Origin of the sequence: Salinivibrio kushneri, assembly GCF_027286325.1 — a bacterium.
Lineage (GTDB): Bacteria > Pseudomonadota > Gammaproteobacteria > Enterobacterales > Vibrionaceae > Salinivibrio > Salinivibrio kushneri_A.
This window is the reverse complement of record NZ_CP114589.1, coordinates 230,505-345,847: the sequence shown is the minus strand read 5'-3', so window position 1 is coordinate 345,847 and position 115,343 is coordinate 230,505. Positions and strand designations below refer to the sequence as shown.

General features: G+C 48.6%; 100 protein-coding genes, 1 pseudogene and 1 riboswitch (2 of these 102 cut by a window edge). Of the genes and pseudogenes, 62 read left to right on the top strand and 39 right to left on the bottom strand.

Annotation, left to right across the window (positions count from 1 at the left end; genetic code table 11):
• From N8M53_RS14415 to N8M53_RS14405, 3 genes are all read right to left on the bottom strand, one after another.
• Window positions 1–850: the start of a GNAT family N-acetyltransferase gene (locus tag N8M53_RS14415; protein ID WP_269580058.1), read on the bottom strand. It extends 1,178 nt beyond the left edge of the window; the window shows 850 of its 2,028 coding nt (coding positions 1–850); it begins with the start codon at window positions 848–850; its stop codon lies off the left edge, out of view.
• Window positions 851–954: 104 nt separating this feature from the next.
• The gene (locus tag N8M53_RS14410; protein WP_269580057.1) at window positions 955–1,926 is read right to left on the bottom strand and encodes a ParB/RepB/Spo0J family partition protein; all 972 of its coding nucleotides are present in this window, start codon (window positions 1,924–1,926) and stop codon (window positions 955–957) included.
• A 9-nt stretch (window positions 1,927–1,935) separates the two neighbouring features.
• Entirely contained in the window at window positions 1,936–3,144 is a 1,209-nt protein-coding gene (locus tag N8M53_RS14405; protein WP_046076018.1) for a ParA family protein, read from the bottom strand.
• A gap of 1,358 nt (window positions 3,145–4,502) precedes the next feature.
• Here N8M53_RS14405 and N8M53_RS14400 point away from each other — a divergent pair.
• The 3 genes from N8M53_RS14400 to N8M53_RS14390 all read left to right on the top strand — a co-directional run bounded on the left by N8M53_RS14400 (window position 4,503) and on the right by N8M53_RS14390 (window position 8,416).
• The gene (locus N8M53_RS14400; protein WP_269580056.1) at window positions 4,503–6,482 is read left to right on the top strand and encodes a replication initiator protein RctB domain-containing protein; all 1,980 of its coding nucleotides are present in this window, start codon (window positions 4,503–4,505) and stop codon (window positions 6,480–6,482) included.
• 269 nt (window positions 6,483–6,751) lie between these two features.
• On the top strand, window positions 6,752–7,627 hold the full coding sequence (locus tag N8M53_RS14395) for a DMT family transporter (RefSeq protein ID WP_332301573.1): 876 nt from the start codon (window positions 6,752–6,754) through the stop codon (window positions 7,625–7,627).
• A gap of 159 nt (window positions 7,628–7,786) precedes the next feature.
• On the top strand, window positions 7,787–8,416 hold the full coding sequence (locus N8M53_RS14390) for a GNAT family N-acetyltransferase (protein WP_269580055.1): 630 nt from the start codon (window positions 7,787–7,789) through the stop codon (window positions 8,414–8,416).
• Here N8M53_RS14390 and N8M53_RS14385 read toward each other — a convergent pair.
• Window positions 8,384–10,642, bottom strand: a complete 2,259-nt coding sequence (locus N8M53_RS14385; protein WP_269580054.1) for an EAL domain-containing protein — start codon at window positions 10,640–10,642, stop codon at window positions 8,384–8,386. The genes N8M53_RS14390 and N8M53_RS14385 overlap by 33 nt on opposite strands.
• Window positions 10,643–11,098: 456 nt before the next feature.
• Between N8M53_RS14385 and N8M53_RS14380 the strand changes: the two genes are divergently transcribed.
• The 4 genes from N8M53_RS14380 (at window position 11,099) to N8M53_RS14365 (ending at window position 15,886) form a co-directional block, all read left to right on the top strand.
• Window positions 11,099–11,881, top strand: a complete 783-nt coding sequence (locus N8M53_RS14380) for an HAD-IA family hydrolase (protein ID WP_269580053.1) — start codon at window positions 11,099–11,101, stop codon at window positions 11,879–11,881.
• Window positions 11,882–11,899: 18 nt separating this feature from the next.
• A complete protein-coding gene (locus N8M53_RS14375; protein WP_074214461.1) occupies window positions 11,900–12,163 on the top strand; it encodes a DUF3081 domain-containing protein in 264 nt (87 codons plus the stop codon).
• 73 nt (window positions 12,164–12,236) lie between these two features.
• Window positions 12,237–14,132 carry a sensor histidine kinase gene (locus tag N8M53_RS14370; RefSeq protein WP_269580052.1) on the top strand — a complete coding sequence of 632 codons (1,896 nt, stop codon included), beginning with the start codon at window positions 12,237–12,239 and terminating at the stop codon, window positions 14,130–14,132.
• Window positions 14,129–15,886, top strand: coding sequence for a putative bifunctional diguanylate cyclase/phosphodiesterase (locus tag N8M53_RS14365; RefSeq protein ID WP_269580051.1), 1,758 nt, complete (start codon window positions 14,129–14,131; stop codon window positions 15,884–15,886). Before N8M53_RS14370 ends, N8M53_RS14365 begins: the two co-directional genes overlap by 4 nt.
• 51 nt (window positions 15,887–15,937) lie before the next feature.
• Here N8M53_RS14365 and N8M53_RS14360 read toward each other — a convergent pair whose 3' ends face one another.
• Window positions 15,938–16,072 (bottom strand): entericidin EcnAB, encoded by a 135-nt coding sequence (locus tag N8M53_RS14360; RefSeq protein ID WP_269580050.1) that lies wholly within the window; start codon window positions 16,070–16,072, stop codon window positions 15,938–15,940.
• Window positions 16,073–16,202: 130 nt separating this feature from the next.
• Window positions 16,203–16,303, top strand: a riboswitch (TPP riboswitch).
• Window positions 16,304–16,364: 61 nt separating this feature from the next.
• On the opposite strand from N8M53_RS14360, the gene thiD reads away from it, so the two are divergent.
• On the top strand, window positions 16,365–17,216 hold the full coding sequence (thiD, locus tag N8M53_RS14355; RefSeq protein WP_269580525.1) for a bifunctional hydroxymethylpyrimidine kinase/phosphomethylpyrimidine kinase: 852 nt from the start codon (window positions 16,365–16,367) through the stop codon (window positions 17,214–17,216).
• Window positions 17,217–17,330: 114 nt separating this feature from the next.
• Here thiD and N8M53_RS14350 read toward each other — a convergent pair whose 3' ends face one another.
• Window positions 17,331–18,356, bottom strand: coding sequence for a potassium channel family protein (locus N8M53_RS14350; RefSeq protein WP_269580524.1), 1,026 nt, complete (start codon window positions 18,354–18,356; stop codon window positions 17,331–17,333).
• 174 nt (window positions 18,357–18,530) lie between these two features.
• Here N8M53_RS14350 and N8M53_RS14345 point away from each other — a divergent pair, with 174 nt between their 5' ends.
• The 11 genes from N8M53_RS14345 (at window position 18,531) to N8M53_RS14295 (ending at window position 31,983) form a co-directional block, all read left to right on the top strand.
• Window positions 18,531–19,631, top strand: a complete 1,101-nt coding sequence (locus tag N8M53_RS14345) for a methyl-accepting chemotaxis protein (protein ID WP_269580523.1) — start codon at window positions 18,531–18,533, stop codon at window positions 19,629–19,631.
• Window positions 19,632–19,711: 80 nt separating this feature from the next.
• Window positions 19,712–20,614 carry a homocysteine S-methyltransferase family protein gene (locus N8M53_RS14340; protein WP_269580522.1) on the top strand — a complete coding sequence of 301 codons (903 nt, stop codon included), beginning with the start codon at window positions 19,712–19,714 and terminating at the stop codon, window positions 20,612–20,614.
• A 267-nt stretch (window positions 20,615–20,881) separates the two neighbouring features.
• Window positions 20,882–21,964: a helix-turn-helix domain-containing protein gene (locus N8M53_RS14335; RefSeq protein WP_269580521.1), complete on the top strand. Its 1,083-nt coding sequence runs from the start codon at window positions 20,882–20,884 to the stop codon at window positions 21,962–21,964.
• Between the two features lies 1 nt (window position 21,965).
• Window positions 21,966–22,460 (top strand): PIN domain-containing protein, encoded by a 495-nt coding sequence (locus tag N8M53_RS14330; protein WP_269580520.1) that lies wholly within the window; start codon window positions 21,966–21,968, stop codon window positions 22,458–22,460.
• 214 nt (window positions 22,461–22,674) lie between these two features.
• Window positions 22,675–24,240 (top strand): type I restriction-modification system subunit M, encoded by a 1,566-nt coding sequence (locus N8M53_RS14325; RefSeq protein ID WP_269580519.1) that lies wholly within the window; start codon window positions 22,675–22,677, stop codon window positions 24,238–24,240.
• Window positions 24,237–25,517 (top strand): restriction endonuclease subunit S, encoded by a 1,281-nt coding sequence (locus tag N8M53_RS14320; protein ID WP_269580518.1) that lies wholly within the window; start codon window positions 24,237–24,239, stop codon window positions 25,515–25,517. Before N8M53_RS14325 ends, N8M53_RS14320 begins: the two co-directional genes overlap by 4 nt.
• A 1-nt stretch (window position 25,518) precedes the next feature.
• Window positions 25,519–26,694: an anticodon nuclease gene (locus tag N8M53_RS14315; protein ID WP_269580517.1), complete on the top strand. Its 1,176-nt coding sequence runs from the start codon at window positions 25,519–25,521 to the stop codon at window positions 26,692–26,694.
• Window positions 26,695–26,760: 66 nt separating this feature from the next.
• Window positions 26,761–26,961, top strand: coding sequence for a winged helix-turn-helix transcriptional regulator (locus N8M53_RS14310; protein WP_269580516.1), 201 nt, complete (start codon window positions 26,761–26,763; stop codon window positions 26,959–26,961).
• The gene (locus N8M53_RS14305; RefSeq protein WP_269580515.1) at window positions 26,958–30,056 is read left to right on the top strand and encodes a type I restriction endonuclease subunit R; all 3,099 of its coding nucleotides are present in this window, start codon (window positions 26,958–26,960) and stop codon (window positions 30,054–30,056) included. Before N8M53_RS14310 ends, N8M53_RS14305 begins: the two co-directional genes overlap by 4 nt.
• Window positions 30,057–30,142: 86 nt before the next feature.
• Complete coding sequence (locus N8M53_RS14300; RefSeq protein ID WP_269580514.1) at window positions 30,143–31,249, top strand: PD-(D/E)XK nuclease family protein; 1,107 nt, start codon at window positions 30,143–30,145, stop codon at window positions 31,247–31,249.
• Between the two features lie 11 nt (window positions 31,250–31,260).
• A complete protein-coding gene (locus N8M53_RS14295; protein WP_269580513.1) occupies window positions 31,261–31,983 on the top strand; it encodes a hypothetical protein in 723 nt (240 codons plus the stop codon).
• A 151-nt stretch (window positions 31,984–32,134) separates the two neighbouring features.
• Here N8M53_RS14295 and N8M53_RS14290 read toward each other — a convergent pair whose 3' ends face one another.
• From N8M53_RS14290 to N8M53_RS14270, 5 genes are all read right to left on the bottom strand, one after another.
• Window positions 32,135–33,091 (bottom strand): AEC family transporter, encoded by a 957-nt coding sequence (locus N8M53_RS14290; RefSeq protein WP_269580512.1) that lies wholly within the window; start codon window positions 33,089–33,091, stop codon window positions 32,135–32,137.
• A 47-nt stretch (window positions 33,092–33,138) separates the two neighbouring features.
• Window positions 33,139–33,921 carry a DeoR/GlpR family DNA-binding transcription regulator gene (locus N8M53_RS14285; protein ID WP_269580534.1) on the bottom strand — a complete coding sequence of 261 codons (783 nt, stop codon included), beginning with the start codon at window positions 33,919–33,921 and terminating at the stop codon, window positions 33,139–33,141.
• Window positions 33,922–34,021: 100 nt separating this feature from the next.
• Window positions 34,022–35,305: a TRAP transporter large permease gene (locus N8M53_RS14280; RefSeq protein ID WP_102504827.1), complete on the bottom strand. Its 1,284-nt coding sequence runs from the start codon at window positions 35,303–35,305 to the stop codon at window positions 34,022–34,024.
• Between the two features lie 22 nt (window positions 35,306–35,327).
• A complete protein-coding gene (locus N8M53_RS14275) occupies window positions 35,328–35,831 on the bottom strand; it encodes a TRAP transporter small permease (protein WP_269580511.1) in 504 nt (167 codons plus the stop codon).
• Window positions 35,832–35,867: 36 nt separating this feature from the next.
• On the bottom strand, window positions 35,868–36,860 hold the full coding sequence (locus tag N8M53_RS14270; RefSeq protein WP_102504829.1) for a TRAP transporter substrate-binding protein: 993 nt from the start codon (window positions 36,858–36,860) through the stop codon (window positions 35,868–35,870).
• 342 nt (window positions 36,861–37,202) lie between these two features.
• Between N8M53_RS14270 and otnK the strand changes: the two genes are divergently transcribed.
• From otnK to N8M53_RS14240, 6 genes are read left to right on the top strand one after another with little or no spacing between them, the layout of a single operon-like run.
• Window positions 37,203–38,459: a 3-oxo-tetronate kinase gene (gene otnK / locus N8M53_RS14265; RefSeq protein WP_269580533.1), complete on the top strand. Its 1,257-nt coding sequence runs from the start codon at window positions 37,203–37,205 to the stop codon at window positions 38,457–38,459.
• The gene (locus N8M53_RS14260) at window positions 38,449–39,087 is read left to right on the top strand and encodes an aldolase (protein ID WP_102504831.1); all 639 of its coding nucleotides are present in this window, start codon (window positions 38,449–38,451) and stop codon (window positions 39,085–39,087) included. Before otnK ends, N8M53_RS14260 begins: the two co-directional genes overlap by 11 nt.
• Window positions 39,087–39,872 carry a 2-oxo-tetronate isomerase gene (gene otnI, locus N8M53_RS14255; RefSeq protein ID WP_269580510.1) on the top strand — a complete coding sequence of 262 codons (786 nt, stop codon included), beginning with the start codon at window positions 39,087–39,089 and terminating at the stop codon, window positions 39,870–39,872. Before N8M53_RS14260 ends, otnI begins: the two co-directional genes overlap by 1 nt.
• Window positions 39,873–39,880: 8 nt before the next feature.
• A complete protein-coding gene (locus N8M53_RS14250; RefSeq protein ID WP_269580509.1) occupies window positions 39,881–41,017 on the top strand; it encodes a hypothetical protein in 1,137 nt (378 codons plus the stop codon).
• Between the two features lie 2 nt (window positions 41,018–41,019).
• On the top strand, window positions 41,020–41,808 hold the full coding sequence (locus tag N8M53_RS14245; protein ID WP_102504834.1) for an HpcH/HpaI aldolase family protein: 789 nt from the start codon (window positions 41,020–41,022) through the stop codon (window positions 41,806–41,808).
• On the top strand, window positions 41,808–42,500 hold the full coding sequence (locus tag N8M53_RS14240; protein WP_269580508.1) for an alpha/beta fold hydrolase: 693 nt from the start codon (window positions 41,808–41,810) through the stop codon (window positions 42,498–42,500). Before N8M53_RS14245 ends, N8M53_RS14240 begins: the two co-directional genes overlap by 1 nt.
• Window positions 42,501–42,723: 223 nt before the next feature.
• Here the strand turns inward: N8M53_RS14240 and N8M53_RS14235 are convergent, their stop codons facing one another.
• Complete coding sequence (locus tag N8M53_RS14235; protein ID WP_269580532.1) at window positions 42,724–42,885, bottom strand: EAL domain-containing protein; 162 nt, start codon at window positions 42,883–42,885, stop codon at window positions 42,724–42,726.
• A gap of 217 nt (window positions 42,886–43,102) precedes the next feature.
• Between N8M53_RS14235 and N8M53_RS14230 the strand changes: the two genes are divergently transcribed.
• From N8M53_RS14230 to N8M53_RS14200, 7 genes are all read left to right on the top strand, one after another.
• Window positions 43,103–44,488: a diguanylate cyclase gene (locus N8M53_RS14230; protein ID WP_269580507.1), complete on the top strand. Its 1,386-nt coding sequence runs from the start codon at window positions 43,103–43,105 to the stop codon at window positions 44,486–44,488.
• Window positions 44,489–44,732: 244 nt separating this feature from the next.
• Window positions 44,733–45,509: a DUF3450 domain-containing protein gene (locus tag N8M53_RS14225; protein WP_102504963.1), complete on the top strand. Its 777-nt coding sequence runs from the start codon at window positions 44,733–44,735 to the stop codon at window positions 45,507–45,509.
• Window positions 45,506–46,855 (top strand): MotA/TolQ/ExbB proton channel family protein, encoded by a 1,350-nt coding sequence (locus N8M53_RS14220; RefSeq protein WP_269580506.1) that lies wholly within the window; start codon window positions 45,506–45,508, stop codon window positions 46,853–46,855. The genes N8M53_RS14225 and N8M53_RS14220 overlap by 4 nt, the downstream gene beginning before the upstream one ends.
• Window positions 46,852–47,400 carry a MotA/TolQ/ExbB proton channel family protein gene (locus tag N8M53_RS14215; protein WP_420066625.1) on the top strand — a complete coding sequence of 183 codons (549 nt, stop codon included), beginning with the start codon at window positions 46,852–46,854 and terminating at the stop codon, window positions 47,398–47,400. Before N8M53_RS14220 ends, N8M53_RS14215 begins: the two co-directional genes overlap by 4 nt.
• Window positions 47,400–47,804 carry an ExbD/TolR family protein gene (locus tag N8M53_RS14210; protein ID WP_046075609.1) on the top strand — a complete coding sequence of 135 codons (405 nt, stop codon included), beginning with the start codon at window positions 47,400–47,402 and terminating at the stop codon, window positions 47,802–47,804. The genes N8M53_RS14215 and N8M53_RS14210 overlap by 1 nt, the downstream gene beginning before the upstream one ends.
• A complete protein-coding gene (locus N8M53_RS14205; RefSeq protein ID WP_269580505.1) occupies window positions 47,804–48,436 on the top strand; it encodes an energy transducer TonB in 633 nt (210 codons plus the stop codon). The genes N8M53_RS14210 and N8M53_RS14205 overlap by 1 nt, the downstream gene beginning before the upstream one ends.
• The gene (locus tag N8M53_RS14200; RefSeq protein WP_269580504.1) at window positions 48,436–49,608 is read left to right on the top strand and encodes a tetratricopeptide repeat protein; all 1,173 of its coding nucleotides are present in this window, start codon (window positions 48,436–48,438) and stop codon (window positions 49,606–49,608) included. Before N8M53_RS14205 ends, N8M53_RS14200 begins: the two co-directional genes overlap by 1 nt.
• 197 nt (window positions 49,609–49,805) lie before the next feature.
• On the opposite strand, the gene cspE is transcribed toward N8M53_RS14200, so the two are convergent.
• From cspE to soxR, 3 genes are all read right to left on the bottom strand, one after another.
• Window positions 49,806–50,018 (bottom strand): cold-shock protein, encoded by a 213-nt coding sequence (gene cspE, locus N8M53_RS14195; protein WP_069360900.1) that lies wholly within the window; start codon window positions 50,016–50,018, stop codon window positions 49,806–49,808.
• A 249-nt stretch (window positions 50,019–50,267) separates the two neighbouring features.
• Window positions 50,268–51,227, bottom strand: coding sequence for a LysR family transcriptional regulator (locus N8M53_RS14190; RefSeq protein ID WP_269580503.1), 960 nt, complete (start codon window positions 51,225–51,227; stop codon window positions 50,268–50,270).
• A 328-nt stretch (window positions 51,228–51,555) separates the two neighbouring features.
• A complete protein-coding gene (gene soxR / locus N8M53_RS14185) occupies window positions 51,556–52,029 on the bottom strand; it encodes a redox-sensitive transcriptional activator SoxR (protein ID WP_269580502.1) in 474 nt (157 codons plus the stop codon).
• 98 nt (window positions 52,030–52,127) lie between these two features.
• Between soxR and N8M53_RS14180 the strand changes: the two genes are divergently transcribed.
• Entirely contained in the window at window positions 52,128–52,316 is a 189-nt protein-coding gene (locus N8M53_RS14180) for a hypothetical protein (protein WP_269580501.1), read from the top strand.
• Between the two features lie 116 nt (window positions 52,317–52,432).
• On the opposite strand, the gene tkt is transcribed toward N8M53_RS14180, so the two are convergent.
• From tkt to N8M53_RS14165, 3 genes are all read right to left on the bottom strand, one after another.
• Window positions 52,433–54,427 (bottom strand): transketolase, encoded by a 1,995-nt coding sequence (gene tkt / locus N8M53_RS14175; RefSeq protein WP_269580500.1) that lies wholly within the window; start codon window positions 54,425–54,427, stop codon window positions 52,433–52,435.
• A 98-nt stretch (window positions 54,428–54,525) separates the two neighbouring features.
• The gene (tal, locus tag N8M53_RS14170; protein ID WP_269580499.1) at window positions 54,526–55,476 is read right to left on the bottom strand and encodes a transaldolase; all 951 of its coding nucleotides are present in this window, start codon (window positions 55,474–55,476) and stop codon (window positions 54,526–54,528) included.
• A gap of 181 nt (window positions 55,477–55,657) precedes the next feature.
• On the bottom strand, window positions 55,658–56,674 hold the full coding sequence (locus N8M53_RS14165; RefSeq protein WP_269580498.1) for a sugar-binding transcriptional regulator: 1,017 nt from the start codon (window positions 56,672–56,674) through the stop codon (window positions 55,658–55,660).
• 417 nt (window positions 56,675–57,091) lie between these two features.
• Here N8M53_RS14165 and N8M53_RS14160 point away from each other — a divergent pair, with 417 nt between their 5' ends.
• On the top strand, window positions 57,092–59,584 hold the full coding sequence (locus N8M53_RS14160) for an EAL domain-containing protein (RefSeq protein WP_269580497.1): 2,493 nt from the start codon (window positions 57,092–57,094) through the stop codon (window positions 59,582–59,584).
• Between the two features lie 16 nt (window positions 59,585–59,600).
• Here N8M53_RS14160 and murQ read toward each other — a convergent pair whose 3' ends face one another.
• Together murQ and N8M53_RS14150 are read right to left on the bottom strand one after the other, a co-directional pair.
• Window positions 59,601–60,515, bottom strand: coding sequence for an N-acetylmuramic acid 6-phosphate etherase (murQ, locus tag N8M53_RS14155; protein ID WP_269580496.1), 915 nt, complete (start codon window positions 60,513–60,515; stop codon window positions 59,601–59,603).
• A 9-nt stretch (window positions 60,516–60,524) separates the two neighbouring features.
• The gene (locus N8M53_RS14150; RefSeq protein ID WP_269580495.1) at window positions 60,525–61,637 is read right to left on the bottom strand and encodes an anhydro-N-acetylmuramic acid kinase; all 1,113 of its coding nucleotides are present in this window, start codon (window positions 61,635–61,637) and stop codon (window positions 60,525–60,527) included.
• Between the two features lie 197 nt (window positions 61,638–61,834).
• On the opposite strand from N8M53_RS14150, the gene nagZ reads away from it, so the two are divergent.
• Entirely contained in the window at window positions 61,835–62,839 is a 1,005-nt protein-coding gene (gene nagZ / locus N8M53_RS14145; RefSeq protein WP_269580494.1) for a beta-N-acetylhexosaminidase, read from the top strand.
• 104 nt (window positions 62,840–62,943) lie between these two features.
• On the opposite strand, the gene N8M53_RS14140 is transcribed toward nagZ, so the two are convergent.
• The 5 genes from N8M53_RS14140 to N8M53_RS14120 form a co-directional block, all read right to left on the bottom strand.
• Window positions 62,944–63,120 carry a hypothetical protein gene (locus N8M53_RS14140; protein ID WP_167369752.1) on the bottom strand — a complete coding sequence of 59 codons (177 nt, stop codon included), beginning with the start codon at window positions 63,118–63,120 and terminating at the stop codon, window positions 62,944–62,946.
• Window positions 63,121–63,270: 150 nt separating this feature from the next.
• Window positions 63,271–64,116 carry an HTH-type transcriptional regulator HdfR gene (gene hdfR / locus N8M53_RS14135; protein WP_269580493.1) on the bottom strand — a complete coding sequence of 282 codons (846 nt, stop codon included), beginning with the start codon at window positions 64,114–64,116 and terminating at the stop codon, window positions 63,271–63,273.
• A 79-nt stretch (window positions 64,117–64,195) separates the two neighbouring features.
• Window positions 64,196–65,662 (bottom strand): lactate dehydrogenase, encoded by a 1,467-nt coding sequence (locus tag N8M53_RS14130; protein WP_269580492.1) that lies wholly within the window; start codon window positions 65,660–65,662, stop codon window positions 64,196–64,198.
• Window positions 65,663–65,680: 18 nt separating this feature from the next.
• Window positions 65,681–66,391, bottom strand: coding sequence for a purine-nucleoside phosphorylase (gene deoD / locus N8M53_RS14125; RefSeq protein WP_269580491.1), 711 nt, complete (start codon window positions 66,389–66,391; stop codon window positions 65,681–65,683).
• 22 nt (window positions 66,392–66,413) lie between these two features.
• The gene (locus N8M53_RS14120; RefSeq protein WP_021023774.1) at window positions 66,414–66,584 is read right to left on the bottom strand and encodes a XapX domain-containing protein; all 171 of its coding nucleotides are present in this window, start codon (window positions 66,582–66,584) and stop codon (window positions 66,414–66,416) included.
• A gap of 523 nt (window positions 66,585–67,107) precedes the next feature.
• Here N8M53_RS14120 and N8M53_RS14115 point away from each other — a divergent pair.
• The 4 genes from N8M53_RS14115 (at window position 67,108) to N8M53_RS14100 (ending at window position 70,781) form a co-directional block, all read left to right on the top strand.
• Window positions 67,108–68,022: a siderophore ABC transporter substrate-binding protein gene (locus N8M53_RS14115; RefSeq protein WP_269580490.1), complete on the top strand. Its 915-nt coding sequence runs from the start codon at window positions 67,108–67,110 to the stop codon at window positions 68,020–68,022.
• A 75-nt stretch (window positions 68,023–68,097) separates the two neighbouring features.
• Window positions 68,098–69,045, top strand: coding sequence for an ABC transporter permease (locus tag N8M53_RS14110; protein ID WP_269580489.1), 948 nt, complete (start codon window positions 68,098–68,100; stop codon window positions 69,043–69,045).
• A complete protein-coding gene (locus N8M53_RS14105) occupies window positions 69,038–69,985 on the top strand; it encodes an iron chelate uptake ABC transporter family permease subunit (RefSeq protein WP_269580488.1) in 948 nt (315 codons plus the stop codon). Before N8M53_RS14110 ends, N8M53_RS14105 begins: the two co-directional genes overlap by 8 nt.
• 4 nt (window positions 69,986–69,989) lie before the next feature.
• On the top strand, window positions 69,990–70,781 hold the full coding sequence (locus tag N8M53_RS14100; RefSeq protein WP_269580487.1) for an ABC transporter ATP-binding protein: 792 nt from the start codon (window positions 69,990–69,992) through the stop codon (window positions 70,779–70,781).
• A 41-nt stretch (window positions 70,782–70,822) separates the two neighbouring features.
• Here N8M53_RS14100 and yddG read toward each other — a convergent pair whose 3' ends face one another.
• Both yddG and N8M53_RS14090 read right to left on the bottom strand, forming a co-directional pair.
• Window positions 70,823–71,740: an aromatic amino acid DMT transporter YddG gene (gene yddG, locus N8M53_RS14095; protein ID WP_269580486.1), complete on the bottom strand. Its 918-nt coding sequence runs from the start codon at window positions 71,738–71,740 to the stop codon at window positions 70,823–70,825.
• Between the two features lie 118 nt (window positions 71,741–71,858).
• Window positions 71,859–75,605, bottom strand: coding sequence for an EAL domain-containing protein (locus N8M53_RS14090; RefSeq protein WP_269580485.1), 3,747 nt, complete (start codon window positions 75,603–75,605; stop codon window positions 71,859–71,861).
• Window positions 75,606–75,882: 277 nt separating this feature from the next.
• Here N8M53_RS14090 and N8M53_RS14085 point away from each other — a divergent pair, with 277 nt between their 5' ends.
• The 6 genes from N8M53_RS14085 to N8M53_RS14060 all read left to right on the top strand — a co-directional run bounded on the left by N8M53_RS14085 (window position 75,883) and on the right by N8M53_RS14060 (window position 81,446).
• Window positions 75,883–77,526 carry a methyl-accepting chemotaxis protein gene (locus tag N8M53_RS14085; RefSeq protein WP_420066624.1) on the top strand — a complete coding sequence of 548 codons (1,644 nt, stop codon included), beginning with the start codon at window positions 75,883–75,885 and terminating at the stop codon, window positions 77,524–77,526.
• A gap of 16 nt (window positions 77,527–77,542) precedes the next feature.
• Entirely contained in the window at window positions 77,543–78,289 is a 747-nt protein-coding gene (locus tag N8M53_RS14080; RefSeq protein WP_077771700.1) for an SDR family oxidoreductase, read from the top strand.
• Between the two features lie 72 nt (window positions 78,290–78,361).
• Window positions 78,362–78,949, top strand: coding sequence for a DedA family protein (locus N8M53_RS14075; RefSeq protein ID WP_269580483.1), 588 nt, complete (start codon window positions 78,362–78,364; stop codon window positions 78,947–78,949).
• Window positions 78,946–80,058: a D-alanine--D-alanine ligase gene (locus N8M53_RS14070; RefSeq protein WP_269580482.1), complete on the top strand. Its 1,113-nt coding sequence runs from the start codon at window positions 78,946–78,948 to the stop codon at window positions 80,056–80,058. The genes N8M53_RS14075 and N8M53_RS14070 overlap by 4 nt, the downstream gene beginning before the upstream one ends.
• 69 nt (window positions 80,059–80,127) lie before the next feature.
• Entirely contained in the window at window positions 80,128–80,676 is a 549-nt protein-coding gene (locus N8M53_RS14065; RefSeq protein WP_269580481.1) for a DinB family protein, read from the top strand.
• Window positions 80,664–81,446: an NRDE family protein gene (locus N8M53_RS14060; RefSeq protein WP_269580480.1), complete on the top strand. Its 783-nt coding sequence runs from the start codon at window positions 80,664–80,666 to the stop codon at window positions 81,444–81,446. The genes N8M53_RS14065 and N8M53_RS14060 overlap by 13 nt, the downstream gene beginning before the upstream one ends.
• Here N8M53_RS14060 and N8M53_RS14055 read toward each other — a convergent pair.
• Window positions 81,414–81,923: an outer membrane beta-barrel protein gene (locus tag N8M53_RS14055; RefSeq protein ID WP_269580479.1), complete on the bottom strand. Its 510-nt coding sequence runs from the start codon at window positions 81,921–81,923 to the stop codon at window positions 81,414–81,416. The genes N8M53_RS14060 and N8M53_RS14055 overlap by 33 nt on opposite strands.
• Window positions 81,924–82,145: 222 nt before the next feature.
• On the opposite strand from N8M53_RS14055, the gene N8M53_RS14050 reads away from it, so the two are divergent.
• The 5 genes from N8M53_RS14050 to N8M53_RS14030 all read left to right on the top strand — a co-directional run bounded on the left by N8M53_RS14050 (window position 82,146) and on the right by N8M53_RS14030 (window position 87,377).
• Complete coding sequence (locus N8M53_RS14050; protein ID WP_269580478.1) at window positions 82,146–82,733, top strand: nucleoside triphosphate pyrophosphohydrolase family protein; 588 nt, start codon at window positions 82,146–82,148, stop codon at window positions 82,731–82,733.
• Window positions 82,734–83,048: 315 nt separating this feature from the next.
• The gene (fabI, locus tag N8M53_RS14045; protein WP_269580477.1) at window positions 83,049–83,822 is read left to right on the top strand and encodes an enoyl-ACP reductase FabI; all 774 of its coding nucleotides are present in this window, start codon (window positions 83,049–83,051) and stop codon (window positions 83,820–83,822) included.
• Window positions 83,823–83,879: 57 nt separating this feature from the next.
• Entirely contained in the window at window positions 83,880–85,301 is a 1,422-nt protein-coding gene (locus N8M53_RS14040) for a bifunctional enoyl-CoA hydratase/phosphate acetyltransferase (RefSeq protein WP_269580476.1), read from the top strand.
• A 3-nt stretch (window positions 85,302–85,304) separates the two neighbouring features.
• Complete coding sequence (locus N8M53_RS14035) at window positions 85,305–86,501, top strand: acetate/propionate family kinase (RefSeq protein ID WP_332301575.1); 1,197 nt, start codon at window positions 85,305–85,307, stop codon at window positions 86,499–86,501.
• A 189-nt stretch (window positions 86,502–86,690) separates the two neighbouring features.
• Window positions 86,691–87,377, top strand: a complete 687-nt coding sequence (locus N8M53_RS14030) for a hypothetical protein (protein WP_420066626.1) — start codon at window positions 86,691–86,693, stop codon at window positions 87,375–87,377.
• 32 nt (window positions 87,378–87,409) lie between these two features.
• Here the strand turns inward: N8M53_RS14030 and N8M53_RS14025 are convergent, their stop codons facing one another.
• On the bottom strand, window positions 87,410–88,117 hold the full coding sequence (locus tag N8M53_RS14025; protein WP_269580474.1) for an SDR family oxidoreductase: 708 nt from the start codon (window positions 88,115–88,117) through the stop codon (window positions 87,410–87,412).
• A 33-nt stretch (window positions 88,118–88,150) separates the two neighbouring features.
• Window positions 88,151–88,882, bottom strand: coding sequence for a 3-oxoacyl-ACP reductase FabG (gene fabG, locus N8M53_RS14020; protein WP_269580473.1), 732 nt, complete (start codon window positions 88,880–88,882; stop codon window positions 88,151–88,153).
• 208 nt (window positions 88,883–89,090) lie between these two features.
• Here fabG and N8M53_RS14015 point away from each other — a divergent pair, with 208 nt between their 5' ends.
• The 7 genes from N8M53_RS14015 to N8M53_RS13985 all read left to right on the top strand — a co-directional run bounded on the left by N8M53_RS14015 (window position 89,091) and on the right by N8M53_RS13985 (window position 98,902).
• Window positions 89,091–89,435: a hypothetical protein gene (locus N8M53_RS14015; protein ID WP_046075644.1), complete on the top strand. Its 345-nt coding sequence runs from the start codon at window positions 89,091–89,093 to the stop codon at window positions 89,433–89,435.
• 300 nt (window positions 89,436–89,735) lie between these two features.
• Window positions 89,736–90,821, top strand: a complete 1,086-nt coding sequence (hppD, locus tag N8M53_RS14010) for a 4-hydroxyphenylpyruvate dioxygenase (protein ID WP_269580472.1) — start codon at window positions 89,736–89,738, stop codon at window positions 90,819–90,821.
• 223 nt (window positions 90,822–91,044) lie between these two features.
• On the top strand, window positions 91,045–93,312 hold the full coding sequence (locus N8M53_RS14005) for a response regulator (protein WP_269580471.1): 2,268 nt from the start codon (window positions 91,045–91,047) through the stop codon (window positions 93,310–93,312).
• Between the two features lie 151 nt (window positions 93,313–93,463).
• On the top strand, window positions 93,464–94,471 hold the full coding sequence (locus N8M53_RS14000) for a sphingomyelin phosphodiesterase (protein WP_269580470.1): 1,008 nt from the start codon (window positions 93,464–93,466) through the stop codon (window positions 94,469–94,471).
• A 273-nt stretch (window positions 94,472–94,744) separates the two neighbouring features.
• On the top strand, window positions 94,745–95,887 hold the full coding sequence (locus tag N8M53_RS13995) for an HDOD domain-containing protein (protein WP_269580469.1): 1,143 nt from the start codon (window positions 94,745–94,747) through the stop codon (window positions 95,885–95,887).
• Between the two features lie 67 nt (window positions 95,888–95,954).
• Window positions 95,955–97,280: an ATP-binding protein gene (locus N8M53_RS13990; RefSeq protein ID WP_269580468.1), complete on the top strand. Its 1,326-nt coding sequence runs from the start codon at window positions 95,955–95,957 to the stop codon at window positions 97,278–97,280.
• Complete coding sequence (locus N8M53_RS13985; protein WP_269580467.1) at window positions 97,277–98,902, top strand: EAL domain-containing protein; 1,626 nt, start codon at window positions 97,277–97,279, stop codon at window positions 98,900–98,902. The genes N8M53_RS13990 and N8M53_RS13985 overlap by 4 nt, the downstream gene beginning before the upstream one ends.
• Before the next feature lie 9 nt (window positions 98,903–98,911).
• Here the strand turns inward: N8M53_RS13985 and N8M53_RS13980 are convergent, their stop codons facing one another.
• The 5 genes from N8M53_RS13980 to N8M53_RS13960 all read right to left on the bottom strand — a co-directional run bounded on the left by N8M53_RS13980 (window position 98,912) and on the right by N8M53_RS13960 (window position 105,717).
• On the bottom strand, window positions 98,912–100,546 hold the full coding sequence (locus N8M53_RS13980) for an ATP-binding protein (RefSeq protein ID WP_269580466.1): 1,635 nt from the start codon (window positions 100,544–100,546) through the stop codon (window positions 98,912–98,914).
• 3 nt (window positions 100,547–100,549) lie between these two features.
• Complete coding sequence (locus tag N8M53_RS13975; RefSeq protein WP_269580465.1) at window positions 100,550–101,368, bottom strand: phosphate/phosphite/phosphonate ABC transporter substrate-binding protein; 819 nt, start codon at window positions 101,366–101,368, stop codon at window positions 100,550–100,552.
• A gap of 275 nt (window positions 101,369–101,643) precedes the next feature.
• Entirely contained in the window at window positions 101,644–103,827 is a 2,184-nt protein-coding gene (locus N8M53_RS13970; protein WP_269580464.1) for a TonB-dependent receptor, read from the bottom strand.
• Between the two features lie 377 nt (window positions 103,828–104,204).
• Window positions 104,205–104,510, bottom strand: coding sequence for a DUF496 family protein (locus N8M53_RS13965; RefSeq protein ID WP_025744875.1), 306 nt, complete (start codon window positions 104,508–104,510; stop codon window positions 104,205–104,207).
• 277 nt (window positions 104,511–104,787) lie between these two features.
• Window positions 104,788–105,717, bottom strand: coding sequence for a chemotaxis protein CheV (locus N8M53_RS13960; RefSeq protein WP_046075654.1), 930 nt, complete (start codon window positions 105,715–105,717; stop codon window positions 104,788–104,790).
• 429 nt (window positions 105,718–106,146) lie between these two features.
• On the opposite strand from N8M53_RS13960, the gene N8M53_RS13955 reads away from it, so the two are divergent.
• The 3 genes from N8M53_RS13955 (at window position 106,147) to N8M53_RS13945 (ending at window position 109,342) form a co-directional block, all read left to right on the top strand.
• Complete coding sequence (locus N8M53_RS13955) at window positions 106,147–107,091, top strand: chemotaxis protein CheV (protein WP_046075655.1); 945 nt, start codon at window positions 106,147–106,149, stop codon at window positions 107,089–107,091.
• Between the two features lie 72 nt (window positions 107,092–107,163).
• On the top strand, window positions 107,164–107,655 hold the full coding sequence (locus N8M53_RS13950) for a SixA phosphatase family protein (protein ID WP_269580463.1): 492 nt from the start codon (window positions 107,164–107,166) through the stop codon (window positions 107,653–107,655).
• Window positions 107,656–107,983: 328 nt separating this feature from the next.
• Window positions 107,984–109,342 carry a hypothetical protein gene (locus N8M53_RS13945; protein WP_269580462.1) on the top strand — a complete coding sequence of 453 codons (1,359 nt, stop codon included), beginning with the start codon at window positions 107,984–107,986 and terminating at the stop codon, window positions 109,340–109,342.
• Here the strand turns inward: N8M53_RS13945 and N8M53_RS13940 are convergent.
• From N8M53_RS13940 to N8M53_RS13930, 3 genes are all read right to left on the bottom strand, one after another.
• Window positions 109,339–111,258 (bottom strand): putative bifunctional diguanylate cyclase/phosphodiesterase, encoded by a 1,920-nt coding sequence (locus N8M53_RS13940; RefSeq protein WP_269580461.1) that lies wholly within the window; start codon window positions 111,256–111,258, stop codon window positions 109,339–109,341. The two genes, N8M53_RS13945 and N8M53_RS13940, sit on opposite strands and share 4 nt — an antisense overlap.
• A 103-nt stretch (window positions 111,259–111,361) precedes the next feature.
• Entirely contained in the window at window positions 111,362–111,796 is a 435-nt protein-coding gene (locus N8M53_RS13935) for an oxidoreductase (protein ID WP_269580529.1), read from the bottom strand.
• A 404-nt stretch (window positions 111,797–112,200) separates the two neighbouring features.
• Complete coding sequence (locus tag N8M53_RS13930) at window positions 112,201–112,578, bottom strand: glutaredoxin family protein (protein WP_269580460.1); 378 nt, start codon at window positions 112,576–112,578, stop codon at window positions 112,201–112,203.
• Window positions 112,579–112,772: 194 nt separating this feature from the next.
• On the opposite strand from N8M53_RS13930, the gene N8M53_RS13925 reads away from it, so the two are divergent.
• Window positions 112,773–113,615, top strand: coding sequence for a 2OG-Fe(II) oxygenase family protein (locus tag N8M53_RS13925; protein WP_046075660.1), 843 nt, complete (start codon window positions 112,773–112,775; stop codon window positions 113,613–113,615).
• Window positions 113,616–113,697: 82 nt separating this feature from the next.
• On the opposite strand, the pseudogene N8M53_RS13920 reads toward N8M53_RS13925, so the two are convergent.
• Window positions 113,698–114,704 (bottom strand): annotated as a pseudogene (locus N8M53_RS13920) (ABC transporter substrate-binding protein).
• Window positions 114,705–114,837: 133 nt separating this feature from the next.
• Here N8M53_RS13920 and N8M53_RS13915 point away from each other — a divergent pair.
• Window positions 114,838–115,343, top strand: the 5' portion of a protein-coding gene (locus tag N8M53_RS13915) for a PilZ domain-containing protein (protein WP_269580459.1). 247 nt of this gene lie beyond the right edge of the window; the window shows 506 of its 753 coding nt (coding positions 1–506); it begins with the start codon at window positions 114,838–114,840; its stop codon lies off the right edge, out of view.

Here is a 115,343-nt window from a genome sequence, read left to right as displayed (position 1 = left end):
GTTCCGTCGTTGCAATCGCGACGCGACTGTATTGATTAAGCCATTGGCTTATTATCGGCAGTGGGATCGCAGCCGCTTCATCGACCAATAACAAATCTGCCGCTGGCGCGTCTTGTAGCAGTGCATCAGGGGCAATAAAGCGTACCTGGCTTCCTTGATAGTCGATATTTTGCCCCGCCTCATCGACCTTAAGTGTGGCTTTTAAATGATGAAAAAGCGTTGCTGCATGGGCAGGGGAAGGCGATGACACAATGATGCGTCTTGGCTTATTCATCATCAAGTTAGCCGCAGCTATCCCTAGCGCAGCGGATTTACCCCGACCACGATCAGCGGTTAGCAGCAGAGGACGACGCCGATGTCCAGTCACGACTTTTTCCACGGCTGCAATCGCATCTTCCTGAGTCACTGAATGCGTTTGATGTTTCGCTGGACGTTGCTGAGGTAAACGATGCAGCCAATGACAATTAAATGCGACGCTATCGTCTTCACTTAAACACCGAAGAAGGCGTTGCACGGATGGGGGAATATCATCATCGAGGGCGGCGATCCGGAGCACAATTAACGCACCCGCACGGCAGCAACCAGCAATGGCACAAAAGGCTTCGGCATTGAATTGCGCGTTCACCTCTACCACTAAATGACCACATTCTTGTCCTAACTTTTGATGTGCTTGGCGCCAACTCAAACCATGCTCAGTGCTTCCCACAATCAATGGGGGTTGTGTCTCATCAAATCCAGCAAGTACAGTCGCTAAATCCTGATCAACACAAACCAGTTGGCGGTGGGATTGATGCACAGCACGTAAGATAAGCGGCTCAAAAAAGTCTTTCAAAGTGGGTAAGGTCATCATGTTTCCATAAGGCTTTTTACCAAGCGGATAGGGGATGATAACACGCAAAAAAAAAACGACACGCTAGGCATGTCGTTTTTACTGTCTCGATTCCGGCAGAGAAATTAGCTATCGAGTGTTTGTTTAATCAGCGCTAAAATACGCTCCGCGTCATCGTCACTGATTTTCTTGAGGTTAATACTCAAATTGTTGCCTTTACGTCGGTATGACGCACGCCCTTCAAGCAGCGTTTGCGCTTGCTCTTTTTCACTGGATGTCGGCTCGACAAGTTCATCCTTAAACTGCTCAATCAACTGGGTGACTTCTCGCGTAATACGCGTGACACCTTGCGCATCCACCTGTTGCCATAAAGGCGTGTCTCCAAGCTTAGCAACCAGCTTTTGTTGCAGTGACGCGTCGAGACTGAAATACAAGCGGTGCAACTTCACAATGGTCGGCCGTCCCAGCTCAGATACACTCGGATAGGCCTGCAGTAGCGGTAAGGGCAGGGCGGCGGCTTTTAAGGCGCCACTGACCAAGGCCTCACTGCACTGACATGCACTCGCCAATGCTTTTTGATCACTCACTTCGCCACTGTCTAACATTGCCTGCATCTCTTTACCGCGTTCATAAAGCGATAACGGTTTGTGCGCATTCGCGACATCTGACAAGAATTTAGCATGACGAGTACTAATGCCTTTCGCCACGTATACTAAGAAATCTTGTTCCGCAATCAGACACGACATGCGGCGTCGGCTACCGTCGAGAACTTCGATACGACCGTCGTCGAGCCAACGACCCACTGCAGGGTACTGCTGGCCATGCGCTTTTAACGTCACCAAAATATCGGATAAGGCGAGTTCATTCAGAAATGACTGCTCTCGCGCATTCTTGTCAAAAACAGTCGTTTTATCTCGGATCTCACCGGCAGGGACTTTTACCAGCTCAAATTCAACCGTGTGCTCGCCGGCAACTGCCAGTTCAATGACTGCCGCTTTCTCACTCGCTGCACTCTGAGCTTCTTGCGTTGTCGTCGCTCGTCGCTTGTCTGCTTTGGCAAACAAACGCGCATTTAAATCAGAGGTCTTAATGGCCATTTTTCTTGATTACTCCTGATTGAGCTGAGACCAGTGGCTATGCAACACACGCTCAAGTTCTAAACCGACTCGATGGACGGCATCTTGGGCTGTCGACAACGTCTTCTTACCGCCCTCAAAGTCTTGTGAGGTAAGATCAAACACTGTGCTATACGTGTCGGCACATGTCTCGAAGGCGCGACTTCTTGGAATGGTCGCCATCATTACTTGTTCACCCAAAAGATAATTCATTTCAGTTAAGACCGAAATCTGTTTTTTGTTGTCGTCTTCAAACATAGTCGGCATCAAACGAACAAACTCGAGCCCATGCCAGTCTTCAGGGAACATCTCATAGACTTGTGGTAGGTGCTGGAAAAAGTTCACTGTCGACGCCCAGTCCAGGCGTTTTGCCGCACAAGGGATCACTAACGAGTTCGAGGCATACATCGCGTTCCACACCAGCGGATCGATATGCGGGCCTGTATCTATCATGATAATGTCAAACTCGTCACTGATTGGGTCGATGACCTTTTCTTGCAGTAACTCCACCACATTCAGAGATTGGCTAGTCGCTAATGCTTGCCATGCTTCAGCATTAAACATCGCATCCTCTGGGAAGGCCGCCATGGTTTTTAAGTTTGGATACTGTGTCGGCAGTAGGACATTACGCATCATGAAGTCTTTGTCTGCAGGCTGGGGCGTATTATCCAACATAACGTCAACAGCTGAGTAAATCCCCTCTTGCTCTGTCAAACTGATTTGTGGATTGAGGAATAGCCGCAGTGAGCCTTGTGGATCCAAGTCAATTAAACAAATGCGATAGCGCTTTTCCAAATTGAGAGCCATACATGCCGCTAAGTGCACCGCACTCATGGATTTACCTGTTCCGCCTTTCTGGTTTTGGATGTTCACCACCCAAGGCTTATGGGTTTTTCCTTTACGCTCATGAAAAGTCGGTACGTTAGCCGCATCCATGATTTGGTGCGCCTCATCGAGTGTTATTGAATAATGGTTAGCATTATTTTTAGTAAACTGATGCCCCTCTTGCTCCATACGAGAGATCGCTTCATCAAGCTTGCGCCGCGTTAACCCAGAACGCGTTTCCATTAATGCTTTTGACATCGGTGGAAAGAGTTGGTCGTGGCGCTCTTCCATCACAATCTCGACCCGATCAGACTGAACCTGTTTCGTCTGCGCGGCGATATTGCGAAGGTTTTCAATCGTCTTTTCCCTATCCATATTCTTTTTCGCCTTAACGAGAAATAATTGCCGATTGTACAGCACATTCCATCTAAGACAATAAAAAGGTGAACAAAAGCCAATCAAATAAAGATCCTGCTCACAATTGTTATTATGGATGATTGATGAAAATACCAACGAATATCCGCTTATACTCACCTCGACAAACCATGCGATAAGTTCAGCAGATTTAAAATGTCACAGCGTCACTTATTTACAATGTAAACAAGTCGAATAACCGGAAGCTTATCTTTGAATGGCTAATTTACGGTATCCGGTCTTTGAACCGAATTCATCGCGTCTTATCCCTGAAGCGGGGAAGTCGGTTTGAAAAACATACCCATTTGTCAGTCACCCGATCGCTTACTACCGTTTTGATCATTTTTCCCGTAACGATGATCAAGGTATACAGCCTTAAAGGACGGAATAACTTGATCATGCTTTCGAAGGTAAAAGCGTTATTTAGGAAGCATGATCAAGCTGAATGATGGGTTAAATCATCCGCAAATCCACGCGACTCGTGTCTGCATTTTGCGGAACAATGATCAAGACTGGCGATAAAGTCTACCACCATGCGCTGTTGTTCGGAACGATATTATCAAACCGCCAAATTACGGATAACGTCAGGTGTAACAAGGGATCGAGAAGGATCCTGTCATTAACTCCGTATCAAGTGGCTTAAACAACGGTTTACATTAAGATGATCGAACAGCACGATCCCATACATGATCATTGTTCCAATAACCGGACACATACATCCGAGTGACGGTTATACTGTTAATGTCATCTCGATTTGATGGATTCGAGGGAAATAGTCGCTAACCTTACTGGCAACATGCGCGCTTTTTCATCGGATCGGCTAAAAACGCGCTATCTTGATCATTGTTCCTACGCCTTATTAGCCGAATTAGCCATCAAATCCAATCACGTCATCACCAGCGATATCTTATAACTGTGGATAAGATGTGTATCACGCTTGATCATCGTTTCAGTTATTATCTGATCATCAATGCGGTAAGATGTTGATCATTGATGCAGGGCTAACTTGATCATCGTTGGAGAGTTATGATGATCATGCCTCCAAGACATTGATGATCATGCTTTCGAGGAAGGCAAAATTATACTTCATAAAAATCATGGTTTTACATCAGCACAGCCGCTCGGATCATAAGATCAGATCATCAAATTAGATCAGAATAATCATAAAGATCAGTTAAAAAGCGCAATAAAAAAGATCTTTCTTTTTGGGTCTTTTTTTATTAGTCTTTCCCTGGAAGAGTGATCGATTTACGGTTTCCGTCACCTCAATTAAAAAAAATGCGCGTTGAGTATGCCCGTGACAAAGGATTTAAGCTGACATGAGTGCCAGTAAACCCGAAAAAATCTTGATAAAAGCCCCTCGTTCCCACAAAGACGGGCACTTATTTGCCGTACACGATCAATTGATTGATTGGCTCGCACAGTATGAGCACTTTAAAGGGGTCACCAAAAGTATTCTAGAGCTGCTGAACTTAATTTCGGTACGCGGTTTTGCCTCTCAAGACGGGTATGTATCGACCACAGAACTGGTTGATGCGACAGACGGCCAACTTACACGCGCAGCTATCCAACAACGACTCCGTGCTGCTGTTCAGTTAGGACTATTCATTCAACAACCCGTGCGGTTTGAAGAAGGACTAGCAGGTAAAACCATGCTGCATCAGTTTGTTAACCCGAGTCGATTGATTTCATCACTCGGCAGTGCAGGCTTAATGACAGAAAAAAGCCGCGATGCAGTAAAACAAAAACGTTCGAAAGCGTTAGCGCAAACGCAAGTCAATCGACAACTGCTTAGTGAGCACGGACTGGGCACACCACCTATGATGCCTGGTGAAAAAGATCAGATTTTGGTATCACCGACCAGCTGGGCTGGGATCATTGATCAAGCGCTCGCACCACCGCGAACAAAAAAGGGCTATCAGAAATCAATGGTGGCGATCAGCGGTACGAAAGCGATCATTGAAACCCGATCGGCTAAGTCGATCATGACGGTGGATGATCTGATGACACTGTTCGCACTGTTCACCCTCACGGTGCAGTATCATGATCATCATTTGCCCAATTACGAGCTACAAACCCAATCTATTGGCAACAAAACACCTATCTATATCACTGATATCTTGCAACTACGGGGCAAAAAAGACAGTGGTCCAGCGCGTGACGCCATCCGTGAAAGTATCGATAGAATCGAGTTTACTGACTTTCAGCTTCATGAGCTGACCGGACGTTGGCTCAGTGAAAATATGCCAGAAGGGTTCAAAAGTGACCGATTTCGGTTCTTAGCCAGAACCATTACCGCCTCAGAGGAAGCGCCCAAAGAGGGTGAAGACGGCGAGGTCAGGATCAAGCCCAACCTTTATATCTTGGTATGGGAGCCTTCGTTCTTTGAAGAACTGATGACGCGTGATTACTTCTTCTTATTCCCACCAGAAATATTGCGTCAACACACCTTGGTGTTTCAACTTTATTCGCTATTCAGAAGCCGTATGTCGCGCCGACTCGAAGATACCATGCTACTGAGCGAGCTTAACCAAAAAATGGCCCGTAATATCGAATGGCGCCGTTTTTCCAGTGATTTGACCCGGGAGCTCAGAAAGCTCGCAGAAGGGAAGGTGACAGAGTCTGTCTTTGCAGTGAACTTGTGGGGGTATCATTTAACGTTAACGCGCGAAGATGAAGAGAAAAAGTATCCTGACTATCGAATGGATATAAAGTGCAACGTGGATGAAGTGATTCGCTACTCTCGTGCCAAAATGTATAACGAGGGCAAACGCTCGCTGGCACCCACCATGCCCAACCCACTGAGAAATGAGATCCTTCCCAGCCAAGACCTTGATCAGCTTTCCGGGATCATTGATGGTGAGTTTGAACCTATTCAGCGCAAAGAGAAGAGCAGTGGCCGTTTAGGACGTCGCGTGAAACAACGTAAGCACTTGGTTGAGATTAATGCGGATGAACTGACCATTGTGCTCTCAAAGTATACGTCTGAGGAGGCGTTGCAACGCAGTATCACCGCGTTATCGGCAATGACAGGCCATCCCGCATCCGTGATTACCGAGGAGTGTCAGGGGTATCTCGAAAAACTGGATTGGTTGCGCGTGGGTGACCAAGTTGTCTCTTACGAAACACTTAGCCGTACGATTGAGTTTTATAACCAACAACAGCATGACAGACACCTTTCTATTGAAAAACTGATATCTGGCCTAGCCGTAAGACGTAAAGTCTGTCAGCGCGTGTTTGAGGGCCATCTCGATGGACAAGTTCTCAAGGCCTTGGATGACATAGCAATGGGCGGGTAGTGAGCGATTTTGCAGGTTGTTGACGTGGTAATGACATCGCCACGCCTCAGCGACGTAAACTGTCTCTCGATACCTTTGTCCTATTGGGTGCCTTGATGGCACCATTTGGCTAATCGCTTGCCAAGCGGGCTTTGCCCGCTTTTTTCTTCCTTGCCAACGATGATGCGTTTCCCTGTTTGGCGGGGGCCACGTCACCTATTGGTTTTATTCTTCGCTTTACAGTGTAAACTGCCTACTTTCTTCCACGCTATACTGGGCTTTGCGAGGCCATGATGCCATTTTTCTTGCCATTGGCGGCGGTGCTCATTTGGTCGGTGAATACGATTGTCAACAAGATGTCGGTGACTGTGATTGCACCTGGCGCGATGGCGTTTTATCGATGGTTTTTTGCCATTTTAGTACTAACGCCGTTTTGTTTGCCGACGTTATGGCGCCAACGACGTGCGGTGCGTTGCTATGCGTCACGTCTCGCTATTTTAGCGTTGTTAGGCATGGTCACTAACCAATCCGTTGCCTATTTTGCTGCGCAAACTACCACGGCGACCAATATGGCGCTGATTATGTCGTTGGTGCCCATGTTGAGTTTGTTGATCAGTGTGCCAACACTCGGGCAACCTTTAACCGCGCGGGCAGTGATCGGGGCCATGTTATCCTTCGGCGGATTAGTCTATATGTTGACGTTGGGTAAACCGCTTTCTCTCTTTCACGCTGGCGCGTCTGTGGGTGATGGGCTGATGCTCGTGTGTGCGTCCTCGTATGCGCTGTATTGCGTTCTTCTTAAGCGTTGGACGATGGCCTTGTCAAACTGGGTCTCAGTGTATGTGCAAGCCTTGTTTGCGGTGATCATGTTGCTGCCAGTCTTGTTGATGGCGCCTAGTTCAACGATCCCCGCGGACGCTTACCCATTGGTGGGGTTTGCCGCCTTGGGTGCTTCGGTGATTGCTCCAGCGGTTTGGCTACACGCTATCGCGCTCAATGGGGCGAGTCGAACGGCGATGTATATGAACCTTCTTCCCGTGATGACAGCTGCTATCGCCGTTGTTGTGTTGGGGGAAACACTCACTCAGTATCACTTATTGGGCGGTGGATTTGTTATGCTCGGCGTGGCCATCTCACAACAATCAAGACGTCGGTCTTACGCGTAACCGTCTACACTCAATAAAACGGGTTCTTTGACGGAGGTCGCCAATGTGGTGGTTAATTGAGTTAGACTGGGTACCTTTGTGGGTCACACCGACACGAGGTCGTTGTGAAGGGGTAGCGTCGTCACCCATCATCTGGTAGAGAGAGAGCAGTAACCCGACATGGATGTGGATGTAACTAAACGCTTAGTCGTTAGTCTGAGAGCGGCACGGCGAAACGAAGCCCGTTATTTTTGGCGCAATATTTATTACTCTCGTGCTTGGAAACAGTATGATGCGCCTTACACACCGATAGAGCCTGTTTCGTTTTGGTCTTTTCGCTTCGGCTTGTTCCGACGTTTTATTGCAGGTGATACGGCGCAAGTGATTTGTGTGGACGATGTGCCTGTCGGCTATGTCACCTTGTATTGGGAAGATAAACACACCCGATGGTTAGAAGTGGGGATCACCATTTTTGAACCCGTCTATTGGGGGAAAGGCGTTGGTCGACAAGCACTGACACATTGGATAGATCAACTCTTTGTTCGTCATCAGGTAAACCGAATTGGCTTAACAACCTGGTCAGGCAATCCGGGGATGATGCGCTGTGCCAAAGCACTAGGGATGCGCGAGGAAGGGCGCTTACGTGCCGTCCGTTATTATCAAGGTGAATACTATGACTCACTCCGCTACGGGGTATTGCGAGATGAGTGGTTGCAGCAAGCGGCGCCAGTGCATCAAAACGGTCCCTCATCCGCCGATACCCTGACCGCTGTCGCCTCAACCATGCACCAAGACCATTCGCTGGTGTGATTGCGGCAATAACCACTCTTCAAGTGCTGTCCGTTCAATCGGGCGAGAGAGCACGTAGCCTTGCAAGTAGTCACATTGGTGTTGGCGCAGCCAGCACAGCTGCTGTTTGGTCTCGACGCCTTCTGCTACCACGGTTAAACCGACGGCATGTGCCATGGCAATCATTCCTCGACACAGGGGGGCCGCTTTGCCGTTGGGTTGATCGATATCCATAATAAAACTGCGATCCATCTTTATCACGCTAAAGGGGTATTGGCGCAGCAGCGAGAGGGATGAATACCCGGTGCCAAAGTCATCGAGGTACAGTTTTATTCCCAGCGCGTGAAGCTGACGCAAGTTACTCCCCACCGTTTCTGAATGTTCAAGTAAGGCTGTCTCGGTCATTTCTAACCCTAAACATTGGGGCGCAAACTGGTGTCTGGCGATCAGTGAGGCCACGTCATCGGCGAAGGTGGCTGACTGACACTGCTTGGCGGACACATTCACCGTGATTGAAGGGCATTGATTGGCAGGGAATCGGGTGTGCCAGTTATCTAGCACGTCGGCGACTTGCTCGAGCACCCAGTCGCCAAGTTCAATGATATAACCGGTTTCTTCTGCGATTGGGATGAACTCTGCGGGCGAGATCCGCCCCAGCGTCGGGTGCTGCCAACGGAGCAGTGCCTCTGCATGGCTGAGTGTTTCTTGTTCGCCATCAAAAATAGGTTGAAACACGAGATGGAACTGCTGATTAGCCAGCCCTTTCTTTAAATCTTGTTCAACAATAAAGCGTTGCTGAACTTTGGCAAGCATGGCTGGCTGGAAAATTGCGAGGCGTTCACGGGTTTGCTTGGCGTGATACATGGCAATATCCGCCTGCTGAATAATATCCGTCACTGAGGCATTGGCCTTGTTAACCGATGCAATGCCAATGCTGGCGGACAGGTTAATCATATGCTCGTCTACCTTGTACGGTGTGCTAAGCGCTTGCAGCAGGTGCTTGGCTTTGGTTTGTGCTAATGCCAGTGAGCTATCGGCTTTAAGCAAAATGATGAATTCGTCGCCCCCAAAGCGAAATACACGCTCGCCACTGACCGATTCTGTCAGGCGTTTGGCAACCTGCTTAAGGAGTTTATCGCCCGTCACATGACCCAGAGAGTCGTTAACCACTTTAAACCGATCTAGATCGATAAACAGCAAGGTGAAATGCTCGCTGTACTGGGCGCTGACTTGTTCAATTGCGCCCTCCAAAGCATGGTCGAGCGCCGCTCGGTTTGCCAGCCCCGTCAGACTATCGTGCTGTGCTTGATGGGTGAGTTGGCGGGTCTGTTTGTTGACTAAGTGTTGAGCTAACGAGAGTCGATTGGCGTAGGACCAAAAACTGGCAAGAACCGACAAGCCCAATGACAGCACCAGTAACCCCACCAGCACACCATAGAGCAGCCCAGTGTGTAAGGCACGCAGGTGAGTGAACCTTACTACCAGTCCTTCTTCGCTGCCGGCAATCGGAACTGTAATGTCGGGCGAGTAAGTATTTCGCCAGTTACTCAAGGCCGATAAAGAGTGGGTGGCAAACATTTGCTGGTGGCCAAAGGCTTCACGGGCGATTAGCCCCATATCGGGCGCGGGAGTGTCATCTTGCCAGAGCGATGGTAGAAAGGTCTCAAAATAAAGTGTGGTGGCGAGAAAGCCCGCTAGCTGCCCCTCTCGTCCTGTGATTGCGGCGAACCATCGCACACCATGGCCTTGCTCGTCGTGAATCAATCGCGCGACGGGCTGGCGCTTGAAGTAGGCGCGCTCCATGGTCACTGTGTTCTCGCACTGTGCATCCGCGCGCCAGCCTAAATATCCCTCTTTCGCAGCTTTCGGGGACAAGTAAAGTGCGGGAAAGGTATCGCTCCGCATCACCCATTGGCAGGCGTGGTTATTAAGTGGCGGAAAGGGGTGGTAATGCCCCTGTTGCGCGGCAAACTGTTTTAACTCAGCACGGTTGACCCGCGGTAGCCACATGATGCTATCAAGCCCTGAGCGCTTCTGGGTATGGTTATCGATAAAGGCATGGAATTTATCACGCGTTGGGCCGCCTTCCTGTTGCAGATAAAGCTGCGCCGATAGCTGTAGCTCATAGAGCTGAGAAAACGCTTTACTGAGTGCGTGGCGCTGCTTTTCCACGTCGGTAGCAAATCGGCTTTGCTGACGCTGGTTTTCCAAGGTATAGACTGACCAACCTGCGATCAGCGCAATCATTATAATCGTCAGGTAACGCCATAGAGGCTGTGAGGAAAAATACCGCATAAAGAAAACATCGAATCTCACTATCGAGAGAGACAGGGTAGGGCGATTCGATGACAATCCATACTAAATACGGTTTCATTTTTATGACAGGGCAAGACTCCACTTTCCCATGACGCGTCATAAAAATGACGGGTTTTTTATACAGGGTCAAGGTCGGTATCGGTCACCAACAACATATATAAGTGTGATATATATCACTCTAAGGTTAGGGGCTTGATTCGACACTGAAGTTTGGACGCAATCGGTCAATTATGCATTTTTGTCGCGATGATTCGATACATTCTGCCTGAGGTTTAGGTAGGATGAGTGAGCGTTCTCTGCTAACTTTCAAAGACTCGTTAGATAGCAAGTCCGATCCACCGTTCCGTTTCCTTTCTGGCGATAACACACTGATTGTGGAGGCGTTCTATGAAAAAATTGGAGAATATCTCTGCGATATGCTTTGACTTAGACGGCACGATCGCAGACCCTTTTGATGATCTTTATGACGCTGTCCTCGGCATGCTCAGAGGGTTTAATTTGCCGGAGGAAGAGCCCTGTGCGATTCGAGACTGGATTGGTGATGGCGCCGATTTATTGATCCATCGGGTGCTGACCCGGCACATTGATGGGCGCGTTTCCACCACCGTGCTGAATCAAGCCCGTGCGTTGTTCTTGTCCTCGTATTTAGGCAAGAAACCGCCAAAAACTCGACTCTATCCAGGGGTGCTTGCTTGCCTTGAAGGTCTCTCCCAGCGTCAGTTCCCCTTGATATGTACCACGGACATGCAAACGGCACATGCGAACAGTCTATTGAGAGCGCTTGGGGTCAGCCACTTTTTTACCCGCATTTTAGGAACGGACGCGATCGCGGCCGGAAAGCCAGATCCCGATAGCATTTTTGAGTCAGCAGCGATTTTAGCGGTTCCACCATCAGAATTGCTGGTGGTTGGCGATGCAGTGAATGATGTGCATGCGGCAAGGGCGGCGGGCTCTCCTGTCGTGTGTGTAGATTATGGCTATAATTATGGTACGGCGATTCAAAAAACGGGGCCAGATATCACCCTTGATACATTGGCTACCTTGCCCAATATTATTTCTAAGCCAAGCCGGCTTGAGGTGTCAGGGCATGTATTGACCACGCCGCCGGTATTGGCCGGCCCACTTTATGGTCGTGGACCACGGCCGGGAGGTGGGGCACAATTTCGCTAAAACAGCCAGGAGGGAAGCGTGAAAAACGAACTCAATCCTACCCACCTACTGCGCGCCTTTGAGATAGTGACAGAGTATGGTGAAGAAATTGAAGATGGGCACCGCCTAGATGGCATTGACGCTTTCTCAGATTATGACGGCTATACCATTTATTTAGCGGGTAATGGGGTACAGTTACGCGTGGGGTTTCACAATACCTATGATCTCGACTATGAGCACGAAAACCTAAAAGAGCAGTTCCTGAAAAAGGTGGACGCTTTGGTCAAAAACTACAAAAAGTGATCACGATATCACCTCGTTAGATCCGTAGTAAGACGCCCCATTAATGGGGCGTTTTTTGTTAGAGGCGGGAAAAATGAACGAGCAATCAACCATGGACGGTCGGTGTGAACGCGGCTCACAGGCTCATTATAAAGCACTGGTGGAGAGTGCTGCGGCAGCCATTTTAGTGATTGATGATCAAGGAATTATTCTTGATGCCAACCCTTTCACTCACACCTTGCTTGGCTACGCGCAACATCAGTTAGTTGGTCAGGATGTTGAGTGTTTAATGCCCCCTGAGCATCAAGGCAAACACGGCCAGTATTTAAAAAAGTACCTGACTACCGGCGAACCGAATGTCATTGGTACTGGTCGGCGCGTTATGGCAAGGCATCGTGAGGGGTATTTAGTGCCCGTCCACTTAGCAGTGAGCGAGGTCTGGGCCGATGAGCGGCGTGAGTTTATCGGCATTATGTCTGACCTAAGCGCATTAACCCATGCCCAAGCCACTGTTCAGCACGAGAGAAATAGGCTGAAAACCATCATTGATGCGATCGGCAATCCAGTGTTTGTCAGAGAATTAGGTGGTCAGTATGCGTTGGCAAACCGCGCTTGTTTACAAGCAGTGGGTGTTGATCATGTAAGCCAACTGGCTGAGGCGTTTGGTCGAGCGCTTCCCGATGGCATGCGTGACACCCTCAACGCCCTTGATCACCAATTAACTGTCGACGGTGAGCCCGTCCACATTGATGTGACACTTCGCGATGGTCGCACCTTTAAGCTGGCGAAAACCCTGATTCATCACCTTGCCGGCGAGCCTTACGCCATTGTCACTGTGGCTTATGATGCCACCCCACTTTTACAGGCCATGCAAGAGGCTGAGCGCGCCAATCAAGCAAAAAGTGATTTCTTATCGGCGATGAGCCACGAGCTACGCACGCCGTTGAACAGTGTTTTGGGGTATGCGCAGTTATTGCTTAAATCGCCCGAGCCAACCCTCTCAGGCAGTCAGCACCAGTATGTTGAACAAATCCACCAAAGTGGTCGTCATTTGCTTACCCTGATCAATGATGTCTTGGATCTGGCAAAAATTGAGGCAGGAAAGACCACCATCAACGCGACCTGGTACCCAGCAACGGCACTGGTCAATGATGCCATTCATACGCTAGCGCCGCTTGCCGAACGACAAAAGGTGAGCCTGCAAAACAATTTACCACAAGGGCTGGAAGGGGATCTTTATGTGGATCCGACCCGGTTTAAGCAAGTATTGATCAATTTGCTTAGCAACGCGGTCAAATATAACCACCCTCAAGGAAGGGTCTGGGTTGACGCATGCGAGGCCAATGGCAACCTCACGCTCTCCGTCAATGATACCGGTATAGGCATTGCATCTGAGCAGCTGGCCGGCTTGTTTGAGCCTTTTAATCGTTTGATGGCAGAAGATTCATTGATTGAAGGCGCGGGAGTTGGTTTGGCCGTGACGCATCAATTGGTGGTAAAGATGCAAGGTTGTATTGAGGTTTCAAGCCAAGTGGGCAAGGGGAGTTGTTTCTCAATCACTTTCCCTTATCGGCCGGCGTTGTCATCCGCCGGCTCAGAGGCAAAGGCGTCACCGCAGGCAAATTTATGCTTAAAGCAGGCTCACCGTGTGTTGTATATCGACCGAGACAACCATCAGCAACGACTAATGGCTGATTGCTTTGAGGATTGGCCTTTGCTGACATTACATTGTGCGCATGATGTCTCACTGGCAGACGCAATGGCACACACATTGGCGCCGTCGCTTTTGATCATCAATGGCGATGATGCTGCAACGCTCCTGGAGCATGGGTTGCAATTCATTGAGGGGAGACCCGTGATTATGCTTGAAACGGAACAAAACAAGCATCACCGCCCACTTACGACCTCACCGTTTAAGCGGCTCCAGCATCCCGTATCGTCATCCGATCTTGCTACGGCTATCCAATCGTTACTGGAGGACAGGGAATGATAGAGTCACCATTACAAGCGACTATTTTGATCATTGACGATCGGCGGGAAAACATTGACTTGCTCTCTGCGATGCTCAATCAAGCAGGATACCAGCATTTGATTGGCTTAACGGATCCGAGTTTGGTCACCGATCACCTTTCCCCAGTGCCGGACCTTATCTTACTCGATATGCGTATGCCGCAGCGATCAGGACTCATGGTGCTGGACGATCTTAACCATGCCCTCGGTGAGCATTGTCCCCCTGTTATGGTGCTGACAGCGGATAACGATTTGAACTTGCGTAACCAAGCTTTGTGCCGTGGGGCAATTGATTACATCAGCAAGCCTTTTGACTATGACGAAGTGCTTCAGCGTATTCATAATCTGCTGCAGTTACAGCTCAAAACGTTAAAACAGCGAGATCAGGCCGCGCGTTTGCAAATGTTGGTGAATAAACAAACCGCCGCCTTGCGCGCCCTCTCTCTCACCCATTCTTTAACAGGTCTCCCCAATCGCCGCGCTTTGTTGGATGCGGCGGAACGACAATTAATGCGAGGATCCGTCACCGTACTCATGATTGCGCTTGATGGGATGGAGGCGGTGACCCAGCACCAAGGACACTTAATGACAGAGGCCCTGTATAAGCACATTGCTGAGCTGCTGGCGAACAGTACGGTCGCTCGACCACATCGAATAGGGGTGTGGGACAGTTCGAGACTGGTGATGCTGATAGAGGGCGAGGGTGAGGATGCCGCGCAAAAAGCGGCGAGAATTCACCGATTGATCAGTGGGCACCACACGTTAGAAGGGCGGTTAATGTTCTTACATTGCCACATTGGGATCAGCCGCGCCTATTCTGAAAAAGAGGATGTTGCCCACCTGTTTCGCCAAGCGATTTTAGCCATTCCCACCAATGATCAGCCTGTCGCTGAATATCAACCTCAACTCGACAGTAAAGCCCAGCGTGAACACTTGATTTGTACTGAGCTCGGTCCTGCCTTGCAAAGCAATCATTTATCCTTGGTGTATCAACCTAAGTGGCGGCTTGATAGTGGGCAGCTGGTGGGGGCTGAAGCATTACTGCGTTGGCAACACCCAACGCTCGGGGCGATAAGCCCCGCCGAATTTATTCCCATCGCTGAGCGCAGTGCCGATATGATGCAACTTGGCGATAAAGTGTTAATGATGGCACTGGAGGCAGTGGCGCAATGGCGGGCGCGCGCCCTGATTGACGAGTGCTTTCATTTGTCGGTGAATGTGTCTGCCCAGCAGCTCCGTCATGGTTTTGCGCAAAGTGTGCTGGCTCGCTGCCATGCGACAAAGACCCCGCCGACCATTATTCAATTGGAAGTTACTGAATCGGCTTTGATCCAGCAAATATCGGTGGCATTGAGTGAGCTACAACAACTGCGGGATGCTGGTATGCATATCGCACTGGATGACTTTGGCACCGGTTATAGCTCGTTGAGTTACCTTAAACAGTTACCCGTTGATTGGGTTAAACTCGACCGCAGCTTCATTCGGGATTTGGCCACCAATGCCAGTGATAAGCACTTGGTGGGTAGCGTGATTGAGTTGGCGCATGGGTTTGGTCATGGTGTGGTCGCCGAAGGGGTGGAAGAAGTCAGTCAGCAGCAGGTGCTACAGACGATTGGCTGCGACCAAGTTCAGGGTTTTTTATATGCTAAGCCGCTTACCGTGACCGACTTTGAGCACATTTTATCGCAAGGTAGGTGCGTGATGGAGCCTGCTTTCTCTCCTACCGCGCATTAAATGACGCCTCGGTGCACTAGGTTTGGCCGGCACCGAGGCCATGACTCAGAATTACTCGGTGGCTTCATGAACGGTTTCTTTGGTGTCCTCCCACACTTTTGACGAGTCTTCTTTTACCCCGTCCCAGGTGTTTGAACAGCCGGCAACAAATAAGGTGGTGATCACAAGCAATAACGATAGCTTCATAGGGACTCCTTTTTAAGCATTTTTCAAGCGCGTATCTTACTTACGTACTACTTATCCTACTTCAACCTCGTAGAAGGCTCCAGCGGCGAATAATACGCTTGCGCTTTGCCCGTGGGGTTAATATCCTGAACACAGTTAGTCGGGGAGCAAGTGATTGCTGAGACTGCGAAAGCAGGACCCGTAGAACCTGATCCAGTTAGCACTGGCGGAGGGAACTGACACGTTCAGCACACGAAGTGGCGCATTCTGGCCCGCTTTGTCTCCTTCCGCCCCTGATGATTAAGGGGCCATTATGAACCTATCTCCACCTGTTATTCTTACCATCGCCGGCTCAGACAGCGGTGGCGGTGCCGGCATTCAAGCCGATATTAAAGCGATTTCAGCCACCGGCGGTTATGCGTGCTCGGTGATCACCGCGTTGACCGCGCAAAACACCTGTGGCGTTGAGGCCGTCTCGGCGGTTGAACCTGGTTTTGTGCGCGCCCAGTTAGAGGCCGTCTTGTACGATATGCCGGTACGTGCGGTGAAAATTGGTATGCTCGCCAACCAAGCGGTTATTCGCGAAGTGGCCGCGGTGCTGGCGCGATCGCCTCACTTGCCGGTGATTTTAGATCCCGTGATGGTGGCCACCAGCGGCGATCCTTTGTTGGATGACCACGCCATGACAGCGCTGATTGAAGCGCTGATCCCACGCGCAACCGTGCTCACCCCCAACTTGCCTGAGGCGGCGCGATTAACCGGTCAGCCTGTCCCCACCTCCATTGAGCAAATGCATGCGTTAGTCCCCGCCCTACGTCGGCTAGGCTGTCCTTATGTGATGCTCAAAGGCGGCCATTTACATCGCGCCCCTGAAAGCGTGGATGTGTGGATTAGCCGAGATACTTGCCAAACCTTGAGCGCCCGTCGGGTTGAAACCGTTAATACGCACGGCACAGGCTGTTCACTGTCTGCGGCGATGGCCTCTTACTACGCGCAGGGAATGACGCCCATTGAAGCGGGGCGCGCGGCGAAACATTATCTCACTGAAGCCTTGGCGCACTGCCAGCAGTTAACGGTGGGAAGAGGCGCGGGGCCTGTGCATCATTTTTACGCCTACCCAGTCGAAGCGCGTCATCACGATGGACAAGAAGCCTCGGTTGAATAGCTCGTTTTTTCACGAATAGGGCACGTAAAGCCAGTCCGCCGCTCCTAAAGAGAAGCGGCGGACTGCTCGGGGAAGGCTAACAGCATGTGTCGCGTGTGATAAATGGTATCCGAATCACGCCGCCGACCAGTGCGGTAAACGCTCGGCAGCAATATAGAAGACGCGATCACCGGGGGCGACGTCTGTTTCAAGATTGGGGTTAAGGGTAATGCCCTCACCTTTGTCGAGACCAATTAACGTTGCATCGTATTCATGCTTTAGTTGATTGAATAAGGTGCCGACGTCCGTGGCGCTCGCATCGGTGGGGTAACGCGCGCAATACTGTGTCATCCCTTGTGCGGTGCTTAATAGTTCGTGATGTAATTGGCTGGAGCCCGGATCAACAGCGGCTTTCGCCAGCATTTCCACGGAAACAGACGGCACACACTCGGCGTGTGGGTAGTGCTGTTTTAATATTTGGCTCAGCGCGTCGTCTTGAAAGTAGGCGAGCAGATGCGCTGACGGGTTTTTATGCGCGCAAAACAAGGCCGCTGACAGGGTAATATCGTCTTCTGGGTTATCGATAATAATGCTCGAAGCACTCTCAATCCCCGCACGGGCAATGCCCTCGGCATCGGTAAAGCTGGTGACGCGCACAAATTCCACCTCGCCGGGGAGCGGGTTTTCCATTTCGGGACGCACGCAAAGCACAATCGGGCGATCGCCATGCACACCGCTTTGTAGTAGGCGAATGAGCTGGATAGTGCGTTGACCATTCCACCCCAACACCAGAATATGATTTTTCACTGTAAGACTCCGTTTTCCTTGTAATCCACGTCGCCAATAATCGACCAACGCACTGGTTACATGCCCAATCACGATGGCAAATAGCCCTAGCCCGCCAGGAATAATCCAAAAGGCGGTAATCCACTGTCCTGCTTCTGTCGCCGGCGAATAATCGCCATAGCCGACGGTGGACGCTGTGACCATCAAGTAATAGACATAGCGGCCGAGTGACTGGGTCATCTCGGTTTCTCCCGCCCAATGCAGCAGCAGCCAGCCAATCACGCCGTAACCGAGAACCACCAACCCCAAAATACGCCCGTTTAGGTGGGCGAAGTGGCTGATAATCCAACGTTTAAAAAGCAACCAAAAGGTCATAGTGTTTCGCTCATTTTCTGCAGAAAAGCCAGTATGGCGGGAATTATTATCGGTTTACAGTGTAAATCAAACGATTGGCGCAAAATGGATCACATTTCGCTCGGCTCACCATACATCGTCAATATTAATCGTTAAAATATTATCAAAAGCTTAATGACTTAATTAGGAGTCAGCGTGTTTATATCTCGTCGTCAACTTGAACAAGAGCAGCAAAAACAAGTCGTTCTGCAGCAAAAAATTGAGCAGATTTCCCATACCATCGACGCACTGAATGCAGAGAAAACTGCATTACAGGAAGAGCTAGATAGCGTAGAGAAAAAACGACAAACGGGGAAAGCGATTGATGCCAACTTATGCCACTTCGGTGATTCTATCAATGCGACGCAATCCTCACTGGCCACCTTGGCGGAAACCATTAACGGCGAAAAAGAACGGGTAACAGACGTGAGCCATCAGGCGGCGTCATGTGCCGAGCAAGTCAATGATCTTGCTCGCCACGTGCAGTCCTTATCCGCGCAATGTCAGCAATCGTCAGAAGCGATTCGTTCGCTCGATCAGCACGCTCAAGAGGTGAGCGGTATTGTGAATTTAATTCGCGATGTCGCCGATCAAACCAACCTCTTGGCATTAAACGCAGCGATTGAAGCGGCACGCGCCGGTGAGCAAGGTCGAGGGTTTGCGGTAGTCGCCGATGAAGTGCGTAGTTTGGCGGAACGCACAGCCAGTGCCACGCAAGATATTACTCAATTGGTGGAGAAAATTCGTGCTGGGAGTGGACACGCTTGCACACTCACTGATCAGCTTGCCAGTGAAGCGATCGAATATAGTGAGCAAGGTCAGCAGGTTGCGGATGCGATGGCCACGCAAAGTGAGCAGGCGCAGCACAGTCGAACCACCATTAAAGCCTCGGCATTGCGTGCCTTTTGTGAACTGGCGAAACTCGACCATATTAGCTTTAAATTTGCGATTTATCGCGTGGTGCTCGGCGAAGATAACATGAGCGCCAACGAAGTGACCGACCATACCCAGTGCCGTTTAGGTCAGTGGTACGATCGCGGCGAGGGACGACAGTACTTCGCCCAGTTACAAAACTTTAAAGCCATCGCTGCGCCTCATGAACAAGTGCATACCCACGCGAAGGCTGCCGTGGCAGCCTTTCATGCACAGCAACCCGAGCAAATGGTCACCGCATTAAAAGAGATGGAAAATGCCAGCATGACGGTGATAGATAAGCTTGAGCACCTCGCGATTGAGGGCAGTGAAGAGGTGGCTTAACAACGGGGTGTTAAATCGATGAGCACATGGTAACCTCAAGCTAAACCAAGGATAAATGGCCGAAGGAGGCTGAAGTTACCATGACATCGATTGCGTTACTCGATGGCGGCCTAGGACAGGAAATATATCAACGTGGGCCGGATGTGAGCTCGAAGCTTTGGTCGGTCGCGGTGATGTTAAAACATGCCAATATTGTCAAAGACGTGCACAAAGACTTTATTCGTGCTGGCGCGAAAACGCATACCCTGAATACCTACCCAGCGACCCCCACGCGCCTGGCCAAAGCCGGCCTGAGCGATAAAATAGACACGATTTACCAAAAAGCGTTTGAGGCACTGCAGCAAGCGGTGGATGAGACAGGCGCCGATGTCGATATTGCCGGCTGTTTGCCGCCGCTGGTGGGCAGCTATCTCGGGCAGCCGCAACGCAGCTTTGACGATATGAAAGCGGAGTTCTGCCACATTGCGCGTCTGCAACCTCACGTGGATGTGTTTTTAATTGAAACCATGACCAACACCCTAGAAGCGCGTGCAGCGTGCGCTGCCGCCCGTGAGCAAGGCAAACCGTTTGGGGTTGCGTTTCGGTTAGAGCCTAATGGCGCACTCCGCTCTGGCGAGTCTCTAGAGCAGGCCATGCACGCGGTCACTGAATATGCGCCGACAGCAGTGATGCTCAATTGCTGCGACCCAGAAGTGCTTACCACGGCGATGCCAAAGATGGCGACCCAAGCCGACATTGTGGGCGGCTATGCCAACGCGTTTAAATCGGTAGAAGACATGGCCAAAGGCAGCAAAGCCGATGCCCTGCAAGCGCGCGAAGATCTTTCACCGCTAGTGCACACCGAACGCGTACAACAATGGATTGCCGACGGTGCCCTCGTCGTCGGCGGCTGCTGCGAAATCACCCCCGCCCATATCCAACACCTCGCACAAACGCTTGAGCAATCTCACGAGATCATCAAGTTTTCGCAGTTAGCGGATTAATAGCTCGTTCCCACGCGCCGGCGTGGGAGCGAACAAGCATGAGATCACAGTGGAGCTCTGACAACTCACTCAATCAAGCTTGTCCATCAGTCTGCGGGCACGAAAGCGGTTCTTCGCATTTAGCGTCAAATATCCTGATACTGGGAGAAGGATGAGTAAAGTTGAGAACTCGGAACTGCCAATCAGATAGAAAATTACGGTGATAAGGTTTATGATAAATACAAAGAAATCATTTTTATAAACCAGCTCATTGCTTGAGAGGATGCCATGTTTGCAGAACGCCTAGAACGAGCTCGTAAGGCGGCCGGGCTTTCAATGAGTGCATTAGCCAATGAGGTTGGCCTGTCCGCTAACGCTATTAAAAAGTACGAGCATGGCACGACAATGCCTTCATCTTCGAACCTGCTGAAGTTGGCAAAAGCACTTGATGTTCGTACAGAGTATTTCTTTCGCCCAACGAAGGTGAAGTTAGAAGGTGTTGAGTACCGCAAGCGTGCAAGTACGCCAAAAAAAACGCTGGACCGAATCAATGGTGACGTACTAGACCAAGCTGAACGTTGGCAAGAGCTATTAGCGTGTTATCCCGATTCGGTAAAACCCATTCCTGATTTTGCTTTACCAGAAGCGCTTCCAGAGCAAGTTACTTGTTTAGAGCAAGCCGAAACGTTAGCGATTCAAATGCGTCATGCCTGGGAGCTTGGCCTAAACCCTATTCAAGATATGATTGATACCCTCGAAGCCAAAGGGGTGATGATCATTACCACTGGTGTTGAAACGGATAAAAAGTTTGATGGTTTAGCGGGGAAGATTGGCAACACCCCCGTCGTTGTTATTTCTACTGCCCAGAGTGGAGACCGTCAGCGTTTCACCTTAGCACATGAGCTAGGGCACTTAGTGGTGCAGGGACGTTTAGCTGAAGGGATTGATGAAGAGAAGGTGTGCAATGCTTTTGCAGGTGCATTCCTTTTACCTGCTCAGACGCTTATCGAGCATCTGGGTGAAAAACGCCGTCATATTGAGCCGCGCGAATTGCTCATGTTAAAGCACGAATATGGTATCAGTATGCTGGCGGCACTGTTTCGAGCGCATCAATGCGGCATTATTACGCCAGCGACTCAGAAGAAGTTGTTTATGCTGTTCAGTAAAAATGGCTGGCGAACGCTAGAGCCAGGTAACGCCTATCCACAAGAAACCACTTACCTACATAAGCAGTTGGTTTATCGCGCTTTGGGTGAAGAATATATTGGAGAATCTAAAGCTGCTGAACTTCTAGGAATGTCACTATCCAGCTTTCATAAAGAGCGTAAGTTGGAGATGACCGTTAACAAGCAGGTCGCTCAGGATGGGTAAGGTGCAGCAACTTCTAATTAGCGATGCCAATATTCTTATTGACATGGAAGAAGGCGGTTTATTAGAAGCAATGTTTCAGCTGCCCTACAACTTTGCAACGCCAGATATCCTATTTTATGAAGAGCTCGAAGAGGAGCATGCTCACTTACCCGGCTTAGGGTTAGCGCTAAAAGAGGTTTCCTCAGAATCAATGATGTATGCCATGCAGTTAACAGGAACCTATACCAAAGCTAGCAGAAACGATTGTTTCGCGCTTGCGTTGGCCAAACAAGAGCAATGTCCGTTACTAACCGGCGATATGGCGCTCAGAGTCGCAGCAGAAAAAGAGGCTGCCATTGTCAAAGGCACTATCTGGTTGGTGGTCCAGCTGGTGGTTCATCAACAAATCAATATCGAAAAAGCGCGAGATGCTTATAGGCAGATGCAGGCCAACGGCAGACGTTTACCATGGCAAATGGCCGAGCAAGCCTTAGCGGAACTAGAGCAAGAACAGTAGAAGTGTGTTTACTCGTTCTACGCTTTCATGTGGGAATGCATACCCTAGCCGATACACCACTCGTTCCCACGCGCCGGCGTGGTAACGCATACGGCTGCCGCCCCGTCACATTCTTAGCCCAAACCAATCAATGCGCCTTTTGCGCTATGTTTTCTATGGTAAAATCGAGCCAACTCACGATATTTCAGAACACCACATTCAAACGAGACAATCTATGACAAGCACCCAACAACGTGCCGCACTACAACGCCAAATTTGGGCCATTGCTAACGACGTGCGTGGATCCGTCGATGGCTGGGATTTTAAGCATTACGTACTGGGTACGCTGTTTTACCGCTTTATGAGCGAGAACTTTGTGAACTACATTGAAGCGGGCGATGAGAGCGTCAACTATGCCGGCTTGCCCGACGAGGTCATTACGCCAGAGATCAAAGATGATGCGATCAAAACCAAAGGCTACTTCATCTATCCAAGCCAGCTGTTTAGTAACGTGGCCAAAGATGCATATAACAACGAGCACTTGAATACCGATCTTGCCGATATATTTTTCGATATTGAGAACTCCGCCAACGGTTACCCGTCCGAATCCGACATTAAAGGCTTGTTTGCTGATTTTGACACCACCAGTAATCGACTCGGTAGCACAGTAAAAGACAAGAACACCCGCCTCGCGCATGTGATCAAAGGTGTCGCCGGGCTAGATTTTGGTCACGCTTTTTTTGAAGATGGTGAAAGCAGCCAAATTGATCTTTTTGGCGATGCGTACGAGTTTCTAATCTCTAACTACGCGGCGAATGCAGGTAAATCGGGCGGTGAGTTTTTTACTCCGCAAAATGTCTCTAAACTGATTGCGCAGCTGGCAATGCACAAGCAAACCAGTGTGAATAAGATTTACGATCCCGCTGCTGGCTCTGGCTCACTGTTGTTGCAAGCCAAAAAGCACTTTGACAATCACATCATCGAAGACGGCTTTTACGGACAAGAGATCAATCACACTACCTACAACTTGGCACGTATGAACATGTTTTTGCACAACATTAACTACGACAAGTTTGATATGCAGTTGGGCAATACCCTGACCGACCCAAAACTACGCGATCAAAAGCCGTTTGATGCCATTGTGTCTAACCCGCCATATTCGGTGAAGTGGATTGGCAGTGATGATCCCACCTTGATTAATGATGATCGCTTTGCGCCGGCGGGAGTGCTGCCGCCCAAATCAAAAGCCGATTTTGCGTTTGTGCTTCATGCGCTGCATTACCTGTCAGGCAAAGGGCGCGCTGCCATTGTTTGCTTCCCGGGTATTTTTTATCGCGGCGGCGCGGAAAAGAAGATTCGCCAATATTTGGTAGACAACAACTATGTCGAAACCGTGATTTCACTGGCGCCTAACTTGTTCTTTGGCACCAGCATTGCGGTAAATATCTTGGTGCTAGCGAAAAACAAACCCAACACGGACACCCAATTTATTGATGCCAGCGGCTTGTTTAAAAAAGCAACCAATAACAACATCCTGACCGATGAACATATTGCTCAAATCATGGCCGTGTTTGATAGCAAAGAAAATATCGATTATCTGGCCCGTTCAGTGCCCTTGGAAGAAGTGGCCGCTAACGACTACAACCTCTCAGTCAGCAGCTATGTCGAAGCTGAAGATACCCGCGAGCAGATTGATATCACCGCGCTGAATGCCGAGCTAAAAAACACGGTGACCAAAATCGACCAGCTACGCACTGAGATTGATGCCATTGTCGCGGAAATTGAAGGAGGCGAGGCATGAGTCAGTTGAGCTTTTTGGATAAATTGCTGGATGGCGTTGAGGTTGAGTGGTTGCCCCTTGGTGAATTCGGTCAATTTATTCGTGGTGGAGGTCTGCAAAAAAAAGACTTTGTAGAAAGTGGATATCCTGCAATCCATTATGGACAAATCTATACAAAATATGGATTGGAAGCAAAAGAGACGTTTACATTCGTATCCAGTGAGTTAGCTACCAAACTTAAAAAAGCTAAGAAAAATGATCTCCTTCTAGCTACTACATCTGAGAATGATGAGGATGTTGTCAAGCCGTTAGCGTGGTTGGGTGACTCAGTTGCAATATCTGGCGACATGATGATTTTTCGTCATGATCAGAACGTAAAGTATTTAACGTACTGTATAAAAACTACAGAATTTCAATCCAGTAAAAAGAAATATATAACAGGGGCGAAAGTTAAGAGAGTGTCGAAAGACAACCTAGCCAAAATACTCGTCCCCATCCCTTGCCCAAACAATCCCGAAAAATCGCTAGCAATTCAGGCGGAGATCGTACGCATACTCGACACTTTCACCGAGCTAACCACCGAGCTAACCACCGAGCTAACCACCGAGCTTAACGCCCGTAAACAACAATACAACTACTATCGTGAGCAGTTGTTCACGTTCGAAGAAGGGGAAGTCGAGTGGAAGACGTTGGGATATGTGACAAAGAAATGGTACTCAGGTGGGACTCCAACCGCTAGAAATCCAGAGTATTACGATGGTGGCGATATTCCATGGTTAAGAACCAACGAGGTTAAGTTTTCAGATATCCAAGACACAGCAGTTAAGATAACTCCTGCTGCTCTGAGAAACTCATCAACCAAATGGATTCCTAAAAATTGCGTGATTATTGCTATTTCGGGAGCTACGGCAGGCAGGTCTGCAATCAATAAAATACCGCTAACGACTAATCAGCACTGTGGCTGCTTGGAAATTGATAGTACTAAAGCTTTGTATCGTTATGTTTTTCACTGGGTAAGCTTTAACTATGAAAATATTAAATCACTTGGGCAAGGTGCGAGAGGAGACCTTAACTCTACTATTATAAAAAACTTTAAGCTGCCTATCCCCTATGCGGAAGATCCTGAAAAATCACTTGCTGAACAAGCGCGAATCGTTTCGATTCTCGACAAGTTTGACGCGCTCACCATCTCTCTCACAGAAGGTTTACCCCGAGAAATTGAGCTGCGTCAGAAACAATACCAGTATTACCGCGATTTGCTGCTGAGTTTCCCGAAGCCAAGTGACGAGGCGGCATGATATGAGCAAGACGTTAAAGGAGATTGCTGAGCATTTAAATGCGCCAAGAAAGGTGAAGAATAAGAAGACCACTGAAGTCGAAGTAGTCAGGCAAGTGCCGAAAGTACAGCTAATTTACGCCTTCAACGGTATGGGTAAAACCCGCCTTTCTCGTGAGTTTAAGCAACTGGTTGCACCGAAAGGTAATGGCGATGATGACGAAGCCATTTCGTCACGGGATAAAATCCTCTACTACAACGCATTCACCGAGGATCTCTTTTACTGGGATAACGATTTAGAAGAGGATGCTGCCCCAAAGCTGAAAATTCAGCCGAATAGCTATACCGAGTGGGTGCTCACCTTGCTGAAAGACCTTGGGCAAGATGCAAATATCGTTAAGTACTTTCAACATTTCGCCAACGATAAGTTAACCCCGCAATTCAGTGAAGACTATGCCGAAGTCACCTTTACTCTGGAACGAGGTGACGATAAAGGCACAGAGCCCCTGAAAATATCCAAGGGGGAAGAAAGTAACTTTATCTGGAGTGTTTTCTATACGCTGCTGGATCAGGTGATTACTATTCTCAACGTAGCAGAGCCAGAGAATCGTGAGACTGGGCAATTTGATCAGTTGGAGTACGTGTTTATTGATGACCCAGTGAGTTCATTGGACGAAAATCACCTGATCGAACTGGCCGTTAATCTGGCAGGACTGATCAAGGCCAGCAAGTCTAATTTAAAGTTCATTATCACTACCCACAGCCCGCTTTTTTATAACGTAATCTACAACGAGCTAAACGGTAAAGCCTGTTATCTGTTGGAGCGGTTTGAAGATGGCACCTTTGCACTGCTGGATAAGCACGGCGATTCTAATAAGAGCTTCTCCTATCACTTGTATTTGAAGCAGACCCTGGAAAAAGCCATCGCTGAAAACACCGTACAGAAGTACCACTTCACGCTATTGCGCAACTTGTACGAAAAGACCGCGAGTTTTCTGGGTTATCCAAAATGGTCAGAACTCTTGCCCGATGACAAGCAGGCGTACTTAAACCGTATTATTCAGTTTACCAGTCATTCCACATTGTCGAATGAAGTCGTCACCGAACCCAGTGGGCCGGAAAAAAAGATGGTAGGCTTGCTACTGAACCACTTGGTTAGCAATTACGGCTTTTGGCAGCAGGAAGAACAAAATGGTTGATTACTCGTTCCCACGCAGGAGCGTGGGAACGAGAGCAAAAGCGCCCCTGTAAATGATATTGATGCGGTGGATATTCAAGGCTTGAAGACGCCGGAGGCCATCATCGCCCTGCTAGCGGCCGATAACACGCTCACGCGGCCGCAGCTGGCCGAGCGGATCGGCAAAGACATTCGCACCATTGGCCGTGCCTTGGCCAAGTTACAGCAAGCGCAAAGGATTAAACGGGTCGGCTCTGATAAAGCCGGCCATTGGGAGGTTCAATCGTGACACATTACAACACCATCGCCGAAGCTAATCACTTTATTGTATTAAGCCAATATGAAAAGGTGGGCCAGGTAGCGGAAAGCTACCAGAGTGAAGACGCGCTAGAGCGAGAGCTCATTCAAGATCTTGTCAATCAAGGCTATGAATTCGTACCAGCATTAACTCGTCCAGACGCCATGCTCGCCAATGTGCGCGTGCAACTGCAAACCTTGAACAATGTCACCTTTTCAGACGCCGAGTGGCAGCGTTTTGTCGAAACCTATTTAGATAAGCCAAGCGACAACATTGTCGAGAAAACCCGTAAGATTCACGACGATTATATTCACGACTTCGTGTTTGATGATGGCCGCATTCAAAACATCTATCTGGTTGATAAAAAGCGCATTGCGCGAAACAAAGTTCAGGTCATCAAGCAGTTTGAGCAAACCGGCAGCCATGCCAATCGCTATGATGTCACTGTGCTGGTAAATGGCCTGCCGCTGGTACAAATCGAGCTAAAAAAACGCGGAGTCGCTATTCGCGAAGCCTTTAATCAGGTGCATCGCTACAGCAAAGAGAGCTTCAACAGTGATAACTCGCTGTATAAGTATTTACAGCTGTTCGTGATTTCCAATGGTACAGATACACGCTATTTTGCCAACACGGTGAAGCGCAATAAAAACAGCTTTGACTTCACCATGAACTGGGCGCAAGCCGATAATACCCTGATTAAAGATCTGAAAGACTTTACGGCTACCTTTTTCCAAAAACACGCATTGTTGAATGTGCTACTGCACTATTCAGTGTTTGATATCGACAATACCTTACTGGTGATGCGCCCCTATCAAATTGCCGCCACTGAGCGCATTTTGTGGAAAGTAAAAAGCTCATATGAAGCAAAAACTTGGGGCACGCCTGAAAGCGGTGGTTACATATGGCATACCACGGGGTCGGGAAAAACCTTAACCAGCTTTAAGGCAGCACGGCTTGCCACAGAGCTGGACTTTATCGATAAGGTGTTCTTTGTGGTAGATCGTAAAGATCTTGATTACCAGACCATGAAAGAGTACCAGCGATTCTCACCGGACAGTGTGAATGGCTCTGACAGCACTGCTGGTCTTAAACGTAATCTGGATAAAGATGATAACAAGATCATCGTCACTACTATCCAAAAGCTCAACAACCTCATGAAAAGTGAAGGCAAGTTGCCTGTTTACAATCAGCAGGTTGTGTTTATTTTTGATGAATGCCACCGCAGTCAGTTTGGTGAAGCGCAAAAGAACCTGCAGAAAAAATTCAAGCGTTTTTACCAATTTGGTTTTACCGGCACACCAATTTTTCCGCAAAACGCCTTGGGCGCTGAAACCACCGCCAGCGTGTTTGGCCGCGAGCTGCACTCTTATGTCATCACTGATGCGATTCGGGATGAAAAAGTGCTCAAATTCAAGGTGGACTACAACGACGTCCGGCCAAAATTTAAGGCCATAGAAACCGAGCACGATGAAAAAAAGCTCAATGCAGCAGAGAATAAACAAGCCCTGCAGCACCCAGAGCGTATACGCGAGATTTCACAATATATTTTGCAACACTACCGGCAAAAGACACACCGCTTGAATGGTAACAACCAAGGGTTCAATGCCATGTTTGCGGTGAGCAGTGTCGAGGCGGCTAAGCTCTACTACGAAACACTGAATGCGTTGCAAAAAGACAGTGATCGACCATTAAAGATTGCAACAATTTTTTCGTATGCCGCCAATGAAGAGCAGGATGCGGTTGGTGAGATTTTAGACGAAAGCTTTGATGTATCGGCTATGAACTCGAGTGCCAAGGAGTTTTTAAGCGCCGCAATTGCAGATTACAACGGGTACTTTAAAACCACATACAGCGTCGATAGCAATGGCTTTCAAAACTATTACCGCGATCTCGCGAAACGGGTAAAAGCAAAAGAGATCGACCTGATTATTGTGGTCGGCATGTTCCTGACCGGTTTTGATGCGCCAACACTCAATACTTTGTTTGTGGATAAAAACTTGCGCTATCACGGTTTAATGCAGGCATTTTCACGCACTAATCGGATTTACGATGCCACCAAAGCGTTCGGTAATATCGTCACTTTCCGAGATCTAGAAAAAGCGACCGTCGATGCCATCACCCTATTTGGTGATAAAAATACCAAAAATGTGGTGCTGGAAAAAAGTTATCAGGAATACATGGAAGGCTTTACCGACGTGATCACCGGTAAAGCTAAACGCGGCTTTATGGAGGTGGTCTCCGATTTGGAGCAAAACTTCCCCGATCCGGCTGACATTGAAACAGAGAAAGAGAAAAAAGCCTTCGCCAAAGTGTTTGGTGAGTACTTGCGGGTCGAGAACTTGCTACAAAACTATGATGAATTTTCGAGCCTGAAAGCGCTGCAAAGTGTGGACACCAGTGATCCTGAAGCGGTCGAAGCGTTTAAGAGCGAGCATCATGTGGATGACGAGAAGCTGGCCGAGATGCAGACCATTCGCTTGCCGTCAGACCGTAAGTTGCAAGACTACCGCTCAGCCTACAATGACATTCGCGATTGGCAACGCCGCGAAAAAGCCGCGCAAAACCAATCCGAATCAACCCTTGATTGGGATGATGTGGAGTTTGAGGTGGATTTGCTCAAGTCGCAAGAAATCAATCTCGATTACATTCTTGAGCTGATTTTTGAGCACAATAAAAAGACCAAAAGCAAAGCCGATTTGGTGGATGAAGTGCGTCGGGTGATCCGCGCCAGTATCGGCAACCGCGCCAAAGAAAGCTTGGTGGTGGACTTTATTAATCAAACCGATCTCGATCAGCTGGGTGAGAAAGCCAGCGTGATTGAAGCCTTCTTTAGCTTTGCACAAGCGGAACAAATGCGTGAGGCGCAAGCGCTTATCGAGGAAGAAAACCTTAAATCCGAAGAGGCAAAGCGCTACATCACAACTTCACTCAAACGCGAATACGCCAGCGAGCAAGGTACGGAACTCAACAGCCTATTGCCTAAGATGAGCCCGTTAAACCCACAATACCTGACCAAAAAACAAACCGTCCTCCAGAAAATTGCTGCGTTTGTCGATAAGTTTAAAGGCGTTGGCGGAAAAGTATGATTGCTAGGGGATAACTTTGATATGCATTCCCACGCAGGAGCGTGGGAACGAGCAATGAACAGAAAGGAAACCAACATAGGTTGAGTATGGAAGCAGCCCCTTATGATCGCGTTAAAGCTTTATTGAAAGAGATAAAAGCGCTGCCTGCGCTCTATGAGAGCGAGAAAACAATCTTTGATGTTGGCAGTCGAGGATATTACGAGAACCCCACAACAGACCTACTCGCTTTTTTCTTAGATACGCGCGAAGTGCATGGCTTTGGCTCGTTGGTCTTAAAAGCATTGTTTAGCTGCTCGGAAACATGCAGTGGGCTAGATACAACACTGGTTGGGAGTCCACAACGGGAAGTGGTGACAGCCTCCGGAAAGCGCATTGACTTAGTGCTGGAGAGCCAAGACTGGGTAATGGTCATAGAAAACAAGATTTTTCACCAGCAGAATAATCCGTTTGATGAGTATGAACGGTTCGTCAAGGACAACAAAAACGACCCCCGCATTGGCGACAAAAAGCCGCTGTATGTGGTTCTATCGCCAACCGGTGAGGTAGCAAGACCGAACTGGATTGGTATTAGCTACCGCACCTTCACGTCAGCCATCAAAGCAAAACTCGCTGATCACTTCCTGCAACATCCATTGAATAAATGGTCGATTTTTCTGCGAGAATTCGTTTTACATTTGGAGAACGTGATGGAACAACCCACTCTTGATCACGAAAGTGTCAGCTTTGTAGTGAATCACCTAGCTGACTTTAAAGCGGCAGAAACGTTGCAAGAAAAAGCAATTAAGTCGCTGCAGAGTGCTTTACTGCACGATCTGCAAAACGCGGTAAAACCAGAGCTGAAACCCACCCTTGATAACTGGCATGGGTATCCGGCTATTCGTTTCGCCGGTGTTAATTGGGTGGTTCAATCGGATATCGTGCTTTATCTTGATGGGCGTGACGAAAAGCAAATTGTGATCAATTTCTACTCCGCACAGATCACAAATAACGAGCGACGTAGCATTGCAGATGCGCATTTTTGCAAAGAAGACACCGAGCAACCGTGGAATGAAATAAAAAACACTTATCGTTGCTACCAGGTTCGTATCGGCGAATATGATTACCCGTTTATCAAAGAAAAGCTGATCGAGAAAATTATTTTGATGGATGAATTTGAGACGCAAATTCGTCCACAGAAAATTAATAAGATTTAAGGAAAATATAAATGGCTATTGAGCAGGGGATATGGAAGCTTGGCGACAAACCGGAGAAGCTAAAGCCTCAAGGGCTGGCGGATGAAGGGATGTTGGAAGAGCAAATAACGAAAGATATATCAATTCTTAGCCAAGACTGGTTGCTTATTGGCCGACAGGTGCGAACAGACTTTGATAAGTATATCGATCTTTTAGCAATTGATGCCAATGGCACGGTTATCGTCATCGAACTCAAGCGTGATAAGACACCTCGAGATGTTGTTGCTCAGGCGATTGATTATGCGTCTTGGGTTGTTACTTTGGCTGATTATCAGTTGATCGAGATCTACCAACGTTTTGCTAAAAGTTACCAGCGGCCGCATGCTTCTCTCGAAGAAGCATTTGAAGATAAATTTGGTATCACATTGGATAGTGTCAGTTTGAATGAGAACCATGAATTGGTGATCGTGGCAACTCAGTTAGATACGAGTAGTGAGCGCATCATTAACTATTTAAATGAACATACACAGCTGTCGATTAACGCAATGTTTTTTGCTGCGTTCGAAGATCTAGGTAATCAATATCTAAGCCGAGCTTGGATGATTGATCCAGATAAAACTCCTCAAACGAGTGTGAAAAAAGCGCGAAAGGAACCATGGAATGGAGAATTCTATGCCTCGTTTGGCGATAACCGACCTTGGGAACTAGCACGTCGCTATGGTTTTATAGCGGTTGGTCCCCCGGTGTCAGGATAGTTGTCCAGATATTGAATCGCCCTAAAATCCAGCAATGGAGAGCTAATGGAGGACACTATGCCGAGATATTCCGAAGAAAGAAAAGCCGCTGGATGTACATCTACCTTAACTTAATGATTTTTATCTAAATCATCAGGGGTCCCTCAGTACCTTACATCAACCCCGCCATTTTCAATATAGATGAACCAGTAAAAACAGTTATGCTCGATATTAGCGTCGTGAGTCCGATGATATTAGCGCTTAATGTTGCATCTCCACCGTATGACTTTGTCATGGCATAACTTGAAGCGGCAACTGGAGCGGCATTCATAAAAAATAGAATGCCTAGCTCAGATCCCTCAAATCCGTATAAATACCCTGTAAAGGTAAAAAATATAGGTGCTATAATCAGTTTATTAATTGTCGCAAACCAAGTAGGGATCTTTTCTTTTTTCATCATTCTAAAATTCAAACTGGCCCCGGTACACAAAAGCGCAAGAGGCAGTGCCAAATTAGATAGATAGCTGAGCGTGTCATAAAGTATTGAGGGCGTGGACAAACTAGAAGCGGATACTAGATGTCCCAATAAAATTGCGATGATTAGGGGGTTTTTTCCGAGGTTGAGAACGAGATTTTTTGTACTTTTTAGGGTGAATTTAGATGTTCCAGAAGATAAACAAATTATCGCTTGTATGTTATATAATATTGCAGTCGCTGCGACATAGAGTGCTGCTAAGGCGAGGGTTTGATTACCAAACGCATTATCAATGTAAGCGATGCCGACAATAGCTGTATTAGAGCGGAAGCTAGCTTGGGTAACAACTCCTTGAATACTACTCCCTTTAATTATTTTTATTATAATAAGAAAAGAAAAACAAAAGAAAAGCATAGAAGAAAAAATTGAAAATATGAGAAAGTCTATGTACTTAGAAAAGTCATGATCCGATTTGGATATATTTACGAATAATAAAGAAGGAAGCGCAATATTAAAAACTATTTTTGCAGCGCTATCTACAAATCCATCATTAACCCAATTGAGTTTTTTTATCGTGTAGCCTAGAAAAAGAATAAAGAATATAGGTGCAACTATCGATAACGACGTAATAGTGCTTTCGAAAAAATAAGGCATTTCAGGCTCTAAAAAGAAGTGAAGGTAATATAAATTCTCTTGTTTTTTTACGTTTTATTTATAAATTCAACATTGTCTTTGACTACCTTTATACCTTTTTTTTCCAACTCGTTGACCGCGTTGTTGGGAAATGCGTTATCTGTAACTATAGTGTGAAAACTTTCTATATCAATGGCATGAAAAGTAGCGACACGCCCGTATTTGGATGAATCACTTATTAGAATGTTAGTCTTGGCTGCTTTAGATACTGCTTGTTTAACAACAACTTTTTGCTCGCTCGGGGTCGAGATACCTTTAAGGCTCCATGATGACGTAGAAATAAAAGCTATATCTATATTAATACCCGATAAAAAATCTGCAACTTTGTTACCCACGCAAGATTGATTATCTTTATCTATTCGCCCACCTGTATGATATATTTCGCATTCGCTGTTGCGTGAAAAATAAGAGGCGATAACAAAATCGTTGGTTATTATCACTAGATCGTTTCGATGAGATATTTGCTTCGCAATTTCTAGTGAGGTTGTTCCGGCATCTAGGTAAACTGATGTATTTTTAGGAATGAATTTACTAGCAGCTATCCCTATCGAACCTTTCCTATCTGAATTCAGGGTCGATTTAATTTCGTAAGACGGCTCGTTATGAAGGTTGTTATTTAGTTGTACACCCCCTGAGACAGAGCTGACTTCTTCTTTATCTTCTAGCTTTTTGATGTCTCTCCTGATTGTCATGCTAGAGACATCAAGTTTTTCGGCCAGTTCATTAATACTAAGAACTTGATGTTTAGAGAGTAAATCAAGTATAAACCTATGTCGTGCAGCAGGAATCATAGCCATCACCAGAATCTTAAATGATTATATTATATCAATAACAGTCAGATACTTAAAGTAACATGAGCGAAAGTGCCCTATAAATATAGGGCACTAAATGTTAATTTTTCATGAAGTCTGGTAACCACAAGGATAATTCTGGAACAAACGTGATTAGCATTAAAGCCGCAATCATTGTTATTACCCAACCGATTATAGAGCGTGAGAGATCCTCAAAACGGATCTTGCCGACCTGAGAAGCCATGAATAAATTAGCGCCTAAAGGCGGAGTGACAAAACCAATCGCGAGATTAACAACCATTACAATGCCAAAGTGAACTGGATCCATACCGATAGAGGTCGTTACTGGTAGTAAAATCGGTGTGAGAATAACAATAGCAGCTAATGTTTCTAAAAATGTACCGATGATTAGCAGTAGTAGATTAATGCATAGTAATATAAGAATCGTATTATCGGTGATTCCTAGAATAAACTCAGTAATCAGGGTTGGGATTCGTTCAATGGTGAGTATTCGTCCAAAAGAAACCGACGCACCAACAATAACTAGCACCGTTGACACTAGAAGAGCCGACTCGAGAGCCATCTTCGCTAAACTTTTTAGCGTTAACTCTTTGTAGTAAAAGAAGCTTAAAAGTAGGCTGTAAGCGATCGATACAGCCGCCGATTCAGTCGGAGTAAATAACCCACTATAAATGCCCCCTAAGATAAGAAAAGGCAAAAACAAGGCTTCCTTAGCTGAATTAAACGCTTGCCAACGCTCGCTCCATGAGGCTTTCTCGGATAAGCCACGGTATCCATACTTTTTAGATTGATAAAAATTGTAAGTGAGCAAGAAAAGCCCAACAACAACACCGGGAATTATCCCTGCCATAAACATTTCTGAAACAGATTGCCCAGAAACAATGGCATAGACGATCATCACTACACTCGGCGGTATAATGACTCCGATGCCTCCCGCAGTAGCAATCATAGAGCCAGCATAGGCTTTGTCGTAACCACTCTTAGCCATCATTGGAATCATCGTTAAACCAATTGCTGCGACTGTAGCTGACCCTGTACCCGAAACAGACGCGAAAAAAATGCAAGACATGATTGCAACTACACCCAGACCACCGGTGTAATGGCCGAAAAAGCTTTGGCACAGGTTAAGAAGACGCGTAGAGATACCACCGCTACTCATAATGTTAGCAGTCAGTGTGAACAATAAGATTGCAATTAAGGGAAAAGAGTCAAGTCCCGAAACGAGCCCCTGCACATAGAAGTCGATATTAAGAAAAGGTAGGTTAAGTATAGTAAGAATGCTTGCCGAACCGAGAGCTATACCAATAGGCACACCGATCATAACAAGCAATAAAAACGATACAAATAGAATAGTTGTTGTCATAAGATCAATTCCAGATGAGGGTTTAAGTAGCAGGGTCTTTTACGCTACTTGCACACAGTTTAATAACGTCATGATTTATTGTTCTAGTTAACCTGATAATTGATAGTAAAGAACTAACGATGAGGCAGGAGTAAAGCAAAGCCACTGGAACTTCCATCGCTGGTGCTACTTGCCCTAGCCGCCAACTTTTCTCGGTAATTTTTATCGAGTAGAAAAGAACCACTGCTTGATATACCAGAAAAATAAAATTACTGAGAATGATGGATGTTATTTTTATTTTTGTTGGTAAAAGATTTGATAAAGCAAGAACACGGATGTGTCGACCATCACGTATAGCGTAGCTAACGCCAAAATAAATTACCCATACAAATAAATAGCGCGCCGCCTCTCCAGACCACGAGATGGATATATCAAAAGGTCGTAATAATATTTCTAGAATAATAAATGTAAATAGCCCAAGAGTAAAAGCTACAATAATAACTGGCTCAAAATATTTGTCGAGTATGTTAATGGCTCTTTTTAACATTTCATATAAAGGGCACTTTCATGCCCTTTCTCCGGTCTAACGTAATGATTCGGTTTTTTCCATTACTAAGTTGTAAAGCTCCGTCCCAGTTTTCTCCTTTATATCGTCAGCGACGGCCGAATTAAGAGCGTTCTTTAGAGAGTCACGAGTTTCCTGCGGAACTGTGTTAATTTTAATCCCCTCTTTTTTAAGGATAGATAGAGTTTCTTTGTTTTTCTTACCCGCAAGATCACGCTGATATGCAATGAAATTTTCGAGAGCATCATCGATGATAGATCGTTCTTCTTCTGTAAGTGATTTCCAGAAATCAGGGTTAGTAAACAATACATGATTGCTATAGATATGCTCTGTCAGTGACAGATATTTTTGTACCTCATAGAAACGTTGCGTATATACTGAGTCAGTGGCACTTTCTTGCCCCTGAATTAATCCTTGTTGTAAAGAAGTATAGATCTCGCCCCAAGAAAGAGGAACTGGAGATAGCCCGGCAGCTTTCCAGGCGCTTATTTGGCTTGGGTTAGAGGCTGAGCGGATTTTTAGACCATCGAAGTCACTCATCGTCTCGAGAGGCTTTTCATTATTTGTAAAGTTTCTAAAGCCTAGCTCCAAATACCCGAGGCCTTTGAAGCCTTTGCTTTCCATACTTTCCAACAACTTATCGCCAGCCTCGCTATCGAGTACTCTGTGTGCATGTTCGCGGTCCTCGAACATGTAGAAGGTATCTAGGACGCTGAACTCAGGAATAATCGGTGACAAAAGAACAGATGCAGCTGTCGTCATCTGTAAGTTGTTAGACTGCACCATCTCGGTGGTTTCACGCACGCCTCCGAGCTGACCTCCTCCGTAAACTTCAATATTGATAGCCCCTTCAGACGCTTTTTCGACATCTTTTTCAAACACGTCGAAGGCTTCAGAAAGAGGGGAGCCGGGTTGACTGTCATGGCCGATCCTAATCGTCGTTTCAGCCACACTAGGGAGTGCCACCATACAGGTGAAGGCAGCTAATAAAGTTCTGGTGTGTTTCATCATCGCGTTCCCTCGAGGTTGTGTGTCGTGTTTATTCTTTTGGCTATGCTCTGCGTAGTTGTACTTTGAGCATATAGTGATTTTAACCACTCATTAACCAAAGACAACATTTAACGCGCTTAAAATAACAATAAGCAACATTTTTATGGTATGCATCACAAAAAGTGACATGTAGTTGGGTGTAATAAACCTCATGTTGTTTTACTAAGTATATGATATTTATGTTTTTGTTGGTGTTTTGTGATTTTTTGTGTGGAATTTGGGATTACGACGGTGGTGTTAATTTTTGTTGTTTTTGTTAGTCTTGGTCAAAGTGGTGGAGAGACAAATTATATGGAGAAACCAATGCGAATAGGCGTCATCGCTGACGACTTTACTGGCGGGACTGATATAGCAAGCCTGTTAGTAAAAGGTGGGCTCAAGACAGTACAGCTTAGTGGAGTACCACAAGAGCACATCAGCATAGATGCTGATGCAATCGTGGTAAGTTTAAAGTCGCGGTCTTGCGATATCGATGAGGCGGTACAGCAATCAATAGGCGCGCTCCGGTTTCTGCAACAGGCCGGATGTGTGCAGTTCTACTTCAAGTATTGCTCAACGTTTGATAGTACGGCTCACGGTAACATCGGTCCAGTAACAGATGCTCTAATGCAGGCTCTAACTACATCTTTCACCGTTGTATGTCCGTCGCTGCCGATTAATGGCCGTTGTGTTTTTAACGGCAATTTGTATGTTAACGGAGTGTTGCTAAGTGAGTCTGGAATGAGACATCATCCAGTAACACCTATGCGGGACTCTAATCTTGTACGCCTGATGAACGCACAGGCGAAAGGCGAAACCGCATTACTAAACTATGAAATCGTTGAGCAAGGGCCGGAAAAAATCACTGAAGCTTTGCAGGCGGCTCGACAAGATCATTACAAGTATGCAGTTGTTGATGCATTTAAAGATTTTCACCTAGCGAACATTGCCGCTAGTTTGGGACAATTACCGCTTGTTACCGGCGGCTCTGGTTTAGCCTATCATATTGCCTGTTCATTATCATCGCGAGCGAGTTGTCAGCCTAATCCGAGCACTCAAGTACCGAAAGCGGCACCAACAGTAATACTATCTGGTTCCTGCTCTGAAATGACAAACCTGCAAGTTCATCAATACCAAGAACATGCTCCTTCTTTTCAGATTGAAGTAGAGCGTTGCCTTGGCGATGAGCAATATGCAGAGGTTATAGCTGATTGGGTCTTGAAGCAAAAAAGTCAATTTGCGCCATTAGTTTACGCTACCTCGGACTCTCAGAAACTTAAAGAAATTCAACGGTCATATAATGCCGAATCGGCCGGTTCAGCAATCGAAGCATTATTCGCCAAGCTTACCAGGCTGTTAAGTGCTCAAGGTATCACTAATTTCATTGTGGCGGGCGGAGAAACGTCTGGCATCGTGACGCAACAGCTCCAGCTACAAGCCTTAAAAGTCGGTAAAGAGATCGCACCGGGTGTTCCATGGGTGTTCTCTCTAGACGGTCATTTCGCTCTCGCACTCAAATCCGGCAACTTTGGTTCACCCCATTTCTTTAAAAACGCCCAGGAGATGTTCCATGACGAGTAGTGACAACACCCTAAAACAAGAATTTATATATTTTTGTGAGTCCTTGTTTACCCGAGGGTACGCGGTAGGTGGTGCTGGTAATATATCACTCCGCTTATCGAACGGTGATATCTTGACAACGCCAACTGGTTCGTCGCTAGGACGCCTCGAGATAGACCAACTATCAGTAGTGACGATTGATGGAGAGCACTTAAGTGGCGATCGGCCTTCCAAAGAGATCGAGTTTCATCTGGCTATTTATCGGAAAAAGCCCGCATGTGGCGCGATTGTACATTTGCACTGCACTGCACTCACCGCCGTGTCGTGCTTAAAAAATCTTGATTACTCGAACGCGTTGCAGGCAGTTACGCCTTACTACATCATGCGAGTGGGGCAGCTTCCAGTTGTTCCATATTATAAACCAGGTGACCCGCGTATCGCTGAAGAGCTTGCTGCGTTAGCCCCGAATAACGATGCATTTTTGCTGGCGAATCATGGCCCCGTTGTATGTGGAAAGTCCATCGCTGATGCAGTCGACAATGCAGAGGAACTGGAGGAAAGTGCTAAACTGGCAATGATGTTAACAGGCCATGATGTCCGCTATTTAACTGATGCAGAGCAAGAAGAATTACATAAGATGAGAAAATAATGCCAACTTTTTCTGCGAATATATCGATGTTGTTTCAAGAGTATCCGTTTCAGGCTCGTTTTGAAAAAGCGAGGTCGGCTGGTTTTGACTTTGTGGAATGCATGTTTCCATACCAAGAGACTAAAGCTTCATTGGAAAAGCGGCTAGATGAAAATCAATTGAGTATGGCTATGTTCAATGCTCCTCCGGGGATTTGGGAGATGGGAGAACGAGGCCTGGCTGCGATAGAGCAATATAGAAACCGGTTTAAAGAGAGTATTTTTGAAGCACTTGAATACGCGAATCAACTTAAGTGTAAGAAAATTCATGTAATGGCAGGTAGTATCGAACAAAGTAATGATCTTTGTTTTAGTGACCAAGTCTTTATTGAAAACATTCGCTATGCTGCAGACCAGTTTGCACCTTATGGTATATGTGTGCTTATTGAACCGTTAAATAGGCGAGACAATCCAAACTATTACTTGTCTGACTTTCATAGGGCTGTGGGACTGATTGATAAAATCCAGCGTAACAATGTAAAGCTACAATTTGACTTTTATCATGCTCAGATTATCCATGGTGATGTAAGCACTTTATTCGAACGCTATTTTAGCTATGTTGGCCACATCCAAATCGCTGGAATTCCCGAACGAGGTGAACCAAGTTTTGGTGAGCTAAACTATAACTATGTTTTTAAGCTAATCGACCAAAAAGACTATCAAGGTGAGGTCGGTTGTGAATATCGACCAGCCACTACAACGGAAGCAGGACTTGGCTGGCTAACTAATCAACAAAAAATTTCATGAGGAACATTATGAATATAAATCAAGAGAAAGCTGAAAAGCGTTTAATTAAAAAAGATGATTATGTTTCCTGTACTGAGGCTTTTCTTGACTGTCGTCTGCCGGGGTCTGTTCCAAAAGGGAACTATTCACTAATAGGCCCTGGCGTTACGCAAAGTAAAAACCAAGTGATTAATCTACGAGAAGAGCATGGGTTCAACGTCGGTGCTGCTTCAATGCCAAATGGAGTGACAAATAACCTCCATATCCACTTTAGCGCAGAAGTGTTCATGTGTACTTATGGCGAGTACACCTTTCGTTGGGGATCATATGGTGAATATGAATACACCGCACAAGAAGGGGATATATTGTCTGTTCCTACATGGTTATTCCGCGGCTTTACTAACACAGGGCCTGATGGAAGCTGGTTGTTTACATGTTTGGGAGAAGACGACACTGGTGGCGTAATTTGGCATCCAGACATCATGCAAGCGGCTAATGAATCAGGCATGTATCTCACAAAAAACAATATGCTGATCGATCTTGAGGCGGGGGATAAGCTTCCAAACGACAAAAATCAACTGATACAGCCCTTTCCAACAGAAGAATTTGTCAATTTAAGAAAGGTTGACTTTGACACGATGGCAAGTCGTATTAGTACCCGGAACAACCGTGAGTTCTATTCACATGCACTTATCGACTCTGTAATACCAGGGCATGGATGTTCGATTGCACCAGTAATTGGTTATGGTATCACCCAAGACCGAAATTCGCATCCACCGATTACTAATCCACACAACTTCACTATGGAAGTGGTAAAGGTTCCGGCGCATAAATTAGTTGGACCTTTCAAGATTGATGAAAAAATGGTTACCATTGTCACACGCGGTCAAATAGATCTTATTTTTAATGAAGAGCAAGATGTAAGTGTGAGTGTTGAAACGGATGATACCTATTCGATTCCGGCTAATGCTTGGCGTACTATAAGTAACAGTACCGATCAAGAAGCAGAGTTTATTATGATTACTACTGGTGATAACAGAAAACGCCCACAATTTAGTGATAGAGTTGTCGCTCAAGCGCGTGAATTAGGCTTCACTCTTGATGCAAGTGGTTATGTCGTTAAACGCGATCTTATTGTTGAAGATAGCACGTTACTAGCGAAGTGATTATGAGACGAAACAGATTATTAGAGCGCTTTTCAGCAAAAGAAACCATGGTTAATAGCTGGATTTCAATTCCGAGTAGTTATTGTGCCGAAGTCATCGCTCACACCGGAGTGGATAGTGTCACTGTAGATATGCAGCATGGTATGATCGGCTTTTCTGATCTTGTGCATATCTTTCAGGCAGTATCCACTTCTGACGCGATGCCGTTGGTACGCGTTCCTTCTTGCGAAAGTAGCACAGTGATGAAAGTATTAGATGCTGGAGCCTACGGGATTATTTGCCCCAGTGTAGACACTCCCGAAATTTGTCGAGAGTTAGTGTCTGCTTGCCGATATCCTCCGATTGGGACCCGCTCATTTGGGCCAACAAGAGGACTGACATATGGCGGCGCAGATTATATCCATCATGCCGACGATGAGATAATGATACTAGCGATGATAGAGTCGCAACAATCAATTGATAATCTTAATGAAATCCTAGACACGCCTGGACTCACTGGCATCTACATTGGCCCCAACGACTTAGCCTATAGCTTAGGTGATAAGCCTGGGTCAGATAGCGAGAGAGTAGAGCAGGCTATCTTGCATATCCTGCAGCAAGCTAAATGTCGTGGCTTATTCACAGGGATTTTTTGCTCAGGACTTGAAAATGCACAAAAAAGAAAACGCCAAGGATTCGATCTAGTTACGCCTGGTAACGATGCCGGTGCATTGCGCAGTGCATATCAAAACTTTGTGGCTAATATATCAAATACGAGCAATAACAAAAGTAGTGGTGTAGGAGGGTACTGATGGGGCGTCCAATTGTATTCCTAGCGGGGACAATGTGTAATGAGCGGGTGTGGGAATCAGTTATATCGAAACTAGACTCAACCAATCCCGTTATATGTAAATATCTAGGTTCTTATCCAAACTGGCAACAAGAGATAGAGTGCCTATTAGAAGATTTACCGGACAAATTTAATCTGGTTGGGTTCTCTCTTGGTGGTATTGCCTCGCTGGCAATATTAAGCCTGCTTCCCGAGCGTATTGAACAGCTGGTTCTGGTGTCATCAACAGCGCTATCGGATCCTGAAGCATCACAGAGTCAGCGTCGAGCGTTATTGAAAAAAGCAGAGAATAGTGGCGATATGACTGAACTTGCAATGATGCAAGTGTCTGATATCGATAAGAAGAATATTGGTAGTGAAGGTCGCCAGTTACTGCTAGATATGGCTGGTTACCTGTCTGTTGAGCAATACGCTTGCCAAACCGAGCTTGCTTGTACACGCCAAGATACACGTACAGCACTTTCCGAAAGTGGTATACCGACGCATCTGGTTTTTGGTAGTGAGGATAATGCCTGTGGGGAAGACAAGCAAATGCTTATTAAAGAAGTATGTAGTACTGCAGAAACTTATAAAGTAGCGGGGGCAGGCCATTGGTTGCCAGTGTCACATCCTGAAACAGTGGCAAGGATTATTAGCCGTATAGTTGATGAGTAAGTCGATACCTAGCAACTTGCTTTATATCCTCGTCGACAGGGCGAGGATATAAAACGCAAGTGTCGATGTTAGCGTTAGGCCAATCATTATTGCCTGCTCAATAAGGCGTTGTTTCCTAAATCATTGCACTGTTCATCCGAGCCGCGATAAAATCATCAGAGCCTCAAAACAGGTCACAGATGATGATTGAAGCGGTTTGTTATTTTACGTAACAGCGCCATACTCATCGCCAATTCCAGCTTCGAGCCTCACTCTCTGGCATGGCGGCTGCAACTAGATAACCTTGCCCAATATCACAACCCAATTCTTGCAGTATTTTTCTCTGGTTTTCGGTTTCAATCCATTCAGCGACCACTGTCATACCAAGTGTATGCCCTAAATCAATTGCAGCCGTTACAATCGCTTTTACATCTTCATCATTGTTTAGCTGACTGATAAAATGTTGCGAGGTGGAATGATAGGCTTATCTCGTTCCCACGCCCCTTCGGCTGGGAAAGAGTACAAACTTAATATCTGTCTCATTAATCAGAGTTTTAGTAGAAATACCCCTGTTGATTAGGCTACTATTTACATCTATTCGTCCGATATTGTAAGCCGTGATTATGCCAGAGAAGTACTTCAATCCCGCTCAGCTATCCATGCTTTTTAGAAGTTTTGATAACTTAGACCAAGCGGCTGTCATTGCTAATACATCCCGAGAGATTATATATGTAAACCATAGCTTTACTGAGGTTTTCGGTTATAAGCTTGACGAGGTGAAAAAAAAGCCAACAAAAATACTTTATGTAAATGAAAGTGATTTTCTTCGTGTTGGCCAAGTGATCTTCAACGCCCGTAGTGACAAACCTAACGAGACCTTTTACATCGATTGTTTGACTAAGTATGGTGACGTTTTTAAAGGCCGGGTAAACGGCGGTATCATTAAAAATGACGACGGCGTCAATGCGCTGATTGTTGGGCTTATCACCGATGAAACGGTCAAACTTAAGGCAGAGTATGGCCTGAACAAACTTCACGGTATTACGTCTAATCGACAGCTACCATTTCGTGAGCGAACACTCGAGATCCTGGCATTAGGGTGCGAAATGTTCGGGCTGCCTATCGGTATTGTGAGTGAGATCATTGATGATGACTATATCGTGAAGCACGCCCACCACCCTGACGACGCGATTGAAGAGGGCACAGTATTTGACTTGAAGGGCACCTACTGTAGTCATGTGTACAAAGCCAACGATGTTCAAGGCTTTCACCATGTCTCTTCCAGTGAAATAGCTGAGCATCCATGTTTTAAAAACTTTGGCTTAGAAGCGTACCTAGGCGCACCGATTTTTGTCGACGGTCAACGTTACGGCACGGTCAATTTCTCAAGCGGCAGCCCCTGTCGTCCTTTTATTCGGCAAGATTATGAAATGATCAAACTATTTGCTGACTGGCTTGGGCATGAATTGGCCAGAATGAGGGACATCAGTGAGTTAAAGCAAGCCAAAGAAGAAATCACACGGTTAGCGAATACGGACTCACTCACGGGTCTTTGTAGCCGTCGCTACGCTGATAAAGCGCTAAAACAAATAATAATGCAAGCTTTGGCGGATGAGCAGCCGCTGAGTATTGCACTGGTGGACTTTGATAACTTTAAAAACATCAACGACACATACGGACACGATGTCGGTGATAAAGCGCTGACTATATTTGCTGACTTGGTAAGAGGCGAATGTCGAAAAAGTGATTTGGTGGCACGTTGGGGAGGTGAAGAGTTTTTACTCGCATTCCCTGGCTGTCATCGCCGTGAGGCTCACGAGGTGATGACGCGTCTCGTCGATAAATTGAGAGACGCAAACATTGAACAAGCCCCAGCTTTGTTGCTAACTGTGAGTGTCGGCTTAGCTCAAGTAGAAAAAGAGGACTCGCTTCGCACACTATTAGTGAGGGCAGACAAGCTTATGTATGATGCGAAGAACAAAGGTCGTGACACGATTTGTGTTGGCTGATTGGGCTCGATCACGTTGAGTTGCTTGGTGGTTAAGATACTGCTCATTCGCGAGACACTTGCGCTATCCCGCCTTATCCCAATGTCATCTCATCATGACTTGATATGGGCAACATTACCGCGTTTCTAGGCCTGCTAGGCTAGATCTTTTCCGCCAAACTCGGTACATTACACGCAAATAGAAACTATTCTCACTTTTGTTTGGGGCGAAAGCCCTGTCATTAAGCATGTTTGCAGATATCACCATGATAAAATCGTCTTCTTTTCGCCTTGCTTGGGGAGTGGCCGCTTGTTTGGCCCTGACGCCCGTTGCCAGTGCGGATCAGCTCGAACAGGCGCAAGCCATCGAGGGTAACACCACCCAAGAAGCGGCTCAGTCGCAATCTCGTATTAACCGCCGCGCGGACAGCAGTTTAGCCATGCGCCAAGAAATTGAACAAATCCAGGCGCAAATCAGTAACCTCGAAATCTACCGCGATCACTTACAAAACTTAGTCAGCAACCAACAGGCAGAAGCACAAAGCCTGCGCGATCAAATCACCGAGATCAAAGAGACGCGTCAAGGCATTGTGCCGTTGATGTATCGCATGCTCGGCGGGCTTGAGCAGTGGCTTGCTAACGACATTCCGCTCAAAGCCGATCAACGCCAAGCACGTGTTGAAAAACTGAAGGCGATGATGGGCCGCGCCGATGTGGCGGACTCAGAAAAATTCCGTCGTATTCTTGAGGCATATCAGATAGAGCGTGATTACGGCAGCAAACTCGATGCCTATCAAGATACCATTGCGCTTAACGGCCGCGATCATCAAGTGGATGTCTTGCATCTGGGCCGTGTGTCGCTGGTGGCGCGTCGCCTCGATGGTCAGCAGCATTGGGTGTGGAGCACCCGCGATGAAACCTGGGTCGAGCTAGATGCTAGCGCCGGTGAAGCGGTGGATAAGGCCTTTGCGGTGGCACAAAAACAAGTGGCCCCGTCGTTGTTATCTTTGCCATTAAGTGCCAACCAAGGGGTGAAATCATGAGCTGGAAAACCCTGATTGCCGCCGCCTGTTTGGTCGCGGTTGCCCCTTTGACTCACGCCGATGATTTGGTCGGACAAACCGAGCAAGCTCAGCAGCAGGCACGTGAGCACAACCAAGCGCGTGAAGCACAATTTGCGATGACGGAACGTGAGCTGCGCCAAAAGCGTGATCAGCTCAAGGCAACCCGGAATGCGCTGGAGACGGAAACCGAAAAACTCAGTGATACTTTTAGTGACAACGAGCAGCAATTGGCGTCGTTGGAAGACAAACTTCGCTTAGAGTCGGGCAGTTTAGGTGAGCTATTTGGCGTGGTGCGCCAAGCGAGTAAAACTATTCAAACCGATGGCGTGTCCAGCTATGTGGCGATCACTCAGCCGGCATTTAATCAAACCGTCTCGGATATTGTCGCGGCCGATACATTGCCATCACTCAAGCAGCTCAATGCCCTATGGCAAGGGATGCTGACCCAAATGCAAACCAGCGGTGAGCTGCAAACCGTGTCGTTACCGGTAGTGAATGCGCAAGGTGTGGCATCGGAGCAAGCGGTGGTGCGTGTGGGCAACGTCGGCTTAGTGAATGATCAAGGTTACCTAAATTGGCAAACCGATCGCCAAGTCGCCGTGCCGTATCGCGCTCAACCGGACAATACGTTAACCACGTCAACCCTTGAGCAAGCGGTGTCTTCAGTGGGTGAGACGGTACTGATTGATCCGGCCCGTGGCACGTTACTTGGGCAGCTTGAAAATGCCCCAAGCTTGAGCGATCGCTTTGCGCAGGGTGGCTTCGTCGCCAAAGTGATCGCGACCTTATTGGCGGTCGGCTTGTTAATTGCTCTCTATCGCGGTGCAGTCTTGCTTTCGATTCACGCCAAGATGCATCGCCAGCTTAAACACCCAGAGTCGCCAGAAGACAATCCGCTTGGCCGTGTGCTGAAGGTCTATCATGATGCACCAAAGCGTGATGTGGAATCACTGGAGCTGCGTTTATTGGAAGCGGTGGTGGATGAACAGCAAGGCTGTGAAAAAGGCCTCTCGATGTTGAAATTGCTTGCCGCGTTAGCGCCGATGCTCGGCTTGCTGGGGACGGTGACCGGGATGATAGAAACCTTCCAAGTGATCACCCAGTTTGGCAATGGCGACCCGAAAGTGATGGCAGATGGTATCTCGATGGCGTTGGTAACCACAGTGCTTGGCTTGATTGCCGCCATTCCGTTGCTGCTGGCGCATAATATCCTCAGTGGGCAAGCCGATCACATTCGTGGCATGCTGGAAAAACAAAGCATTAGCCTGGTGGCTGAACAAGCTGAAAACAGTGACCAGCGAGCGGAAACCGGACAAGCGGCATGATAGACGTCGAGTTATTCTCACAGCTTGGTCAGCAGGATATTTGGAGTACTTTGCGTCATTTTATGGCGCAAGGCGGGCCCGTACTCTGGTGGCTAGGTGTGGTGGTATTGGTGTGTTGGGTGTTGGTGATTGAACGCCTGCTATACCTGTATTCACGGTTCCCGGCACAACGTCGTGCGTGGGTTGCAGCGTGGCAGGCGCGCAACGACCACCATTCTTGGTATGCACGTGCCATCCGCGAGGGGTGGTTGTTTCAAGCCCAACACGATCTCGGCCGTTATCTTGGCTTTATTAAAGCCTTGGTGGCGATTTGTCCGATGTTGGGGCTGTTAGGCACGGTCACGGGGATGATTTCTGTGTTTGATGTGATGGCTAGCCAAGGCACCAGTGAGCCACGTTTAATGGCCTCAGGTATTTCAATGGCAACGTTACCTACCATGGCAGGCATGGTGGCTGCTTTGGTCGGTATGTTTGCCCATGCTCGTTTAGTTAAAGCCTGTCAACGCCGTGAAGTGGCGTTGGAGCAGGCGCTTCGGAGTCAGTAATGCGATTGATTCGAGCCCAAAAACAGCGCGAAGAAGCGCAGGTTGATTTAACCTCCATGCTGGACATTGTGTTCATCATGCTGATCTTTTTTATCGTCACCAGCTCGTTTGTGCGCGAGTCTGGCGTGGAAGTAAACCGTCCGGAAGCCAGCCACTCAACCAGCCAAAAAGAGGCGGGTATTTTTGTCGCGGTCACCGCCTCGAATGAGGTGTACATCGATAAGCGTCTTGTCGATGTGGAACGTGTAGAAGCGACGCTGGAACACCTGTTGCTCGATAAACCCGATGCCTCGCTGGTAATTCAAGCCGATGAGCTGGCCTACAATGGCACCGTGGTTGAAGTCATGGACGCGGCGAAAGGTGCCGGCATTGGCAGCATTGCGTTGGCTACGGAGTCGCCGTAATGAAGCGATGGCTAATCTCATTGCCGGCGGCGTTGATGGTTACGCTTGGCCTGTTTATGTTGATGGCACTGATGGTCGGACAATCGTCTCAGCGGCCTCAGGAGACGGCTGAATCAGTAAGCATTGATATTTTTATGCAAGAGCCTGATACCGAGGTACAACGTCGCCAACGCAGTGTTCCTGAGCGCCCGACACCGCCAGAGGTGCCTGATCCACCGACGCCGGTCACCCAAACGCAGACACAATCCAGCGCTGCGCCACAGCCGGATATGCCTAACTTGAATGTGCAAAGCAATATTCAAGGCGTGATGGTGCAAGCCCCGTCGCTAGGCGATTTAAATGTCAGCACTGGGCCGAACAATCAGCAGGCGATGCCGCTATTTCGGGTCGAACCCAACTATCCACCACGTGCCATGCGACGTGGTCTAGAGGGGTTTGTGGTGGTGAGCTTTACCATTAGTCCCTCGGGACGTCCGCAAGATTTGACCGTGGTTGATGCGAACCCGCCACGTGTTTTCGAACGAGAGGCGTTACGCGCGCTACGTAAATGGAAATATGAGCCGAAAGTGGTTAACGGAGAGGCCGTGGCCCAACCCGGCCAACAGGTGAAACTGGAGTTTAACTTACGCTAATGTTTAAACGACTCATTGTTACCTTCGTATTGTTCACCGCGCTGCCAGTGGCTGCCCAGCTGTCACCCTCGGTGGCACGCTCGATTGAAAAAGCACAAACGTTAGAGCAAGACGCCAAACTGGGGGAGGCGATTGCCGTGCTCGAAGCGCTGTCTGCTGAACGCGCCTACGACAAAGCCTTTGTCGACCGCGCGTTGGGGGTGTTTTATTGGCAATATGGCAATAACGATAAGGCGATCGTCCATATTCAACGTGCGGTTGACAGTGAACAGCTGCAAGATGCCCAAGCCTGGCAAACCAAGCGTATGCTCGCTGATTTATTGTTGATTGATGGTCAATATGCCGCAGCACTTCAATACTACTATCCGCTCGCACGCTCGGTGCCTACTGAGAAATCGGATCAAGCTGAAGACGTGTGGCTGCGGATTATGCAGGCGCACTATCAGCGTGAACAATGGAGCCAGGTATTAAACGCCTATCCGGCGTATCAGGGTGTGGTGAAAAATAGGGCCAGCGTGTCGGCGCTGTCATTGAAGCTGGGGGCGCAGCTACAACTTGAGCAATGGCGGGGGGCGACACCGACGCTTAAAGCATTGTTGAAGCTCGAGCCTGACAATAAGCAATGGTGGCGCCAATTGGCGGCTAATTATGTCCGCTTAGAGCAGCCGAAAGAGGCGATCAGCACGTATTTACTCGCCAAGCGAAAAGGAATAGCGCTTGAACCGAGTGAGCAGCGCACGGTGGCACAGTTGTATGCCAATGTGGGTGTCCCCGAGCGGGCGGCGATGTGGCTCAAACGCTTGCCTGAGAACGAACAAGATGCGCAAACGCTCGCGCAGCAAGCAAGCCTATGGCAGCAAGCACGGGAATGGCCTCAGGCTGTTTCTGCGTGGCAATTGGCGGCACAAAAAGATAGCCAATACCATTGGCAGTTAGCGTTAATGCAAATTCAACAAGGCGATTATCAGCAAGCACTTACTTCGCTTGATAAGGCGGGTCAAGGGGCGTCTGCCAAAGAGATAGCGCTGACAAAAGTGCGCGCCTACTACAAACTGAAGCAGTTTGACCAGGCGCTCAAGCAAGCACGCATTGCTAAAAAGATTGCCCCTGATGAGGCGGTAGAGAGCTGGTTAACGTTTTTGAAAAAGCGCCAGCAAATGCAGCGAGGCTGATTAAGTCAGGTAGCGAGTGACCTTGGTCGTTGCTCTGATAAAAAAGCCCCAGCCTGGTGAGACACCAGATAGCTGGGGCTTTTTTGTTAGAACGTTTTGTGTCTATCGCTTGCTATCCGCCGTGTTGACCACGTTCGCCAAATGATAGACACAAAAAAAGGGCGCCTGAGCGCCCTCTATCAATCAGGTCTGGCTTCTTATGCTACAGAAACGTCAGATGCCTGTGGGCCTTTTTGGCCTTGCTCAACGGTGAAGTTCACACGCTGGCCTTCAGTTAGGGTTTTGAAACCTTCGCCAACGATCGCGCGGAAGTGTACAAACACGTCTTTTTCGCCGTTGTCACGAGTGATGAAACCGAAACCTTTCTCTTCGTTAAACCACTTTACGATACCAGTTGCTTGATTAGACATAATCATTCTCTCTTAAATTACAAAAAATAGGATAGCTTTGAACGGAGTCGATGAAATGTCTAAAAGCGAAAGCGGGTAACGTTAGAAACTCTATAATATTGATAATAGCGTAGCTTATGTTGACTTTTACTTGATGTATCATTGATGCTCCATGTTCCAGAGCTGTGACCACCATACAGCAATCCACTCACATGTAAAGCACTTATATATTTTTTTGAAAATTTGTAAGCCCTTACTGTGTTGAGTGTCTCAATGCTCTCTTAGCGTTACGGCGTGCGTATCGTTGTACAGGGTGATCTCGTGAGGCCACGTTGCCTTAAACTCCTCAGCTTGCTGCTTTATCCAGCAACAAAATTGGTCAACTTTATCGCGTTTAAAGTAGCCAGCCGGGGCGCATAAGAAGTAACCATTGGTAGGTTTTACTGCCGCTTTACCGATACGCACCAGGGTGCCGTCGGCAATGTATCGCTGTACCAAACTATGGCGAGCCAGCACTATCCCTTGCAACGATAATGCGCCTTCAATGGCATAGTTAGAGCCGTTGTAAGTGATGGTTGAACAGCCCCCTGCGATGCCGATGGTATTGAGCCATCGGGTCCAGTCCATATCTCGCCACATATCACTGATTAAATGCCCCTTGGGCAAGTCTTCGAGGGTATAAATGCCTTCTTGCTGTTGATATAGAGGATGGCAAACAGGGTAAAGAATATCGCCCATCAGCCATTCACTGTGCAGGTCGTCGTAGTGGCCACTGCCATATCGGATACAGAGATCAATCGAGGATTGTTCGAAGGTATTCAACGTGGTGGTTGATTCCAGCATGATCGATAAATCTGGATAAGACGTTCTGAATTTTGCAAGCCGTGGGACCAACCAGTTTTGGGAGAATGATGGGATGGTCGACAGTGACAACTGATGAGGGGCTGGGTCATTATTGAGTAGCCACACACCATTGAGAATACTTCTAAAGCCTTGCTGGACATGTGAAAAAAGAATCTCGCCTTCCGGTGTTAGCGTGACTTTGCGATGCTGACGATAAAAGAGGGGGGTGTCGAGCCACTCCTCGAGTAGCCTTATCTGTTGGCTGATGGCGGCCGCCGTAACAAACAGCTCCTTGGCAGCGGCTTTAAAGCTGCCTAGGTGAGCGGCTTGGTAAAAGTAATATAAACCTTGGAGCGGCGGCATGCGTGTTGAGTTGGCGTTTGACATAAGCTTTTCTTAACTGAGTGTCAGTGTTTATCGTTTGAGCATAATCGTTCGTTGAACAAAAATAAATCATAAGAGTTGTTCACAAAGGCGATATAGCATGATGACGATGTATGACCCAGTATTCCCGACCATGAAACAAGTTGTCACTTCAGTTAAGAAGGCATTAACTGCATGGCGTACAAAGCGCGCAAAAGTCCAGCGAGCAGTGCATGTTTCAGCGCTCCCTCAGCGCCTGCGTGACGATCTTGATTTAGGAACACCCAACAAAACACGACCCGACGCGAGTGACTATTTGTCTCGTTGATGATCTGACCGATTGCGGGAAGGTTTAACCCCTTCCCCAATCTTTTAACAGTTGGGTTATTCCCATTTTAGGATGATTCAACACGTTGTCATCTTGGGTGACTTCACCAACCACATCATTAGGGTTGTACAACGAGCAGGTTTTCATTGATAGGCAGCCACAGCCAATGCAGCCACTTAAATTGGCTTGTAACTGCTGTAAGCGTGCGATTTGCTCATTGAGCGTGGCATCCCAGCGCTGTGCCATATCACGCCACTGCTCTTTGGTGGGGGCTCGGTGAGAGGGCAGTTCACTTAATGCTTCGCCTATCTCTTCAAGTGAGAGCCCCACATGTTGTGCAGCTTTAATCACCGCAAGACGACGTAGAACTGCGCGGTCGTAACGGCGTTGATTGCCCGCATTACGCCAACTGGCGATCAAGCCTTTTTGCTCGTAAAAATGCAGGGTAGACACCTTTACCCCCGCCCGTTTTGCCACTTGCCCAACGCTCATTTCCATCTTTTTTCGCCTTTTTCTGCCACTCCCTGTTTACCTCAATATAACTTGAGGTTTTATCCTGACTAGCATCTTCACAACACAATGAGAGGGGAATCACGATGAAAGAAATGAAAGAGGGCGTTACTTCAATGTTATTGGCGGTTATCCAAGGTGTTCAAGGGCGAGTTGGTATGAGCCGTAAACCGAAAGCAGTGTCAATCGCATCGATGCCAGCCCACCTTCAAAATGACATAGGGGTGGATACTCTGGATGCGAACACGCACCCTTCGGCGCATCGCTTTCTATAAGCGCGCTGCATCTGTCGCTGTTACAGCATGGGTTGCAGGATGCTAGAGGGTAAGATAGAAAAAAGGCCAGTCATCGCAGACTGGCCTTAGCAGAATTAACGTGCCGTGAGGTGCGATTAAGCGAGCAGCTCTTCGGCAGTGTTAACCACGTTTTCAACGGTGAAGCCGAACATTTTGAACAGCTCGTCAGCCGGTGCTGACTCACCGAAGGTGGTCATACCGACAACGCGGCCGTCTAGACCCACATACTTGTACCAGTAGTCGGCGATACCCGCTTCAATAGCAATACGTGCTGTCACGTCTGATGGCAGCACGGATTCGCGGTAGGCGGCATCTTGCTTATCGAACAAGTCAGTGCTTGGCATAGAGACCACACGCACTTGCTTGCCGGCTTCGTTCAGTTTCGCGGCTGATTCCATCGCTAATTCGACTTCAGAGCCGGTCGCAATCAAGATCAGATCAGGCTTACCCGCTGAATCTTTAAGGATGTAGCCACCTTTGGCAATGTTAGCCAACTGTGCGTTATCACGCTCTTGCTGAGCCAGGCCTTGGCGAGAGAACACGAGGGCACTTGGACCGTCTTTACGCTCAACCGCTGCTTTCCACGCGACCGCGGATTCAACTTGGTCACACGGGCGCCACATGCTCATGTTTGGCGTTTGACGCAAGGTAGCCATTTGCTCAACCGGTTGGTGAGTTGGCCCGTCTTCACCCAGACCAATCGAGTCGTGAGTATACACTTGAATATTCTGCACCTTCATCAGGGCAGCCATACGCATCGCGTTACGGGCGTACTCCATAAAGATCAGGAAGGTCGCACCGTAAGGCACAAAACCGCCGTGCAGGGCAATACCGTTGATTATGGCGGTCATACCAAACTCACGCACACCGTAGTGCAGGTAGTTGCCGCTGGCATCGTCTGCGCTAATCGCTTTCGAGCCTGACCACATGGTCAAGTTAGACGGGGCTAAGTCAGCAGAGCCACCCAGCAGTTCTGGCAGTAGCTTGCCGAACGCTTCTAACACGTTTTGTGACGCTTTACGTGATGCAATTTTGGCTGGGTTAGCTTGCAGATCGGCAATCAGCTTTTGTGTTTCGCTGTCCCAGTTGCTTGGCAGCTCACCCTTCATGCGACGAGTAAACTCAGCGGCTAGCTCAGGGTATTGTGCTTGATACGCAGCGAATTTCTCATTCCATGCGGCTTCTTTAGCCGCACCGGCTTCTTTGGCATCCCACTGTGCGTAAATGTCTTGTGGGATCTCAAATGGGCCATGCTCCCAACCGAGGAATTCACGCGCAGCTTGTACTTCGTCATCACCCAGTGGTGCACCGTGGCAGTCATGGCTGCCTGCTTTGTTGGGTGAGCCGTAACCGATGGTGGTCTTGGTACAAATCAGTGTCGGCTTGCCGGTTTCCGCTTTTGCCGCTTCGATGGCCGCTTGAATCGCCGCCGAATCATGGCCGTCGACGGCAGGGATCACGTGCCAGCCATAAGATTCAAAGCGTTTCGCGGTATCGTCAGAGAACCAACCTTCCACATGGCCATCGATAGAAATGCCGTTGTCATCCCAGAAGGCGATCAGCTTGCCCAGGCCTAGGGTGCCGGCGAGTGAGCATGCTTCGTGCGAGATACCTTCCATCAAGCAGCCATCACCCAAGAAAGCGTAGGTGTGGTGGTCGACGATGTCGTGGCCGTCGCGGTTAAATTGCGCCGCGAGTGACTTCTCTGCTACCGCCATACCCACGGCGTTGGTAATGCCCTGGCCGAGGGGACCTGTCGTGGTTTCAATGCCCGGTGCGTAGCCATATTCAGGGTGGCCTGGGGTATTCGAGTGCAACTGACGGAACTGTTTAAGATCGTCAATAGAAACGCCATACCCGGCCAGGTGCAGTAGCGAATAAATCAGCATAGAGCCGTGGCCGTTTGACAGTACGAAACGGTCACGGTTGGCCCAATCTGGGTTTTGTGGGTTGTGATTCATGTGGTCGCGCCACAAGACTTCGGCGATATCAGCCATGCCCATTGGGGCGCCTGGGTGACCAGATTTGGCTTTTTGAACACCGTCCATCGCAAGGGCGCGGATGGCGTTAGCTAGCATTTTGCGTTCCATGTGTTTACCTACAGGTTGAACAGGTGAAATAGGGTCAAACAGTATCATAAAAGCGGGCTAAGCCGCCTTTATTGTGTTAAATCACGCTTTGTGTTGGATCACAGTTGTTCGCGAATCATATCTTCAAGCTTGCCTTGGTCAACCGCAAAATTGCGAATGCCTTCCGCAAGCTTCTCAACCGCCATCGCGTCTTGGTTGTGTTCCCATAAGAATTCGGCGTGGGTCATACGCGTTGGGCGCTGCTCGGTGGCTCCCGCGTCTTTTAGCTTAACCGGCACGTCACCGTCGGCATCGCTCAGCTCTTGTAGAAGCTGTGGGCTGATGGTGAGACGGTCGCAGCCAGCAAGCTCTAGAATTTCGCCTGTATTACGGAAGCTTGCGCCCATCACTACGGTGTCATAGCCGTGAGCTTTGTAGTAGTTGTAGATGGTGGTGACAGATTTAACGCCTGGGTCTTCTGCGGCCTCGAAATCACGGCCTTCTTTGGCTTTGTACCAATCCATGATACGACCCACAAACGGTGAAATCAGGTAAGCGCCCGCTTCGGCACAGGCACGTGCTTGCGCGAATGAGAACAAGAGTGTCAGGTTACAGTTGATCCCTTCTTTTTCCAGGATTTCTGCGGCACGAATGCCTTCCCAAGTTGACGCCAGTTTGATCAGAATACGCTCGTTGCTGATCCCAGCTTCGTTATACATGCTGATAAGCTTGCGCGCTTTGGCCACACTGGCTTCTGTGTCATACGACAAACGTGCGTCTACCTCGGTAGAGATACGGCCAGGGATCACATTCAGGATTTCTTTACCAATGTTGACGGCCAGACTGTCACAGGTGTCGGCAACTTGCTGGTCTGCGTCGCTGCTGTGTGATTTTGCATAGGCAATCGCTTCATCGATCAGCGGCGCATATTCTTTGATTTGCGCGGCTTTGAGGATCAGAGAAGGGTTGGTTGTGGCGTCTTGCGGTTGGTATTTTTTAATCGCTTCGATGTCGCCTGTGTCAGCGACCACTGTGGTTAGGGAACGGAGTTGGTCCAGTTTGTTGCTCATCTTCACTCACCTTCTTTACGTGGTAGGCCCAGACGCCGAGTTACGTGCTAACGTTTGCTCTGAACTATGAACAGATGCAACGCGTCTGAGCAAATGATGTGACGATCTTTGAGTTTTTTACGTCACTTGTCAATTGTATTGCGACATAAAGAGAGTTAAGTCTCACTCTTTCGTCTCGAATTTACTCATCCTGTTGAAACATGAACGCGGTTTCATCAGGGGCGGGCTCTGACATGTTGAGCAGTGCCATCGCACAACTTGCGCTGGTGGCCAGCACATCAATCACGCCCGTACGCAAAGCGCCAAGAATGGACAAAGCTTTACGACTCTCACTGGCCATGGCTATCACACTGGGTATACGTGCCAAATCAGGCATGGCTAGCCCAACCACTCGTCCTCGCATCAAATTGTCGGTGGGTTGTCCGTCGAGACGGAAAAAATCAAAGCCACCGATGTCTCCGACAATACCATGGTTGACACGTGCTTCAACAAATTCGCGCGCGGTAAAGCAGCCCAATTTCACCATATGGCTATTTTCGTCCATGTCGCCAATCCCTACCAGTGCAAACTCTGCCTTTCTTGCCTGGTTCAAGGTTTCGCTGATATTGGGGTGAGAGACAAACACTTGTTGGATTGATTCGTTATCGACGTAGGCAGGGGCGTACAAGGTTTCACTGCTACCGCCAAATTTTTTGGCGAGACGCCGGCAGATATGATCCGCGTTAAATGCATCACCACTTCGGTGGGTACCGCCGATAGCACAGACAAATCGTGCTTGGCGATGAGAGACGACGCCGGGGTGATCAGCAACCGCCGCGACGTTTTGGCCTTGTCCCACCGCGACCACCATGCCGTCATTGAGGTTACCATCCAAGTAAGTGGAAACCAGGGTCGCGACTTGCGTACGTTGCTCTTCGGGGCTGGGTTGGTCGAGAGAAATCAATGCACGTTTGAGATTAAATCGCGCCATGAGTCTTTGCTCCAACTGCGCGCTGTGCACAGGGTGAAACTTCACCGTTATTTCAACAATCCCTTCTTCACGCGCTTTTCGGAGTAGGCGGCTGACTTTGGGGCGACTTATTTTGTATTTGCGTGCGATCTCCTCTTGGGTCGCGCTTTGCTGGTAATACAGAATGGCGATTTCGGTCAGCAAATCAGTGTCTTCGTGAACGTTATCTGGGGACGTTGGCGTACTCATGGATGTTGGTCTCGCTCATCGATCTAATCAAACTCACCGCACGCAGTACGGCTCACTATAACGGCCATCAGTATATCGAGCTTATTATGATTGAACAAATGTTATGTTTAAAAACGGTTGTTCATTTTTTTGGTGCAATCAAAAGCCGTAGAAATATCGGATTGGTGGAGTGGGCAGGCTTTTTAAAGGCGCTCTGTTTGAAAAAATAGCCATTACTATCTAGTTTTATTATGTCCCACTCAGGTTTCCGAATAGATTAACTCAAAAGATGTACAAAGGACGGGGAGTAAACCTCGGGCGGCAGACTCGTTTTTGGCTAAGGAGTGTATTTTTATGCACGCATTGCAGTCTCGGCAGCCCCTTATTTGGGTGACGACCTCGTTCATAGTGGTCGTTATGTTCGCGGTTGGATTTTGGATGACGAGTTTGAGTCGCGCCACAGCGCCTGAGCAATCACTGGTGGATACCGACTATAGCTATTTTATTGACGAGACGAACGAGCTCTCTCTTAACTATGTGTTGGCTCATGCCCCTTTTACGGCAGCCGATAACGCCCGTGAGATCCCCTGGAAACTGGCTTATCAAACCTATTGGATCAGGCTTGAGTTTAATTACCGCGGCCTGACTGAGCGCGACATTCATGTGCTCACCGATAACCCACTGATTGACTATCTAGACGCGTACCATATTTTAGATGGTGAGCAGGTGCGCTCACAGATAAAAGCAGGGGACAAAACATCGGCACGTCTTAACCGTCTACCAATGCCCCACTCTATTCCGGTCAACTTACTGCCTGATCGCGATAACCAATTACTGCTTAAAGTGACATCGAATGATATGGCGATCATGCCGTTAAGCGTCATGACGCATCAAGAGTTTGATCAGTTGTCTCGGTCTTTGCATTTGATTTGGGGCGGCTTCATCACCTTTACCTTTTTGGTGGCGCTGTATAGTGCAGGGGTGTATGTATACAGTCGTCAGCGCGTTTATCTGATATTTGTTCTTGTCGCCCTAATGAGTACGCTACTAGTGAGTGTTAATCATGGTTTCAGTCGCTATTTTTTGCCGAACGCGGTGCAGATATTTATCAGTAATCACTTGGTCGCTTTGTCCGTTTGCCTACTCATGGCGGGATTATGGTTCACCTATTACTTTTTAGACTTTGAGAGAAGCCAGCTTTATCTGCGCGCGCGTTCACTCTTTTTTATGACCACTGGAGGGTTGTTTGGCTTGGCCTTGTTAAGCTTTATTACCCCCACGTATGTGTCGCTTTCATTTGTGTTTATCGCGCAATTGCCGGTCTATGGCTTGGTCGCCTATTATGTATGGCACCAATGGCAACCAAAGAAATCTTGGCTCTCGCTCTTTACCCTCTGTTGGCTCCCCGTCATGTTGGGCGGGGTGATTTTCTACGCCCTGATGCTCAACGTCATTGATTACAGTCTATTATCGCGTTACGCATTGATGATGTCGCTGGGAATGACCATGATTTTCTTTTCATTGGCCCTCGCTGAACGCTTCCGATACCAGCGGTTACAGGAAATGCAAGCGCTTACGCATGACACCCTGAGTTATCTACCGAATAACAATGTGTTACATATGGTGGTCAATGATTTGATTAGCCGAAATGCACGGTTCAATTTGTGCTGTTTATCAGTAGATAATTACAACAGTCTGCTTCCGTATTTGGATGAACGCGCCCGCGAAGAATACATTAACGCGATTGCTGGTCGTATTAATGATGTATTGATGATGCAACCTGTGTTGGGGGTGAAAACCGACAGTGATATGCCGGATTATCGTTTGGGGTGTTTAAAAGAGGGTGTGTTTGCGTTTTTGATTGATGATGTTGACCGCTCGGCGTGCGATACGATTCTCGATTCGGTCATTAAAGGCTTAAATGGCGACTTATGTGTTGGCTCATTTGTGACCCAAGTGAATGCGCGTATTGGTGTTTGCCACTATCCCACTGATGGTGACCACCCAAGTCTCTTAATCAGTCGAGCCCTCAGCGCGATTGATCAACATCGGTCGCTTGCCAGCCACTACGCGCATTTTAATTCCTACGAGCAACGACACCATCAGCTGCATGTTTCTCTCGTTACTGACCTGAGGGATGCGATCGAGAATGACCAATTAGAGCTTTATCACCAACCACAAATTGATTTACGCACTGGTTCTGTCCATGGTTCGGAAGTCTTAGCGCGTTGGACGCATCCTGAGTACGGGCAAATATCGCCTGAAGTGTTTGTACGGATGGCAGAAGATGTCGGTATCATCAATAACCTCACCTTGTGGGTAATGCGGCGGGCTTTCCAGCAGCAAGCGAAGCTCATCAGTAACGGCCATTGTCGCCGCCTGTCCATCAATATCAGTGCGTCTGATATCTATATTCCGGATCTGGCCAATCGTGTGGTCGAGCTGGCGCATCAATATGACATACCGACCAACTTGATTTCGCTGGAACTGACAGAATCGGTGATGGTAGAGGACTACAACTGGCTAAAAAAACTGATTACAGCACTATCAGCCAGTGGCATTGAAGTCTCGATCGATGACTATGGTACGGGTTATTCCTCGTTATATTTCCTCTCTCAACTCCCATTCACTGAGCTCAAAATTGATCGCAGTTTTGTGCGAGATCTTCACAAGAGTGGTCGTCACCAAAGCATTGTACGTGCGACCACGGACATGGCGCGATCACTGGGGGTAATGGTCGTTGCTGAGGGCGTGGAAACAGAGGAGGCCGAGACATTACTGCGACGTTATGGTGTTGATGTGTCACAGGGGTATTATTACTCTCGGCCGCTGCCGTTCCAACAATATCAGGCTTACGTTGAGCGCATGGACAGTGTGCAGCCGACCACGGTGCAACGGGAAAAAAATATACGCTCGTCATCAGGTGGATAATAGAGGATGCCGTGTATCAAACTAATTGCAATGCATCACGTAGGTGACCATTGGCTTGCTGGAGCCGCTGCCGTGCCGTCGCTGGGTCTTGCTCCGCTAAAATCATAAAAATGGCTACCTTCACTTCTCCATTGGCTTGTGATAAAGCGTGTATAGCAGCAGGCTCATCACAACCGGTGGCTTCCATCACGATCAACGTTGAACGGGTAACCAGTTTATCGTTGCTGGCTTTTACATCGACCATCAGATTTTGATAGCACTTGCCTGTTTTTATCATCGCTGCGGTGCTCAGCATATTTAATACCAGTTTTTGCGCAGTGCCTGATTTCATTCGGGTCGAGCCAGTGAGTGCTTCAGGGCCAACTTCGGGCGTAATGGCAATCTGGGCGTGGGCGTTAATGGCCGCATTGGGGTTGCATGACAACGCCACCGTCACAGCGCCGGCTTGCTTAGCGTATTCGAGTGCACCGATGACATAAGGGGTGCGACCACTGGCGGCGATGCCGACCACCACATCCTTCGCGGTGAGGTGTTGCGCGACCAAATCCGATTTACCCGCATCTGGGTTGTCTTCGGCACCTTCTTGGGCAACGAACATGGCAGGTTCGCCACCGGCAATCAATCCTATGACTTGCTGGCTATCCACCCCAAAGGTGGGCGGGCATTCCACGGCGTCAAGCACCCCAAGACGCCCACTGGTGCCCGCCCCGATGTAGATAAGACGACCGCCTTGGGTAAAGCTTTCCGCAATCGCATCGACCGCTTTTGCAATCGCGGGGAGCTGCGTCTGCACGGCGGAGGCTACGCCCTTATCCTCTGCGTTAATCATCGCCACCAAGCCAAGTGTGTCTTGTTGGTCGATCGTCAGTGTGTGCGGGTTGCGTGTTTCTGAGAGTAAGCCTTTTAGCTGGTCGACGCTGGGGGCTGACATAATTGTTCCTCAGTAAGGTAGATAAATGGCACCAAGGCAACAGGCTTGTGTCGCGCCTGTCACCGCGGGCACGTTGCCTGGTTGGTGATTAAGAGTTTGTCTGGCCAGCCAAGCAAAGGCAATGGCTTCCATATCGTCGCAACTGATCCCGGCATCGTCAGTTTGTGCAATCGACCATTGTGGAAGTGCCTGTTGTAGCGCATGCATCAATGCCTGGTTGTGCGCGCCACCGCCACACACGAATACTCGGCCACGCTCTAATGGACGAATCGCTAACGCGATGCTTTCGGCGGTCAATGCCAGCAAGGTGGCTTGCACTTGGTCTGGAGAGAGTGAAAACGCGAGTAGGTGGCGATCGAGCCAATCGAGATTAAAGTACTCCCGCCCGGTGCTTTTAGGTGCTGGACGTGAGAAGTACGCGTCGGACAACAGGCGGTTGAGTAAGGGTTGATACGCGCAGCTGGTGGCTGCCCACTCGCCATCTTTGTCATAGGCTTGGTGACGGTGACGCTGCGTCCAGGCATCCATCAACATATTCCCTGGGCCCGTATCATAGCCATACAAAGGTCGGTCAGGGCAAATCATTGATACGTTGGCAATACCGCCTATATTCACCACCGCGGTGGCTTGTTCGCTATCGGCAAAGTAATCATTGTGAAAGGCGGGTACCAAAGGGGCGCCTTGACCGCCATATGCCATGTCTTTGCGCCTAAAGTCAGCGACAGTGGTAATGCCGGTTCGCGCCGCAATCACATTGGCGTCGCCAAGCTGCATGGTGAATGGATAATCGCCGCTGGGTTGGTGATAGACGGTTTGTCCATGACAACCGATCGCCGCGACATGCTTAGGCAGTAACGCTGCCTGTTCAAGTAAAGTATTGATAGCGTTGGCGTAACATTCCCCTAAACGCCGATCCAGCTCGCCCAAAGCTTTGACCGACATCGGATGACCTCGGCTCAAAGTGATCACGGTGGCTTTAATATCTTGCGGTAGCGGGTCACTATGGCGAGCAATTGACTCCACGTGGCCTGCATGAGTGAACCGAACAGCGACGACATCAATGTTATCTAAACTTGTCCCTGACATAACACCTATATAGATATCAGCAGCGGGTTGTGGCATTGGGTGCTTCCTTACTTGTAGTCCAGCGATAAAATGACGATAAGAGCCAAGGTACTGAGTATAAACAGATTGCGATCAGTGGCAAAGTGCTTGATGATCCCTTTGTGGTACTGGCGCCTTGCAGAGTGAATAGCCTGATTAGACGAATATAATAAAAGCGGTTGTCAGTGGGTTGACAAGAGTATGAAGGAGAAACAATGGGACCGGTTTGGCTAGATGTGCACACAGAGCAACTTGATAACGAAGAGAAAGAGATCTTGGCACACCCCTCTGTGGGAGGTGTCATTCTATTTGCCCGCAATTATGTTGACTCCGCGCAGCTACGCGCATTAACCCAGTCAATACGTGCGGCGGCTGGGGGCGACATCCTCATTGGCGTTGACCAAGAGGGGGGACGTGTTCAACGGTTTCGCGACGCGTTTACCCCCATACCCGCTGCGCAGTCTTATGGTGCGTTAAATGCGAGTCCAGCGCTTGCGGAGCAGGCGGGTTGGGTGATGGCAATGGAGCTGATAGCACATGGGGTTGACCTCAGCTTTGCCCCTGTGCTGGATTTGGGGTTTGGGTGCGCGGCAATCAAAGACCGAGCCTTTGGTGCGACACATCAGACTATCACCGACTATGCTGGCGCGTTTGCTAAGGGTATGCGCGTGGCCGGGATGGCCACTACGGGCAAACATTTTCCGGGACACGGTGGGGTGAAAGAAGACTCGCACTTAGTAACACCTGAGGACACGCGAGATATTTTGCACTCGGACGACTTTGCGATTTTCCAATCGTTTATTGCGCGGGGGCTCGTGGATGCGATGATGCCTGCCCATGTGATCTACCCGCAACATGATGCCTTGCCAGCCAGCGGCTCGCCGTACTGGCTTACCCAGGTTTTGCGCCAACAATTAGGGTTTAAAGGGATTATTTTTTCTGATGATTTAAGTATGGGCGGTGCGCATTTGTTCGGCGACGCCCCCGCGCGTGCCAAAGCGGCGTTGGACGCTGGGTGTGACATGGCCTTGATATGTAATGACCGCCACAGTGCGGTGTCGGTGCTCGACGCTTTGCCCATTCAGTCAGTCCCTGCTGCTGACACATTGCGGGTGCGTCAAACCGTCGAGTGGCAACGCTTACAGCAAGATCCGCGTTGGCAGTCGGCACAGCGTGCGATTAAACGGCATGCAGAAGAATGGCAGGCGCAACAAGCCTGAGCGAGTGCCTAGTGTCGAAAAGCCACAACAAAAAAGGCAACGTCATCACGTTGCCTTTGTCCTATTAATGACGGGCGCTTTTTACCGAGAGTGTTGTCTCGCGATTAGCGGTCTTCTCCGAAATAACTGTCGTCGTGTTGCGATCGGGAAGCGCGCTTATTGTTGCGCTTCTTGTCTTTTTTGCCGCGTGGCATATCGTCATCAAAATCGTCGTGGTGGCGAGATTTAAACTTCTCTTTATGTTGCGAGCCGTGTTTTAACCATTGATCCCACTGTGCCATGGTGGTGTTTTCCTAACGCTTGTTGATTGTCAGTGCTATGTGTAGCCGAGGTATTAGACACATAATGTTTGTCTAACAATCCTAAGATAGCCTAAAAATTGAACGTCGACTAGTGAAATAGGCGTGAATTTACCGATTTTTTCTGTGCACTTATAACTGACCGGTAGATGATACTAACTCATTGATTAGCTGCTTTTTATCGCTATTGGTTAGCCAGGCAAGGTAAAGGGGGTGGGTGAGAATATGGCCGTGATCAATAAGGTGGAGTTGTCCGTTGTTGAGATAAGGGTGGACCGCTAATGACGGTAGAAACGCGACGCCGCCATGCACGAGTAAATAGTTTAATGCGAGTTGGCATGACTGGGTGTGTAACACGGGTGAACGTTGCAGTGGCGCAATTTGGCTCTGCTCAAGCGAAAACCGCGTCCCCCAATCAAGATAAACCAGCGGTAGCGTGTCGCTTGTGTTCAGTGTGAGCCCTGGTAAATGGCTGACCAACTGAAGTTGGTAATCGCCTAAGTGATGTGATTGTAACCCTTCAAGCTTAGGCAGCTCCGAGGTCAGCCCAGCATCGACACGTTTCTCAATCAAATGGCGTGCTAGCAACTGGGGAGGCGTCGACTCGGCACGGATCAACCAGTCTGGGTGCGCTGCACACACGCGGTTTACCCATGTGCTGACACCATCGAGTTCCCACAGCATCGGGGAGGCGGCAAGCGTGAGTTGTGCGCTCGCATGCTGCATCGCACTCACGTCCTGTTGGGCGCGCTGCCATGTTTGCAGCATGGTTTCGGCGTAAGGAAGTAAGCGCTCACCAGCATCGGTCAGGCGAACATTATTGCGCTGGCGAATAAAAAGCGATGTATCCAGCTGCGTTTCTAGTTGTCGAATGCGAAAGCTCACAGCGGATTGGGTCAGGTACAGGTTCTCCGCCGCACGACCGAAGTGACGCGTCTTGCTAACTTCAATAAATGTGCGCAGTAGTTGAATGTCCAATGGCGTTTTCCTTCTCGGCGATACCGGGCATTTAGGCAAAAAACGTCGATGTACGTCAAGTGAATGTGCGCGATGTGGATCAGAGCATCAGATCAGCCAGGGTCAAAGGGCGTTCGGTCAAACCAAGCCGTTGGGCTGGAGTGAGATGCGCGCGGTCTTGCCAACATAAGTTGTGCCATGCGCGATAGATATCAAGCAATGGCAGCAGTCCTCCGGGGCGCAGTCGGCGTCTCGGTTCATTCACCAACAGTGAAAACTGCTGATGGAAGTGTTGTTGATATTTTTTCAACGCATCACAGCTTGCATGGGTTAACCAATAAGCTTCTTGGCCTTTGTTTTGGCCATGATCGCAGATCGCTTTAGCGCCGTCGCCACTGCGAGTAAACGCCCAGCGATCGCGCCACCAACTTAGCAAAACGATATCTATTTTTTCTGGCTCTGATCCGGGCTGCCAACCGGCATCCTGCTCGACGTATACATGGCTAACGCGTTTATCGCGAATATCGGCTTCAAAAACGGAGAGACACGCGGAGCGCAACAAGGGTTCTTGCGGCGAAAACACCACGATTTGCTGCCAATGTTCGATTAACGGCTTGAGGTTGAGGTAATGTGCATATGTAGTGTATTGAGGGCGGATCAGCGTGCCGCGGTTGGGATAAATAAAATGCAGCGGCTGCGTATAGGGATCTTCGACATTCGAGCGGGAAAAGACTTCTCGGTACTTGGCATCAACCCGACCGAGTAACCCTTCTGGGCGTGCCACTGAGTCTTGCTGTTGACCTGCACTGTGCGTCGACATAAACCGACAATCAGGTTGGTAAGGGTCATGATGTGTGGGCAAGTGGTGATGGTCATTAGCATGATAATTCACATCTTGTTGCAGCACGTAGCCACTGTGCGCTTCACCCGTTGCCAGCCATTGCACGCCATTGTCGCTCTTGGGCTGCAAGGCGGCGTGGACACTGGCCAGGTGGCCCGTTGAGGTATCAGCTAAAAACCGGCTGTCGTAAGCGGCAAGCTTTTGTCGGCAGCGTGCGGCTATTTGGTTCAGGTGGTCGTAGAAGGTTTTCGGATTCAGCGACAGTCTTCGGCAGATGTCACGCACTGTGTGGCCGGTAAAAAGAAACGCTAACAGTTTTTGCTGTAACTCACTTTTTTTATTGACCCCAGACCAGCGATCGACAAAGGTGCTTTGGCAGCTTTTGCAACGATAGCGTTGACGATCGCCACTATAGCCGAATGCATGATAACAATGCCGATGCGTAAGCACGGGTTTGCCTAAATGTTCACATTCTGGGTTGGTACAGGCACACAAACCATCGGCATGAAGTTGGCGCTGAGCAATCAGCTCAGCGTGAACATCATGGTTATTTAACAGTGGAGGAAACGCGCCACACTCTCGGCACACCAAGGTTGGGCGAGCAGGATTGGTGTGTTGAACCAAGTAATCTTGCTCATCTTTCGACCCAAAGTTGGGACAGGTGAGTGTTTTACAAAAGTTTAGCTGTAATTCACCGGCTGCAAGAGGCAGCTTACCGCTCGACACGTTTCCTCCGACCAACACTTACAGGTTGATCGCTGTTTCTAGCGAGACGGTCATCATTTCATTGAATGATTTTTGACGTTCATCTGAGCTAAGTGCTTCACCGCGAATGATATGATCAGACACAGTAAGGATGGTCAGTGCACGAGCGCCTAGCTCTGCAGCGACACCGTAGATACCGGCTGCTTCCATATCCACCGCCAAAATGCCAAGGTTGTCCATTTTATTGAACAAATCGGCTTCTGGGCTATAAAAGAGATCGGCAGAGAAGACGTTACCTACACGTACAGAAACATTCTGCTTACGTGCTTCACCGACTGCTGTTTCAAGCAGGTGGTAGTCTGAGATAGCCGCAAAGTCATGGCCAGCAAAGCGTGTACGGTTTACTTTCGCATCAGTGGATGCGCCTTGTGCGATGATGACATCCATCAGTTTGACATCGTCTTTAACCGCACCGCAGCTGCCGACGCGGATCACGTTCTTAACACCGTAATCTTTGATTAGCTCATGCACATAGATTGAGCAAGATGGGATCCCCATGCCGTGGCCCATGACAGACACTTTTTTGCCTTTGTAGGTGCCGGTGTAGCCGAACATGTTACGCACGTCAGTCACGCGTTCCGCGTTCTCGAGGAAGTTTTCGGCAATGTACTGCGCACGCAGCGGATCACCAGGCATGAGGACAGTTTCAGCAAATGCGCCATCAGCAGCATTGATATGTGGGGTAGCCATAGTGTGCTCCAATTATCTTTAGTTAAGAGAAAAAGCGTTCGATCACAGCTTGGTAAGCCATGCCGCCAAGGTAGATACCAACAATGCCCATGATCCCAGAAATCACCGGGGGAGCAGGCAGTGGTAGCTTGATCGCGCTGAAGAAGAAGCCAACGATGGCACCAGCGACGACCGCAAGTAAAATTTCGTTCATTATAACCCTCAAACATCTAGTTAGGTGCAGTCCAGCTCAAATCGGTACCCAAATTGCGACAGTCATAGCTGTCTTTATTGTCTTTTAAGTGGTGCCGCATGAGATGAGCCTAGTGTATGTAACCCGTGCGTCTTTACGCGCGATCTTGATCACAACTATCCCCATATTAGCGCGTAATGGCCACTATGATTACTGAATATGTTGATAGTGTCGATGCAATCGCTTGCGTTTTATTCAAATAGCGCGATTTTTTCGTCTCTCAGGTGCTTGGTGGTGACTAATCAACAGCAGGTAGCCGATTCAATTGCGTTTTTTTTGCGCAAGATCAAAACAGTTTTGGTAAGCGTAACTGGCATGTCTGAATGAAAGGAATGATGCTCGGCGGTTGTATGCAAAAAGCAGTGCCTTAACGCTATGCGCCTGATCAATAACATTATAAATATTAATAATTCTCACTTCTATTCGTGACTTGTTTATTCAACTGCGTTAGCATTCCCCCACTGATTTTTGCGAGGAAAGGGCTATGCAAGCTTTTCGTTCATTTTTTCCATTTATTTTTCTCACTGTTTCTTTGCTGTTGAGCAGCCAAGCTGCGGCAAAAACGATCACGCATGCGATGGGCACCGTTGAAATCGACGGTGTACCACAACGTGTCGTTGTGTTGGGGCAGGGCAGTTTAGATGTGCTGGACCGTCTTGGTGTTGAGCCTGTTGGCGTGGTGAAGTCTTTAATGCCGGATTATCTCGCTAAAACCTACCAAGATGATAAATATGTCGCGGTAGGTACGGTGAAAGAACCTGATTATGAGGCAATTTTTACCGCTAAGCCGGATTTGATCATTGCGGAAGCGCGTATGGCGTCGCTCATGGGCGAGTTAGAGGAAATCGCACCGACTATCATGTTTAGAGCGGACTACAAGAATTACTGGCAAAGTGTGCAAGCTAATTGGCGCATGCTAGGCAAGGTGTTTAATAAGCAAGAAAAAGTCGACGCGATCATTGAACAAATGAACAGCAAAATCGCACAGACGCACGATAAAGCGGTAGCAGACAACTTTAACGCTTTGATGGTCATGAGCAACGGCAGTAAAGTCGCGATGTTTGGTGAGAATAGCCGCTTTGGCATCGTGTTTGATGAGCTAGGCTTGAAACCTGCGAAAAGCGACGATGTAGAAGTGGCCGGCTCACATGGTAACTTGATTTCGTTCGAATACATTGCCGACGCGAATCCCGATGTTTTACTAGTACTGGATCGCGAGCAGGCGATTGGCGAAGGTGAAGGCAAGGCGAAAGCGCGTTTTGATAATCCTTTGGTCAACAAAACGCATGCTCACCAGCAGCAACGTATCAGTTATCTCGACCCAACCGCTTGGTACATCACCATGGCCGGTATGACGGCGATGGATAAGATGATCGATGATGTAAACCGCGTGCTTTAATCATCATACGAGAAACAAACAGACCCAGGCTCGCCCTGGGTCTTTGTGGTTCTAGACCTCAACGGTAGTGATCTTGTGAAGTATCTTTCTATTCCTGTCCTTGTGGTGTTGGCGATCTTGTCGATATCCATTGGTGTGGCGCACGTGTCCTTCGCGAGCTTGTGGGCGGGCGACCCAGAAGCGTGGACAATTTTTACCACCAGTCGTATTCCTCGGTTACTGGCTATCTGTTTGGCCGGTGCGGGCTTAAGTGTGGCTGGACTCATCATGCAGCAGATCTGTCAAAACCGCTTTGCCGCCCCCGACACCACCGGCACCATTGATTGTGCGCTACTGGGTTATGTGCTGACGTTGGTTGCGTTTGGTGGCGCCAGCCAGTGGTTGGATCTGTCCGTTATTGTGGGAATGGCGATGGCAGGCACTTGGCTATTCGTCCATTTTCTCCAACGACTGAAGTTTAAAAATACCGTGCTGGTTCCCTTGATTGGCATTATGTACGGCAATGTGGTTTCTTCGCTGACCCAATTTTTAGCTTACAAGTACGATCTGATTCAAACCTTGCAAGCATGGACTGTCGCCAATTTTTCGTCGGTGCTAGCAGGAAATTATGAAGTGCTCTTTGTGGCTATTCCGGTATGTGGTGTCGCCTATGCGTATGCCAGCCAATTCAGCGCTGCCAGCATTGGCGAAAGCTTTGCCAAAAACATCGGCCTTGATTATCAAAAGGTGGTGTTATTTGGCGTCATGGTGGTCGCGTTGTTGTCGTCTGCTGTGGTGATGATCGTTGGTGTCATCCCTTTCCTTGGCTTAATTGTGCCTAATGTTGTCTCGCTTTTTATGGGCGATAACATTAAACGCAACTTGCCTTGGACGGCCTTTTGGGGCGTGGTGTTGGTGCTGAGTTGCGACATTCTTGGCCGTGTCATCATCTTTCCTTATGAAGTGCCAATCGCGATGATTATTTCTATCTTAGGCGGTGCGGTGTTTATCTATCTGGTAATGAGGGATAAAGCCAATGCGTGATGGTATCAAGCTCTCTCTGGTTGCAATAGGTGTTGTGCTCGTGGCGGGGTACTTTTTGGGGCATGGATTAACCGCGGACAATTACGCATATTTTCTTTCGCGACGAACCCCTAAGGTATTGGCAATCACGCTGGCTGCCGTGGCCATCTCTGCCTCTTCGCTGGTATTTCAAACCATCACCAACAATCGGATTCTGACCCCTTCGATTCTGGGCTTTGATAGTTTATACGTCCTCTTGCAAACCGTCTTATTGGTGGTATTTGGCTCAAGTAGCGTATTGCTGATCAATGCCTATGCGAACTTTACCGCCAGTGTGGTGTTAATGACCGTCAGCGCGACTGTGTTGTTCATGCTTTACTTTCGTCGACATCGCGCCAACATCTATACCCTGCTGTTAATTGGCATCGTGTTAGGTAGCGTATTTGGCAGTATCAGTCAGTTTTTTACCTTGTTAGTCGACCCAAGTGAGTTCGCCATACTGCAAGATGCGATGTTCGCCAGTTTCAATAATGCCAACCGTGAACTGGTCTATGTCAGTGTGCCGGTATTGGCAGCCTGCTTGCTGGTGTTATATCGATTTAGCAATCAGCTTGATGTGTGTTTGTTGGGTGAGGATAACGCCACCAGCCTTGGCATCGATACGCGGCGACTCACGCTGAAAGTGATGACGGTGATCGCGGTGATGATTGCGGTCTCTACCGCGTTGGTCGGGCCGGTGCTCTTTTTTGGTTTGATTGTGGTGAGCCTCGCGCGACAAATGTTTGTCAGTTATCAGCATCGTTTTTTAATTGTGGCCACCAGTATATTGGCCGCCTTTTTGTTGTTAAGTGGCCAGTATGTTGTCGAGCAATGGTTTGGGTTTGAGACCACGGTGAGTGTGATCATTAACTTTGTCGGTGGGGCTTACTTCTTGTATCTACTGACGAAAAACAAGTTTTAATATTATGATTGAATTAATTGGATTATCGAAAGCTTACGGCCAAACACAGGTGGTCAATCAAGCCAGTGCACTGTTTCCTCTCGGTAAAGTGACTGCCATCATCGGCCCCAATGGGGCCGGGAAAAGTACGCTGTTATCGATGGCGAGCCGACTGACGGAGAGTGATGCCGGTGAGGTGTTGATTGGTGACAAACCACTGAGTGAGTGGAGTAACTACGCATTGGCGCAGCGCCTGGCGGTATTGCGTCAAGCGAATAACGTCAATATGCGCTTCCGGGTGCGTGAGTTGGTTGCATTTGGGCGCTTCCCCCACTCAAAAGGGCGGCTAACCGAACAAGACAATGCAGTGATTGACGATGCGTTAGCGCAGCTCGGGTTAACAGAATTGCAAGACCGCTTTATTGATCAGCTCAGTGGTGGTCAGCGTCAAATGGCATTCATCGCCATGGTGGTGGCACAAAACACCGACTATGTTTTCCTCGACGAGCCACTCAACAACCTCGATATTCGTCACTCTGTGGCGATCATGAAAACGGTACGAGATCTGGCACACCGACACAACAAGGCAGTGGTGGTGGTGATGCACGATATCAATTTTAGTGCGTGCTACGCCGATAACATGATCGCGATGAAAGCGGGTGAGGTCGTTGCCAGTGGCCAAGTGAAAAACGTGGTGACTAAACCCATTATGGAGCGGATTTACGAGATTGATTTTGAAGTCGAGGAGATAAACGGGCAGCGCATTTGTTTGTATTATGGCGCCGCCACGTCGTCGATGGCCGCTGCAGAGACTTAAGTGTGTTGTGAATGACTAGCCGCTATTAGCGGCTAGTGCTCCTAAAGTGCTTTGGCCTCGGTGCGTTTGTTTGCAGCTTGTTTAACGGGTGCCCGAGTCAGCCACCAGCTTGCCAGTGAGCCTAAAGTGACCATGGCCACACCTTGCCAAAAGGTGAGCGTCAACGACGTCGATAGGAGTACTGCCGACAATAAGGTCGATAAGATAGGAATGAAATAGGACAACGTGGCCAAGACCATCAAATTGCCCTTGAGAATGCCAATATTCCACAGCCCATAGCCGCCACCCATTGCCAGACCAGCGAGAATAACATAGCCGCTGGTTTGCCATGAAAGACGCATGGCGGGTACGTCAGAGGCGAGATAGCCTACCCACAAAGTCACCGCAGTGGCACAGAAAAACCAGGTGATACCGTTATGACCCTGCGCGCGCATCTTGGTGAGATTGCAGTACATCGCCCAAATAATCGCACCGCTAAACGCCAATATATAGCTAACCGGGTTGGATTGAATGTTTGCCACTAGGTGAGACCAAGACACGCCTTGTTTGCCCCCTACTGTCCACACCACGCCCATAAAGGCGACCGCTAACGCAGGATAGAGCCAAAGGCTCACTTTCTGACGAGTTAAGATGACAGACAATAAAACGGTTAAGCAAGGCCAGAGGTAGTTGATCACCCCCATTTCTATCGCTTGGGTGCGGGTATTCGCCCAGGCCAGTGACAAGGCCAAGCACAGTTCATACACCACGAATAAAACGCCACCGATAACTAAATATTGGCGTGGAAACTCACGGAGGTTGGGAAGACCCACACAGACAATCAAACAGAGAGAGGCTAGGGTATAAATGGCCGCTGCGCCACCGAGTGGCCCAAGCAGTTCGGTAACATGGCGAATAAAGGCGACATTACTGCTCCAAAGTATGATGGCGCCGCACCCAGCCAGTGTATATCGGTTCATGAGGTAACCGTCCAAGCAAAACCTCTAAATTGCCTTTTTTATTGGGCGTGTGCAACCACGATTGCCACTGCGTATTAGGTGAATGAGTAAAACAGTAGTCGGTCGTCGTCGGGCACTGTCAGTGACTCGGCGGTGTGAGGGTATGCGTGGCAAGCAGTGTATCAAGCGGTGTCGGGTGGTCGATAAGAAACCCTTGTACGTAGTTAATGCCAATTTCTTGCACGCAGGCAAGTTTTTCCTCATCGGAGACCCATTCCGCGACCGTTTTGTAACCCATGGTGTCACAGATGCTGACAATGGACTCCAGTATGACGCGATCGATTTTGTTTTCTCGGTTGGTGAGGTTAGCAACAAATTGACCGTCAACTTTAACCACATCCACATTGAACAACTTTAAGTAATGAAATGAGCAGAGGCCTGCGCCAAAATCATCCAACGCGACATGTGCACCATAGTGGCGTAGCTCATCAATAAAGGACACCGCAGTGTTTAAATGACTAATGAGTGCTGATTCAGTGATCTCGAAACACAGTCGTTCGGCAGGAAGGACGGACGCGCTTAATAGCTGTTTGAGTTGTGCTTGAAATTTAGGATCACTGATTGAGTTTGCTGAAAGGTTGATGTTGAACCTGAGCCCTGACTCTGCCAACTCAGTCGCGCGCGTATTTAGCACATAGTTCACGACCCAACCATCGATATCGCGAATGTAACCAAAGGCTTCGGCTGCGGGGATAAATTCACCTGGGTTCATAATACTACCGTCGGTATCTATCATGCGTATTAACAGCTCATACCAATGCTCAACAACTGGCCCTTGTGCGGGTGCAACTTGTTGACCAAAGAGCGTAAAGCGGTTTTCAGTCAGTGCCCGTGTGATTTTTCCCACCATTTGCATGTCACTGTGGCGTCCCTGTGCGGTCCCTGAGATATCATTGTAATCCACGATCTGCCCGCGTCCTGCCGACTTGGCCTCATACATCGCCACATCGGCGCGGCTCATCAAATCCGAGAGGGTTAACGTTGCATCGTTAACATCCACCAGACCCACACTGGCACTGATGGCAAAAATGCGCTCGCCATAGGAGAAAGATAACTGCTCAAGCTGTTTGATTAAGTCGGCGATCGTACGCTTCGCGTCGCGCATATTGCAGTGTGTGAGCAGCAACGCAAACTCATCTCCACCTAAACGAGCTACCACATCATCACTACGTATGTTATCAGCTAAGGCTTGTGATACTTGGCATAGGACTTCGTCACCGGCGTGATGGCCGACTGAGTCATTGATGATTTTGAAAAGGTCTAAATCGATAAAGGCTAAGACGGAGGGCGACTGATTCTCGCTGGACAAGTGATTTTCCATCAGGGTTTCAAAGGCGCGGCGATTGGGTAGCTGCGTGAGCGAATCATGATTGGCGTTATAGTCTAACTGTGCCATTAACGCGTGCTCATCCGACACGTCTCGCAGCACAAACACATACCCGTGTTGACCGTTTTGGTTACTGGTCAGTGGGGACACTGCCACCGACACGTACATGCGTTTGCCACCCGCGAGAACCAGTTGATAGGCGTCTTGTATTTGGGTCTCAAAAAAGGTCTCTGTTTGTTGATTGCCAAAACTGGAAAGCAGCACCCGTTGCTGGTTGTTATACAGTTCGAAAACCGTGTCCACAGGTCGGCCGAGTGGCAGCACGTTATCATTGGCAACAAGCCACTGGGCGGTATTGTTCAGATAGGCCAGGTTGCCTTGCTCGTCGATGGTGATGACTGCATCGTTGATGGAATTCATCACCACATCAAGCTGTTCACGCTCCTGGGTCAGAGCATGGTTGAGCTCGTTGATTTCAGTATTGTCCCAATTAGCGCCGATCATCCGTGCCGTGTTGCCATTGTCGTCTATTTGTAAGCTGGCGAGAGCACGGATGTAGCGAATTCGCCCTTGGCTATCAATGATCCGAAATTGGGTATCGAGTCGTTGATGATGCGTAAGCGCGTGCTGGAGCGTTTGGTTGACAGCCTCTGCATCATCTGGATGAAGACGTTGTTGCCAGGTGGCGAGTTTTTCACTGCCTTCGGCCTCGGGGACATCATAGAGGCGGTACATTTGTGCGTCCCACTCTAGCCTGTCTTCGTTAATGTGATACTCCCAAATACCAATGTTGGCAGCCTTTGTCGCGGCCTCTAGGCGACGGCGTAAAGTATCTGTTTGCCGGTTAGTTAGATACTGCTCAGTGATGTCAATCACGGTACTCAAGACGGTTTCGGTTTCTTCCCCCGTTTGGCGCGCCGATGATTGGCGCAGGTAGCGATAGACGCTGGCGTCATTTTTAAACCGGAAAACCTCTACTATCCGATCGGTGTGTTTATCGACGAGCAGGCGCATAGATTGTTCCCATGCGGCGCGATCGTCTGGATGTATGCGACTGACCCAGTCTTGGTAGGTGCGTATCGTTTTGGCATTGATGCCGAGCAAAGGCGCAGACCATCCAGAAAACAGCAACGCCCCCGTATGAATATTGAGTTCAAATACGGCAAGTTTGTTGATATCTAGGGCAAAGCGCCAACGTTCAAGCCAGCGTTTTTGTTCACGCTGTGCCGCTTTGAGTACGTTAATATCCTCAACTTGGCTGATCAAGTGAGTGACATGGCCAGCATGTTTATCCCGAACCGCGGTGAGCGAGAGCCGTCCCCATACTGTCTCACCATCGGCACGTACAAAACGCTTTTCCAATCGCTTGTTGTCAGCATGACCCATGATCAGATCGTTAAAATAATCCCTCAGCGAAGATTGGTCTTGTTCTCGTGTGAACAAAGAGACATGCGATCCGATAAGCACGCGGCGCTCACAGCCAAAAAATTGCGCCAAACTGGCGTTTGCATCTTGGACAATCCCCCGCGGATCAAGTATCGCCATCCCAATCAATGAGTTATGCATGGCTTGCGTGAGTAGCGAGTGCTGCTCAATGTGATGTCGTTGATGACGTCGATAACTATACGCTAGCTGTGTCATCCCGACCCCGATCACTAATGTCGCGGCCGCGGTGACTAGGCGCGATAGGGATACTTGGTGTTCGCTGTCGATATGGAAAGCAAAGACACCCATCGCAGAAAGGAGATCAAAGCTGACCACTGATAAGGCGATAGTGGCAAGGCCTATTAGTCTGCTTTGCAGTGTGGCGGCAATGAAAAACAAGCCTGTCAGCGCGATGAACGGATAGGGGAAGGCATAAAAAAGCAAGCTGATCAGGGCAAAAAGCACAAGACTGCCGATTATCATGGTCGCGGGAGCCGGCATGGGGCGATACAGTCTATCGTGGGTGTCGGCGTATAGCCGCTCCTTAAGTGTCAATAACAGCGGGAACAGAGCGACAAATCCGATAAACTCACTGAAAAACCAGCGTATTAAATAGTAGTTGAGCCCATGATCATTGAAGGCAGATAAAACATAGCCCCCGAGGAGAGCACCGACAAGCGGGCTAACAACGGCTGTTGGCATCAATCCGCGGATAAATGGCCACACACTTGACAAAGGATTGCCATAACGCTGGCGCATAAAAAGGTATAACGTACAGCCTGTGAATGCGGTCAATGTATTGATGAACGCCAGCTTAAGGCTTAATACATAGGGGAGCCCCATCAGGTAATCCGCCGCGAATACGCCGATAAATAAACCGAGGGTAGCTAACATGCGCGCGCGGTAAGGAAGGTTGGTCAGTGAGAAAGCCCCCACCGCGGAGGCGTACCAGATCACCGCAAACTCCTCGCTTTCAGGAATGACAGCCAAAGAAAAGCACACCAGCGAGAAGCTAGTTGCCATCAATACCAAAAAGGCGTTAAGCGCCTGACGCACTTGTTGATTGCGGGGCATGGCTCTCTCATTAATTACAACGACCTAGGCGTAGCTTAGCGCATTTTGTCTAAGAATTAACGACGTTTATTGCGTTTCCGCTATCTTTAACGATGCCGATTAACCTACCGCTGTATGGAGAGACAGTAGGGTCTGGGCCCTACAAATGGTTTGGTGACAAGCCCTACATATCTAGTGCTTTAGTCGAAATTTGATCACTTTCATCGCTATTGAGCATGAAGAATGGCATTAGTAACTAAATCGTGGCAGTCCTGTGGTCGAGATACGACCGCATGCCATGGCATTGAATAAAATGGGTTCAGTGAGGAACAAAGGTGGCTCGATGACAGGGAACGCAGCGAACAAACAATCATGGCTTTGGGTTGTAATAGGCACCACGTTGACACTTTTAGTGTTGGTGAGTTGGCGCTTTTTTTCTGAGCAGTTTTATACGGTAGCGGGACTCCTCACCTGCCAAGCGCTCGTGATCGTGTTGGCAATGAAGGTGCTCTCGTCGCCACCCAAGGTGGAATCGGGGCAAGGTATCGAGGAGGACACACAAACGCTACCGATGGAGACGGTCGGACGGCTGGCAACGCGCGCCACCATGAATGCCATGAATGCGGCGGAAGTCTCGCATCGCTCGGATATACTAAAAACGCGATTAACCGAACAGTTTTCTTCTGTGGTCGAGGTCACCGAGACCGCACAGCATATCGAACAGACGTTGTCTGACACCTGCCAAGCGCAGGCGGCATCCGTTGAGCAAGTGACGCGTATGCGAGACCTTAGTCTGGAAGGGGCTGATAAGCTCACCGCCTCAATCGTGGAAATGCGTGATATTAACCAAAAAACGACTGAAACAGTGGCACGTATTGAAGCGTTAGACGCTAACGTCAATAAAGTGAGCGATGTTGCACAAGTTATTGATGCGATTGCAGAGCAAACGAACTTATTGGCGTTGAACGCCGCCATTGAAGCGGCACGAGCGGGAGAGCAAGGCCGTGGTTTTGCAGTGGTTGCTGATGAGGTTCGTCAGCTAGCTCAGCGCACCTCGCAAAGTACCAGTGAGGTGGCAGCTATCATTAAGCAAATCATGAGTGAATCCAGCAATGTCATGACCCATATTCAAACCTTGTCGTCGGATGTTGAGTCGGGGACATTGAATGTTGAGCGCGTAGGAGAGATTTTAACCGACCTCTCGTCCAGAGCCGATCAGGTTGAAGCCGCCGTGAGACAAATGGCGGATGGATCGTCACAAAACAGTGCTAGCCTCGAGCAAATTGCTTCAGCATTGACCCAAGTGCGGACTGGACTAGAAGACAGTGATAATCAGGTGATTGCGCTGAGCCAAGAAGCGGAAGGCTTGATGGAAACCACCGAAAAAACCAATGCTGTTTTTGCCGAGCTGTCTGAGGCGAGCCCACATCAACGCTTTTTTAAAGCAGCCAGCTTATGTCGTGATCGTATAGAGGCAGCGTTTGCACAAGCCATTGAAAAGGGTGAGATCAGTAAAAGTGATTTGTTTGACCGCCACTATCAGCCGATCGCGAATACCGATCCTAAAAAATATACCACCCGGTTTGATAGCTTGTGTGATCGGATCTTACCGCCTATTCAAGAGCCAATTCTTGAGACTGATGAGAACATTGTTTATGTGATTGCCAATGACAACCATGGCTACGTCCCCACGCATAATCAGCGCTTTTGCCAGCCTCTCACCGGTGATTATGCGCAAGATATCACCGGAAACCGGACTAAACGCTTATTTGATGACCGAACAGGTAGGCGTTGCGGTCAACATACTGATACCATGTTGCTGCAGACCTACAAGCGCGATACGGGTGAGGTAATGCATGATCTCTCTGTCCCTCTTTTTGTTGCAGGTCAACATTGGGGCGCAGTGAGAATGGGGTATTATCCACCGGTATCGGCGGATTAAGCGAAAAGGAGTAGCAATGAATCCAGTTGCGATTGTAACCGGGGCAAGTGGCGGCATTGGCCGTGAGACGGCAAAACTATTGGCACAGCGTGGCTATGCCATTTGCATCAATTATCTTAGCAACAGTGAATCTGCTTTTGCGCTTGTTGATGAGCTTCAAGCAATTGGTGTCAATGCAATTGCAGTTCAGGCGGATGTATCGAGCGAAGAGGGTGTGAAGCGCTTATTTAGCGAAGCAGACAACCGTCTGGGAAATATCACTGCACTGGTTAACAACGCAGGGATCATGTTGCCACAGTCGACGGTGAGCAGTATGGATGCAGAGCGGATCAACGCGATGTTCCAAGCGAATGTCACCAGTGCCTTTTTGTGCTGCCGCGAAGCCGTACACCGCATGGCGCAGTCCCGTGGGGGAAATGGAGGGGCGATTGTTAACGTGTCCTCCGCCGCGGTAAAAACAGGATCGCCCAATGAATATGTTGACTATGCAGCCACCAAAGCAGCGCTTGATACGCTTACCATGGGGTTGGCAAAAGAAGTCGGGCGCGAAGGTATTCGTGTGAATGCGGTGCGGCCAGGACCGATAGATACGGATATGCATGCCGCAGGCGGTGAGCCGGATCGCGTCGCCCGTGTCGCGGATAACATTCCACTGGGCCGCGGTGGTTCTACCCTAGAAGTGGCAGAAATGATTGCTTGGTTATTATCAGACAATGCCTCGTACTCGACAGGGAGCTTATTTGATGTGGCGGGCGGCATGTAGCCTTATTTTTTCATCAATTTGTAAGTAACTTGGGTTCTCCTCTGTCTATGATTAATAAAGAGGAGAAAGCCAATGGTTGAGAGCATGATACCCAGTTTGGCGACATTACCGTCACTGGGGTTATTTTTTGTCATCATATTTGCCTCGTATGTTTTTGAGGATGGTGCGATTGCGCTGGCCGCTTTTGTAGCGGTTGAGTCGGTACTGGCGTGGCACACGGCTTTGCTGGCGATTTTCTTGGGTATCGCAAGCGGTGATATCGCCCTGTTTTTACTGGGCCGTTATGCGCGGCGTTATCGTAGTTTACGTGCCCGTTTACTGTTGATGAAAGGGGTGCGAGACGCTCGCCACCTTTTACGGCGTCACGCTTTTTTTAATCTTTTCCTTATCCGCTTTATCCCTGGATTGAGAACGATTACATATAGCCTCAGCGGTTTTCTCTCGATCCCGCTCAGCACCTTTTTATTATCCGTTGGTATTGCCACCGCCTGTTGGACAGGATTGATTTTTTGGGGCGCATTCACGATTGAGCACAGCGATTGGCTGGCAGAGAAACAACTGACGGGGTGGGCGTTTGCGTTCTCGATTATTTTGCTGGTGCTGATTAATCGTTTTCTCCGTCGCCGCGCCTTGCCAACGCCACCAAAAGGATCGGTATGACAAAGCCTTCGGTGACGCTCGTTGGCCAAGCTGGCATGCCCAATTACCCTGTGTCACGGTCGTTAGGCTGGTTTGAGTTTCTGCCTGCGTGGTGTTTCTACACGCCCGTTGTGGTTCAGTCTATTGGGCTGGGCCTCTACTATCGCAGTTTGACATTGCCATTGATTGCCAACCCAGGCATCCCCCTTTCCGGAATGGTGGGTGAGGCTAAATCAGAAGTGTTTGCCCAAGCGGGCGACACGGCGCAACGATACATTGCTGCCTATTGGCGCTGGACACGGCCCAATCTAATCACTCCCAACATTAAAAAGGCGCTACTCGCAGAGCTTGCGAGGGCAGGGATTACTATGCCGCTGGTGGCTAAGCCGGACAAAGGCTATCGAGGAGCTGGCGTTCAGCGCATCGATACGGAGAAAAAGCTCTTTGCTTACATCAGCACATTTCCTCCCGAAAGAGACATTATTTTCCAAGCATTGGCACCTTACGAGGCGGAAGCGGGTATTTTCTATATTCGCTATCCCGGCGAGGAAAGTGGGCACATATTTTCCCTAGGGTTGAAATACTTGCCCGCGGTGATCGGTGATGGCGAGCGCACCTTAGCCGCGCTTATCCAGCACCATGATGCCGCCTCTGTGCGTGGACACCTTTATCATCAGCGCCACCATCATCAGCTTGATGAGGTTATACCAGCGGGCGTACGTATTCCGTTAGCCTTCTCGGGTAGCCACTGCCGCGGTGCCATCTTTAAAGATGGGTCGGCTTGGGTGACGCCGGCGCTGACGGCAAAAATGGATACGATCGCGAAAGACATTAATGGTTTTTACTTCGGTCGCTTTGACATCAAGTTTCGCGATATGGCGTCGTTAAAGAAAGGAGAGGCGCTTTGTATTGTTGAGATCAACGGCGCGAGTAGTGAGCCGGCGCATATTTGGGACAGTGAGGGGAGTTACTTCCAAGCCATCAGCGCACTTTTGCATCAATATCGACATTTGTACCACATTGGTGCGCGCTTGCGATTGCAGGGACACAAACCGCCCTCTTTGTTTGCTTTGCTCCGTGCGTGGTACCAAGAAAGGCGCTGGATGAAGCAATACCCAGAAACGGACTAAAGCGGCATGACATCTGCTTGAATGAAGATAATGGCGCCAAATTGCCGCAACATGTACTAAGGTGAGGGTATGCATTCGAGTCTAACCAAAGCAGATAGTGCAATTATTAGTGGTAACCTGGATGTGGCTTATCAGGCACAGCAGCTACTGACGAGTGTGACGAGCGCGGCCTATGGTCGTATGCGGGCCGATGGATTTACCAGCACCATTGGCCAACATATGCGTCATGCGCTTGATATGTATTGGGCCTTACACCAAGGAGAGGGAAGTGGTGTGATGAATGCAGATGGACGCCGGCGAGGCCATCGTGTAGAAACCGATAAATCCCTTGCCCAAGCTGAGTGGCAGGCCATAGCCAGCTGGTTGCACACGCTGTCTAGTCAACAACTCAAGCAGTCGATACAAGTGTCGACACAAGTCACCTTGTATGCCTCCAATACAGTGACCACCCCCTCAACCATAATGCGTGAATTGATTGCAGTGGCCAGCCATGCCACTCACCACTTTGCTATGATGCGCACAGCCGCATACGATCTGGGGGAGGTGTTGGATAAAGAGATCGGCATCGCCGCCGCGACGGCAAGTTATCAGCGAGAGCAGCGCCAATGTGCACGCTGACATGGTTGACCTCGGAGCAAGGGTTTGAACTGTGTTTTAACCGTGATGAGGCACGAGGTAGAAGCCGTGCAATACCGCCGAAAGTCTATCAAATAGCGGGGACACGCGTGCTGATGCCGATTGATCCTGATGGGATGGGCACTTGGATAGCGGCGAATGAACATGGACTATTGGTCTGTCTGCTAAATGATTATCAAGGTCAACCGTCTGTTGTGCCCAAGCGTAGTCGGGGTCAGCTGGTTAAATCTGTGGCGAGGGCAAAAGACCTGTCACAGGTGGAGACCATGGTTAGTGAACATAAAATGACAGATTTTGCGCCTTTTACCTTATTGGTCTTTAGCCCGATGAATGCCGATAAGAGCCAGCTCGTGGCATGTTCACCGGTGGCTTGGCAGTGGAATGGACGCACGTTGCAAAGTGTCGATTGTGTGCCACCTGTTGTATCGTCTGCAGTGGTACCAGATGACGTCCGTCGCACGCGCTCTGCACTACTCGCCGAAAAATTGCGTGATACACCTTCCTCCGCGCCTGCGCTACTCAATTATCATCGCAGCCATGAACCAGTATTGGGGAGTTTATCAGTGTGTATGCACCGTGAAGACGCCAGTACAGTGAGCTTGACACATATCTGCGTTAACGCGGATACCGCAAGTATGTATTACTACGATGGCGCACCGTGTCGGGTCAGTAGGCCATTAGTGGCCCACTTACCCCTCGAAGGTGATCACGCCGTGTCACTAAAAGCCAATACTGGTTCCGACGTTTACTGAGCTGGTTTCCGCGGTGCCTCTATCGGCATAAGTAAACTCGAACGCCATTTTTGGGCCGACGGTAGGTTGTAGCTCAAAGCCCACGGTGCCCGTTGCGCCCCAGCCAATGTCCTTATCTGAACCGAACTTTGTTTGATAATAATTACCACCACCGCGCAAATAAACATTGCCCATGCTCATGGGGACATTGATCTGCACTCCCACCGGAATATAGCTTGAGGTGAGTGTTGTTTCTGTACCATTACTGTTGTCGAAATCGGCACTCGTTTGGCCGTAGCCGCTGTAAAGGCTTGTGTAATTAGTGACACGTAATGTGCCGTTAATTTCCCAAGTATGGCCTGTTTCTGTTTGTGTACCGTACCGGACATCTGTGACACCGGCACTTGCGCCAAGACTGAGCGGAGAGGTTTGAGCCTGTGCGGTTGTGGCCAGCAACATGCCAGCACACAGTGTGGCGAGCGATAAACGTTTGGTCATAGTAACTATCCTTTTGGCCGAGCGTGCAAATGACGTCATAGTTTCAGTATAAGAAGTTAGCGGCGAGCGCACACCAAGCTTGAGCGATATTTGTGCTTCAACGCTGTCTCGTGACAAAGAATCATCATGATCGATTTTAAGTGTGAGTGAGCAGTGCTATTGTAATGCCCCTTGTATACCAGCATGAACGCATGTGTGTTTGTTTCTCAAAGGGCCCTATAAATGAAATTTGCTGTTCTCGATCAAGCGATCTACGACCACCTTTACCGTGACATTGAAGCCTTTCGTACCACTTTTGATTTGCCCTGCAATGATCCTGACTCTCTCGATGACAAGGCCGATGATTTGCACACGGCGTTGGCGGTAGAGGAGATGACAGAGCTTGCGGAAGCCGACTCGTTGGTTGAGCAAGTGGACGCTATTGTTGATAGTGTCTACGTGCTGATGGGGCGTGCTGTTCAAATGGGTTCGCGTGGATATCGTGAACAAGTCGAAGTGAGCTATATGATTGATATCTTGCTTCAAATCGCCACGCGCCTGGGTGTTGATTTTGTGACCTGTTGGGACGAGGTGCATAGCAGCAATATGAGTAAAGTCTGTCGCAATCAACAAGAGTTTGCCGATACCCAAGCGTTTTACGCTCAAAAAGGGATTGAGGTCGTCGCCAGCCCCAAAGAGGATGGCATCATCGCTAAATGTGCCGCCGATGTCAGTGTTGACGGCAAGCTTATCCGTGAAGGCAAGGTGATGAAATCGGTCTACTATCGTCCTGCGGACCTTGCCAAGTGTGTGATGGCCGAGTTGGCGTAATCCAACGTCTCTCGCCTGTGCAAAACGCCACCGTAAATAGCGGTGGCGTTTTTGGTTGTGAGAAGAGAGTACCGATTAGAGTGAAAACTCGTATCGCCGTGGTTCAAGGCGCGGTGTCATAAAAAATTGTCACAATTGTCTTTTTATCTAGCACGTCATTAGACCTTTTTTCTTCTATACTTTTGCACTTAACGCTGATTTAAGTCTACGTTAAGGGGTTGCGGTTGCTCTAAAGTGGATGATGTCTTTTTTAGTGTAATCGCTCAGTCTTCTGAACGATGAACACTTTCGCTATCCAATATAAGGGAGAGTATTGTGGAACATCCTTTTTCACTTGCAGGTAAAGTCGGTATTGTCGCCGGACTGGCCAATGAAAACAGCATTGCGTTTGGGTGTGCTCAAGCACTAAGCCAGGCGGGTGCCGATGTGCTGGTCACCTATGGCACACCCAAGGCAGAGTGGTTTGTGACCCCGCTCAAAGCGGCGATGGGCGACCCAGAACTCATGCTGTGTGATGTACAGGACGATCAACAACTCGACGCACTATTTGCTCGCGCCAAGGGAAAATGGGGACGGGTTGATTTTGTTGTGCATTCCATTGCCTTCGCGCCTTTGGAAGATTTACACGGTCGCGTGGTCGATTGCTCGCGAGAAGGGTTCTCGCTGGCGATGGATATCTCTTGTCACTCGTTTATCCGCATGGCGAAACGCGCAGAGCCACTGATGTCTGATGGCGGCACGCTGTTTAACATGTCCTACTATGGGGCGGAGAAAGCCGTCGATAATTATAACCTTATGGGGCCTGTTAAAGCAGCGCTTGAGTCGACCACCCGTTACTTGGCAGCAGAATTAGGACCAAAAGGGATCCGGGTGCATGCTATTTCCCCTGGCCCTATCAGAACGCGTGCTGCGTCGGGGTTAAAAGAATTTGAAGCCTTGGCCGTGGATGGAGAAACGCGCTCCCCCCTTCGACGGTTGGCAACAGTGCAAGATGTGGGAAATGCCGTGGTTTACCTTAGCGCCGATGCTGGCCAAGTGTTGACGGGGCTAACCCACTACGTTGATGCCGGTCACCACCTTAGGTTTTAAGCGCAACGAGGCTAACACACACTTTTTTTGACTTGATCGATTATTGAGGAGCCCACCATGTCAGGGACGAATAACGAGGAAGTCATCGAGAATAAGACGTACGATGAGATTTCATTAGGCGATGAAGCGTTTTTAGAAAAGCGCCTCACTATGGAGGACATTAAGCTATTTGCGATTATGTCGGGAGATGTTAATCCCGCCCATGTGGATGATGATTTTGCCAAGAGCAGCCGTTTTCAAGAAGTGATTGCCCATGGCATGTGGGGTGGCGCCCTGATTTCTACCGTACTAGGAACCAAACTCCCCGGCCCTGGCACTGTCTACTTAGGACAGACTCTCTCCTTCAAAGCCCCCGTCATGCTAGGCGATGTGCTGCGTGTTGCCGTGCGCGTGGATCAGATGGACGAAAAACGTCATCACATTGTGTTTGCGTGCCGCTGCGAAAACCAGCGCGGTGATACCGTGATTGAAGGGGAAGCGCGCGTCCTCGCCCCCACCAAAAAAGTCCGGCGTCAACGCACAGTACTACCTGAAGTGCGTTTATCTGAGCGTGGGCAATTGCATGCGATTTTAACCGCGGCCGATCACCCTGATCCTATGCATACCGCGGTGGTACACCCAGTCGATGATAGCTCCATTCGCGGTGCGGTGGAGTCGGCTAAGCAACAGCTCATTATTCCGTCTTTGGTAGGGCCTCGCGACAAAATTGTGGCAGCGGCAGATAAAGCCGAGCTGGATATCAGTGAATTTGACATTGTCGACGTACCGCATAGTCATGCTGCGGCGGAAAAGGCAGTAGCGATGGCACGAGCCGGCGGCGTTGAAGCGCTGATGAAAGGTTCGCTTCATACCGAGGAGCTGTTGCATGAAGTGGTAAAGCGTGAGGGGGGACTGCGCACAGAGCGTTGCTTAAGTCATGTAATGGCCTTTGATGTACCGACCTATCCGCGCCCGCTGTTTATCACGGATGCGGCTATTAATATTTATCCAGGGTTAGCGCAAAAACGCGACATTATTCAAAACGCCATCGAACTGGCTCATGCAATTGGCAATACCAATCCGCGGGTGGCTATTTTGTCGGCGGTAGAGACCATTAACCCTAAATTGAATGCAACCTTGGATGCGGCGGCACTGTGTAAAATGGCCGAACGTGGTCAAATTACAGGGGGCATTCTTGATGGCCCACTGGCGTTTGACAGTGCCGTGTCTGAAGATTCGCGTTCAACCAAAGGTATTGAGTCTCCTGTGGCAGGGTGCGCAGATATTCTAGTGGCACCGGATCTTGAGGCGGCGAACATGTTGATGAAACAACTGACTTACCTCGCTGATGCCAGTGGTGCCGGTGTGGTGGTTGGGGCGCGTGTCCCCATTATGCTGACTAGCCGTGCCGATGATGCACTGACCCGTATTGCCTCGAGTGCGCTGGCGTTGTTACTTGCCGATCATCAACGCAAAGCGCTGGATAAGTCCAACAAGTAGGTGATGATGGCAAATATTCTGGTACTCAACAGTGGCTCGTCGAGTTTGAAATTTGCGCTATTCGACACAAAGACAGTGTGCAAAGGGAAGCCCGTTGCTGATCAAGCGCTTAGCCTGCAATTTCGTGGTCAGTTCTCGGGCCTAGGCACTGAGCAATGTGCGGTATTTGTTGAGGGGGAGACAGCAGCTTATACACCGCCGCCAGCGGAGGCGCAGGATCACCAAGCAGCGATGCTTTCACTGTTGACTTGGCTGGAACAACAAAGCCTGCTTGATAGCCTCGTTGCGGTTGGCCATCGTGTGGTTCACGGTGGCACTTATTTCAAACAGTCCACTGACCTTGATGAACGCACTGTTAAATTGTTAGAAGCATTAACGCCACTGGCTCCCCTTCATCAACCGTACAGCCTGGCTCCGATCAAAGTCTTGCAAGCTCGGTTACCTGGTATGCGTCAGATTGCATGCTTCGATACTGCGTTCCACGCGCAGCAGCCGTTGGAGGCACGACAATTTGCCCTTCCTTACTCGATGTATGATAGAGGTTTTCAACGTTATGGTTTCCATGGTTTGTCCTATGACTTTATTAGTCGTTGTTTACCGTCGGTGATCCCTGACTTTGAGCCTGAGTCTAAGGTGCTGGTGGCACACTTAGGCAATGGTGCGAGCCTGTGTGCCATCCAAGCCGGACAAAGTGTGGCTTCCACCATGGGGTTCACTGCGCTTGAAGGCTTACCGATGGGCACACGGAGTGGGGCGATAGACGCTGGACTGGTTCTTCACCTGATTGCACAAGAGGGTATGACAGCAGACGACGTTAGCACGCTATTGTACAAAGAATCTGGACTGTTGGGTTTGTCGGGGATCAGTAGTGATATGCGCACGTTATTACGCAGTGATAAACCCAGAGCCAAACAGGCGGTCGCGCATTATTGCTATCGCATTACGCGAGAAATCGGTAGTTTGAGTGCAGCGTTAGGCGGTGTTGACCATCTAGTGTTCACCGCAGGGATCGGCGAGCATGCGGTGCCCGTGCGCGAGCGTGTGGTGACGCAGTGCAGCTGGCTGGGCATGCGCCTGGACCCTTCGGCGAATCAGGCCAGTCAAACCTGCATATCGGCGCCGGATAGCAATGTTGGTGTCTGGGTTATTCCGACCGATGAGGAAGCCGTGATTGCAGCTGACTGTTTAGCGCTGCTTTAATTTTTAGCTCATTATCAATGTGATAAGCGAGCAGCATCATCATGTTTGCCTACACGTTTGCTGGCTATTGTCGCGCCAATAAGACGCGAAAAGTGTGATACTCCATACAAGATTTTTTCTCTGAGTGCACCGTACACGATTAAATCGTTATTCTAGCGCCGGACTTAGGGACGCAAGGATGTTTTTATGATGCGCTGGGTATGGGTAAGTGTATTATTGCTCAGCCTTACAGGTTGTGCGCAGAAGCTTGGCCGGCCATTTGATATTAAAAATTTGGCCAAGTCAGACATGGATCTGATTACCGATATTCACATCGCTGAAGTGCGCGAGCTGACCGAACAGCTTATTGTGAAATTGTATAAGCGCAATCCTCGAGAGCTCAAAAAAGCGCCGGGTATGACGATCGACAAACGGATTGCTCAGCTGATGACAGTAGAGCGACCCGAAAACGGATTTCGAGAGCTTGGTGGAATGGATGGCATTGCACTGCTGCCTTTGGCCTTTTCAAGCGAATTTGAGGGCGACCGCGTGTTTGCGCTCATGGCTGGCATAACGGGTATGATCAGTGCGAGCTATAATCACCAGCTCGAGTTTTTTTTGCTCGATGATATTGACCAACAAAAACTCTATAACAGTGCCCGAAATCTAGAAAAAATTGCGTGGTTGCTAAACAACCAAAAAGACGACAACGGCGAGCTGTTGTTACTGAGTAATGGTATCGGTAAAAACGGGGTGCCCAATTACAGCTACGAACGCCTACTAAGTCAGATGATCATTATTCAAGATATGATGGCGGTGATGGTGGCAGACAGTACCAACCGTAATATCAATCAGGTGGTGCACAGCATGGCGTCGATGACGTTCTTCCCTATCTAATTAACGAGGCGGTGCAATCACCGCCTCGTCCCTTACCAGCCAATTTCTTGGCCTTGATAATCGATAAAGTTGCCGTTTTGACTGTCTGTCAGGGTATCGAGCACGTGCTTTAACCCTTGTGCCGATGTGGCAGTATCGATCAGGGCATTGGGTCCCCCCATTTGCGTTTGCACCCAGCCCGGATGCAGCGCCACGGAGCGGATCCCTTTTTTACGCAGGTCAATAGACAGACTTTTGATAACGGCGTTCAATGCCGCTTTTGAGCTTCGGTAGATATACCCGCCACCGGATTGATTATCGCTCATGCTCCCTACTTTCGAGGACAAAAAGGCAAAAATAGGCGTATGCTCACTGTGGCCTGCCATTTCTAAGTGAGGAGTAAAGTGCTCAGCAATAATCAGTGGCGCAATGGTGTTTACCTCAAGTACCTCGCGCCATGCCGCCGTATCCACTTCACCGAGTTGATAGCCTTTGGGGCCATATAGTCCGGCGTTATTGATCAGCAAATGGATAGGGGTGTCACTAAGCTGCGAGGCCAGTTGCTGTATTGCACTGTGATCCGTTACGTCCAATGCATGGGTGGTGAGTGTGGCGTAACGGTTTTTTAATGTCATTAAGTGAGGCGCAGAGCCGGGGAAGCGGCAGCAGGCAATTACCTGCCAACCGTGCTCAAGGTACAACTCGGTGAGCGCTAGACCAATTCCACGGTTCGCGCCTGTGATAAGGAGTGTTGGCGTCATTGTTGCCTCATAGTGGCTGATTGGGATCCACTATTATATGACTAATCCCCCGTCGACTTTAAGCGTCTGCCCTGTGATAAAGCTCGCGTTATCACTGGCGAGAAAGCTGATTGCGTTGGCGATATCTTGGGCGGTGCCCATTCGTCCTAGCGGGGTTTTCCCTTTCATCATCTCAATGACTTTATCTGGTAAGTTTGCTGTCATCGGCGTTTCAATAAAACCGGGGGCCACGCAGTTAGCACGTATTTGTGCACCATGACGGGCGAGTTCTTTTGACCAAGTTTTGGTCATGGCTATCACACCGCCTTTCGAGGCTGCATAATTGGTTTGACCAATATTGCCATCGGTGCCGACGACGGAAGACAAGCTAACAATCGCCCCTTGCTCTTGCGCAATCATCAGTGGCGCGATGGCTTGTGTCATGGTGAAGACGCCTTTTAGGTTGACGTCAATAACCGCGTCCCAGTCACTTTCGCTCATTTTGGTTAGTAGGTTGTCACGAGTGATGCCGGCATTGTTCACCAGCACATCGATAACTGCGTGTTGTTGGTGCAGGGTCTGCACCCAATTTGCGACAGCCTCTTGATCGCAGACATCCAGCGCAACGGGAACGATAACTGCATGCGCTTGCCAGTCTTGCATGTTGTCAATATTTCTATCTAGCGCGTAAATCTTGGTAGCGCCTTGCTCGACAAAGGTTTCAACAATGGCACGGCCTATCCCTTGGGCGGCACCTGTAATGACACAGTGTTTACCGGTCAGCATGGTGTTTCTCCTAATTATCTTGATAATGATTTTCTTGGGCGTTGGGTCACCTAAGCCCCTGCTTCTACATTGGTATCTTGCGGCCAACGTCAGATAACGTGCAACAACTAGGCCAGTGGTGACACCCTCTATAGTAAATTGAGATATCAATTTTTGGGCGTATGGGCTAAAATTTAATCAAGTTGTCACCTTGTTCGAGAGAGGACCTATGCCGACGTCAATCAATTCGCAACCATTAGCGCAGCAATACATGCAGCGTCAGCGCGATCGTCAAGATGACCAGGTCAATGGCGGTCTCAACAACTCGATGAGCGTGCAAGAGCGTGCAGAACTGATCCGTAAAGAGCGGGAAGAGCAAAAAGAAGCCGCTGCATCGGGCGAGCAGCGTGAGGATAAGCGTGATTATCAAGCGCTCATAGACCGTGTCGCCGAGCAAGAAGCACAGAAAACGCGAGCTGATGCCTATAACCAGCAGCAACAAGCGTTGATGGATCAGGTGCAAAAAACCATTACACCCAATGGCCAGCAAAACAGCTACAGTCTCAAAGTTTAACACGTCCGCTTGCCTGTTTTTTGCTCGCCGCCGCCTTTGGGCGGCGTTTGTGTTTTCGCGGTGTGGTTTTCATTGTGCGTTGCATAAATGTAAAAAGAAATATTGTTTTGGTCGCTATTCTTTACACTTTTGATTGGCTTAACCCCCTAATAAAACGCGGTTAGCAGCGTTTTTCTCTCACTGTTCAGCATAAGTGACACTCTTGGTTAACATTTGATTAACCAGCTGTCCGCTTGTCTTCTCTAGTCCCCAACACCGTCTAATGCTATCTCTAATGCTACACACAAGGAGGAAGCGATTATGACGTCAACCATGCAAGCACCTGTCAAAACGATTAATCCATTGGGCACAGATGGGTTTGAGTTCGTCGAATACACAGCGCCCGATCAAGCGGGTATTGATGCGCTTAAGAATTTGTTCTCGTTGATGGGTTTTGCGGAAATTGCCAAACACAAGCACAAAGATGTTTGGCTGTATCGTCAGGGAGACACCAACTTTATCGTAAACGGTGAGCCCGAATCACAAGCGCAAGGCTTTGCTAAGCAGCACGGTGCGAGTGTCAACGCCATGGCGTTTCGAGTGAAAGATGCGGTACACGCGATTGCGTATGCGGCCAAGCAAGGCGCCAAAGTGGTTGAGCCAAACATTGGTCCGATGGAGCTCAGCATTCCTGCGGTATACGGCATCGGTGATTCATTGCTTTACTTTGTCGACCGCTATGGTGACCAAAGTATTTATGAAGTCGATTTTGACTTTTATCCAGACTGGCAATCGCGCCTGAAAGAAGCGGATGCCGGATTGAAAGTTATCGATCATCTGACCCACAATGTCGACATTGGTAACATGGATGTATGGGCTGACTTTTACGACCGTATTGCCAACTTTAAAGAGATCCGCTTTTTTGACATTGAAGGCAAAAAGACCGGGCTGAAGTCGCGAGCGCTGACCGCACCTTGCGGAAAAATCCGTATTCCTATCAATGAGTCAAGTGATGACAAGTCACAGATTGCAGAATACTTGAAAGAGTATAACGGTGAGGGGATCCAGCATATCGCCATGACCACCGACAACATCTACCAAACCGTGCGGACGTTACGCCAACGAGGCATGGCATTCATGGATACGCCGGACACCTACTATGAGAAAATCAACGAGCGTGTCAACGGCCACGAAGAAAGCATCGATGAGTTGCGTGATACCCGTGTATTGATTGATGGTGACGTCGACAGCGGTATCTTACTGCAAATCTTTACCAATACTGTTATTGGACCGGTTTTCTTTGAAATCATCCAACGTAAGGGTAACCAAGGCTTTGGCGAAGGTAACTTTAAAGCCTTGTTCGAGTCTATCGAGCTGGATCAAATGCGTCGTGGGGTATTGGATTAACCGAAACGGCACATAACAAACTCGCTTCGGGCCGCGATACGGGTTATCCGGATAAGCTGACTCAAGTCGATAGAGTGTCGCTATTTGTAGACACCCTATGTTACAGGCGCTCTCTTGTGAGCGCCTTTTTTGTTCTTTTTCGCCTACTAACTAGGACATTTCTCGCCCAAAATAAGATTAGACTCTATGATTAGCAGAGAAGCTTTTTCAATAAAAGGTGATTATGAAGGTAGGCAGCCCCCTGACTCGCCCCTCTCTTTCTGCGGGAATCATTACCAAGCTAGCCTTAAGCTGGACCGTACTGACTGCGTTATTTGCGGCGCTTCTCCTGCTGGGCGATTATCAAACGAATAAAGCAGATGTTGGCCGCGCCTTGCAAGATGTGGGTAACAGAGATCTCAGTGCGATTACAGGTCATCTATGGCGTGTGGAAACGCAAGCTTTTGAGCAACGAATAGAGCAGCTCATCGCCCAACCTGAGATTGACTATATCCATGTTTATGATGCCGATGGCTCGTTAATTGAGCGTGGCGTGGAGCCTGCTGCACAATCGTTGCAAAAGCGTTGGCCGTTAATTGCAAGAGACGAGGGGAACGAGTATACCCTTGGGCAACTTGAGGTGGCGTCAAATTACACGGCGTTAAATGCCTACTTTGGTGATAGTGCCCAGTGGGTTTTTCTTGGATGGTTGGCGGTTTCAGGGTTGGGGATCTTAAGCTCGATATGGATTGTGCGTCGCCACTTAGAAAGGCCGTTATTGGCGCTACACCAGCAGGTCAACCAGTGGAATAATGGCATGCCGACACCAATTCAGGTTCCCCCCCAATTCCATCATTGGCGAGGCTTTGAAACGCGTTATAACGCCATGATCACGGCACTAGGGCAACAACTGGCGCAGTTGGAGGACGCGAAGCACGACGCTGAAAAGGCCAGCCAAAAGAAAAGTGAGTTTTTGGCCAACATGAGCCATGAGATCCGTACCCCAATGAACGGCATTATTGGGATGGCCTCACTGTTAAAGAGCACTCGTTTAAATGACGAGCAACAAGAATTTGTCGAGATGTTGGAAACATCGTCGATGTCGTTATTAGATATCATAAACGACATCCTCGACTTCTCTAAAATCGAAGCAGGTAAGTTAGAGTTAGAACCATTAGAGCTCAATATATTTGAGTTGGGAAAAGATCTTGAGAACCTGTTCATTCTGCGTGCAAAGGAAAAGCAGCTCGCCTTTCGCTGCGAGATAGATGCTGATATTTCCCCTTTGTTGATAGGTGATGCACCGCGATTACGCCAAGTGATGATTAATTTAGTGGGTAATGCGATCAAGTTTACTGAGCGTGGGGAAGTGGTTGTCTCTATCAGGCAGGTGAGTGACGAGGATACGGCCAGTGTGTTGCGTTTTGAAGTGACTGATACCGGGCCTGGTATTCCGGTTGAAGAACAAAGCCGTATATTCGGTAAATTCGAGCAAGGCGATTCATTAACGGCAACCGCGCGTGGGACTGGGCTAGGGCTGGCCATCTCCCAGCAAATTGTCAACTTAATGGGAGGGCGAATCACCCTGAGCAGTCAAGTCGGGGTAGGCAGCTCATTTACGTTTACGGCACGGTTTGAATGTGCAGATATACCACTCGCTACGCCCGTCGAGGCTTATCTTTTTGCCGGTGCACCCATGCTATTGGTGGATGATAGCCGCCTCAATATGCGCATTACTACCGCGCAATTAAGTAACCTTGGGTGTCAAGTCACCTGTTGCATGCACCCGGATGATGTCATTCCTTTAATCCGCGAACGCCTTGACAGCCAATACCCGTTTAAAGTGGTTCTACTCGATAAAGTGATGCCCAAAATGGACGGCTTTCGCTTGGCTGAACAGATTATTGACTCGTTTGGAGATAAAAGCCCTGCGATCATGATGTTAACGGCTGCGCCCGATGCATTGGACAAGCCGCGGATTGAACGCTCAGGCATAGAGGGGTATCTGGGGCGTCCCTACCAATTTAATGACTTAAAAGCACACTTGGTGCGTATCTTACAACAGCGCCAACCAACCTTAGGAGTCGTGCGATCTACCGGAAAAGGTACATCGCTGGCCGGGTTACATGTTTTGGTCGTAGAAGATTCTAAGGTCAATCAACGAGTGACTGAGGCGATGTTGAGCCAGTTAGGGATACATGTCCGTTCGGCTGCCGATGGTGAGCAAGCGTTGGCATTGTGGAAAAGCCAACCCTTTGACGCGATTTTCATGGATTGTCAGATGCCTGTGATGGATGGTTACCAAGCCGCTGAACACATTCGGGCACAAGAATCGCGCTTTAATCGAATCCCGATTATTGCACTGACCGCGAATGCGACAACGGAAGACAAGGAAGCATGTTTAGCAGCGGGTATGGATGATTATATTGCCAAACCTGTCAGGCAGCATGAACTGGCGACCATGCTGAGAAAACATACCTTTACCTCGCAGACTTATCTACTGACCCATTAATGACGTAATACAAGGAACGTGAGCTTAGTTACAAAAATATCAGAAAAAGTAAACAAATCCTGGGGCGGATTAAGTCATTTTCGTTAGGCTTCTAATCTTTTGGTGGGCGAAGCACCGATAACAATTAGAAAGCAAAACGAAAAGAGGAAACATGAAAATTAATAAACTGCTCTCAACGGCAGCCGCGTTACTGCTCAGCCTCAGTGCGCATGCGGGTCAGCTTAACGTCATGGCATATAACATTATGCAACTCAGTAACCTACAAGACTGGGATCAAGCTGAGCGTGCAGCCCGTCTGCCGCAAGCGATTGCCGATATGGACACGCAGCCTGATGTGATTTTGATCAGTGAGGCCTTTAACGCTGAAGCCGAGCAAGCGATGAGCCAGCTTGCTAGCTTATATCCCTATCAAACACCGAATGTTGGACAAGACTGCAGTGGGGACGGTTGGGATGCGCTGACTGGGGATTGCTCCAATTCTTTATTTGTCGTTCGTGGCGGCGTGACTATCCTCTCCAAGTACCCCATTTTGACTCAAAAAGCGCACGTTTATCATCAAAGTTTGAAAGGTAGCTGGGACTATCAAGCTAACAAAGGCTTTGCATACGTCGAGATCAATAAAGAAGGTGAAGCCTTTCATTTAATTGGCACGCATTTACAGGCAACGCACGATGGTATGTCTGATGAGGAGCACCAAGTGCGTCTTGGTCAGCTTAGCGAAATCAAAGACTTTATCGACAAAGCAGCGATCCCTGCTGACGAGCCTGTGATTATTGGTGGTGACATGAACGTAGAGTGGAGTCGCCAAGATGAGATCAACGACATGAAAGTGGTATTAAATGGCGCATTGCGCTTCACCGAGCCTGAGGTAACGTCTTTTTCCGCCAAGCATAATTGGTTCACGAAAGCGAACGCGTATCACTTTGAATATGACCTTAACTACAACACCACGTTAGATTATATTTTGTGGAGTCGTGACCATGCAGTGCCTGCCAATCAACCTGAGATGAAGGTGGTGCAATTAACGGCTAACAATGATTGGTATTGGGACTACCTTGAAGGCGAGTGGCCGCAAGCGGCTGGACAAACCTATCATGATGGTTACTACAATGAGCTCTCTGACCACTACCCGGTCATGGTACAGTTTGAATTTGAGTAATTTCGGCGCTTGATAGCGTGCACTGATACAGGGCTCAACCATGTTGAGCCCGCTTTCCTCCCTCTCTCCATTAACGTCACCCAGACACCGCTTATTTCTTCCCGTATGCCAAGACAGTCTGGATTTTTGGACTACGCTTACAGAAAGGATGGCTGGGCACCTCACTTGGATAACGTTCCACTGAGACAAGCCGCAGCGTTGATTACTCTCTCACTGACTGCCTAACGATAGCGCTAGGTCGTTTGAGGACAACGATGAGAATACGAGGGAAGCATGAATAGGCCGCGTTTCCATGTCATCTACGTTGACGATGACGCGCTCACATTAAAGGCGATTGGTCGGGTGATTCGCCGCTTGAAACCGAGTTGGGCTATCAGTTTGATCAAGCATCCTACCCAGTGGGAGAAAGGCCTATTAGACGATCAGTCCCCCTCTTTGGTGATCAGTGATCTACTGATGCCCAAGCTCAAGGGGGATGCGTTATTGGAGCAGGTTCGAGCGCGCTTTCCTGGCACGATACGTGCCCTGATAACCGGGGATACGCGCCAAAAAATTACCGAACTCGCGACGCCTAGTGTGCACTTCGTCCTACCCAAACCCTTCTCTGAAGATGACTTTGATAATGTGCTTAATAGTGTTGAGCGCCTCTATAAGTTGCCGATTGATGCTGAAACGCGTAACCGGTTAGTTGGTATTGAGGACTTCCCCGTCTTGCCTGACTGCGTGCGCCGTTTACGTGCCACGATTAATGATCCCCATTCAGACATGGAACAAATTGCGCGAGTGGTCAGTGAAGAGCCTCCCCTCGTTGCCCGACTTTTACAGCTTGCTAATTCTGCTTATTTGGGCTTTCGAAACCGGACTTGGTCAATAGAAACGGCGATTAATCGACTGGGCATTCAATCGGTCGAGTCAATTGCTGCCACTATGGTGGGACATAATGCCTTTAAGCACTTGTCCACCAAAGAGCACTATGCGGTAGTGGATGAGCATATTGAACTGGCCAATGTGAGTAAGTCGCTGGGGCTATTCCTCGGGTATGACAAAGCGCATGCAGAGCGTTTGTATCTCGCATCAGTGTTATCCTCGTTAGGGGAACTGATGGCGCGAGAGCTTGGCTGTCGTGAAAGTGGCAACAATCCCATTTGCGATTTACCTGCCCGTTTTGATACTGCGCTTGTCGTCTCGAGTTATATCATTATTTTGTGGGGCTATGATTTTGAGCTTGCAGAGATTGTATTGGCAAGCGGCGCCATCCCGTTATCCCCTGAAAGTGAGCGAACCAAGGATGGAGCGCTATTGCAATACTGCCGGCAGTGGATTCATGCGAACGATATTGACAAAGCCAAGCTTTTACAGTCCTGGTCGGCCAATATCGGCGCTTTTTTTACTCAGTCGTATAAGGAGACGATTTGAATGTGCCGGATAACAATCTATGACGCTGTTGTTTGCTGTGCATGTGACATAAATATGGAAGGGGAACGTGGAGGATAACAAGATTTCACCCGCGATTTTAAATGGACTCTCTATCGCGGTATGTCTTATCGATCGCGACTATCGTATCGTTGACGCCAATACCTGCTTTCTTCGCAGCCTCAACGCAGCAAACGACACACTCGTTGGAGACGCGCTGTTAGCGCATTTTCCTGCTGATCATCAATTTTTACAACAAAACATCGACACGGTTTTCTCGACGCAAGCGCCATTGCAGTCATCCGGCGCTGTCATCGTAGATATATCCGGGGATGTTGATGCGGCATACCTATGGCAAGACGTCGAATTTCTTCCCATTCTGTCAGCGCATGGCGAGGTGACACAGGTTGCCATTTGTTTTTATCGCCCGACAGCGTTGGCGGCCCCTACGCGAGATGCTCTTCCCTCTATCCCAGATACTGAGCGACTCAAACGAAGCACTGAGGCGTATCAAGAGGTCGTTTCAGAACTCAAGCAGTTACAGCGTCAACTGCTTCAGTCAGAGAAAATGGCGTCGATTGGGCAAATATCGGCGGGCATTGCCCATGAAATTAATAACCCTATCGCTTTTATCTCCTCCAACATTCGCACGCTATACGACTATCTAGATAAATTTACCGCCTATGTCCGTTGCTTGGACGAAAAGATAGAGAGCACCGACAATAGGGCCTTACTGGCAGATCGGCAGGCGCTAAAAGACGATATTCAATTGAGTTATTTACTCGAAGATGCCAGCGATCTGATTGAAGAGTCGTTAGAAGGGATCACGCGAGTGATGACGATTGTCAAAGATCTCAAAGAATTTTCACACGTTGACAATGGTGAGTGGGCGACCACCGATATACGCCGTGGTATCGACTCGACACTGAAAATCATCCATAACGAGATTAAGTATGCGATTGAAATAGAGAGAAACTACGCGCCTCAGACACCTGATATCCTTTGTCAGCCCATGCAGTTGAATCAAGTTTTTCTCAATCTACTCATTAATGCCGCACACGCGATTGAGGGCGAGGGAAACATAAAGATTTCTGTCGCCCCCCTCGATGACGAGCATCTGATTATTGAAATCAAAGATAACGGCCAAGGGATCCCAGAAGAGGCGCTGGCGACGATTTTCGAGCCATTTTATACCACCAAACCGGTCGGGCAGGGGACGGGGCTTGGCTTGTCCGTCTCGCGCGATATTATTGTCGCTCACGGTGGCCAAATCACAGTAACCAGTGAGCAAGGAAAAGGGACGACGTTTACGATTGTGTTGCCCTGCTCGGGAAATCAGGCTGAGCGTATTTCTTCGCCAGTCCATGAGGTGATGAAAGGAGGGCGCAGCCCATGATGGCGTACACGGAAATTCTATTGGTTGACGATGAGCCGCATATCCTACGTGCGCTAAAGCGAGAACTGCGTCGTTTTGTGGCGCATATTCATACCGCAGAGTCGGGCCAGCAGGCGCTTGCTATTTTATCTGAACATCACATTGGTCTCGTGATTTCCGATTATCGGATGCCGCACATGGACGGTGCGGAATTACTGATTAACATTCATCAACGTTATCCTGACATTGCCACCATCATGTTATCCGGACAAGCGGATCTGCCGGGTGTTTCCCGGGCCATCAATGCCGGAGCACTGAGCCAATACGTTAGCAAACCTTGGGATCGTGAGGTGTTGTGCAATACGGTTAAAACGATCTTGAGCAATAAACAAGCGTCTTTACCGCACGATACGCTGACGAGATGCTTTTCGCAAGACGCCCTTAATCAGCGCATTCAAGCTATGGCGGTGGATGTTAAAACGCCGTGGTTGGTGGTGGTTATTGATAGTCAAGGAACCAGCACGATCAATGAAACCCAGTCGGTGATGGCGGGGAATCATCAGTTACAGCGTGTCAGTGAACATCTTCATCAAATAACGGAATTTCACTGGTATCGCATCGCAGATAAGTTTGTGGGGTTGTTGGCGTACTCATCGACAGGTCATTGTTTGTTAAATGCGTTGATTGAGAGCTTGAACCGTGCCGGTGAGGAGAAAGCACTGCCTACACAATTGATGGTCAGCGCGCTTCGCTCTTGGCAGGAGATATCCTTCGAGACGATTCAGGCGCGTAAAGCGAAAAAAATACCGCTTTATGATGCGCACTATTGGCTTCCTTGTCCTGATGAGCATCAAGACGACGCAACGTTGCGTACTTTGATTCGCGATATTGAAGCCAAACACTTCGAGGCATTCTTTCAGCCACAATTGAATATTGTAACTGGCGAAATTGATGGCTTTGAAGCACTGGTGAGGCGTCGACTCGAATCGGGTGGTTATCAAAGTCCTGCGGCGTTTTTGCCTTTGCTAAGTCAATACAAGCTCGAAGACGTGTTAACCACCGCGATGTTTGAACAAGCACTGGAAGCGATTCGTTTATTACGCCAGGCAGACCCCCTCAAGACAATCAGTGTCAATGTGACCGCTCGCCAATTGGAGACGGGGTTTGTGGTAGGCGTGATTCAGCGCCTTTTACCTGACTATCCAGATGATGTCCCGCAACTGGAGGTTGAACTGGTCGAAACCGACAGGATTCATAACTTTACGCATGCCCACCAACAAATGGATCGTTTGAAATCACTCGGTATTTCCTGTGCGCTGGATGATTTTGGTACCGGCTTCGCTGGCTTTGAATCCATGTGTGATTTACCTTTTGACGTGATAAAAATTGATGGTCGCTTTGTTCGTAATATCGGCCAGAGTGAAATGGACGAAGTGATCTTGTCATCGATTAGCCAGAGTGCGGCGTTAATGAATGTAGAGGTGGTCGCTGAGTGGGTCGAAAATCAAAACCAAATTGATTTTTTGAGAGAAAAAGGATGCACGCGTGTACAGGGCTATGGCATTGGTGCGCCGCTTAGCCGTGATCATCTCCTTGAGTTTTTAGCGACTTTTAAACACAACAACATGCCCTCTCAAGCTTAGCGACAGCGATTAAGCATTATTCGCCGCTGCACGAGTGACCTGACGCAAGAGTGCGATGGTCGCTGTGGTGCCTTCCGTGGTTGAAGTAAGCTGTATCGTCCCTTGATGATGGCGAACAATATCATAGGCATAGGTCAACCCGAGCCCCATGCCTTGCCCAACGGGTAAGGTGGTGAAGAAGGGATCGTAAACTCGATGGCTGTCATCTTGAGGTAGCCCCGGTCCTGAGTCTTTCACCGTGATGGTGCACAAATCGTCATTCTCCATACCGTCTACGTCAATATGATGTGTCATCTTTGCATGACCGCGTTCACAAGCTTGAAGTGCATTTTTGAGCACTTCTTTAAACAGCATGACCAGTTCGTCATGGCGGCCCATCACCGGAGGAAGTTGATAGAGACTGGCAGCAATAGATATGTTGATATTCTTGGGTGGAGACAGGGCATTCAGCGCCTCATCAATCACCGCAAAGATTTCAACGCTTTGAAAGTGTTGGCGTGTTTGTTGATTATAACTGGAGTACTGCTGTAAGGCGGAAACAATATTGATGACACGTTGCACACAGTCGTTAGCATCGGCAAGGCTATCACTGAAATCATCGTAGATGTCATCCACGAAGTGGCGTTGTTTCCAGCGAGTGAGGGTCTCAATAGGCTCTGATTGGTGAACCACTCGCTCGGCAATATCTGTCCACTTTTGGTAAGTCTCGAGATACTCTTGACACATTTGAAGGTTACTTTTCACCACGCCGATGGGGTTATTGATCTCATGAGCAACGCCTGCCGCCATGGTCCCAATCGAGGCCATTTTCTCGCTTTCGACCAGCTTCTCCTGCGTTTGCTTGAGTTGATGGTTTATCTCGCGTAGCTGTTCATTCGACCGCACCAGATCAGCGGTACGTCGCGCCACCTTGGTTTCCAGCGATTGATTCGCTTCCTCTAACCGCTTTTGGTAGGTCTCGGTTTTGTTTTCGGAATCACGCAATGCTTGAATCATATTGGTAAACGCGGTAGCCACACTGGCCAGTTCATCCTTCCCGTGAGTTGAAATGTGCACGTTTCGCTCGCCACTGGCGATAGTATCGGCGGCGTTTTTAAGCTCTGATAAGCGCTGGGTGAGATAGCTCCCTAATAGATAGGAGAATAAGGCCACTAACAGCATCTCGCCTAGCACAATGAGCATGCTCCAGTTTTTGGCATCTTGGATCTGGCTTAATAGACCTGTTAGGTCAAAGCCAATCCAGACCGAACCAAACTCAATGTTCGACTCGGAAATGGTCGCGCGTACATCATATAGTCCATCCGTGACGGACTGTGCATTCATCTCAAGAATGTTTGTATTGAAAGAATCAGGAAGGTCCCCAGCTGATGATAGGACGCTTCCGTTACCGCCTACAACCGCGACATACATAATATCGCTGTTATGGAGTAGCTCTTGAGTAAAAGAATCGACGGTGGCGAGATCGAACGATAACACCGCATTTTTTACCGTGGAAGCGAATAACTGGGTTGTTGAACTGGCACGTTGGTTGAGCCCTTGGTAGTTGGTGGTTTCCAAATAGTTCAGGGTCAATGTCAGCAGAATCGCCAACAGGATCGCCTCAATCAGGGCGACACCTAAGATGGTCTTTAATCGTAAGGACATGGGCTAGTCACTCAATAAGTGTTGCAACAGCGTAATGTTTAACGCTCTTACATCGTCCCAATCCTCGTTCTGCGCTGGCTCTATCCCTTTAAAACTGATATTTCCCAGCAGTGTTTGGCCCTTTTCACTGTGATTGAGGGAGAGAAAGGCCGCTTTAATCGCATCGGCGACTTGAGGGTCAAGGTCAGGATGAAACGCGAACGCATGAGGTGTGTAGCCAGGGGTTTTCCATAATACTCGCAACTGCTTGCTAACCTCGGGATCGGTATTGTTGAACGTACGTTCAATGCCACCACCAGCAATAAAGAAATCTCGCGCAACGTTTAAGTAAACGGAGTCATGAGACGAGACATATTGCGGTGTAATGTTTATGCCTTGATTGTTGAGCGCGGCTCGAGGCACCACACTGGCGGCAAACGCGGCCGGTGAAGGAAACGCTAAGCGCTTGCCATCGAGCGCTTCAAGTGAGGAAATGGATGCGTCTTTTTTGACGACTAAAATACCGTGAATCCGCTTATCTTTTTGCTTCGCAAACGCTTGATAGCCTGGCTTTTGGTGGAAAACCGTATAGTGGTAAGGATTCATGTAAGCGACATCATATTCACCGGTGAGCACGCGTTTTTCGAATTCGGGAATGTCTTTGGCAGTACGAAAGACAAGGTTGTACCCCGATTGTTGAGAGACGTATTCTAAAATCGGGCCCCAGTTGTTAGCCAATGTAATCGCAGATTGTTGTGGCACGATACCAAAGGTAATGTTTCTGGCGTGAGCGTGGCTAACGAGGGTAATGCTGAGTAAAAAAGACAGCAAAATGGCTTTCATTCATTCTTTCTCGCAATGTGATGGATGAACTACCAGACAGTGTAGTTACTGACTTCATCCCTTGCCACGCAATGAGGCGTGATTAAGCCAATGAAATAACATTGTAATCACACCACGCGCTTTTCTTATTTAGGATAAAACGGTAGCGATATCCACGCGAGCTGTTTGCCCTTAATGACAGACGGCTGGGTGTCAGCGGGTGAGGGTATTGATTGGAAAACCGGGAAGCTGCAACGTCCAGGCGCCCAGCGAGGGCTGGGCGCGAAGTAATACAATTAAAACGTGGCGCTGTAGCTCAAGCTAAAGGTACGGCCCACACCGGCGTAGTTGAAGAGGTTGCCAAGTCCGTAGGCACTATAGACTTTTTGCGCTTTTTGGCTCCAAATAGTCTGATAGTCTTTATCGAACAGGTTTTGGATGCCGAAGTTAAGTTGGCCGACCGGCAAGGTGTAGTAACCGTTTAGCCCAACTAGCTCGTAACCTTCGATGCGATCATTGTCTTGATCAGACAGATCGCCAACGTGTTGCAGGTTGAGCTCTGTACCCCAATCGAAATTATCATAGCCAACAGCCGCCATTGCAGTAGAAGGGCTCGCATTGTAGATGCTTAGCTCATCCCATTGCCCATTATTTTTGATTTCGCTTTGCACTAAGTGGCCCTGTGCACGGCTATACCAAGTGTCAGTGAGGTAGTATTTGATTTGTCCTTCGAGGCCATAAATACGCTGTTTGTCACTATCTAACGTAACATCCAAGTTGCTGTTGTATTTGTAAGACTTATCCGACATAGAGTAGTAAGCGGCGACTTGCGCGTTGTAGTCTTGTTGCTGAGTGCGCCAGCCTAGCTCAAAGGAATTGGTTTTTACGCCATCCAGTTCCGTGTTTTGAACATTCACGCTATTGGTGAGGTTGCCGCCTGAATATTGGCCTTTACCGTAGAATTTGCCCGGGTCCGGCATATTAAAGCCTTGACTAAAGTTGGCCCAAACTTGTTGGTTGTCGGTCAGGTCATACTTGAGTCCCGCATTCGCGAGCCAAATATCTTTATCCGTCGTACCACCAGGGATGGTATCCGCGCTGTTTAGTTTTCCAACGAGTATTCTCGCTTGCTCCGCAAAGCCGATAAAGTCATCGCCTTTATATTTTGTGTACTGGTAGCGCAATCCGGCAAAAGCATTCAGCTTATCGTTAACAGCCCAATCTGCTTGGGCAAATACGCCTGCATTATTGGTCGTAAAATCAGGATAACGACCTACATCCCCTAGGTGCTTAAATTCTAGTCCATTGCTGGTCAGACTCGTTCCTTGATCGTAGATACGCTGGAATGCATCGAATTTCTCTTGGCTAAAGTCTGTTCCGTAGTTGAGTGTCAGATTATCGAATTCTTTCTCCAACAAGACTTTCGCGCCGAGGACTTGGTTGCTTTGCTCTGATGCACCAAGATATTTCATGCCCAGATCACGAATAGGAAATGGGAAGAACCCAAAGGTTTCTTTGCGATAATAAGCTTGGGCCAGTAAGGAATGGTTAAAGACGTTAGCATGACTAAACTGAGCGTTTAGCATCATACGCTCAGTGAAAGGTTGTTCATCCAATTCCAGTCCATCGGAGCGTTTAATCAATGAGTCATCTTTAAGACCTGCAAATATAGGCCCATAATCAATCCCATAATCCGTATCTTGCTGACTGTCATAGTATTGTGCAGTCAGGGAAAGGTGCTGTTCGTCATCAGGGCGGTAATCTAAGCTACCCATCACATCAATGCGGTCATTGAATTGGGTATCGGTTTGGGTGACATCGGGCAGGATGGGGTCGCCATTGCCGTCGTAGGCCGCGCCTTTGCCTTCATAGGCTACGGATAAGCGTCCTTGCAACCTTTCACTACCGCCAGATACCGCGACCGCGGCTTTTTTGATGAGGTCGTCGCTGTTGTTAAATCCGGTGGTAAAGCCAGTGTGCGCCTTGAGTTGTGCATCGCCTGCTTCACCGCGTTTGGTGATGATATTGATAATACCGCCGGTTGCCCCTGCACCATAAATGGAGGTCGCGCCTGACAGTACCTCAACACGAGCAACATTAAAGGGGTCGATACTATCCAGTTGGCGGCTGATGGTGCGAGCAGCATTCAATGCCACGCCATCAATCATGATTTGTGCGCTGCGGCCACGTAAATTCTGTGAGGCATTGGTACGTGCGTTAGTACTACCAAAGTCAAAGCTTGGGATCAGCTTTCCGAGCGCGCCTTTTAATGACTCACCGCCTTGAATTTCACGGGTTAATTCTTCATTGCTGATCACCCAGTTGGTGCTGGCTGAATCGGCGATCGTGGTTTGAATTTTACTGCCGGTGACAATGATGGTTTCAGTATTGGCCGTAGAAGGGGCGGCATGGGCGAGATGGGCACTGATCACTAACGCCAGCGGCGAGAGCGAAAAGCTGACTGCTTTTATGGTGTTCATAATTATCCTTATACGTCACAACCCTGCAGGGCATGGTGAGGCTGCGTCCCTGCAGTACATCTTCGTTACTACCTTTTTTCCAATATCAAATGATAATGGATATCATTATGATTATTGATATGTGACCTGATTGTCAATACATAGATAGTTGGATTGATGCATGTAATCTAGCCGTTTGAAAAATAAGGCATAAAGAGCATACAAATACGGAGAGTAAAAAGCCTGCTTCGAGTGACGTCAGTACGTCGATAAATCGTATGATACAAGTCAAAGCGGTAGGGAATGACAGTAAAGGGGGAACACCTGAAAGCAATAAATCAATCCATCAAAAAAGGCCTACGTCACGGTAGGCCTTTTGGTCTCTCATTAATGGGGGCTTATTTGCCGCTTTTACTTTGCTTGGTTAACTCTTTGATAGTGCGGCTTATTTCACGGCGCTGCTTAGAAATTTCCGCATTTTTGATGATGTGGTCATCAACGCGATCTTCATAATCGCCTTTCATGTTTTTGATGATCTCCACGATCTCTTCATACGACATCTCGGGCTGGATGTAATCGAGCAAGTTCTCTAATAGCACCACCCGCTTTTGGTTATCGCGGATTTTTTTGTCGTTGTCCTGGATTTCGCGCTTCAGTTTGTTCTTTTGTCGTGAGTGCTTAACGATCTCGTATACGCTGGTCATAGTAGTCGCCTTCTATCTTTTTAAGTATGAAAAAATTAAACCACAAGCGCCGCAGCAAACCCAGTCTTTTCGCGCTTGAAGTGAGGAGTTTTTAAACACTTGAATGAAACAGGAGGGTGAAGGAGAGACATTGTGAGGCCAGTTTATCAACAACCCCATTTAGCTGGCTAAACCGTCACCCTACCTTCTTCGCTTATTGATGGTGGCAACGATAACAGGTGAGCATTGACAGTGTCATGACACATATCAAGGCTCACCCATAACGTGGTAAACACGCTCAGTAATCGGTTGGACTGCCTTCTAACTTGACCGATGAACCGGATGTTTTCATCATCGCGCCGCGCAACATGGCTTGCACTAGCTCAGTGGCATCAAATTTCGTTAGTGCTTCGTGTGCCCCGACTTGTTTCGCTCGGTCAACACTAATATCACTCGATAATGAGGTATGGAGGATAAGATACGCCTCGGCGAGTTTATCGTCGCTGCGGATCTCAAAGGCGAGTTCATAGCCATCAATCCCAGGCATTTCGATATCGCTGACAATAATATCAAATGGCTTGCCGGCTGAGGCGGCATTTTTCATCATTTGCAGCGCTTCTAGGCCGTTGTTGGTGACAAAATAGGGGATGTTTATGCTGTCTAGCGCCTCTGATAATTGCCGTCTCGCCGTCAGTGAATCATCGACCAAGAGGATATTCATAGGCTTGAGTTTCTCACGATCCACGTCAGCCAGGATGGGATGTAACTTATCGGGATCTGATGGGAAAATGTGCTCCATAATGTATTCAACATCAAGCAGTTGCACCAACTTATCGTCGATGTTCATCACCCCAGTAAGAAACGCGCGTGTTCCTAAGGTTTCCGGTGGCTCTGAAATAGAACGCCAATCGCACTCGCTGATCTTGTCGATCCCACGCACCAAAAAGCCCATGACGCGACGCTGACAATCAGTCACGATAATATAGCAAGACTCCCATTCTGACTTGGCAACGGGTTTGTAGCCAATCGCTTTTGCCATATCAATGACAGGGGTGGCGATGCCACGGAAGCTAGTGGTTCCGATCACCGTTGGGTGAGATCCCGGCAAATCCGTGAGCGGCTGAAAGGGGATGATTTCTCTCACCTTCAGCGTCCCAATCGCGAAAGATTGGGTGGCGGTGAGGCGGAACATCAACATGCCTTGTGCTTGATTCGCTTTGCTCTTCATAGCATCACTCTGCGTGTTATCGTCAGTCTTTTGAGTATGGTAACAGTGTTGTCTTTGATCACCTATTCTTAACCCAAGGATAGGGCTAACGGGCGAAAAGATAAAACTTTTGCCTGCTATTGTCTCATATTTGAAACTTATTGATAGTCTCATTTAAACGTGGTGTATACCACGCTTTTGGGACACGCATTTTGTTAACATAGCGGAAGATATAGGCTAAGTGAGCCAGTCATTTAGGCGTCACCTTATGCAAAGAGGTTGCCTGTGGCTGTATCTTACCTAAAATAAGAAAGATATAAGCTTTTTGTCACGGGACTGGAGAGTCAGAGTGCAACGCGACACAAAAGCGCCCAACATTGAGGCACGTTAACAAGGATTTACGTGTCCGGATAAATGCGAATGAGCAGTAACACGACGGTTGAGTGAACTATGACCAATATTTTAGATTCGGTAGATTCGCGGACACGATTGGTGGGTGAAAACCGCCTCGAGCTTCTAATGTTTTACCTTGGCTCTACCCAACCTTTTGCCATCAACGTGTTTAAAGTACGTGAAGTCATTAAAGTGCCAAAGCTCAACCAAATGCCTGGCTCCCATCCGAACATCCGAGGCGTTGCCATGATTCGCGGTAAATCTATTCCGGTGATTGACCTACGTCAGTCTATCGGCATGGGCTCGATAGGCATGTCGGATGAATGTAACGTTATCGTGACTGAATATAACCGCACCATCCAAGCGTTCCTCGTTGGGCAGGTGATCAATATTAAAAACATGGGCTGGGATGAGATCATGGAGCCGCCTTCCAGCTCAGGGCGTAATAATTACTTAACGGCCATTACTCGCCAAGACTTTGATGGGCAGACGCGTTTAGTGGAAATTGTGGATGTGGAAAAAGTGCTGGCTGAGATCGTTGCGTATGAAGTGGGTGTTTCTGAAGATGTCCTCGACCCGCAACTGACCCCTTATATGACCGGACAGCGAGTACTGGTTGTCGATGACTCATCCACGGCGCGCGCCCAGGTCAGTGAAACCTTGTCGCAGTTTGGTGTCGAGTGCATCATCAAGAAAAATGGTGCTGAAGCACTGAATTTGCTCAAGAGTTGGTGCGATGAAGGCAAAAACGTGAGTGACGAAATTTTGCTGATGATCACGGATGCGGAAATGCCGGAAATGGACGGTTATAAACTGACACACGAAGTGCGTTCTGACAGCCGGATGAGTGATTTATACATTGCACTGAACACCTCATTAAGCGGCAGCTTCAATGAGGCAATGGTTGAGAAAGTGGGCTGTAATCAGTTTATCTCTAAATTCCAGCCCGACCTTCTGGTCAACGTGGTGCAGGAGCGTTTGCGCCAAGTTGTGGCGAGTTAAACAGCCTAGGCACTGGTGAGAACAAAAAGCGAGCCGTGGCTCGCTTTTTTTATTGAACAATGAGGAGGGACGATGAAAACGGTATTTCTCATGCGCCATGCAAAATCGAGTTGGGATGATCCGAGCCTCGACGATCACGAGCGTCCGCTCAACCCGAGAGGGTTTCGACAAGCGCCACAAATGGCAGAGCGCTTGAACGCTTGGTTGCATCAGCCTCAAACGATTGTGACCAGTACAGCGCAACGCGCAAAAGACACCGCGGTACTCGTGGCACAAACGCTGACCGATAAGCCGCCCATCGTTTTAGAAGAAAAGCTATACAGTGAGCATGCATCGGCAATCATTCATACCATCCAAGCACTCGAGTTAGAACAAGATGTGGCGATGATTATTGGCCATAACCCCGCACTAAACGAGTATCTATATGGAGTGGGGATGACCAAGGATAACTTGCCGACCTCAGGTGTGGCGGTGGTGCAATATCCCGTCGAGCACTGGACAGAGGTCGCGAATACGCATGCACAGCTTTGCTTTCTCGACTGGCCTAAGCGACTTCGAGGCTAATTTAGTACCTGAAGGAGGATGACGCCATATGCATACTAGATATTGTACACTCTGAACTATATTTAGCGCTTTGATTGCAAAGTTATCTACTGTACCTGTGGATAACCCCGTTAATTTCTTTGTAAGCAATGGCGGCAGTCCACGTGAGTCGTGGAGAGCAACCCGAACACGATAGATTGAGCAAAAAACGACCAGTTTGATTAAGGCTAGATGGCTGTTTTTCACTCGTGTTGCGGTAAATGTGCGATACTCGTAACACCTTGGTTGCATGCGTATTATGGGGGATCCGCTTGGTAGCAAATTTATTGGCGTTCACAGGAGAGCAGTCGTGATCACAGTAGACAAACATGAGGGCTTATCAGTCAGGGTGGCTGTGCTCAATGAAGAAGTCAGTGCCCAAGAGGTCGAGTTTTATCTCTTCGTCCCTGGTGAGCTTAAGTTTGGTAAGCATGTGCTTTCTGAAGATGAGTTTTACTACCGTGTCCTTGCTAATAGTCGGACGTATTTTACGTCTCGTTATCATCTGCCCTTGGTGCATGCTCGCCTGGCCAGTCGTGACAAACTGCCAACCGAACAATATCGAGTGAGCTTGAGTCTCTACGCGTACCAGTATGCCTTATCGCTCGAAAAAGCGACGCACGATTTTTTTGAATCCGTTGCTGGGCTAGAGGATGAACAAGCGTTAGAGCAGTTAGAAGATACGATAGAGATGGCGGTGGAGATTTTACGGCGACTCCGGCGCTATAAACCGCAAAACACCAAGCTACTCAAGTATTACCATAATATAGATAACTATTTATCTTGGTTGACCGAGCAACGTTTTCTGTCGTTACTGGCCCATATGCCGCGTGGAAACGTCTACAAGGGGGTACGCCAGCAATTGATTGAATTGTGCCAAGCTGAGGAGGCACACCGTCTTGTCAACCGTTATAACTCGGATAAAGCACGGCGTGATCCTACCCGTATGGTCAATAAGATGCGCCTTGCGCGCCGCTTGATTGAGTTTCCCGTAACGATTCGCCAAGTGCCGCAGGCGTTAGGTAAAAATCTTAACAAACTGGCTAAAGCGTCTGCGACGGCGTTTGTGATGTTGTTTGTCACCACTGTTATTGTCCGTGCACGTCAATATTTAGGCGAAATCACCTTATCGTTCGTGTTGGCCATGGCGGGTGTGTATGCATTGCGAGAGATCTTTAAAGATGATTTACGTGATGCGCTGTGGCGCTGGATTCGTAAAGGGCGTCCCAAGTGGCGAAAACGTTTTATTGACCCCACATCCAATCGACAAATAGGTCGGCAGTTAGAGTGGCTAGATTATATGGATTTTGCTGCCCTACCCGATGAAGTGAAGAAATTGCGTCGTGGCAAACTTCGTCAACGGGAAGAGGCGGTAGTGCGGCTTAAAGTGAAAACACAATTAGAGACAACCCGTTTTTTGTCGGGCTATGACACCACTCGTGATGTGTGGAAGTTTGACTTCCGCTCTTTTTCTCGCCTTATGGACCGCGGTAGCCAGCGCTTATATCGGCTTAATGAAGGCCAAGTACTCAAAGATTCGGTTGAAAAGCGGCATCAATTTAATCTTATTAGTTGTCAGCGGTTAAAAGGGCAGCCGACGGTGTATCAACGTTGGAAAATTACGGTTAACCGCTCAAAAGTGGTCGATATAGAAGAAGTTTTTGATTAGTCCTCTATCAATAACTTGTCTTTATGATTTAAGTGATCGATGCAGAAAGCATAAAAGTCCAGTGCGGACAGTGGCTTGGCGAAGAAGTAGCCCTGGAATTCGTCAACGCCCATCTGCTTTAGGCTGGTGAGTTGTTCTTGTGTTTCGACGCCCTCGGCAACCACGCGAATATCGAGCTGGTGCGCCATATGGCAAATGGTATCCACTAGCACATGCTGGCGTGGTGTATTGGCCATTCCGGTGACAAATGAGCGATCAATTTTGACTTTATCAAAGCTCAGGTGGCTGAGTACTGACATAGATGACCAACCGGTACCGAAATCATCGAGCGCTATCCGAATACCGACGTCGCGCAGTTGATTCATCAACAGACTGAAGCGACCAATATCGTCGATGGTCATCGTCTCTGTGACCTCAAAAATCAGTTGTTTACGTTGTTCTGGGTGATCGGCAAACACAGTGATCACATCGGCAATCAAGGACTCGTTGAAAAACGAGTCAGAAAGGTTAATCGCAATATCAATGCGGTCATTAATGGTTTGCCATTCGGTGTTTAATGCCAGATAAACTTGACGCAAAAGCCAGGCACCTAACCTCCGACCCAGGCCTGATTCTTCGGCGACACTGACGATGAGCGCTGGATCAATGGGACCAAACTCAGCATGGTCCCAGCGAATCAAACACTCACAACCGAGGCGCCTTGACGCCGATGACACCATGGGTTGGAACAATACATAGAGTGTCTCTTGATAGGGATCGTCAAGGTGAGCCTTGAGCTCATCGCGTAATTGACGACGTTGCTTCGCTTCTTGCTCGTACTCCGCTTTGAATATATCAACACTGTCTTGCGTCACAGGCGCTCTTTTGGCTTTCATCAGGGCAAGATCCGCGTTGTTTAACAGTTGATTGGCAAACTGGCGATGATTCCTGATGACAGTATCATCTAAATCGAGGCTCTTTGCGACGCCAATGGCCACCGCTAACCGATGGCCCGGATAAACATTGTCAATTGCGCTTCGCAACGCGTTGCACAAAGGTTGAGTAAAAAAGCTCAGATGGCGATTGTCGGTGTATGCGAGCACCGCAAACTCATTACTACTGATCCGTGCGCAAGGGTAACCATAAGGCAAGCACATACTTTTTAATTCATTGGCTAACTGTATTAGCGCGACATCGCCTTGTTCGTATCCCATCAGATCATTGATGTCTTTAAAACGACGAACATCGATCAATAACAAGGTGTGTATTTGTTTTTTATGGGCGGCTTTGTAGAGATATTCCAAGAGGTAGTTGCGATTGGGTAGGCCGGTGAGATTATCGTGCCATGCCATTTTTTGCTGTCTGCTACTATTGCGATAGAGGCGAAAGGCGAAATAAATCAATAACGACATCAGTATAATGATGGCCGCGTACATGGTTTTTAGTTGGTGCTGTAAAAACGCGCGCTGTTCGATAGCCGCCGGGCCAGTAAAATTATTTACCATCAGATTTCGTACCTGAGGAAGGACAATATCCATTTCATGAAGAAGGCCAGAAAGCCGCTGACGGTCACCGTTCAACACCGCTTGCTCGTGTTGCTGAATTAAACGAAAAGCACGTTGTACCACAGGTTGGGCATCAAACGTGCGACGCATGGGCGCGGCTTCTTGGCTACTTAAAAACGTGTCATAACGGCTCCATAGGATGTCATAAGAGAGGATAAGAGACTGTTTGTCTGTTGCCGTGGCGAGGTACAAGGCGAGTTCATTGCGAAACTCTAAGGTTTCTAGCTCCATTTGTGCTAAAGCCCATGCCGACAATTGGGTATGAAGTGCTTGCCGTGCGTAGGCATTATGAAACTGGTAAAGCGCCGCGGCCGCGAAGGCTAACGTGGTAAATACAAAAATGATGAAACCGATAAGAGGGCGCTTTACCATGCTGATACAATCCTTTACTACTGTGTTTTGCCTAGCAGCTTATGGGTTAGTCTAGAGGCTCGTGGTGTAGGCAAAAACCATGATTGAGCCAATAAGGCTGTTTTTATTCTTTTTCTAATATTTCGATACGGTTCACTTGCCAAACCATACGGCTATGTAAAATCTCATTGTCGTACTGGTTAAATTCGGATAATGGGTAGATCACCCAAATCGGCCCTTTGTCGCGAATAGGCATCCATTCACCGTTCTTCTTGATGGCGAAAACAGGGTTATACTTATTAATCTCGTCCGTCGATAGTTTGGACCAATAGTCATTGAGGGCGTGAACTTTCAATTCATGACCTTGCTTGTCATAAACCTTCAACAGTTTTTGTGCTGACACACCGAGAAAAACCTGCCTACCTTCCGTCCAAGGGGTCTCCGTTTCAATTGTGCGGTCAGCCAGCTGCATCAGCTCTTCACGAGTAAACGATTGCTTGGCGACATCGCCATAGAGGGTCAAGATCGGTCTTGCTTTGACACCATGACTGACCAGCATGAGACACAACAGCGCGAAAACAATGAGCAGGTTGGTATAACGGCTTTTGCGGATAGTGTGTCTGGGATCGTACGTTGTCATGTCATACTCCTTATTATCTCCATCTTTTTAAAGCTAGTGTGTGATTGAACCTAACTCAAGACAGAGCGATGACCGCAATGATATACGCTCCGAAGGAAAATGGGAAAGGGTCCATTTCTCTGGCAGTAAGGGCTGGTGGATCGTATGAATAAACCAGATACAGTCACGCGATTTACTATTGAATTAAAAAAGAAAACTGCCCACGCATAGGGCTAGGGCAGTTTAGCAAAGCCCGATAAATGGCATAAGCCGGTCGGGCAACAAGGGGCAAGCGAAGGAGTCTTGTCACTAAAAACATAGACGCTAGCCTGATGAGTGTCTAATTATTTTTCAATGATTGGTGTGGTTTGCTTGTTTAAATAGGCAATAATATCATCTGATTCATACATCCAGCGCGCCTCACCGTTTGCCTCTTGGATACGCAAACAGGGGACTTTGATTCTCCCTCCCCCTTGTTCAAGCTCTTTTCTGGCATCCATGTTGCGCTTCGCGTCTTTGGTCTGAAGCGGTAAGCCGAATTTTCGGCTTGCTTGGCGCACTTTTACACAAAAGGGGCAGGCCGCAAATTGGTATAAAGTGACCTGCTGCGCCAATGTGTCCATTGCTTGCTTTTGCGCGGCGTTTAATTGAGGGGATTTGGGTTGGGTCAATGACTCTACAACCAGAATAATTTTACCTAGGATCCAACGAATAACGCCCATATAACCTCCATGCGTTGACAACGGCATAGAGTGTAACACGTGATACACGTTTGCCTATCTTGAGGTTAAATTATCCCCGTATAGAAACAAAGCGTTTCTCTGTGAAAACAGGATGGCATTGTACCCGTTTACCTGCCTGTTACACTATTGTTTCACTTACCTCATGATAAAAAGCAAACGATTACGAGAGCATTATGACACTGCAAGCCATTGACTTTACTGCGCCTGATGCAGAGCAGGCGTTTGTTAAATCCCTACGTGAAACAGGTTTTGGTGTATTAAAAAATCACCCTTTGCAGCAACAATGGGTCGCCGATATCTATCAGCAATGGGAAGGTTTTTTTAATACCGAAGACAAGCACCGCTTTACCTATAAGCCCGACACCCAAGACGGCTTTTTTCCCTCAAAAGTAGCAGAAACGGCGAAAGGCCATACCAAGCGTGATCTGAAAGAGTTCTTTCATTATTACCCATGGGGGCAGTGTCCAGACGCCTTGAGAGGGAATTTACAGTCTTATTACGAGCATGCCACGCATTTAGCGGAAACCTTGCTCTCGTGGGTAGAGCGTCAATCACCTTCTGATATAAGCCAACATTTCTCGCAACCGCTCTCTAGCATGATTAATGGTAGCCAACAGACCTTATTGCGTGTCTTACACTACCCACCATTAAAGGGTGATGAAGAGCTTGGAGCGATTCGAGCCGCGGCTCATGAAGACATTAATTTGCTGACAATATTGCCTGCTGCCAATGAACCTGGCTTACAAGTTAAAGCGAAAGATGGGAGCTGGTTAGATGTACCTTGTGATTTTGGTAATTTAATCGTCAATATTGGTGATATGCTTCAAGAAGCATCCGGCGGTTATTTCCCTTCTACCACTCACCGTGTCGTGAACCCGGAAGGCGCGGATAAAACCAAAGCGCGTATCTCGCTGCCGCTATTTTTGCACCCTAAGCCTGATGTTGTCCTGTCTGAGCGCCATACGGCTAACAGTTATTTGATGGAACGCCTCCGTGAGCTTGGCGTGATCGAGTAACACACTTTTATGCTTGCCGAGGTCGTGCTTGACCCTCGGCAAGTCATGTCTGTTGACGTCTCTGAAGGCGTATGTTCTACCGTTATCGTAGTGCGTCTTCGACACGTTGCGCAGTTTGTGTATCGACCCACTGATGCCAAAGGCTTGGATAGCGTCGAAGAAACTCGTCTGCGGCTATTTCACCGTCCGCTTGGTAGGTATCCATCCAAGCCAGCATGTCACTCATTACCTGATTATCGTATTCGCGGCGGCTGATATAGTTGAATGCCGCGGGCGCTTGTTTGGCAAATGATGCTGTGGTCAGTGAGTGCACGGGGGAGGTAGGAAATGCGGTGACTTGGGGTGAGCGACAGTCCGCTTGAGTTATACACTGTTTGTAGTGCGCTAAATTGACATCGGCACCCAAATCGACCTCAACCATTTCATATTTTCCCATTACAGGGGTCGGTGCCCAATAATAACCAAACCAAGGTTTTTTCGCTCATTGGCACGCACGATGGTGCCAGCTAAGCCTGCTGCAGAGCCTGGGTCGACAATTTCAAAGCCAGCTTTGTCCAACTCAAGAGCGTTAAAAATGTGCTGGGCTGAGATTTGACATGTCCATCCCGCCGGGCAACCCATAAATGCGGCTTTGTCAGGGTCTTCGGGATGAGGGAACAGCTCTGGATGCGCTTTGATACCTTCAATAGTCGCTAGCTCGGGGTGTTGATCGACCATATATTTGGGTACCCAAAAGCCTTCGTTGCCCCCTTGTGAGAATGCATTGCCTGCATACCGTAATCGCCCCTCTCGCACGCCTTTATCCAACATTGCTTTGTGTGAGTTTGTCCAAAACTCTGGGGCAATATCGGGCTCGCCTTTTTCTGTCATCGATACACCGGTAGGCATGGTATCGCCTGGGACAAGAGAGGCATCACACCCATATCCATGCGCTAAGATAAATTGGTCAACATGTGCCATGAGTGTGGCTGAGTTCCAATTCATATCCGCGATAGAGACCTTGCCACATTCCGCTTGATCGCTGGCTTGGGCAAGGGGGGAGCTGACCAGCATTGTGCCGAGCAGTAGTCGTTTTAGCGTCCCTTTCATGATGTGTCCTTGATAGATGAGTGCTTTATGTGTCGAAAAATTAACATGGGCGAATAGTGCGATCTATACTCAATACAACCGATGTTGATGAAAATACTGTAATTCCTATTAACGGATGACAACGACCGCCAATATGCCCATAAAAGAGCAACTCAACGCGATAGAAAAAAATCAAGAAGCCATCGCTTTAGCTGTCACTCACGCGGTACTTAAGTTGGGAGTGGCAACCTTGGTACGTGTTCATATTCAGACGCCAACTAAAGCTTTGTTTCGATTTAATGGGTTGTTGATTGGCAGTGATGGACAACGCTTTTGTTATCTGCAGTTGCCCAAACTGTCGGCCCAACAGAAAAAGCAGTATTTTGGGGCGGGTTATCGGTTACGTCTTCATGGTGTGTCTGCCGATGGTTCGCTGATTCGATTTGGTGGAAAAGTACAAGGCTTGATGGAAGCCCACCATACCCTTTTATGTGTCGAGCTGGCTCGTGACGGTGCTAGCGCCACGCCTTTGCGTCAAGACAAGCGTTTCAATGTCGAGCTCTCTGCAGCGTTAAGCATAGACGGTAAAGCGAGCGTACCCGTGACGATACACGATCTCTCTGTGGGCGGATGCTTGTTTTCTTACCGTGCGATTGGCTT

Coding starts and splice junctions, on each gene's coding strand:
- N8M53_RS14225 (WP_102504963.1), top strand. CDS start 44,733: ATGATAAAATCGTCTTCTTTTCGCCTTGCTTGGGGAGTGGCCGCTTGT.
- N8M53_RS14260 (WP_102504831.1), top strand. CDS start 38,449: ATGACGAGTAGTGACAACACCCTAAAACAAGAATTTATATATTTTTGT.
- N8M53_RS13995 (WP_269580469.1), top strand. CDS start 94,745: ATGAATAGGCCGCGTTTCCATGTCATCTACGTTGACGATGACGCGCTC.
- N8M53_RS14070 (WP_269580482.1), top strand. CDS start 78,946: ATGACAAAGCCTTCGGTGACGCTCGTTGGCCAAGCTGGCATGCCCAAT.
- N8M53_RS14385 (WP_269580054.1), bottom strand. CDS start 10,642: ATGATTGCGCTGATCGCAGGTTGGTCAGTCTATACCTTGGAAAACCAG.
- N8M53_RS14240 (WP_269580508.1), top strand. CDS start 41,808: ATGGGGCGTCCAATTGTATTCCTAGCGGGGACAATGTGTAATGAGCGG.
- otnI (WP_269580510.1), top strand. CDS start 39,087: ATGCCAACTTTTTCTGCGAATATATCGATGTTGTTTCAAGAGTATCCG.
- cspE (WP_069360900.1), bottom strand. CDS start 50,018: ATGTCTAATCAAGCAACTGGTATCGTAAAGTGGTTTAACGAAGAGAAA.
- N8M53_RS14100 (WP_269580487.1), top strand. CDS start 69,990: ATGATTGAATTAATTGGATTATCGAAAGCTTACGGCCAAACACAGGTG.
- N8M53_RS14365 (WP_269580051.1), top strand. CDS start 14,129: ATGATAGAGTCACCATTACAAGCGACTATTTTGATCATTGACGATCGG.
- tkt (WP_269580500.1), bottom strand. CDS start 54,427: ATGGAACGCAAAATGCTAGCTAACGCCATCCGCGCCCTTGCGATGGAC.
- N8M53_RS14275 (WP_269580511.1), bottom strand. CDS start 35,831: ATGTTAAAAAGAGCCATTAACATACTCGACAAATATTTTGAGCCAGTT.
- N8M53_RS13965 (WP_025744875.1), bottom strand. CDS start 104,510: ATGACCAGCGTATACGAGATCGTTAAGCACTCACGACAAAAGAACAAA.
- thiD (WP_269580525.1), top strand. CDS start 16,365: ATGAACCTATCTCCACCTGTTATTCTTACCATCGCCGGCTCAGACAGC.
- N8M53_RS14390 (WP_269580055.1), top strand. CDS start 7,787: ATGGATGTGGATGTAACTAAACGCTTAGTCGTTAGTCTGAGAGCGGCA.
- N8M53_RS14035 (WP_332301575.1), top strand. CDS start 85,305: ATGATGGCAAATATTCTGGTACTCAACAGTGGCTCGTCGAGTTTGAAA.
- N8M53_RS14280 (WP_102504827.1), bottom strand. CDS start 35,305: ATGACAACAACTATTCTATTTGTATCGTTTTTATTGCTTGTTATGATC.
- N8M53_RS14320 (WP_269580518.1), top strand. CDS start 24,237: ATGAGTCAGTTGAGCTTTTTGGATAAATTGCTGGATGGCGTTGAGGTT.
- hppD (WP_269580472.1), top strand. CDS start 89,736: ATGACGTCAACCATGCAAGCACCTGTCAAAACGATTAATCCATTGGGC.
- soxR (WP_269580502.1), bottom strand. CDS start 52,029: ATGGAAATGAGCGTTGGGCAAGTGGCAAAACGGGCGGGGGTAAAGGTG.
- N8M53_RS14220 (WP_269580506.1), top strand. CDS start 45,506: ATGAGCTGGAAAACCCTGATTGCCGCCGCCTGTTTGGTCGCGGTTGCC.
- N8M53_RS14150 (WP_269580495.1), bottom strand. CDS start 61,637: ATGCCACAACCCGCTGCTGATATCTATATAGGTGTTATGTCAGGGACA.
- N8M53_RS14230 (WP_269580507.1), top strand. CDS start 43,103: ATGCCAGAGAAGTACTTCAATCCCGCTCAGCTATCCATGCTTTTTAGA.
- N8M53_RS14295 (WP_269580513.1), top strand. CDS start 31,261: ATGGCTATTGAGCAGGGGATATGGAAGCTTGGCGACAAACCGGAGAAG.
- N8M53_RS13985 (WP_269580467.1), top strand. CDS start 97,277: ATGATGGCGTACACGGAAATTCTATTGGTTGACGATGAGCCGCATATC.
- N8M53_RS14290 (WP_269580512.1), bottom strand. CDS start 33,091: ATGCCTTATTTTTTCGAAAGCACTATTACGTCGTTATCGATAGTTGCA.
- N8M53_RS14215 (WP_420066625.1), top strand. CDS start 46,852: ATGATAGACGTCGAGTTATTCTCACAGCTTGGTCAGCAGGATATTTGG.
- fabG (WP_269580473.1), bottom strand. CDS start 88,882: ATGCTGACCGGTAAACACTGTGTCATTACAGGTGCCGCCCAAGGGATA.
- N8M53_RS14325 (WP_269580519.1), top strand. CDS start 22,675: ATGACAAGCACCCAACAACGTGCCGCACTACAACGCCAAATTTGGGCC.
- yddG (WP_269580486.1), bottom strand. CDS start 71,740: ATGAACCGATATACACTGGCTGGGTGCGGCGCCATCATACTTTGGAGC.
- N8M53_RS14140 (WP_167369752.1), bottom strand. CDS start 63,120: ATGGCACAGTGGGATCAATGGTTAAAACACGGCTCGCAACATAAAGAG.
- N8M53_RS14380 (WP_269580053.1), top strand. CDS start 11,099: ATGAAAAAATTGGAGAATATCTCTGCGATATGCTTTGACTTAGACGGC.
- N8M53_RS13950 (WP_269580463.1), top strand. CDS start 107,164: ATGAAAACGGTATTTCTCATGCGCCATGCAAAATCGAGTTGGGATGAT.
- N8M53_RS14300 (WP_269580514.1), top strand. CDS start 30,143: ATGGAAGCAGCCCCTTATGATCGCGTTAAAGCTTTATTGAAAGAGATA.
- N8M53_RS14250 (WP_269580509.1), top strand. CDS start 39,881: ATGAATATAAATCAAGAGAAAGCTGAAAAGCGTTTAATTAAAAAAGAT.
- N8M53_RS14090 (WP_269580485.1), bottom strand. CDS start 75,605: ATGCCCCGCAATCAACAAGTGCGTCAGGCGCTTAACGCCTTTTTGGTA.
- N8M53_RS14210 (WP_046075609.1), top strand. CDS start 47,400: ATGCGATTGATTCGAGCCCAAAAACAGCGCGAAGAAGCGCAGGTTGAT.
- N8M53_RS14060 (WP_269580480.1), top strand. CDS start 80,664: ATGTGCACGCTGACATGGTTGACCTCGGAGCAAGGGTTTGAACTGTGT.
- N8M53_RS14000 (WP_269580470.1), top strand. CDS start 93,464: ATGAAAATTAATAAACTGCTCTCAACGGCAGCCGCGTTACTGCTCAGC.
- N8M53_RS14030 (WP_420066626.1), top strand. CDS start 86,691: ATGCGCTGGGTATGGGTAAGTGTATTATTGCTCAGCCTTACAGGTTGT.
- N8M53_RS14075 (WP_269580483.1), top strand. CDS start 78,362: ATGGTTGAGAGCATGATACCCAGTTTGGCGACATTACCGTCACTGGGG.
- N8M53_RS14055 (WP_269580479.1), bottom strand. CDS start 81,923: ATGACCAAACGTTTATCGCTCGCCACACTGTGTGCTGGCATGTTGCTG.
- N8M53_RS13940 (WP_269580461.1), bottom strand. CDS start 111,258: ATGGTAAAGCGCCCTCTTATCGGTTTCATCATTTTTGTATTTACCACG.
- N8M53_RS14360 (WP_269580050.1), bottom strand. CDS start 16,072: ATGAAGCTATCGTTATTGCTTGTGATCACCACCTTATTTGTTGCCGGC.
- N8M53_RS14160 (WP_269580497.1), top strand. CDS start 57,092: ATGACGAGTTTGAGTCGCGCCACAGCGCCTGAGCAATCACTGGTGGAT.
- N8M53_RS14370 (WP_269580052.1), top strand. CDS start 12,237: ATGAACGAGCAATCAACCATGGACGGTCGGTGTGAACGCGGCTCACAG.
- N8M53_RS14400 (WP_269580056.1), top strand. CDS start 4,503: ATGAGTGCCAGTAAACCCGAAAAAATCTTGATAAAAGCCCCTCGTTCC.
- N8M53_RS14315 (WP_269580517.1), top strand. CDS start 25,519: ATGAGCAAGACGTTAAAGGAGATTGCTGAGCATTTAAATGCGCCAAGA.
- N8M53_RS14005 (WP_269580471.1), top strand. CDS start 91,045: ATGAAGGTAGGCAGCCCCCTGACTCGCCCCTCTCTTTCTGCGGGAATC.
- N8M53_RS14405 (WP_046076018.1), bottom strand. CDS start 3,144: ATGGATAGGGAAAAGACGATTGAAAACCTTCGCAATATCGCCGCGCAG.
- N8M53_RS14335 (WP_269580521.1), top strand. CDS start 20,882: ATGTTTGCAGAACGCCTAGAACGAGCTCGTAAGGCGGCCGGGCTTTCA.
- N8M53_RS14205 (WP_269580505.1), top strand. CDS start 47,804: ATGAAGCGATGGCTAATCTCATTGCCGGCGGCGTTGATGGTTACGCTT.
- N8M53_RS13935 (WP_269580529.1), bottom strand. CDS start 111,796: ATGCTGGTCAGTCATGGTGTCAAAGCAAGACCGATCTTGACCCTCTAT.
- N8M53_RS14040 (WP_269580476.1), top strand. CDS start 83,880: ATGTCAGGGACGAATAACGAGGAAGTCATCGAGAATAAGACGTACGAT.
- N8M53_RS13930 (WP_269580460.1), bottom strand. CDS start 112,578: ATGGGCGTTATTCGTTGGATCCTAGGTAAAATTATTCTGGTTGTAGAG.
- N8M53_RS14085 (WP_420066624.1), top strand. CDS start 75,883: ATGGCATTGAATAAAATGGGTTCAGTGAGGAACAAAGGTGGCTCGATG.
- N8M53_RS14025 (WP_269580474.1), bottom strand. CDS start 88,117: ATGACGCCAACACTCCTTATCACAGGCGCGAACCGTGGAATTGGTCTA.
- N8M53_RS13975 (WP_269580465.1), bottom strand. CDS start 101,368: ATGAAAGCCATTTTGCTGTCTTTTTTACTCAGCATTACCCTCGTTAGC.
- N8M53_RS13970 (WP_269580464.1), bottom strand. CDS start 103,827: ATGAACACCATAAAAGCAGTCAGCTTTTCGCTCTCGCCGCTGGCGTTA.
- N8M53_RS13960 (WP_046075654.1), bottom strand. CDS start 105,717: ATGAAGAGCAAAGCGAATCAAGCACAAGGCATGTTGATGTTCCGCCTC.
- N8M53_RS14200 (WP_269580504.1), top strand. CDS start 48,436: ATGTTTAAACGACTCATTGTTACCTTCGTATTGTTCACCGCGCTGCCA.
- N8M53_RS14050 (WP_269580478.1), top strand. CDS start 82,146: ATGAAATTTGCTGTTCTCGATCAAGCGATCTACGACCACCTTTACCGT.
- N8M53_RS14065 (WP_269580481.1), top strand. CDS start 80,128: ATGCATTCGAGTCTAACCAAAGCAGATAGTGCAATTATTAGTGGTAAC.
- N8M53_RS14285 (WP_269580534.1), bottom strand. CDS start 33,921: ATGATTCCTGCTGCACGACATAGGTTTATACTTGATTTACTCTCTAAA.
- N8M53_RS14165 (WP_269580498.1), bottom strand. CDS start 56,674: ATGAGTACGCCAACGTCCCCAGATAACGTTCACGAAGACACTGATTTG.
- N8M53_RS14180 (WP_269580501.1), top strand. CDS start 52,128: ATGAAAGAAATGAAAGAGGGCGTTACTTCAATGTTATTGGCGGTTATC.
- murQ (WP_269580496.1), bottom strand. CDS start 60,515: ATGTCAGCCCCCAGCGTCGACCAGCTAAAAGGCTTACTCTCAGAAACA.
- deoD (WP_269580491.1), bottom strand. CDS start 66,391: ATGGCTACCCCACATATCAATGCTGCTGATGGCGCATTTGCTGAAACT.
- N8M53_RS14080 (WP_077771700.1), top strand. CDS start 77,543: ATGAATCCAGTTGCGATTGTAACCGGGGCAAGTGGCGGCATTGGCCGT.
- N8M53_RS13955 (WP_046075655.1), top strand. CDS start 106,147: ATGACCAATATTTTAGATTCGGTAGATTCGCGGACACGATTGGTGGGT.
- N8M53_RS14190 (WP_269580503.1), bottom strand. CDS start 51,227: ATGTCAAACGCCAACTCAACACGCATGCCGCCGCTCCAAGGTTTATAT.
- nagZ (WP_269580494.1), top strand. CDS start 61,835: ATGGGACCGGTTTGGCTAGATGTGCACACAGAGCAACTTGATAACGAA.
- N8M53_RS14410 (WP_269580057.1), bottom strand. CDS start 1,926: ATGGCCATTAAGACCTCTGATTTAAATGCGCGTTTGTTTGCCAAAGCA.
- N8M53_RS14115 (WP_269580490.1), top strand. CDS start 67,108: ATGCAAGCTTTTCGTTCATTTTTTCCATTTATTTTTCTCACTGTTTCT.
- tal (WP_269580499.1), bottom strand. CDS start 55,476: ATGAGCAACAAACTGGACCAACTCCGTTCCCTAACCACAGTGGTCGCT.
- N8M53_RS14245 (WP_102504834.1), top strand. CDS start 41,020: ATGAGACGAAACAGATTATTAGAGCGCTTTTCAGCAAAAGAAACCATG.
- N8M53_RS14350 (WP_269580524.1), bottom strand. CDS start 18,356: ATGACCTTTTGGTTGCTTTTTAAACGTTGGATTATCAGCCACTTCGCC.
- N8M53_RS14105 (WP_269580488.1), top strand. CDS start 69,038: ATGCGTGATGGTATCAAGCTCTCTCTGGTTGCAATAGGTGTTGTGCTC.
- N8M53_RS14015 (WP_046075644.1), top strand. CDS start 89,091: ATGCCGACGTCAATCAATTCGCAACCATTAGCGCAGCAATACATGCAG.
- N8M53_RS14395 (WP_332301573.1), top strand. CDS start 6,752: ATGATGCCATTTTTCTTGCCATTGGCGGCGGTGCTCATTTGGTCGGTG.
- N8M53_RS14120 (WP_021023774.1), bottom strand. CDS start 66,584: ATGAACGAAATTTTACTTGCGGTCGTCGCTGGTGCCATCGTTGGCTTC.
- N8M53_RS14340 (WP_269580522.1), top strand. CDS start 19,712: ATGACATCGATTGCGTTACTCGATGGCGGCCTAGGACAGGAAATATAT.
- N8M53_RS14270 (WP_102504829.1), bottom strand. CDS start 36,860: ATGATGAAACACACCAGAACTTTATTAGCTGCCTTCACCTGTATGGTG.
- N8M53_RS13980 (WP_269580466.1), bottom strand. CDS start 100,546: ATGTCCTTACGATTAAAGACCATCTTAGGTGTCGCCCTGATTGAGGCG.
- otnK (WP_269580533.1), top strand. CDS start 37,203: ATGCGAATAGGCGTCATCGCTGACGACTTTACTGGCGGGACTGATATA.
- N8M53_RS13925 (WP_046075660.1), top strand. CDS start 112,773: ATGACACTGCAAGCCATTGACTTTACTGCGCCTGATGCAGAGCAGGCG.